Annotated in this window: 107 protein-coding genes and 2 pseudogenes (2 of these 109 only partly in view); 41 read left to right on the forward strand and 68 right to left on the reverse strand. The window is 72.3% G+C overall.

The annotated features are described in order from the left end of the window. The 17 genes from M8H82_RS11420 to M8H82_RS11500 all read right to left on the reverse strand — a co-directional run. Positions 1 to 764 carry the 5' portion of a hydroxymethylglutaryl-CoA synthase gene (locus tag M8H82_RS11420; RefSeq protein WP_250072837.1) on the reverse strand. The gene continues 412 nt to the left of window position 1, outside the view, so only the first 764 of its 1,176 coding nucleotides appear in the window; it begins with the start codon at positions 762 to 764; its stop codon lies off the left edge, out of view. 4 nt (positions 765 to 768) lie between these two features. Next, complete coding sequence (locus M8H82_RS11425; protein WP_250072838.1) at positions 769 to 1,827, reverse strand: hydroxymethylglutaryl-CoA reductase; 1,059 nt, start codon at positions 1,825 to 1,827, stop codon at positions 769 to 771. Positions 1,828 to 1,840: 13 nt separating this feature from the next. Next, positions 1,841 to 2,914, reverse strand: coding sequence for a type 2 isopentenyl-diphosphate Delta-isomerase (fni, locus tag M8H82_RS11430; protein WP_250072840.1), 1,074 nt, complete (start codon positions 2,912 to 2,914; stop codon positions 1,841 to 1,843). Beyond that, positions 2,911 to 3,984 carry a phosphomevalonate kinase gene (locus M8H82_RS11435; RefSeq protein ID WP_250072841.1) on the reverse strand — a complete coding sequence of 358 codons (1,074 nt, stop codon included), beginning with the start codon at positions 3,982 to 3,984 and terminating at the stop codon, positions 2,911 to 2,913. Before M8H82_RS11435 ends, fni begins: the two co-directional genes overlap by 4 nt. Then, the gene (mvaD, locus tag M8H82_RS11440; protein ID WP_250072842.1) at positions 3,981 to 5,036 is read right to left on the reverse strand and encodes a diphosphomevalonate decarboxylase; all 1,056 of its coding nucleotides are present in this window, start codon (positions 5,034 to 5,036) and stop codon (positions 3,981 to 3,983) included. Before mvaD ends, M8H82_RS11435 begins: the two co-directional genes overlap by 4 nt. Beyond that, positions 5,026 to 6,021 (reverse strand): mevalonate kinase, encoded by a 996-nt coding sequence (gene mvk / locus M8H82_RS11445; protein ID WP_250072843.1) that lies wholly within the window; start codon positions 6,019 to 6,021, stop codon positions 5,026 to 5,028. Before mvk ends, mvaD begins: the two co-directional genes overlap by 11 nt. A gap of 29 nt (positions 6,022 to 6,050) precedes the next feature. Next, positions 6,051 to 7,328, reverse strand: coding sequence for a cytochrome P450 (locus tag M8H82_RS11450; RefSeq protein WP_250072844.1), 1,278 nt, complete (start codon positions 7,326 to 7,328; stop codon positions 6,051 to 6,053). 5 nt (positions 7,329 to 7,333) lie between these two features. Beyond that, entirely contained in the window at positions 7,334 to 8,245 is a 912-nt protein-coding gene (locus M8H82_RS11455) for an aromatic prenyltransferase (RefSeq protein WP_250072847.1), read from the reverse strand. 44 nt (positions 8,246 to 8,289) lie between these two features. Then, complete coding sequence (locus M8H82_RS11460) at positions 8,290 to 9,891, reverse strand: class I adenylate-forming enzyme family protein (protein ID WP_250072849.1); 1,602 nt, start codon at positions 9,889 to 9,891, stop codon at positions 8,290 to 8,292. A gap of 40 nt (positions 9,892 to 9,931) precedes the next feature. Then, complete coding sequence (locus tag M8H82_RS11465) at positions 9,932 to 10,927, reverse strand: class I SAM-dependent methyltransferase (RefSeq protein WP_250072852.1); 996 nt, start codon at positions 10,925 to 10,927, stop codon at positions 9,932 to 9,934. Continuing rightward, positions 10,924 to 12,075 (reverse strand): DegT/DnrJ/EryC1/StrS aminotransferase family protein, encoded by a 1,152-nt coding sequence (locus M8H82_RS11470; RefSeq protein ID WP_250072853.1) that lies wholly within the window; start codon positions 12,073 to 12,075, stop codon positions 10,924 to 10,926. Before M8H82_RS11470 ends, M8H82_RS11465 begins: the two co-directional genes overlap by 4 nt. Positions 12,076 to 12,080: 5 nt before the next feature. Continuing rightward, the gene (locus tag M8H82_RS11475; RefSeq protein ID WP_250072854.1) at positions 12,081 to 12,632 is read right to left on the reverse strand and encodes a cupin domain-containing protein; all 552 of its coding nucleotides are present in this window, start codon (positions 12,630 to 12,632) and stop codon (positions 12,081 to 12,083) included. A gap of 27 nt (positions 12,633 to 12,659) precedes the next feature. Then, positions 12,660 to 13,730, reverse strand: a complete 1,071-nt coding sequence (locus M8H82_RS11480; protein WP_250072855.1) for a type III polyketide synthase — start codon at positions 13,728 to 13,730, stop codon at positions 12,660 to 12,662. 360 nt (positions 13,731 to 14,090) lie between these two features. Then, on the reverse strand, positions 14,091 to 14,537 hold the full coding sequence (locus M8H82_RS11485) for an Asp23/Gls24 family envelope stress response protein (RefSeq protein ID WP_250072856.1): 447 nt from the start codon (positions 14,535 to 14,537) through the stop codon (positions 14,091 to 14,093). Continuing rightward, complete coding sequence (locus M8H82_RS11490) at positions 14,534 to 14,761, reverse strand: hypothetical protein (RefSeq protein ID WP_250072859.1); 228 nt, start codon at positions 14,759 to 14,761, stop codon at positions 14,534 to 14,536. Before M8H82_RS11490 ends, M8H82_RS11485 begins: the two co-directional genes overlap by 4 nt. Positions 14,762 to 14,797: 36 nt before the next feature. Then, positions 14,798 to 15,229 (reverse strand): Asp23/Gls24 family envelope stress response protein, encoded by a 432-nt coding sequence (locus M8H82_RS11495; RefSeq protein ID WP_250072861.1) that lies wholly within the window; start codon positions 15,227 to 15,229, stop codon positions 14,798 to 14,800. Positions 15,230 to 15,610: 381 nt separating this feature from the next. Further along, a complete protein-coding gene (locus M8H82_RS11500) occupies positions 15,611 to 16,663 on the reverse strand; it encodes a PP2C family protein-serine/threonine phosphatase (RefSeq protein WP_374211653.1) in 1,053 nt (350 codons plus the stop codon). A gap of 269 nt (positions 16,664 to 16,932) precedes the next feature. On the opposite strand from M8H82_RS11500, the gene M8H82_RS11505 reads away from it, so the two are divergent. The 5 genes from M8H82_RS11505 (at position 16,933) to M8H82_RS11525 (ending at position 21,129) form a co-directional block, all read left to right on the forward strand. Continuing rightward, positions 16,933 to 17,307, forward strand: a complete 375-nt coding sequence (locus M8H82_RS11505) for a hypothetical protein (RefSeq protein WP_308293247.1) — start codon at positions 16,933 to 16,935, stop codon at positions 17,305 to 17,307. Between the two features lie 218 nt (positions 17,308 to 17,525). After that, the gene (locus tag M8H82_RS11510; protein ID WP_250072863.1) at positions 17,526 to 18,521 is read left to right on the forward strand and encodes a branched-chain amino acid ABC transporter permease; all 996 of its coding nucleotides are present in this window, start codon (positions 17,526 to 17,528) and stop codon (positions 18,519 to 18,521) included. 10 nt (positions 18,522 to 18,531) lie between these two features. Beyond that, a complete protein-coding gene (locus tag M8H82_RS11515) occupies positions 18,532 to 19,524 on the forward strand; it encodes a branched-chain amino acid ABC transporter permease (RefSeq protein WP_250072864.1) in 993 nt (330 codons plus the stop codon). Continuing rightward, on the forward strand, positions 19,514 to 20,386 hold the full coding sequence (locus M8H82_RS11520; RefSeq protein ID WP_250072865.1) for an ABC transporter ATP-binding protein: 873 nt from the start codon (positions 19,514 to 19,516) through the stop codon (positions 20,384 to 20,386). Before M8H82_RS11515 ends, M8H82_RS11520 begins: the two co-directional genes overlap by 11 nt. A 2-nt stretch (positions 20,387 to 20,388) precedes the next feature. Further along, positions 20,389 to 21,129, forward strand: coding sequence for an ABC transporter ATP-binding protein (locus M8H82_RS11525; protein WP_250072866.1), 741 nt, complete (start codon positions 20,389 to 20,391; stop codon positions 21,127 to 21,129). Positions 21,130 to 21,148: 19 nt separating this feature from the next. Here the strand turns inward: M8H82_RS11525 and M8H82_RS11530 are convergent, their stop codons facing one another. The 3 genes and pseudogenes from M8H82_RS11530 to M8H82_RS11540 form a co-directional block, all read right to left on the reverse strand. Then, positions 21,149 to 22,396 carry an ABC transporter substrate-binding protein gene (locus M8H82_RS11530; protein WP_250073075.1) on the reverse strand — a complete coding sequence of 416 codons (1,248 nt, stop codon included), beginning with the start codon at positions 22,394 to 22,396 and terminating at the stop codon, positions 21,149 to 21,151. A 135-nt stretch (positions 22,397 to 22,531) separates the two neighbouring features. Then, positions 22,532 to 23,320: pseudogene (locus tag M8H82_RS11535) on the reverse strand (ABC transporter ATP-binding protein); the annotation flags it as partial. Further along, a pseudogene (locus tag M8H82_RS11540) lies at positions 23,317 to 23,679 on the reverse strand (ABC transporter permease subunit); the annotation flags it as partial. The pseudogenes M8H82_RS11535 and M8H82_RS11540, both read right to left, overlap by 4 nt. A 454-nt stretch (positions 23,680 to 24,133) precedes the next feature. Here M8H82_RS11540 and M8H82_RS11545 point away from each other — a divergent pair. Continuing rightward, positions 24,134 to 25,531 (forward strand): MFS transporter, encoded by a 1,398-nt coding sequence (locus M8H82_RS11545; RefSeq protein ID WP_250072867.1) that lies wholly within the window; start codon positions 24,134 to 24,136, stop codon positions 25,529 to 25,531. A gap of 81 nt (positions 25,532 to 25,612) precedes the next feature. Here M8H82_RS11545 and M8H82_RS11550 read toward each other — a convergent pair whose 3' ends face one another. From M8H82_RS11550 to lnt, 4 genes are all read right to left on the reverse strand, one after another. After that, the gene (locus M8H82_RS11550) at positions 25,613 to 27,535 is read right to left on the reverse strand and encodes a GAF domain-containing protein (protein WP_250072868.1); all 1,923 of its coding nucleotides are present in this window, start codon (positions 27,533 to 27,535) and stop codon (positions 25,613 to 25,615) included. 68 nt (positions 27,536 to 27,603) lie between these two features. Continuing rightward, on the reverse strand, positions 27,604 to 28,404 hold the full coding sequence (locus M8H82_RS11555; RefSeq protein ID WP_250072880.1) for a 3-hydroxybutyrate dehydrogenase: 801 nt from the start codon (positions 28,402 to 28,404) through the stop codon (positions 27,604 to 27,606). Between the two features lie 54 nt (positions 28,405 to 28,458). After that, positions 28,459 to 28,938 (reverse strand): NUDIX domain-containing protein, encoded by a 480-nt coding sequence (locus tag M8H82_RS11560; protein ID WP_250072882.1) that lies wholly within the window; start codon positions 28,936 to 28,938, stop codon positions 28,459 to 28,461. 10 nt (positions 28,939 to 28,948) lie between these two features. Further along, positions 28,949 to 30,559 (reverse strand): apolipoprotein N-acyltransferase, encoded by a 1,611-nt coding sequence (gene lnt / locus M8H82_RS11565; protein ID WP_250072891.1) that lies wholly within the window; start codon positions 30,557 to 30,559, stop codon positions 28,949 to 28,951. Positions 30,560 to 30,780: 221 nt separating this feature from the next. On the opposite strand from lnt, the gene M8H82_RS11570 reads away from it, so the two are divergent. Beyond that, on the forward strand, positions 30,781 to 31,848 hold the full coding sequence (locus M8H82_RS11570; RefSeq protein ID WP_250072893.1) for an O-antigen ligase: 1,068 nt from the start codon (positions 30,781 to 30,783) through the stop codon (positions 31,846 to 31,848). 3 nt (positions 31,849 to 31,851) lie between these two features. Here M8H82_RS11570 and M8H82_RS11575 read toward each other — a convergent pair whose 3' ends face one another. Together M8H82_RS11575 and M8H82_RS11580 are read right to left on the reverse strand one after the other, a co-directional pair. Further along, a complete protein-coding gene (locus tag M8H82_RS11575; RefSeq protein WP_250072895.1) occupies positions 31,852 to 32,397 on the reverse strand; it encodes a hypothetical protein in 546 nt (181 codons plus the stop codon). Between the two features lie 89 nt (positions 32,398 to 32,486). Continuing rightward, positions 32,487 to 33,275 carry a glutamate racemase gene (locus M8H82_RS11580; RefSeq protein WP_250072912.1) on the reverse strand — a complete coding sequence of 263 codons (789 nt, stop codon included), beginning with the start codon at positions 33,273 to 33,275 and terminating at the stop codon, positions 32,487 to 32,489. A gap of 57 nt (positions 33,276 to 33,332) precedes the next feature. Here M8H82_RS11580 and M8H82_RS11585 point away from each other — a divergent pair, with 57 nt between their 5' ends. Then, entirely contained in the window at positions 33,333 to 34,496 is a 1,164-nt protein-coding gene (locus M8H82_RS11585; RefSeq protein WP_250072913.1) for a glycosyltransferase, read from the forward strand. Here the strand turns inward: M8H82_RS11585 and M8H82_RS11590 are convergent, their stop codons facing one another. Next, entirely contained in the window at positions 34,497 to 35,756 is a 1,260-nt protein-coding gene (locus M8H82_RS11590) for a TerD family protein (RefSeq protein ID WP_250073077.1), read from the reverse strand. It lies immediately after the preceding gene. Between the two features lie 303 nt (positions 35,757 to 36,059). On the opposite strand from M8H82_RS11590, the gene M8H82_RS11595 reads away from it, so the two are divergent. From M8H82_RS11595 to M8H82_RS11615, 5 genes are all read left to right on the forward strand, one after another. Beyond that, entirely contained in the window at positions 36,060 to 36,506 is a 447-nt protein-coding gene (locus tag M8H82_RS11595; protein ID WP_250072914.1) for a DUF6643 family protein, read from the forward strand. Positions 36,507 to 36,548: 42 nt separating this feature from the next. Further along, positions 36,549 to 37,376 carry an MOSC domain-containing protein gene (locus M8H82_RS11600; RefSeq protein WP_250072915.1) on the forward strand — a complete coding sequence of 276 codons (828 nt, stop codon included), beginning with the start codon at positions 36,549 to 36,551 and terminating at the stop codon, positions 37,374 to 37,376. Positions 37,377 to 37,534: 158 nt separating this feature from the next. After that, positions 37,535 to 38,143: a hypothetical protein gene (locus tag M8H82_RS11605; protein ID WP_250072917.1), complete on the forward strand. Its 609-nt coding sequence runs from the start codon at positions 37,535 to 37,537 to the stop codon at positions 38,141 to 38,143. A gap of 158 nt (positions 38,144 to 38,301) precedes the next feature. Beyond that, on the forward strand, positions 38,302 to 40,746 hold the full coding sequence (locus M8H82_RS11610; RefSeq protein ID WP_250072919.1) for a right-handed parallel beta-helix repeat-containing protein: 2,445 nt from the start codon (positions 38,302 to 38,304) through the stop codon (positions 40,744 to 40,746). 70 nt (positions 40,747 to 40,816) lie between these two features. After that, positions 40,817 to 41,203, forward strand: a complete 387-nt coding sequence (locus M8H82_RS11615; protein ID WP_250072921.1) for a VOC family protein — start codon at positions 40,817 to 40,819, stop codon at positions 41,201 to 41,203. A 1-nt stretch (position 41,204) separates the two neighbouring features. Here M8H82_RS11615 and M8H82_RS11620 read toward each other — a convergent pair whose 3' ends face one another. After that, positions 41,205 to 43,517 (reverse strand): hypothetical protein, encoded by a 2,313-nt coding sequence (locus M8H82_RS11620; protein WP_250072923.1) that lies wholly within the window; start codon positions 43,515 to 43,517, stop codon positions 41,205 to 41,207. 290 nt (positions 43,518 to 43,807) lie between these two features. Here M8H82_RS11620 and M8H82_RS11625 point away from each other — a divergent pair, with 290 nt between their 5' ends. Both M8H82_RS11625 and M8H82_RS11630 read left to right on the forward strand, forming a co-directional pair. Next, positions 43,808 to 44,638, forward strand: coding sequence for a DeoR/GlpR family DNA-binding transcription regulator (locus tag M8H82_RS11625; protein WP_250072925.1), 831 nt, complete (start codon positions 43,808 to 43,810; stop codon positions 44,636 to 44,638). A 52-nt stretch (positions 44,639 to 44,690) separates the two neighbouring features. Beyond that, a complete protein-coding gene (locus M8H82_RS11630) occupies positions 44,691 to 45,167 on the forward strand; it encodes an SRPBCC family protein (RefSeq protein WP_250072927.1) in 477 nt (158 codons plus the stop codon). Here the strand turns inward: M8H82_RS11630 and M8H82_RS11635 are convergent. Beyond that, the gene (locus M8H82_RS11635) at positions 45,133 to 46,293 is read right to left on the reverse strand and encodes a PLP-dependent cysteine synthase family protein (RefSeq protein ID WP_250072929.1); all 1,161 of its coding nucleotides are present in this window, start codon (positions 46,291 to 46,293) and stop codon (positions 45,133 to 45,135) included. The two genes, M8H82_RS11630 and M8H82_RS11635, sit on opposite strands and share 35 nt — an antisense overlap. Before the next feature lie 323 nt (positions 46,294 to 46,616). Between M8H82_RS11635 and M8H82_RS11640 the strand changes: the two genes are divergently transcribed. From M8H82_RS11640 to M8H82_RS11665, 6 genes are all read left to right on the forward strand, one after another. After that, positions 46,617 to 46,940 (forward strand): hypothetical protein, encoded by a 324-nt coding sequence (locus tag M8H82_RS11640; protein ID WP_250072931.1) that lies wholly within the window; start codon positions 46,617 to 46,619, stop codon positions 46,938 to 46,940. A gap of 184 nt (positions 46,941 to 47,124) precedes the next feature. After that, positions 47,125 to 47,661: an ATP-binding protein gene (locus M8H82_RS11645; RefSeq protein WP_250072933.1), complete on the forward strand. Its 537-nt coding sequence runs from the start codon at positions 47,125 to 47,127 to the stop codon at positions 47,659 to 47,661. A gap of 109 nt (positions 47,662 to 47,770) precedes the next feature. Further along, positions 47,771 to 48,346: a TetR/AcrR family transcriptional regulator gene (locus M8H82_RS11650; RefSeq protein ID WP_250072935.1), complete on the forward strand. Its 576-nt coding sequence runs from the start codon at positions 47,771 to 47,773 to the stop codon at positions 48,344 to 48,346. Between the two features lie 9 nt (positions 48,347 to 48,355). Continuing rightward, positions 48,356 to 48,922, forward strand: a complete 567-nt coding sequence (locus M8H82_RS11655; RefSeq protein WP_250072936.1) for a DUF4865 family protein — start codon at positions 48,356 to 48,358, stop codon at positions 48,920 to 48,922. After that, on the forward strand, positions 48,919 to 49,812 hold the full coding sequence (locus M8H82_RS11660; RefSeq protein WP_250072938.1) for an amidohydrolase family protein: 894 nt from the start codon (positions 48,919 to 48,921) through the stop codon (positions 49,810 to 49,812). The genes M8H82_RS11655 and M8H82_RS11660 overlap by 4 nt, the downstream gene beginning before the upstream one ends. A gap of 103 nt (positions 49,813 to 49,915) precedes the next feature. Next, positions 49,916 to 50,104 (forward strand): DUF1272 domain-containing protein, encoded by a 189-nt coding sequence (locus M8H82_RS11665; protein ID WP_250072941.1) that lies wholly within the window; start codon positions 49,916 to 49,918, stop codon positions 50,102 to 50,104. A 25-nt stretch (positions 50,105 to 50,129) separates the two neighbouring features. Here the strand turns inward: M8H82_RS11665 and M8H82_RS11670 are convergent, their stop codons facing one another. Next, positions 50,130 to 51,374 (reverse strand): ROK family protein, encoded by a 1,245-nt coding sequence (locus M8H82_RS11670; RefSeq protein WP_250072942.1) that lies wholly within the window; start codon positions 51,372 to 51,374, stop codon positions 50,130 to 50,132. Between the two features lie 235 nt (positions 51,375 to 51,609). On the opposite strand from M8H82_RS11670, the gene M8H82_RS11675 reads away from it, so the two are divergent. Further along, positions 51,610 to 52,743, forward strand: coding sequence for a methyltransferase (locus M8H82_RS11675; RefSeq protein ID WP_250073079.1), 1,134 nt, complete (start codon positions 51,610 to 51,612; stop codon positions 52,741 to 52,743). A gap of 19 nt (positions 52,744 to 52,762) precedes the next feature. Here the strand turns inward: M8H82_RS11675 and M8H82_RS11680 are convergent, their stop codons facing one another. Together M8H82_RS11680 and M8H82_RS11685 are read right to left on the reverse strand one after the other, a co-directional pair. After that, on the reverse strand, positions 52,763 to 53,632 hold the full coding sequence (locus M8H82_RS11680; RefSeq protein ID WP_250072944.1) for a class II fructose-bisphosphate aldolase: 870 nt from the start codon (positions 53,630 to 53,632) through the stop codon (positions 52,763 to 52,765). 38 nt (positions 53,633 to 53,670) lie between these two features. Continuing rightward, positions 53,671 to 54,552, reverse strand: a complete 882-nt coding sequence (locus M8H82_RS11685) for an SIS domain-containing protein (RefSeq protein WP_250072946.1) — start codon at positions 54,550 to 54,552, stop codon at positions 53,671 to 53,673. Positions 54,553 to 54,675: 123 nt separating this feature from the next. On the opposite strand from M8H82_RS11685, the gene M8H82_RS11690 reads away from it, so the two are divergent. Then, positions 54,676 to 55,455: a DeoR/GlpR family DNA-binding transcription regulator gene (locus M8H82_RS11690; protein WP_250072947.1), complete on the forward strand. Its 780-nt coding sequence runs from the start codon at positions 54,676 to 54,678 to the stop codon at positions 55,453 to 55,455. 77 nt (positions 55,456 to 55,532) lie between these two features. Continuing rightward, positions 55,533 to 57,374, forward strand: coding sequence for a glycoside hydrolase family 15 protein (locus M8H82_RS11695; RefSeq protein WP_250072949.1), 1,842 nt, complete (start codon positions 55,533 to 55,535; stop codon positions 57,372 to 57,374). A gap of 21 nt (positions 57,375 to 57,395) precedes the next feature. Here M8H82_RS11695 and M8H82_RS11700 read toward each other — a convergent pair whose 3' ends face one another. Beyond that, positions 57,396 to 58,346 (reverse strand): DUF748 domain-containing protein, encoded by a 951-nt coding sequence (locus tag M8H82_RS11700; RefSeq protein WP_250072951.1) that lies wholly within the window; start codon positions 58,344 to 58,346, stop codon positions 57,396 to 57,398. 167 nt (positions 58,347 to 58,513) lie between these two features. On the opposite strand from M8H82_RS11700, the gene M8H82_RS11705 reads away from it, so the two are divergent. Then, complete coding sequence (locus M8H82_RS11705; RefSeq protein WP_250072953.1) at positions 58,514 to 58,735, forward strand: heavy-metal-associated domain-containing protein; 222 nt, start codon at positions 58,514 to 58,516, stop codon at positions 58,733 to 58,735. Positions 58,736 to 58,765: 30 nt separating this feature from the next. After that, on the forward strand, positions 58,766 to 60,991 hold the full coding sequence (locus M8H82_RS11710; protein ID WP_250072955.1) for a cation-translocating P-type ATPase: 2,226 nt from the start codon (positions 58,766 to 58,768) through the stop codon (positions 60,989 to 60,991). A gap of 430 nt (positions 60,992 to 61,421) precedes the next feature. On the opposite strand, the gene M8H82_RS11715 is transcribed toward M8H82_RS11710, so the two are convergent. Next, positions 61,422 to 62,447, reverse strand: coding sequence for a saccharopine dehydrogenase NADP-binding domain-containing protein (locus M8H82_RS11715; protein ID WP_250072957.1), 1,026 nt, complete (start codon positions 62,445 to 62,447; stop codon positions 61,422 to 61,424). Between the two features lie 140 nt (positions 62,448 to 62,587). Here M8H82_RS11715 and M8H82_RS11720 point away from each other — a divergent pair, with 140 nt between their 5' ends. Beyond that, a complete protein-coding gene (locus tag M8H82_RS11720; RefSeq protein WP_250072958.1) occupies positions 62,588 to 63,637 on the forward strand; it encodes a glycerophosphodiester phosphodiesterase family protein in 1,050 nt (349 codons plus the stop codon). 50 nt (positions 63,638 to 63,687) lie between these two features. Here M8H82_RS11720 and M8H82_RS11725 read toward each other — a convergent pair whose 3' ends face one another. The 5 genes from M8H82_RS11725 to M8H82_RS11745 form a co-directional block, all read right to left on the reverse strand. Next, positions 63,688 to 64,428 (reverse strand): cupin, encoded by a 741-nt coding sequence (locus M8H82_RS11725; RefSeq protein WP_250072959.1) that lies wholly within the window; start codon positions 64,426 to 64,428, stop codon positions 63,688 to 63,690. Continuing rightward, positions 64,422 to 65,333, reverse strand: coding sequence for a PmoA family protein (locus M8H82_RS11730; protein WP_250072960.1), 912 nt, complete (start codon positions 65,331 to 65,333; stop codon positions 64,422 to 64,424). Before M8H82_RS11730 ends, M8H82_RS11725 begins: the two co-directional genes overlap by 7 nt. Beyond that, entirely contained in the window at positions 65,330 to 66,454 is a 1,125-nt protein-coding gene (locus M8H82_RS11735) for a Gfo/Idh/MocA family protein (protein ID WP_250072961.1), read from the reverse strand. The genes M8H82_RS11730 and M8H82_RS11735 overlap by 4 nt, the downstream gene beginning before the upstream one ends. 120 nt (positions 66,455 to 66,574) lie before the next feature. Continuing rightward, positions 66,575 to 67,786, reverse strand: a complete 1,212-nt coding sequence (locus tag M8H82_RS11740; RefSeq protein ID WP_250072962.1) for a DegT/DnrJ/EryC1/StrS family aminotransferase — start codon at positions 67,784 to 67,786, stop codon at positions 66,575 to 66,577. Positions 67,787 to 67,883: 97 nt separating this feature from the next. Further along, a complete protein-coding gene (locus M8H82_RS11745; protein ID WP_250072963.1) occupies positions 67,884 to 69,008 on the reverse strand; it encodes a GNAT family N-acetyltransferase in 1,125 nt (374 codons plus the stop codon). A gap of 232 nt (positions 69,009 to 69,240) precedes the next feature. Here M8H82_RS11745 and M8H82_RS11750 point away from each other — a divergent pair, with 232 nt between their 5' ends. Further along, positions 69,241 to 71,460 carry an exo-alpha-sialidase gene (locus M8H82_RS11750; protein ID WP_250072964.1) on the forward strand — a complete coding sequence of 740 codons (2,220 nt, stop codon included), beginning with the start codon at positions 69,241 to 69,243 and terminating at the stop codon, positions 71,458 to 71,460. A 25-nt stretch (positions 71,461 to 71,485) separates the two neighbouring features. Here M8H82_RS11750 and M8H82_RS11755 read toward each other — a convergent pair whose 3' ends face one another. The 5 genes from M8H82_RS11755 to M8H82_RS11775 form a co-directional block, all read right to left on the reverse strand. Further along, entirely contained in the window at positions 71,486 to 72,268 is a 783-nt protein-coding gene (locus M8H82_RS11755) for a cyclase family protein (protein WP_250072965.1), read from the reverse strand. 123 nt (positions 72,269 to 72,391) lie between these two features. Beyond that, entirely contained in the window at positions 72,392 to 72,988 is a 597-nt protein-coding gene (locus tag M8H82_RS11760; protein WP_250072975.1) for a TetR/AcrR family transcriptional regulator, read from the reverse strand. 29 nt (positions 72,989 to 73,017) lie between these two features. Next, positions 73,018 to 75,075 (reverse strand): discoidin domain-containing protein, encoded by a 2,058-nt coding sequence (locus M8H82_RS11765; protein WP_250072977.1) that lies wholly within the window; start codon positions 75,073 to 75,075, stop codon positions 73,018 to 73,020. A gap of 147 nt (positions 75,076 to 75,222) precedes the next feature. Then, on the reverse strand, positions 75,223 to 75,681 hold the full coding sequence (locus tag M8H82_RS11770) for a DUF6069 family protein (RefSeq protein WP_250072979.1): 459 nt from the start codon (positions 75,679 to 75,681) through the stop codon (positions 75,223 to 75,225). 146 nt (positions 75,682 to 75,827) lie between these two features. After that, complete coding sequence (locus M8H82_RS11775) at positions 75,828 to 76,268, reverse strand: helix-turn-helix domain-containing protein (RefSeq protein ID WP_250072983.1); 441 nt, start codon at positions 76,266 to 76,268, stop codon at positions 75,828 to 75,830. A 71-nt stretch (positions 76,269 to 76,339) separates the two neighbouring features. On the opposite strand from M8H82_RS11775, the gene M8H82_RS11780 reads away from it, so the two are divergent. Then, on the forward strand, positions 76,340 to 77,185 hold the full coding sequence (locus M8H82_RS11780) for a class I SAM-dependent methyltransferase (RefSeq protein ID WP_250072986.1): 846 nt from the start codon (positions 76,340 to 76,342) through the stop codon (positions 77,183 to 77,185). Between the two features lie 21 nt (positions 77,186 to 77,206). Here M8H82_RS11780 and M8H82_RS36615 read toward each other — a convergent pair whose 3' ends face one another. The 3 genes from M8H82_RS36615 to M8H82_RS11800 form a co-directional block, all read right to left on the reverse strand. Further along, positions 77,207 to 77,779 (reverse strand): expansin EXLX1 family cellulose-binding protein, encoded by a 573-nt coding sequence (locus M8H82_RS36615; protein WP_308293248.1) that lies wholly within the window; start codon positions 77,777 to 77,779, stop codon positions 77,207 to 77,209. Between the two features lie 453 nt (positions 77,780 to 78,232). Further along, entirely contained in the window at positions 78,233 to 79,279 is a 1,047-nt protein-coding gene (locus M8H82_RS11795) for a DUF5937 family protein (RefSeq protein WP_284048773.1), read from the reverse strand. A gap of 28 nt (positions 79,280 to 79,307) precedes the next feature. Continuing rightward, positions 79,308 to 80,498, reverse strand: coding sequence for a M20 family metallopeptidase (locus M8H82_RS11800; RefSeq protein ID WP_250072988.1), 1,191 nt, complete (start codon positions 80,496 to 80,498; stop codon positions 79,308 to 79,310). Positions 80,499 to 80,745: 247 nt separating this feature from the next. Between M8H82_RS11800 and M8H82_RS11805 the strand changes: the two genes are divergently transcribed. Further along, positions 80,746 to 81,906: an MFS transporter gene (locus tag M8H82_RS11805; RefSeq protein ID WP_250073081.1), complete on the forward strand. Its 1,161-nt coding sequence runs from the start codon at positions 80,746 to 80,748 to the stop codon at positions 81,904 to 81,906. Positions 81,907 to 81,991: 85 nt separating this feature from the next. Here M8H82_RS11805 and M8H82_RS11810 read toward each other — a convergent pair whose 3' ends face one another. Beyond that, positions 81,992 to 82,531: a DM13 domain-containing protein gene (locus tag M8H82_RS11810; RefSeq protein ID WP_250072990.1), complete on the reverse strand. Its 540-nt coding sequence runs from the start codon at positions 82,529 to 82,531 to the stop codon at positions 81,992 to 81,994. A gap of 136 nt (positions 82,532 to 82,667) precedes the next feature. On the opposite strand from M8H82_RS11810, the gene M8H82_RS11815 reads away from it, so the two are divergent. After that, on the forward strand, positions 82,668 to 83,402 hold the full coding sequence (locus M8H82_RS11815) for a maleylpyruvate isomerase family mycothiol-dependent enzyme (RefSeq protein ID WP_250072993.1): 735 nt from the start codon (positions 82,668 to 82,670) through the stop codon (positions 83,400 to 83,402). 12 nt (positions 83,403 to 83,414) lie between these two features. On the opposite strand, the gene M8H82_RS11820 is transcribed toward M8H82_RS11815, so the two are convergent. Further along, complete coding sequence (locus M8H82_RS11820; RefSeq protein WP_250072995.1) at positions 83,415 to 83,792, reverse strand: MarR family winged helix-turn-helix transcriptional regulator; 378 nt, start codon at positions 83,790 to 83,792, stop codon at positions 83,415 to 83,417. 85 nt (positions 83,793 to 83,877) lie between these two features. On the opposite strand from M8H82_RS11820, the gene M8H82_RS11825 reads away from it, so the two are divergent. Further along, positions 83,878 to 85,371, forward strand: coding sequence for an MFS transporter (locus M8H82_RS11825; protein WP_250072997.1), 1,494 nt, complete (start codon positions 83,878 to 83,880; stop codon positions 85,369 to 85,371). Between the two features lie 74 nt (positions 85,372 to 85,445). Next, positions 85,446 to 85,730 carry a DUF6332 family protein gene (locus tag M8H82_RS11830; RefSeq protein WP_250072999.1) on the forward strand — a complete coding sequence of 95 codons (285 nt, stop codon included), beginning with the start codon at positions 85,446 to 85,448 and terminating at the stop codon, positions 85,728 to 85,730. Here the strand turns inward: M8H82_RS11830 and M8H82_RS11835 are convergent. From M8H82_RS11835 to M8H82_RS11845, 3 genes are all read right to left on the reverse strand, one after another. After that, positions 85,691 to 86,356: a response regulator transcription factor gene (locus tag M8H82_RS11835; RefSeq protein WP_250073001.1), complete on the reverse strand. Its 666-nt coding sequence runs from the start codon at positions 86,354 to 86,356 to the stop codon at positions 85,691 to 85,693. The two genes, M8H82_RS11830 and M8H82_RS11835, sit on opposite strands and share 40 nt — an antisense overlap. Positions 86,357 to 86,424: 68 nt before the next feature. Continuing rightward, positions 86,425 to 87,627, reverse strand: coding sequence for a sensor histidine kinase (locus tag M8H82_RS11840; protein ID WP_250073006.1), 1,203 nt, complete (start codon positions 87,625 to 87,627; stop codon positions 86,425 to 86,427). A 99-nt stretch (positions 87,628 to 87,726) separates the two neighbouring features. Next, positions 87,727 to 88,461 carry a TetR/AcrR family transcriptional regulator gene (locus M8H82_RS11845; RefSeq protein WP_250073007.1) on the reverse strand — a complete coding sequence of 245 codons (735 nt, stop codon included), beginning with the start codon at positions 88,459 to 88,461 and terminating at the stop codon, positions 87,727 to 87,729. A gap of 153 nt (positions 88,462 to 88,614) precedes the next feature. Between M8H82_RS11845 and M8H82_RS11850 the strand changes: the two genes are divergently transcribed. Continuing rightward, positions 88,615 to 89,064, forward strand: coding sequence for a nitroreductase family deazaflavin-dependent oxidoreductase (locus M8H82_RS11850; protein WP_250073008.1), 450 nt, complete (start codon positions 88,615 to 88,617; stop codon positions 89,062 to 89,064). Positions 89,065 to 89,407: 343 nt separating this feature from the next. Here the strand turns inward: M8H82_RS11850 and M8H82_RS11855 are convergent, their stop codons facing one another. After that, positions 89,408 to 90,751, reverse strand: a complete 1,344-nt coding sequence (locus tag M8H82_RS11855) for a geranylgeranyl reductase family protein (protein ID WP_250073009.1) — start codon at positions 90,749 to 90,751, stop codon at positions 89,408 to 89,410. A gap of 193 nt (positions 90,752 to 90,944) precedes the next feature. On the opposite strand from M8H82_RS11855, the gene M8H82_RS11860 reads away from it, so the two are divergent. Further along, entirely contained in the window at positions 90,945 to 92,300 is a 1,356-nt protein-coding gene (locus tag M8H82_RS11860) for a dipeptidase (protein ID WP_250073010.1), read from the forward strand. Positions 92,301 to 92,310: 10 nt separating this feature from the next. Here the strand turns inward: M8H82_RS11860 and M8H82_RS11865 are convergent, their stop codons facing one another. The 3 genes from M8H82_RS11865 to M8H82_RS11875 all read right to left on the reverse strand — a co-directional run bounded on the left by M8H82_RS11865 (position 92,311) and on the right by M8H82_RS11875 (position 94,729). Next, positions 92,311 to 93,348, reverse strand: a complete 1,038-nt coding sequence (locus M8H82_RS11865; protein ID WP_250073012.1) for an NUDIX domain-containing protein — start codon at positions 93,346 to 93,348, stop codon at positions 92,311 to 92,313. 147 nt (positions 93,349 to 93,495) lie between these two features. Further along, a complete protein-coding gene (locus tag M8H82_RS11870; protein WP_250073013.1) occupies positions 93,496 to 93,687 on the reverse strand; it encodes a hypothetical protein in 192 nt (63 codons plus the stop codon). A 94-nt stretch (positions 93,688 to 93,781) separates the two neighbouring features. After that, a complete protein-coding gene (locus M8H82_RS11875; protein ID WP_250073014.1) occupies positions 93,782 to 94,729 on the reverse strand; it encodes an ROK family protein in 948 nt (315 codons plus the stop codon). A gap of 146 nt (positions 94,730 to 94,875) precedes the next feature. Between M8H82_RS11875 and M8H82_RS11880 the strand changes: the two genes are divergently transcribed. Together M8H82_RS11880 and M8H82_RS11885 are read left to right on the forward strand one after the other, a co-directional pair. Next, positions 94,876 to 95,970: a LacI family DNA-binding transcriptional regulator gene (locus tag M8H82_RS11880; RefSeq protein WP_250073015.1), complete on the forward strand. Its 1,095-nt coding sequence runs from the start codon at positions 94,876 to 94,878 to the stop codon at positions 95,968 to 95,970. 7 nt (positions 95,971 to 95,977) lie between these two features. Further along, on the forward strand, positions 95,978 to 96,769 hold the full coding sequence (locus tag M8H82_RS11885) for a hypothetical protein (protein ID WP_250073016.1): 792 nt from the start codon (positions 95,978 to 95,980) through the stop codon (positions 96,767 to 96,769). Here M8H82_RS11885 and M8H82_RS11890 read toward each other — a convergent pair. The 6 genes from M8H82_RS11890 to M8H82_RS11915 all read right to left on the reverse strand — a co-directional run bounded on the left by M8H82_RS11890 (position 96,715) and on the right by M8H82_RS11915 (position 102,829). Next, positions 96,715 to 98,247 (reverse strand): serine/threonine-protein kinase, encoded by a 1,533-nt coding sequence (locus tag M8H82_RS11890; RefSeq protein WP_250073017.1) that lies wholly within the window; start codon positions 98,245 to 98,247, stop codon positions 96,715 to 96,717. The two genes, M8H82_RS11885 and M8H82_RS11890, sit on opposite strands and share 55 nt — an antisense overlap. Before the next feature lie 62 nt (positions 98,248 to 98,309). Further along, a complete protein-coding gene (locus M8H82_RS11895; protein WP_250073018.1) occupies positions 98,310 to 99,608 on the reverse strand; it encodes an aldolase/citrate lyase family protein in 1,299 nt (432 codons plus the stop codon). A gap of 206 nt (positions 99,609 to 99,814) precedes the next feature. Continuing rightward, on the reverse strand, positions 99,815 to 100,777 hold the full coding sequence (locus M8H82_RS11900; RefSeq protein WP_250073019.1) for an electron transfer flavoprotein subunit alpha/FixB family protein: 963 nt from the start codon (positions 100,775 to 100,777) through the stop codon (positions 99,815 to 99,817). Between the two features lie 53 nt (positions 100,778 to 100,830). Then, the gene (locus tag M8H82_RS11905; protein ID WP_250073021.1) at positions 100,831 to 101,619 is read right to left on the reverse strand and encodes an electron transfer flavoprotein subunit beta/FixA family protein; all 789 of its coding nucleotides are present in this window, start codon (positions 101,617 to 101,619) and stop codon (positions 100,831 to 100,833) included. 220 nt (positions 101,620 to 101,839) lie between these two features. Continuing rightward, on the reverse strand, positions 101,840 to 102,349 hold the full coding sequence (locus M8H82_RS11910) for a flavin reductase family protein (RefSeq protein WP_250073023.1): 510 nt from the start codon (positions 102,347 to 102,349) through the stop codon (positions 101,840 to 101,842). Positions 102,350 to 102,463: 114 nt separating this feature from the next. After that, positions 102,464 to 102,829, reverse strand: coding sequence for a TlpA family protein disulfide reductase (locus M8H82_RS11915; protein WP_374211652.1), 366 nt, complete (start codon positions 102,827 to 102,829; stop codon positions 102,464 to 102,466). Positions 102,830 to 103,013: 184 nt separating this feature from the next. Here M8H82_RS11915 and M8H82_RS11920 point away from each other — a divergent pair, with 184 nt between their 5' ends. Beyond that, on the forward strand, positions 103,014 to 103,742 hold the full coding sequence (locus M8H82_RS11920; RefSeq protein ID WP_250073025.1) for a lysophospholipid acyltransferase family protein: 729 nt from the start codon (positions 103,014 to 103,016) through the stop codon (positions 103,740 to 103,742). A 47-nt stretch (positions 103,743 to 103,789) separates the two neighbouring features. Here the strand turns inward: M8H82_RS11920 and M8H82_RS11925 are convergent, their stop codons facing one another. From M8H82_RS11925 to M8H82_RS11945, 5 genes are all read right to left on the reverse strand, one after another. Further along, complete coding sequence (locus tag M8H82_RS11925) at positions 103,790 to 104,488, reverse strand: B3/4 domain-containing protein (RefSeq protein ID WP_250073026.1); 699 nt, start codon at positions 104,486 to 104,488, stop codon at positions 103,790 to 103,792. Between the two features lie 13 nt (positions 104,489 to 104,501). Next, a complete protein-coding gene (locus tag M8H82_RS11930) occupies positions 104,502 to 105,092 on the reverse strand; it encodes a transglutaminase family protein (protein WP_250073032.1) in 591 nt (196 codons plus the stop codon). Positions 105,093 to 105,181: 89 nt separating this feature from the next. Beyond that, entirely contained in the window at positions 105,182 to 106,252 is a 1,071-nt protein-coding gene (locus M8H82_RS11935; protein ID WP_250073034.1) for a low specificity L-threonine aldolase, read from the reverse strand. Further along, positions 106,249 to 106,995: an SDR family oxidoreductase gene (locus tag M8H82_RS11940; RefSeq protein WP_250073036.1), complete on the reverse strand. Its 747-nt coding sequence runs from the start codon at positions 106,993 to 106,995 to the stop codon at positions 106,249 to 106,251. The genes M8H82_RS11935 and M8H82_RS11940 overlap by 4 nt, the downstream gene beginning before the upstream one ends. Positions 106,996 to 107,033: 38 nt before the next feature. Further along, positions 107,034 to 108,431: a DUF6421 family protein gene (locus tag M8H82_RS11945; RefSeq protein WP_250073037.1), complete on the reverse strand. Its 1,398-nt coding sequence runs from the start codon at positions 108,429 to 108,431 to the stop codon at positions 107,034 to 107,036. A gap of 394 nt (positions 108,432 to 108,825) precedes the next feature. Here M8H82_RS11945 and M8H82_RS11950 point away from each other — a divergent pair, with 394 nt between their 5' ends. Further along, complete coding sequence (locus M8H82_RS11950) at positions 108,826 to 109,509, forward strand: glycerophosphodiester phosphodiesterase family protein (protein ID WP_250073038.1); 684 nt, start codon at positions 108,826 to 108,828, stop codon at positions 109,507 to 109,509. 3 nt (positions 109,510 to 109,512) lie between these two features. On the opposite strand, the gene M8H82_RS11955 is transcribed toward M8H82_RS11950, so the two are convergent. Then, positions 109,513 to 110,049 carry a GNAT family N-acetyltransferase gene (locus tag M8H82_RS11955; RefSeq protein ID WP_250073039.1) on the reverse strand — a complete coding sequence of 179 codons (537 nt, stop codon included), beginning with the start codon at positions 110,047 to 110,049 and terminating at the stop codon, positions 109,513 to 109,515. 73 nt (positions 110,050 to 110,122) lie between these two features. Between M8H82_RS11955 and M8H82_RS11960 the strand changes: the two genes are divergently transcribed. Together M8H82_RS11960 and M8H82_RS11965 are read left to right on the forward strand one after the other, a co-directional pair. After that, positions 110,123 to 110,515 (forward strand): VOC family protein, encoded by a 393-nt coding sequence (locus tag M8H82_RS11960; protein ID WP_250073040.1) that lies wholly within the window; start codon positions 110,123 to 110,125, stop codon positions 110,513 to 110,515. 125 nt (positions 110,516 to 110,640) lie between these two features. Next, positions 110,641 to 111,187 carry the 5' portion of a VOC family protein gene (locus M8H82_RS11965; protein ID WP_250073041.1) on the forward strand. The gene runs 221 nt beyond the window's last position, so 547 of the gene's 768 nt are visible here — the first part of the coding sequence; the start codon lies at positions 110,641 to 110,643; its stop codon lies off the right edge, out of view.

Genomic DNA, 111,187 nt, shown 5'->3' on the forward strand with positions numbered 1-111,187 from the left:
CAGTAGTTGAGGAGCTGGCGGTGGGCCTTGTACGCCATCTTCGTGAACGGCTGGTGGTAGCAGAACGCGGCGAACTCGTCGAGCCCGCGCCCGCCCTGCTCGGTGTAGTCCTTCCAGCTGCCCTGCACCGCCAGGAGGTAGGCGCCGATGGATTCCTGTCCGTCGACCAGGGCGGCCTCGCGGTAGTTCGGCCGCCAGAAGTCCATGACGTCGGCGGTGAACACCCCCGACGGCTCCTCGACGCGCACCAGCGCGGGGTCGGCACCGACCAGCATGGCCACGGCGGCGGCGCCCTGAGTGGCCTCACCGGGGCTGTCCAGCTCGTACTTGGAGACGTCCGTGGCGATCACCAGGACCCGCTGCGCCGGGTCGCGGCGCACCAGGCCGATGGCGAACTGGAGGGCGGCCGTCGCGGCGTAGCAGGCCTGCTTGAGTTCGACGACCCGGGTGGCCGAGGGCAGTCCGAGCAGGGTGTGGACGTAGATCCCGGCGGATTTCGCCTGGTCGATGGAGGATTCCGTGGCCAGGATGACGGTCCGGATCCCGTCGCTGCCGTGGCGTTCGACGATCGGGAGGGCGGCGGTCGCGGCCATGGTGACGATGTCCTCGTCGGCCGCGGGCACGCTCATCGACCGCTGGCCGATGCCGTGGTGGTACTTGCCGATGTCGGTGCCGTTGTGCTCGGCCAGCACGGTGTGCTCGAGGACGAACTCGGTGGTCGCGAAGGACAGATCGTGGATGCCTGTGGCGCGGTCGTCGGCCATGTCCTCAGACACCTGCTTTCGCTGTCTCGTGGGCGCGCTCCAACTGGACGTGGGCGCGCATCAGTTCGCCGGGGTTCGTCTGGGCGGCGAGCAGGGAGAGCTCACCGCAGAGCACCGTGGCCGCCGCGATCACGGCGAGGCGGCGGGCGTTCTCGCCGGGGGCGCGGTCGGCCAGGCAGCCGAGCCGGGCGAGGTTGGACTCCACGAAGTCGAGTCCCTTGCCGTTGCCGACCGAGCCCACGATCAGGTTGGGCAGGGTGCAGGCGAAGTAGAGGTCGCCGTCCCGGTCCTCGGCCATGACGACGCCCTGGGAGCCCTCGACGATGTTGGCCGCGTCCTGTCCGGTGGCCAGGTAGAAGCCGAGCAGCATGTTGGCGAAGTGGGCGTTGGCCGAGCGGATGCCGCCGGCGAGCAGGGTGCCGAGCAGGTTCTTGCGGATGTTCAGCTCGACGATCCCGGCGGCCGTGGTGCGCAGGACGCCCTCGACCACGTCGCGCGGGACGAGCAGTTCGGTGACCACGTTCTTGCCGCGGCCCAGGATGCCGTTGACCGCGGTGGCCTTCTTGTCGGTGCAGTAGTTCCCGGAGATCGATCCGTAGGCGATGCCCGGGATCGTCTTCAGCAGGTGTCCGAGCAGGGCGTCGGAGGCGAGCGTGGCCATGTTGTGGCCGGAGGCGTCGCCGGTGCTGAACTCGAACCGGATGAACAGCAGGTTGGCGTTGATCTCGTGGCGTACGCCGATCAGTTCGGCGTAGCGGCTGCCGGTGCGCACCACGTCGCGCAGTTCGTCGATGCGGGCGTCGATGGTCCGCGCGGCCGTGAGCGCCGTCTGCGCGTCCAGCGCCTCCACGAGCACCGAGCGGGTCATGCGCTCGTCGACGAGGGTGGCGACGATGCCCCGCTCGCAGAGCATGGAGACCTTCGCGCCCCGGCCCACGGAGGGCCACAGCGGTGACTCGTAGGTGGCGAGCGGGACCGGGGTCTCGGTGGTGGCCACGTTCCCCGAGATCCGCAGGGGGCCCACCCAGCGCATCGGGACCCCGGCGATCGCGTTGTCGGTCATGGTGTGTTTCCCGTCATCTGGTGGCGGACGTCAGGCTGCCGGAGCGGCGGGCGAGGGGCCGGGTGTCGATGCCCCGGTCGGCGCAGAAGTCGCGCAGCTCGCCGTGGATCAGCAGGTCGCAGTGGGTCAGGGCGGCGGGGGTGGGGGCGCCGAGCACGGTCTGGAGGGCGGCCAGGTGGTCCAGCCACGTCCGGATCCGGGCGATCAGTGCCGCCACTCCGTCGTCGAGGAGCGTGCGCAGGAAGGTGCCGGAGACGCCGACGCCGGACGCACCGAGCGCCAGCGCGCGGGCCACGTCGAGGGGGTGGCGCACCCCGCCGGAGGCGAGGACGGGGATCGGGGCGTCCTGCGCGTCCAGCAGGCAGGCGGCGGTGGACTGTCCCCAGCCGTCGAGGTAGGCGTAGTCGCCCAGTGGGCGGCGGCCGTTCTCGATGCGGGCGAAGTCGGTGCCGCCCCGGCCGCCGAGGTCGGCGATCCGGACGCCGAGGCCGTCCAGGAGGCGGACGGTCTCGCGGCTCAGCCCGAAGCCGACCTCCTTGACGATCACCGGGACGTCGACGCCGGCTGCGATCCGCTCGATCTGCGGGACCCAGGACGCGAACGAGCGGTCCCCTTCCGGCATCACGGTTTCCTGCACGGTGTTGAGGTGGATCTGCAGGGCGTCGGCCCGGAGCAGGTCGACGGCCCGGCGCGCCCGGTCGACGGAGGCCGTGGCGTTGACGTTGGCGATGACGAACCCGTCCGGGTTCTCCTCGCGCAGCACGCTGAACGTCCGCGCGCAGCCGGGGTCCTTGAAGTAGGCGCTCATGGACCCGGAGGCGATGGGCACGCCGGTCTCGCGGGCGGCGATGCCGAGGTCCCGGTTGATGGCGCCGGTCCGCTCGCTGCCGCCGGTCATGGCGTTGATGTACAGCGGCACCGGCCAGGTCAGGCCGGCGAAGGCGGTGGTGAGCGAGACGTCCGGCCGGTCGAGTCCGGCCAGGGCGTGGTGGACGAACGAGACCTCGTCGAACTGGTTGCGCCCGCTGTGCTGTTGCTGCTGCTCGACAGCGAGGCGGACATGGTCGTCCTTGCGTTCAGCGATCATGGCTGGTTTCCTTCCGCGGCGGGACGGATGGGCAGGGGCGTCACCCCGGCCGATGCCCACCGTTCACGCAGTCGGGCGATGTCCCGTGGGGCGCCGGCGTCCAGCAGCGCGATGCCGCAGTCGCCGCCGCCCGCGCCGGAGGGCTTGGCGGCGCCGCCGACGGCTTCGGCGGCTTCGCACAGCGCCGTCAGCCGGGGCGTGAAGACGCCGAGGGCGGCCTCGTCGTCCAGCAGCGCCAGCTCCCGGCGGGCCTGCCGGACACGGGCCATGAGCTCCGGTCCGTCGCCCCGCTGCAGTGCGTCGGCCGCCGCGTGCACGCAGTCGGTGGTGGCACGGACGAACCGCCGGTGGGCGGCGGTTCCGCGCCAGGGCCGCCGGTGCAGCCCGGACACCAGGGACGCCGTCGAGGCGGGGACTCCGGTCCAGCCGACCTCCAGGGACAGTCCTCGGGGCGGCGGCAGGGGCCGTACGCCGAATCCGGGCCAGGGTGCTCGCAGCGCCGCCTGGATGCCGTGGCGGCGGGCGAGATCGAGTACGGCGGCCCGGTCCGGGGCCCGGTAGGCGATCCAGCCGCCCCAGGTGCTGGCGGCGAGGTCGCCGCCGGAGCCCTTGGGGTCGAGCCGGGCGCCGGCGAGCAGGGCGAGCCGGAACCGTTCCTCGTCGGACAGGGTGAGCCGGCAGTACGCGGCGACGGCGGTGACCGTGGCCACGGTCACCGCGCCGCTGGACCCCAGGCCGTACTTGGTGCCGCGCTCGTGCAGGCCGCTGACGACGGACAGGCCGAACTCCGGCGCGCCGCGGCCGTGTTCGGCGAGCAGGCCGGCCACGGTCTCGACGGCGGAGAGCACATGGGCGAGTCCGGCGTGCGGGCCGAGCCGGCCCTCCCGCCAGCGCAGGCGCACACCGGCCGGGCCGAGGTCGGAGGTGACCTCGACGCCCGGCTCGGCCGGGTCGGTCACCGTGACGGTGACGTACCGGTCGACCGCGACGAGGATCGCGGGGTTTCCGGGCTCGACGACCGCGTACTCCCCCGCGATGAACAGCTTGCCCGGAGCGCTCCGGGCGATCACCGGCCACCCTCGCCCGACAGGCGCGCGCCGGGGCCCGGTCCGGCGATGTGCACCGAGCCGGCCGGGACGGCCGCCTGCACGGCCTCGGCGACACGGGCGGCGTCCGCACGGCGGCACAAAACCTTGACGTTGGGCCCGGCGTCCATGGTGGCGTAGGCCGGGACGCCGTCCCGGCGCAGCTCCAGGACGCTGTCGAGGACGGTCAGGGTGGCCGGCGCCAGATAGCGGACCGCCGGACGGGCCGCGAGCATGGTGGCGTGCATGCCGAGGGCGTTGCGTTCCGCGATCTGCCCGACCGCCTCGATGTCACCGGCGAGCAGTGCCGTCCGCATCTCGGCCAGGTCGGCCTTGCTGGAGGAAGCCCACGGCTCGTAGAGCGGGGAGGTGTCGACGGTGCGCCGCATGGCGGTGCGGCTGGAGACGGGCTTGGGGCCCGCGTCGACGACGGCGACCACCAGGGCCGGGTCGAGGTCTCCCGTGGGCACGGGTTCGGCGTAGGAGCCGAGGTCGGCCTCCTCCGCGGTGGCGGGTTCCGGCGGCCCGGCGTGCCACAGGGCGAAGCCCCCGAAGACCGACCGGGAGGCCGATCCGGAGCCGCGCCGGGCGAGCCGGGACAGAGCGGTGGCGTCGAGGCCGAGCCCGTACGCGGCCGCCGCGGCGACGGCGAGGGCGGCGAACCCGCTCGCGGACGAGGCGAGGCCGGCCCCGGTGGGGACGGTGTTCTCGCTGTCCACCACGGCCCGGTGCGTCGTCCCGGCCCGGGCCCGCACCAGATCCAGGAAGTCGACGACGCGGCGCAGCGCCTCGCCGTCGGCGGCCCGGCCGTCGAGGGTCACCACGTCCTGCCCGGCCTCGGGGGCGAGGCGGACGGAGGTGGTCGTGGGGAAGACGTCCAGGGTCATCGACAGGCTGTCGACGCGGGGCAGGACCAGGTGCTCGTCCCGCTTGCCCCAGTACTTGATCAGCGCGATGTTCGGGTGCGCGACGGCGGTGGCCCGTCGCGCGGTGGGCCGCTCCCGCGCGTCGAGGGGGGTGGGGAGGTCAGCGCGCATACTCGTCCGGCCCTCTCAGCGGTACGACCCAGGTCTGCACGGCACCCGCCGCGTACAGCTCCTGGATGACGTCCCCGGCCCGCTCCGCGCGCGTCAGGGCGAGGACGCAGCCGCCCAGGCCACCACCGGTGATCTTGGCTCCGAGGCCCCCCGCCGTGAGCGCGGCCTCCACCAGCGCGTCGATGCCGTTGGTGCTCAGTCCGGCCGCCCGCAGCAGGTCGTGGTAGTCCGTCAGCCGGGCGCCGAGCTCCTCCGGCCTGCCGTCCGCGAGGGCGTAGCGGGCCTCCTCGGTCAGCCGTGCGGCGCGGTCCACGAACCGCTCCTGCGCTCCGGCGTGCCGCGCGAATCCCTCCCGCAGCAGCTCGACCGCGTCCTTCGTACGGCCGACGACACCGCTGTCGGCGATGACGAGCAGGCCGTAGCAGCCGATGCTCAGTTCCTGCGCCTCGCCCTTGTGGAACAGCAGCGGTCCGGCGGCGCCCACCGTGCGTGCGTCGACGCCGCTGGAGCGGCCGTGGGCCATGTTCTCGGCCGTCTGGACGAGGTCGAACGTCTCGTTCTCCGTGACCTCGCGGTCGTAGAGGTCGGCGAGGGCGTGGACGACGGCGCGGGCGCAGGCCGCGCTGGAGCCGAGTCCGCGGCCGTGCGGGACGGCCCCGTCGACGGTCACCTCCAGATGCGGGCTGTCGTCCGCACCCGTGGTCGCCATGAACTCGGCGATCAGCCGGCGAAGCCCGTCGGAGGCCTGCGTGACCATCGGCCGGGACGGGGAGCCGGTCATCGTGAAGGACACCCCGCCCGGTCCGTCGGTCACCCGGGCGGTGGCCGTGACCGTCAGCTGCGGTACCGGAACGGCGAGCGCCGGAGCCCCGTAGACGACGGCGTGCTCCCCGATCAGAACGGCCTTGGCGTGGGCGCGGCCGGTGCCGACGGAACCGGCCCGGCGGTCGGTCGGCGCCCCCTCCGCCGACGTGGACAGAGTCACAGCACTCAACTCCCTTGTCGTTTCCGCGGTCAGCGGGGCTGGGGGACCATGAGCAGGCGGCGGGGATGGAGCGTGGTCTCCGGCGCGGTGCGGATCTGGTTGCCGGGCTCGGTGGCGAGCTTCCATTCCCGGGTCACCCCGTCGAGGATGACCTGCAGTTCCTGCCAGGCGAACATCTCCCCCACGCAACCCTTCGAGCCGATGCCGAAGGGGATGTAGGAGGCGTCGACCCTGCCGGGGTTGAGGGAGATCCAGCGGTCGGGGTCGAAGCGGTGCGGATCGGTGTAGCACTCGGGGTCCCGGTGCAGCAGGTACGAGCTGAACACGACGTTCGTGCCCGCGGGCAGCGCGTGGTCGCCGAGCGTGACGTCCGCGAGAGCCTTCCGGCAGGAGATCCACACCGGCGGATAAAGCCGCAGGATCTCCATCAGGAACCGCAGGGTGTAGCCGGGCGCGTCGTGCTCCTGGGCGGAACTGCCGCTGCGCATCAGGTCCTTGAGGAGCCGCTCCTCGGCCACGGGGTTCCTGGACAGCACGTACAGCGCCCAGGACATGACGGAAGCCGTGGTGACCGTGGCCGCGGTCATCGTCATGACCGCCTCCTCGCACACCTGCTCCGGGGTGAGGAGCGGCTTCCCCTCGTCGTCGCGGTCCGTGAGGAGGGCCGCGAGGTAACCACCGGTGCCCTCGGGCCGGTTCGGCAGGTCCGCGATGCAGGAGGCGAGCAGGTCCCGGAACTCCTTGCGCGCGTGGGACAACCGCCGGGACGCCCCCGGCCGCGCCGCCCGGGCCGCCGGCCTCCCGTACAGCGGCTTCCTGATCATTTCCCAGGCCAGGGCGGACAGCCGCTCGCTCAGCGCGGCCGTCGTCCCCGGGGCGAGTCCGGGGATGAGTGTGCTCACCGAGATCGTGCAGGTGATCCTGCACATCTCGGCCTGCACGTCCACGACTTCGCCGGAACGCCAGGCGCAGACGACGTCACGGACGATCTCGCGCATCGTGGGGACGTACTCGTCGACCTTCGCCGACCGCAGGAAGGGATGGGCCAGCCGCCGGTAGTGCCGGTGCATGGCCTCGTCCTCGGAGAGCATGCCGACCCGGCTGAGGTTCCTGGCCTTCCGGAAGAGTTCGCCCTTGCCGTAGTTCTTGCTGTCGCTCACCAATATCCTGCGGACCAGTACCGGGTCCCTGACGAATACGGCGTCGACCCCGTCGACGGTCAGGCGGCGCAGCCGGTGGCCTCTCAGGAGGCTCTCCATCCGGCTGAACCGGAATTCCGGAGCGCTCTGCTCATTCATCGCCGTCATGTCTTCTACACCTTGTCGCGCGCGGCGATGTAGGCGGCGTTGAGACGGCTGACGGGGCGCCAGCGGTAGTAGGACTGGAGCTTGTAGTACTCCTCGCCGGAGGACGTCACGGCGGCGTAGACCATCTTGGGGTCGTCGACGCCGTACGGAACGTTCTTGACGAAATGTTCGATCTTGGTGCCGAGCCGGGCGAAGTACGCCATCGGGTTGTCGGTCTTCACCCCGTAGGAGATGCGCTCGATGTCCGGGGAGTCCCAGTTGTGGGTGGTGTAGATGCCGAACGACTTCTCGCAGAAGGCGAACATCTGATCGCTCGGGCTCGGCAGGCCGAGGTCCCGGTGCATCGCGAGGACGGTGTCCTTCTCGTAGCACTCCGCGGGCGCCCGGAGGTAGGCGTTCATCGTGCGGCTGCGGTAGTCGATGCCGATGACGTCCACCTTGTCGGCCAGGCCGTAGCGGGTGAAGAAGTCGAGGTTCCCGGCCAGGCTCGGTGGCATCGACGGCAGACCGGTGAGCCGGTCCAGGGTCTCGTGCTCCCCCGCCGGGAAATACACCCAGATCTTCTTGAACCCGGTCGTGACCCCGAAGTCGATGCCGTAACTGTCGATGGGGCACAGCTGCTGGAGGTCCGGGAGCAGGCCCGCGATGGGGTGCTCCGGCTTTTCCATCAGCCCTTTTGCCAGGGCTACTTGGTATGGGTCGGTGTCCTTGGGCAGGGTGAAACGCGCGTCGAAATCTCCTTCGTGCCGTGCGTTGGTGGCCACCCGGAAAGCGATCACCGCCTGGGCGAGCTGCTCTTCGAACGCGGTCAGAATGGGCCGGACGACATCGCGTGAAGCGGTCACGTCCAGCAGGCCGGCTGACTTCTCGATGGCGGAGAGGAATCCCGCCACCGAGACATCGACTGCATCCGACATCATTGCTCCCAGGGGTTCGGTTGCGGATCCTGTGGTCCTTGCGCTCACGTGCGCCCGTCCTCGCGACCGGCCTCGCGCCGGTCCTTGAGCCGGTCCGCCAGCGCGAGGCGCTGCACCTTCAAGGTGCCGGTGCGCGGGAGTTCGGCCTCGGGGATCTGGACCGGGTCGGCCAGCTGCGGGAAGTCGGCGACGGCCGTGCGCCAGCGGGCGAGGTCGAGCGGCCGGTCGCCGTGGGTGCACAGCACCGGGACGGCCTCGGCGTCGGGGCCGTGCACCACCACCAGCTCGCTCAGTTCCGGCATCCTGTCGAGGACCAGGTCCTCCACCTCCAGGGAGCTGCGCACCCCGGGGATCATGTCGACCTCGCGGTCGAGCATGTGCAGACAGCCGAACCTGGTGAAGTAGCCGACGTCTCCGGTCGGCCACCAGTCGCCCTCGCGGTTGCTGTCGTAGCGGTCCTGCTCCCCGAAGTAGGTCTTGGCCAGACCCGGCCAGGAGACCTGGATGCGGCCGGGATTCCGCTCCGTCGGCCGGGTGCCGTCGCGGCTGACGACGCGGACCTTCGCCGAACCCAGGGGCATCTGCCAGCCGACGCAGCGGCCGTTGGCCTTGTGGGCGGAGTGCCGGAAGTAGGCGCGGCCGACGGCGGGGCCGACCTCGCTCTGCCCGTAGATCTGGAAGAACAGGGCGCCCGGCCGGTCGGACGACTTCAGCAGCCGGCTCATCGTCCGCGGGTGGATCGCGTCGAAGGTGCTGCTGAAGTACTTCACCGAGGCGAACGGCCTGCGCGGGTCCTCGGCCAGGCCCTCCCACGCCATCAGCGAGTTGGGCAGCGCCTCGATGAGCCCCGGCCGGTTCTCCAGGAGCAGTTCGGCGACCGCGTCGGGGTCCGACTCGTTCATGAGCAGCACCGGCATCTCCTTCAGGAGGGCCAGGGCCATCGCGGCGACGTTCCGGGAGTGCACGAAGGGGATGGCGATCGCCACGTTCTCCCGCTGCCGCATGAGCGAGAGCAGCCGCCACTGCGGCTTGAGCCGGATGCCCTGGGTGCGGGGCGTGTGCACGACCAGCTTGGGCACTCCGGTGGTGCCGGAGGTGTGGGTGATCACGGCGGCCTCGTCGATGGGCCGCACCACGGGCTTGACCCGCGGCGCCCCGGCGAGCGCCGACAGGGAGACGGCCCCCGTCCGCTCGCCGTGGACGACGATCACTTCCCGGGTGAGCTCGGCCAGGGGCAGCTCGGCGAGCGCGTCGAGCTTGTGCTCGTCGGTGAGCAGGTTCGGCCGGTCGACCCGCTGGAGCAGGGCACCGACCGTCAGCGCGTCCAGGCTGGGCGAGAGCAGCACGGGCACCGCGCCGATCCGGGACGCGGCACAGGCCAGCACCCACACATCGGCGTTCGCCTTCTTGTGGATCACCACGTGCGCGTCGGGCCGCACCCCGGCGGCCCACAGACGCGCCGCCAGGTCGTCGACGATGTCGGCGAGCCGAGCGGCCGTCAGGTTCCGGCCGGCCTCGGGCAGTACGTCCAGATCGTGGTCGAGCGTGAGGGGTGTCGTGCCGTTGACGGCCGCGGCCATGGCCGGCAGCAGGCCGATGTGCAGACCGCGCTTCTGGATCGATCGATAGGCCACGGAGCCCTGCATCGGGGCTGCCTCCTTCGGGGGCGTGGGTGGATGGCGTCGCTCAGCGGGCGAGGACCAAGGTGGCGGGCGGCGCCGAGTGGAAGGAGACGCTCGTGAAACCGGCCTTGGTCAGCCACTCCTGGTAGTCGCAGCGGCGCCAGGTGCTGCCCTGCTTGCTCTTGAGGAGCATTTCGGCGGCGAAGATCAGCGGGAAGGCCGGGCCGCCGCGGTCGTCGTCGACCACGTAGTCGTTGACGACGAGGGTGCCGCCGGGCCTGAGCGCCTGCCGGAGCCGGGTGAAGACCTCGACGTTGCTCTCCGGCCCCTCCTGGTGGGCGATGTGCGAGTACACCGCGACGTCGTACTGGGCGGTGCCGAAGTCGGTGCTGTGGAAGTCGCCGTCGACGGTGGTGAACCGGTCGGCCACGCCGCGCTCCGTCAGCAGCCGGCGGGCGATGGCGTTGATCGGCTCCCAGTCGAGCTGGGTGGCGCGGGCCGCGGGGTTGGCCTCCAGCCAGATGCCCGAGTAGACGCCCGAGCCGCCGCCCACGTCGAGGACGGAGATCTCACCGGCACCGGCCAAGCCGAGCAGGTCGGCCGCGAGTGTCGCGGCGGGTATCGACTGTGCGGCGATGGCCGTGACGATCCCTTCCCAGTGCGGGTTGTTGGCCACCTCCACCACCGACTTCGCCACCGGTCCCCCGACCCGGACCACCTCGGCGAGGTCGGCCAGGCTGCCCATGTGACTCAGCTTCAGCTTGGCGAAGCTGCTCAGCGAGGCGGGCTTGCCGTCGACGAGGTAGGCGGACGCCTCGGCGGTGTTGCGGTAGCGGCCGCCGGTCAGCTCGACCAGGCCCACGCTGACCAGCCCGTCGAGCAGGGTCTGCGCTCCCCGCTCGGAGATCCGGGCGCGGTCGGCGAGTTCGGCGGCGGTGTCCGCGCCGTTCTCCAGGTGGGTGAAGAGCGAGTGGGTCGCAGAGGCGGCGAGGATGCCGGTGGCCCAGTAGCCGTTGATCAGCCGCATGACGGTGTCGGGCGACGGCTGAGGGTTGGTCATGCTGCCCCTCCCAGGGTCCGGCCGGACGCCGACCGGAGCGCGCCGCGCAGCGCGCCGGCGACCCGTTCGACCTGGTCCGGGGTGAGTTCCGCGTGCATGGGGATGGCGAGGTTGCGGGCGAACAGGTCCGCCGAGACCGGGCACTTGTGATCCGAACGGAACACCGGCTGCAAGTGGGTCGCCCACGCGCCCTGCCCGCAGCCGATGCCCTGCCCGCGCAGTTCGGCGGCGACCGCCGAGCGGTCCACGCCCGCGTCCAGCGTCACGACGTACGACTGCCAGGCATGGGTGCGGTCCCCGGGCACGTGCGGCAGCGTCAGCAGCTCTTCACCGGCGAGGAGTTCGCCGTACCGGGCGGCGACGGCGTTGCGGCGGTCCAGGAGTTCGTCGACCCGGCTCAGTTGCACCTGAAGGATCGCCGCGGCGATGTCGGAGAGCTTGTAGTTGTAGCCGATCTCGGTGAACTCCGGGATGGGCAGGCCGACGACCTTGCCCAGGTCGAAGATGCTGCCGATGCCGAAGGAGGAGCGCAGCCGCGCGTCGGCCCCGATCTTCGGGTCCCGGGCGAGCAGTGCGCCGCCCTCACCGCTGGTGGCTCCCTTGCGTCCGTGGAAGGACAGACAGGCCACCTCGGCGAGCGCGCCCGCCTGGCGGCCCTGGTAGGTGGCGCCGACCGCGCAGGCGGCGTCCTCGACGACGAACAGGCCGTGGCGGTCGGCGATCGCCTGGAGTTCCGCGTAGTCGGCGGGGATGCCGAGCGTGTCGACCGCGATCACCCCGACCGTGCGGGGCGTGACGAGGTCGGCGACCGCCTGCGGGTCGACGGTGCCGGTGTCGGCGCGTACGTCGGCGAAGACCGGCACGGCGTCGACGTACCGCACCGCCTGCGCGGGCGCCGGGAAGGTGTAGTCGGCGACGATGACCTCGTCGCCCGGCTCGACGCCGAGCGCGAGGAGGGCCAGGTGGAGCGCGGCGCCGCAGTTGCTCACCGTGACGGCGTCCCCGAGGCCGTACATCTCGGCCAGCCGGGCCTCCAGCGCTTTGCCCTGCGGGCCCTGTCCGGCCGGCCAGCCGGACTCGAACACCTCGGCGACGGCGTCGAGTTCGCGCTCGCCGAGGCTGGCGTGGACGAGGGGGATCGGTTGCATCGCGGTCACCTCTCGCTCTGGCCGGGTATGCGGGCGGGCGTCGGCGGCTGGAAGCGCAGCGGGGTGATCTGGCCGACGTCGTAGCGCCGGCGCATCGCCTCCACGGCCGCGGGGTCCACAGCGGTGCCGCGCGACCAGATCTCGGCGATCTCCTCGAAGTACGCCTCGTGTTCGGGCGAGGGGTAGCTCTGGAAGAGCATCGTCACCGGCTTGTCCGTGGCGTTGCGGAACGCGTGCGGGGTGCCGGGCGGGACGAACATGCAGCTGCCCTCGGCGGCGCGGACGACCCGGTCGCCCTTGGGGGACTCCCAGTGGTGCCAGGTGTCGCCGGTGCGCTCGACCGGCTCGAAGCACAGCAGGTCGAGCTCGCCCTCGAGGACGTAGAAGAACTCCTGGGAGCGCTGGTGGACATGGGCGCCGACATCGAATCCGGGCGGCACGACCACCTCGAAGATCGATACGGAGGAGCCCATCTCCTGGGTGGCCTTGAAGGTCACCGACTGCGCCGGGGTGACCAGCTTTCGCCCGGCGCCGGCCGGGAGGATGAGGTCGGTCATGTGCTCCGCTTCCTGTGTGCGCTGCGTTCAGGCGAAGGTCTGCGGGACGCCGTCGGCCGCCCAGGTGCCCAGCGCCATCTCGGCGGTGATGCCGGGGCCGAACCCCGCGATCAGACCGGTGGCACCGGGGGCGGGGGGCTCCTCCTCGAACAGCCTTCGAGCGGCTTCGAGTACGACGGCGCTGGCGATGTTGCCGTACTCGTTGAGGGTCGACCAGCTGTGCCGGAACACCTCGCGGTCGACGTCGAGGAACTTCGCGAGGTCGTCGAGGATCCGCGGACCGCCGGCGTGAATGATGTAGAAGTCGAGCTTTCCGGCGTCCCAGCTGTGGTCCTTGGCCAGTTCGCGCAGGACCGGGGCGAGCGGCTCCATGGTGCCGGGCACCCGGCGGTCGAGCTGGAAGTGGAATCCGGTGTCCTTGACCGCGTACGAGATCCAGTCCTCGGTGTCCGGGATGAGGTAGGAGGCGTTGCGCTCCAGGTCGATGCCGACACCGCCCTCGCCCCGTACGACAGCGGCGGCGACCGCGTCGCCGAACAGGCCGTCGGAGAGCAGCGAGCCGATGTCGTCCGCGTCGGGCTGGTAGCAGAGCGAGCACAGTTCACAGGAGACGATCAGGACGTTGCTGCCGGGGTGGGCGGCGCAGAAGTCGTGGGCGCGGTTGATGGCCGCTCCGCCTGCCGCGCAGCCGAGTTGGGCGATGGGTATCTGCCGGGTGTCGGAGCGGAAGCCGAGGTTGTTGATGAGCCAGGCGGTCAGGGACGGCATCAGGAATCCGGTGCACGACACGTAGATGATCGCGTCGATGTCACGGGTCCTCAGGTCGGCGTTGGCCAGGGCCTGTTCGATGACCTGGGGGGTGCGCTTCTTGGACTCGACCTCGTAGATGCGGTTGCGCGCCTCGAAGCCCGGGTGGTGGAGCGTCTGCTCGATGGGCTGGACGAGGTGCCGCTTCTTGACCCCGGTGTTCCGGATCAGCCGCAGAGCCAGCGGGAGCTGGGGTTTGCCCGCGTGCGCTCTCGTCGCGAATTCCAGGGTCTCTTCCAGGGTGATGACGTGTTCGGGCGCGTTCATCGCCGGCTTGCATAGCCTCGGCATAGCGGGGATCCACTTCCTCTGAGTCTCGACAGCAAGGGCAGTGGAGCGGTGCGCTGATGGCGGATCAGCGAACTGAAGGAGGCCCGCCGAAGCGTCAGGCGGGCAGGAGCAACTCCCGGTCGCTGCCGGACAGCACCGGTCGCGGCCGCGATCGGCCGGGTCACGGGAGGAAGTGTTCGTGCGAAGTGCCGGTCAACTACCCGTGCAGACAGCGGAGTTGGGCTGTTTTCGGGCAGGGTGGGCGTGCGGAAATCGTGACACGGGAGGGGCGCCGACGCCAAGGCGGGTCGGGAGTGACTCAGGTCACATCGCGGCTCGGCGCCGGAATGTCACCGGTCGGCTGCCGCGACGTGTTCGCGCTCATCTCACCCTTTCCCGGTCCGTGCGCCGCGTGTGCGCCGAGTGCAGTTGCTCGACCGACACGCCGAGGTCGGACACCTCCATGCCGGCCCATGCCCTGATCCGCTCGGTGACCTCCCTGCGCACCGCGGCGCACTGCGCCCCGATGTCAGACGGGTAGCCGAGCTCGACGGTGATGTGCAGCCGTGCCTCGCCGAGCACGGCCTGCCGTCCGGCGGGCGACTCGGCGTTCCGTCCTGCACTGGTCGGTTCCGGCGCCCGCTGTACGGATGTGCTCACGTGCGGCGTCCGGCGGCGGGGTGGTACGTGGCCGGCGGACTCGGCGAACCGGCTCAGCGCCTCGCGCGCCACCTGGGCCGCGATCTTCGCGACGACCCGGTCGGTGACGGCAGTCGCCCCGCGCTCCCCGCGGGGGAAGCCCGGACGCTGATCGGCTTCCCCGCTCACCGCCGCCAGTCTTCCCGAGCCTGTCGCCGGTCGTCGCGGATCCGATCCTGCCGGTCCCGGCGGCGGACGAAGTCGCCCAGTTCGAGATCACCCTCCATGAACCGCCCGATGACAAGGCCGATGAGGCCCAGCACCAGCACCAGCAGAAGAGCCCAAAAGTCACCGAAATACGCGGCGAAACCCAGCGTCATTCCAGCCATCAAGCCCACCACGGCCCTGCTCATTTCGCGCTCCTTCACTCAAGCGGGCTGTCGGCCCGGCTACTGGATCCGCGGCCGCTCCTCCCCTTCGTCCTCCTCGTCGGGCAGCTTGACGTCGCTGACCATGATGTTGACTTCCACGACCTCCCGGCCCGCCATCCGCTCCACCGCGGAGATCACGTTCTCCCTCACGTCACCGGCCACGTCCGTGATCGAGACGCCGTAGTCGACGACGATCTCCAGGTCGATGGCCGCCTGCAGCTCTCCGACCTCGACACTGACCCCGCGCGTGACGGATTTGCCGCTGCCCGCGCCGGGCATCCGCTCCCGCACGGATCCCATCGAGCGGGCGAATCCGCTGCCCAGGGCATAGACCCCGCGTACGTCCTGTACCGCCATTCCGGCGATCTTCGCCACCACCACATCGGCGATGGTCGTCCGGCCGCGAGAGGCGGGCGCAGCGCCGAGCTTGACGCCGGTCTTCTCAGTCATCGGGATATTCCTCCCTCACGAGGCCACAGAGCACCTATTACTAGAATTGTATTCTTTTTAGTATCTTTTGCCTTTATACAGAGCGTTATTGCTGCTTCTCCGAGAGGAGCCCCGCAGCCGTGGAGAAGAAGGGCGATAGGCCGGCCAGCTCGACCTGGGCCGGCTGCTCCCGCTCGGCGGGCCCCACGACGGGGCGTGGATCACCGAGCAAGCGGCCGTCCAGGCCCCCGGGGGCGCACTGCTCTCGAGGTGCCCGGTGTCCCTCTGGAGTCCTTGCGCATCGGCTCGGCGCCACTCCAACCCCTGTCCGAGCCGGCCGTCCGTCCGCCGGCCACCAACCCCCGCCAGCCTCAAGCGCATCGTCGCCGCAAGCCCCCGTCATCAGCCTTGTACGCCGACGGCTCCCCGGTCCGGCGCGTCGGAGCGCCTCAGCGCGAGGGCAGCGATGTCGTCATCGAGCCTTCCGCCGCTGTGCCGAAGCAGATCCCGGTGCAGCTGGTCGAGCAGTCCGCGGGGCTGCTCCAGGCCCTGATCCTGCATCCAGTCCGGGAGCGGAAAGAACTGGCCGGCGTGGTCCCGGGCCTCCGACACGCCGTCCGTGTAGAGCAGCAACTGGTCACCCGGGGCGAAGCCGACGCTGTCGACCCAGTAGCGGTCACCGATAAGCGCTGCGAGGTTGAGGGGCGGGGAGGGGCTGGTGGGCTCCAGGACCCGGACCTTCCCGCAATGCGCGATCAGCGGCGGTGGATGTCCGCAGTTGAGAAGTCGCAGGCGGCCGCCGTCGGGCGGGATCTCGGCGAGGAGAGCGGTGGCAAAGTGCTCGGGCTGGTCGTGGGCGGGAAACACAGCACTGTGGCGCGTGACGGTGGTCTCCAAGCGATGGATGATGCCCTGCAGGTCGGGCTCGTCGTACGCGGCCTCCCTGAAACAACTGATCACCGCCGAGGCCACCCCCACTGCGGACAGGCCCTTGCCCCGTACATCGCCTATGAGCAGCCGGACCCCGTACGGTGTACCGATTGCTTCATAGAAGTCGCCGCCGATCCGGGCCTGCTCCTGAGCCGCCAGATACAGCGACTCGATCTCGACGTCCTCGATGCGGCGCGGCAGCGGGCGCAGCAGCACCTTCTGGGCCGCGTCGGCGACGAGCCGGACTTGGAAGAGTATTTCCTCTCGCTGAAGCCGGACATGACTCCCGTATGCAGCCGCCAAGGTGACCGCGACGATTGCGGCCGACGTGTACTGCGTCCCCAGATCGGTATAGAAGAAGCTGAGGACTGTCATGAGCAGGAGGCAGAACACCCCCAACAGGACCGTGGGCAGCACGGGCCACATCGCGGCGGCAAGGGCGGGCGCGGCGGGCAGAATGCGGCTGATGGCGATCTCCCTGGGTGTGGAGAACGCCAGGCCGGCGATGAGGACGGTCAGGACCACGGGTGACAGCCGGGCTGCTTCCCATCGGCCGCTGTAGGCGGGACGACGGCGCCTCAGCCGCGCAGGGGTGATCACAAAAGCATCATATCGACCAAAGCGGGCATCGGGCACGGAGAGAATCACGCACCGCATGCCGGCCTTCGCGGCGGACGGCCCTGTCCGGACGAGCCGACGACATGCAATGCATGCCGCCCGGACTCCCGATGTCGGCCAGGCAAGGATCAGGCAGGCCCTGGCCGCTGGGGATCACCAGTGTCAAAAGAGATCGCATGGCGAGTCGCTTCGCCCGTTTGCAGCACCTATCGGTCAAGCGTGCGATCGGCAAGAGCGCGCGGAGCGTGGCCGGGCAGGTGTTGATCTTCCAGGTGGCTCTCGTGGTGCTGCTGGTGACCTGCGGCATTTTCGCTCTCATCTGCAGTTCGAGCGGGATACCAACGCCGAGGCCAGGCGCCCGCTCCACGGCCGTGGCACAGACCTTCGCACACTCACCAGGCGTCCTGGCGGCATTGGAGACCCCGGATCCGAGCAAGATTCTCCAGCCGCTCACCGAGGCGGCGCGCCGGGCCGCCGACGTCGACTTCATCGTGGTCATGGACACCGAGGGAGACCGTCAACGGCCCGCTCGGGCAGGGCGGGCAGTGTGAAGCAGCCGATGTCGGCCAGGCCGTCCCGGCCGAGATGCCGGAGCACGCGGAAGCGCACGCGGTCGTCGCTGCAGGCACTCGTGAGGTGCTCGCTGTCACCCCATCCCGCACCTCTGCTTTCCGCGGGGCACCCACCCGTGGCCCGCTGCCCGTGTCACCGCCCCGACCTGCACCTACACTGGGCCCATAAGGGATGTTAGTGACAGACCGGAACCGCCGTGCGCTACCAGCGGATGCTCGTACCGGCCCTCGCCCTGGTCCTCGTCATGGTGCCCGCGATCTCCGCGCGGGCCCAGGGTGAGGAAGTCCCGCGCGGCCCGACGTTCGCCGCGCGCGCTCTGCAGGCGCTGATCGACGGTATCCAGTTCGGGGTGATCATCGCGATCACGTCGGTAGGGCTCTCGCTGATCTTCGGAACCATCCACCTGATCAACTTCGCGCACGGTGAGTTCGTGACGATCGGCGCCACCTTCGCGTTCTTCCTCAACGCCTCCGCCGCCGGTCCGGGCTGGCACCTGATACCCGCCGCCCTCGCCGCGGTGGTCTTCGGGGCCCTCCTGGGCGGGGCGGTCGAGCGCGGCATCTGGCGCCCGCTGCGGGCTCGGGGCACCGGGCTGATCAACATGTTCATCGTCACCATCGGGCTCTCGCTGCTGCTGCGCCACGTCGTACTCGTGCTGTACGGAACACGGCCCGCCTCCTACGCCCAGTACGACATCCAGAGCACGATCGGCATCGGACCGGCCGGCATCACCCCACGGGACCTCACCGTCACCCTGCTCGCCGTCCTGGTGCTGCTCGGCATCGCTGCGCTCCTGCAGAAGACGCGGATCGGCACGGCCGTCCGGGCCGTCTCCGCCAACCGTGACCTCGCGGAGGCGTCGGGCATCGACGTGCAGCGGGTGGTGCTGTTCGTGTGGATGCTCGGCGGTGGGCTGGCCGCGCTCGGCGGGGTCTTCTTCGGTCTGGTCGAGATCGTCACCTGGGACATGGGCTTCAAGCTCCTGCTGCTCATGTTCGCCGGTGTCATCCTGGGAGGGCTGGGCTCCGCCTACGGTGCCATGGTCGGCAGCCTCGTCATCGGCGTCGTCGCCCAGATGTCCACCCTGTGGTTCCCGGTCGACCTGCAGTACGCGTGGGCGCTGCTCGTCCTCATCGTCGTCCTCCTCGTCCGGCCACAGGGCATCCTCGGCCGGGCCGAACGCGTCGGGTGAGGGGGTGGCCATGGACTTCTCCGCCATCGTCTCCGACGCCCTGCGCTCGGGAATCGGCCCCATCGCCGCCATCTACGCGCTCGCCGCGATGGGGCTGAATCTGCACTTCGGCTACACGGGGCTCCTCAACTTCGGCCAGGTCGGATTCATGCTGGTCGGCGGCTACGGGCTCGCCATCACGGTGTCGACGTACGACGGCCCGATGTGGCTCGGCGTCCTGGGCGGAATCGCCTGCGCGATCGTGCTCGCCCTGCTCCTCGGCCTGCCCACCCTGCGGCTGCGCGCCGACTACCTCGCCATCACCACGATCGCGGCGAGCGAGGCGCTACGGCTGTTCTACCGCTCCAGCTGGGCCGAGCCGGTCACCGGCGGGGTGTTCGGGCTGCAGCGGTTCGCGAACGACTTCTACGCGCTCAGCCCCATCGAGCCCGGCACCTACGGCGTGTGGCTCGTGAAGTTCAGTTCCCGCGACCTCTGGGTGATGATCGTCGGATGGGCGCTGGTACTCGTGGTCGGAATTCTGCTCGCCCTGCTGATCCACAGCCCCTGGGGCCGTGTCATCCGGTCGATCCGTGATGACGAGGTCGCCGCGCGCAGCCTCGGCAAGAACGTCTACGCGTACAAGATGCAGAGCCTCGTGCTCGGTGGCGTCATCGGGGCGGTCGCGGGCATGATGCAGGCGATCCAGGTACAGTCCGTGAACCCGGACAACTACGATCCGGGCGTCACGTTCTTCCTGTACACGCTGCTCGTGCTCGGAGGCGCAGGGCGGATCCTCGGGCCGGTCGTCGGCTCGATCCTGTTCTGGTTCGTCCTCAGCTTCCTGGACAGCGCGCTGCGCCAGGCCATCGACGCCGAGTACCTCTCGCCGGACCTGATCAGCACCTCGGAGGTCGGCGCGGTGCGTTTCGCCCTGGTCGGGGTCGCCCTGATCCTGCTCGTCGCGTTCCGGCCGCAGGGCATCCTCGGCAGCCGGAAGGAGATGCTGCTCAGTGGCCGCTGACCGTGCCGCGTCCCACCCGGGCCGGCTCTCCGCGATCGATCCCGAGCCGGGGGTGCGCAAGCCCGATCCCCTGCTGGTCCTGGACCAGGTGACCCGCACCTTCGGCGGCCTCGTCGCCGTGCGGGTCGAGCACCTGGAGGTGCAGCGCGGGGCCATCACTGCGCTCATCGGGCCCAACGGCGCCGGCAAGACCACGTTGTTCAACGTGGTGAGCGGATTCGACCGGCCCGACGGCGGCCGGTGGTCGTTCGACGGTCAGCCGCTCACCGGCGCACCGGCGCACCGGGTGGCGCGGCGCGGAATGGTCCGAACGTTCCAGCTCTCCAGGGCACTCGCCCGGCTCACGGTGCTGGAGAACCTGCTGCTCGCCGCGCCCGGGCAACGCGGCGAGCGGGCGCTGCCCGCGCTGCTGCGACCGCTGTGGCGCGGGCAGGAGCGGGAGTTCGAGCGCCGGGCCGACGAACTGCTGGACCGGTTCCGGCTCGGGCCCCTGCGCGACGACCACGCCGGCACGCTCTCCGGCGGCCAGCGCAAACTGCTGGAACTGGCCCGCGCGCTGATGACCCGGCCGGTCATGCTCCTGCTCGACGAGCCGATGGCAGGGGTGAACCCCGCGCTGACCCAGTCACTGCTCGGACACATCACGCGGCTGCGGGACGAGGGGCTGACGGTGTGCTTCGTCGAGCACGACATGGACGTGGTGATGGGTATCAGCGACTGGGTGGCCGTCATGGCCGACGGCCGCCTGGTGGCCGAGGGCCCGCCGCACGCGATCGGCCGGAACGCCGCCGTCGTGGACGCGTACCTGGGCAAGCAGCACGACGAGCCGGAGGCGACCGGGGAGAAGGGCGAGGAGGAGTAGCGATGTCCGCTGAGGAACAGCCGCCGGTACTTGCGGCCGACGGCATCGTCGCCGGTTACATCCCCGGTGTCGATGTGCTGCGCGGATGCAGCGTCGAGGTGCGGCCGGGCGAGGTGGTCGGCGTCATCGGCCCCAACGGCGCCGGCAAGTCGACGCTGGTCAAGGCCGTCTTCGGGCTGCTGCGGGTGCGCGGCGGGACCGTGCGGCTGCGCGGCGAGGACGTGACCGGCAGGCCCGCGCACGAGCTGGTCCGGCGGGGCGTGGGCTACGTACCGCAGCTGCAGAACGTGTTCCCGACGCTGACCGTCGAGGAGAACCTGCGGATGGGGGTCTATCTGCGGCCCAAGGACCACGCGCGGCGGGTCGCGGCGGTCGAGGAGCTCTTCCCCGTACTGGCCGACCGCCGCAGGCAGAAGGCCGGCGCGATGTCCGGCGGCGAACGCCAGATGCTCGCGATGGCCCGCGCGCTGATGATGGAGCCGCAGCTGCTGCTGCTCGACGAGCCGTCGGCCGGCCTGTCACCGATCCATCAGGACCACGTCTTCGACCGGTGCAGAATGATCAACAGCGCGGGCATCGCCGTGCTCATGGTCGAACAGAACGCCCGCAGGTGCCTTCAGCTCTGCGACCGCGGCTACGTCCTCGACCAGGGCCGCAACGCGTACACCGGTACGGGTACGGCCCTGCTGCACGACGAGAAGGTGATCGAGCTCTACCTCGGCAGGCTCGCCCGCGTCCGTTGACTCCCGCCGGTCCTCCCTGTCACTCCTCGGCCTTGCTGGTCTCGGTACGCAGGGTCTGCAACTTTCCTTCGTCGTTGTAGCCGTACACCTCGATCATCGCCTGGCCGGGTTCGCCACTGTCGATGAAGTCAAGCGGCCCGCTCACACCGTCGTAGTCGATGTCCCTGCCGTCGGCGAGCAGCTCCTTGCAGGCGGCGAACGAGTTGCACTTCTCGCCGTCCTTGGTGATCCCGTTCATCTCCTTCACGTACTCGCCCGGGTCGTCGGACTCCGCCTTCTCGGCGGCGAGTGCGATCGTCGTCGCGCAGTCGAACACCTGCGGTGCGAACTGCAGCTCCTTCAGATCCGGCGCGAATTCCTTGAGCTCCTTCACGTACTGCTCGTTCGAAGCCGATGCCGGGGCGGTCCCCTTCATCCCGGAGAGCTTCTCGGGCTGGCCCGGGGCGACCAGCGAGGGCAGCTCCTCACTGCGCAGTCCGTCGGCGCCGTAGACGCCGATCCGGTCGGGCCCGAGTCCGGACTCGATCATGCCCTGCAGGATCTGGGTGCCCTCCTCGAAGGCGATCACCACGGCGGCGTCCGGCCTGGAGTCCTCCACCTGCTGGACGACCTGGTCGAAGTTGGTCGCCTTCGGGTCGTAGGTCTCGGCGAGCGTCACCGTCGCGCCACGCTCCTCCAGCGTCTTGCGGGTGGCCTCCATCAGGCCACGCCCGTAGTCGTCCGCCCGTGCGACAAGGGCCACCCGGTCGTGGCCGTCGTCGCGGACGACATCCGCCAGAATGGGACCCTGCAACGCGTCGCTCGGGACGGTACGGAAGTAGAAGCCGTCATCCTCGTAGTCGGTAAAAGTGGGAGCGGTGTTCGACCCCGAACACTGCACGACGCCCGCTCCGGTCACTCGGTCGATGAACGCCAGCGACATGCCGGAAGCCGCGGCGCCGACTATCGCGTCCACGCCTGCCGCGAGGACCCGGTCCGCCGACTGCACGGCAACGGCCTCTTGGCCCGCCTCGTCACTGGAGACCACAGTCGGCACGGACTTGCCCAGGACCCCGCCGGCGTCATTGATCTTCTGTATCGCGAACTTCAACGACTCGATCTGGGGTGGGCCGAGGTAGGCCAGCTGGCCAGTCTCCGGCAGGACGTAGCCGAACTGGAGCTCACCGTCGCCCGGCTCGGCCTGGGCGGTGCCCGTCGTACCGCAGACGGCTATCACCAGAGCAGCCGCGCTCGCGAAGATCGCGGACCGCCGTATCGACGCTTTCATCTCCGCCTCCGCTCGTGACAGCGGCGGTGGTCGACTGGCCGGCCATCCGCCCGCCATCTGTAAACATGAGCGTAGAACGCCTTCAGAGCCCGGAAAAGAACAAAACATACATATTTGCGATTGGCTGCGCTCCTCGCCCCGTCCGGTCAGCGCCGGCGCCGCACCCAGGGCGATCAGGGCCGTGCTGCCGTCGAAAGTGCCGGGGAGCAGGACGGCGGCGCCCACGAAGCGAGCGGTCCAGGGATCGGCGAGAGGTCCTGCGGGGTGGCGCGCCGGGCGACCCGGCCGTCCCGTACGACGGCCACGAGGTCGGCGGTGGACAGTGCCTCCTGCTGGTCGTGGGTGACGAGCACGGCCGTGGCGCCGGTCGCCCGCAGCGCGGACCGTACGTCCGCCCGCACCCCTGCCCGCAGTGTGCTGTCGAGGGCGTTGTACGGCTCGTCGAGCAGTACGAGTCGGGGTCGCGGGGCGAGCGCTCGGGCCAGGGCGACGCGCTGTTGCTGACCGCCGGACAGCTCGTGCGGCATGCGGTCGCCGTAGCCGGCGAGGCCGACCAGATCGAGCATCTGGTCCGTGGTGTGCCGCCTCTCGGAACGGTCGACGCCGGTCAGGCCGAAGGCGATGTTGCGGGCGACGCTCAGGTGCGGGAGGAGGGCGCCTTCCTGCGGCACGATGTCGATGCGGCGCCGCTCCGGCGGGAGGAGGGCGCCGGGCCCGCTCAGCAGTCGGTCGCCGAGCCTGACGGTGCCCGCGTCGGCGGGCAGGAACCCGGCGACGACCCGCAGCATGGTGGTCTTGCCGGAGCCGGAGGGGCCGAGGGCCGCCGCCGACTTGCTTGCGGGGACTGTGAGTTCGAGGCCGCGCAGAATCGGCTCCCCCGGATCCGTAGGACTTGGTGAGCCCTTCGACGTGTAGTTCGTTCATGTCCGGTGCCTGCCCAGGAGGTACGAGGGGACGGCGGCCAGCAGGATCAGCGCGGCGGCGTACGGGGCGGCTGCCGCGAAGGAACCGGCGCCGTTCTCGGTCCACAGCCGGGTGGCCAGGGTGTCCATGCCGGTGGGGCGCAGCAGGAGCGTGGCGGGCAGTTCCTTCATGCGGACCACGAAGGTGAGCACGGCCCTTGCGGCCACGCCGGGGTGGCCAACGGCACGGTGACGTCACGCAGCACCTGCCACGGCCGTCGCCCGAGTGACCGGGCCACGTCCTCCAGGACACGGCGGCGCGTGCAGCACGGCCGCGCGGGTGGCGGCCACCGCGACCGGCAGGAACAGCACGGCACAGGCGGGCCGTGACCGCAGCCTTTCGCGAAGCCGCACGCCGACCACGGCCGGCCCGACGGCCAGAGCGGACGGGACGTTCCCGCGGGAAGACGTTGGTGCCGCTCGCGGGCTCAGTGGAGTGCGGATCGCGCGCCAGAACATCGAGTCCGGCGAACGGTTGGGCCGCCCGCGGGTGGGTGCCGGCAAGAGGTCCTCCACAAGGGGGATGACATGGGACTTCAACTCGGCACGGGAGCGAGCACGCCACCGTCAGATCACCCCTGACTTCGCGTCCTGGGATAGCCGTCATCTCGACACTCTTCAAGCCAGTGTGCCGCCGCTCCGCCATCGGACATGGCGGCCCGACGCATAGCTACGGCCTGAACTATGGTGTCCCACCACATGTGCGCCTGACCTGCACGTTTCTACGGTGTGCGAAAACATGCCCGTCCCCACCGCACACGAGGAAGTGGCGCACATGGCCTCCGCAGCAACCGCTCCACCAACCCCCGCCAGCCTCAAGCGCATTGTCGCCGCAAGCCTCATCGGCACCACCATCGAGTGGTACGACTTCTTCCTGTACGGTGCCGCCGCCGCCCTGGTCTTCAACACCCTCTTCTTCCCCGACTCGGACCCCCTGGTCGGCACCCTGCTCTCCTTCCTCACCTACGCCGTGGGCTTCGCCGCCCGCCCCATCGGCGCCCTCGTCTTCGGGCACTACGGCGACCGGCTGGGCCGCAAGAAACTGCTGGTCCTCAGCCTGATGCTGATGGGCGGCGCCACCTTCGCGATCGGGCTGCTGCCCACGCACGACACCATCGGCACCGCCGCTCCGGTGCTGCTGACCGTGCTGCGACTCGTCCAGGGCTTCGCGCTCGGCGGTGAGTGGGGCGGCGCCGTGCTGCTGGTCTCCGAGCACGGGGACGCGCGGCGGCGCGGGTTCTGGGCCTCCTGGCCGCAGACCGGGGCGCCCGCCGGTCAGCTTCTCGCCACCGGCGTGCTGGCCGCGCTGACCGCACTGCAGAGCGACGCCACCTTCGAGTCCTGGGGCTGGCGCGTGCCGTTCCTGCTCTCCGGCGTCCTGGTGATCGTCGGCATGTGGATCCGGCTGTCGGTCGACGAGTCGCCGGTGTTCAAGGCGGCGCTGGCACAGGCCGAGGCACGCAAGGCCGAGCAGGTCGTCGAGAAGGCGCCGCTGGTCGCCGTGTTGCGGCACCACTGGAAGGACGTGCTCATCGCGATGGGCGCGCGCATGGCCGAGAACATCTCCTACTACGTGATCACCGCCTTCATCCTGGTGTACGCCGTGGAGCACACCGGGCTGGAGAAGCAGACCGCCCTGAACGCCGTCCTGATCGCCTCCGCCGTTCACTTCGCGGTGATCCCGGGCTGGGGCGCGCTGTCCGACCTGTGGGGCCGGCGTCCGGTCTACCTGCTCGGCGCGCTCGGGATGGGCGCATGGGCGTTCCCGTTCTTCGCCCTCGTCGACACCGAGAGCTTCGGCCTGCTGATCCTCGCGGTGACGGTGGGCCTGGTCTTCCACGGGGCGATGTACGCACCCCAGGCCGCGTTCTTCTCGGAGATGTTCGCGACGCGGATGCGCTACTCGGGTGCGTCGATCGGCGCGCAGTTCGCCTCCGTCGCGGCCGGCGCTCCGGCGCCGCTCATCGCGACGGCGCTGCTGGTGAAGTCCGACGGCTCGACCCTGATCTCGCTGTACCTGCTGGCCGCGGTGGCCATCACCCTCGTCGCCCTCCTGGCGGCCCGCGAGACCCGCCACCGCGACCTCGCCCAGATCGGCGCCACCTCCTCCGAGCAGGACGACGCCCCGGACACCGCCTCGGACACCGCCCCCGGCACCGCCTCGGTCCGCTGAGGGGCCCGGCCCCCGAGCACTCCGCCCCCGGCCGGCATCCCGGTCGGGGGCGGAGCCATGTCCTCGGCGTCCTCGGGCCGTCTACCGCGTCAGCCAGTGCAGCCGCAGCGCCATCTGGATCTCCAGCGCGCGGGCGGGGGTCTGCCAGTCGTCGCCGAGGAGGCGGCCGATGCGTTCCAGGCGCTGGGCGACGGTGTTCACATGGACGTGCAGGTCGTCCTTGGTGCGCGCGGGGCTCATCCCGCTGGCGAAGTAAGCGTCGAGGGTGCGGACCAGGTCGGTGCCGCGCCGTTCGTCGTAGGCCACGACCTGGCCGATGGTGCGGTCGACGAAGCCGGTGATGTCCCGGTCGCCGGAGAGCAGCAGTCCGACGAAGCCGAAGTCCTCGGCGGCGGCGCCGTCGCCGCGCCGGCCGAGCAGCCGCAGGGCGTCGAGGCAGCGACGGCCCTCCTCGTAGGCGGCGGCCACGGCGTCGGGGTAGGTGGCGAGGTCCTCCAGCGGAGCGGAGGCGCCGACGGTGACCGGCTCGTGGACGGCGGTGCCCAGATGGTGGGCGGTGCGGCGGGCCAAGGCGGTGGCGGTGTCGCCGGCGTCCAGGGGCAGCAGCAGGACGGTGCCGCCGTCCCGGGCCGCGGCGAGGCCGTGCCGGGTCGCGGCGAGGTGCGAGGCGGCGGACCACAGGCGCCGACGGGCGGCGGCCTCGTGGTCGGCGTCGGCGGCGGGGCCGTCGAGACGGGCGGCGAGCACCACATGGGTGGCGTCCAGGTCGGCGTCGAGCCGGGTGGCGCGCTCGCGCAGCAGGCGCGGGTCGCGGTCGCGGCCGTCCAGCAGGTCGTCCAAAAGCTCGCCGCGGACCCGCTGTTCGGCCTCGGCGGCCGAGCGCCGGGCGAGCAGCAGCAGCGAGGTGACCATGGCGGCGCGCTCCAGGGTGCGCTGGTCGACGGGGTCGAGCCCGGGATGGCCGCGGAGCACGAGCGCACCCAGCAGTTCACCGCCCGCGGACACGGCGGCGATCCAGTCCTCCTGGTGCCGTACGGCGTGGCCCTCCGCGCGGGAGGACTCCAGCGCGCGGGCGGGGGCGTTCTCGGTGAACTCCACCGTTCCGTCGAGGACTTCGGAGACCGCCGCGGCCACGTCGTGCACCCCGCCGCCGCGCAGGACGAGTTCGGCGAGCCGGTCGTGCACGTCGGAGGCGCGCTCGATGACGGCGCTGCGGTCCCGGATGATCTCGTTGGCCCGTTCCAGATCGGCGAGGGCCGAACGGGTCTCGGTGAGCAGGTTGGCGGTGTCAATGGCGGCCGCGGCCAGGGCGGCGAAGGAGCCCAGAAGCGCGATCTGCTCCCGCTCGAAGACCCGGGCCCGCCGGTCCGCCGCGAACAGTACGCCGATGACGTGGTGCCCCAGCATCAGCGGCACCCCGCAGATCGCCACCAGTCCCTCGTCACGGACCCCTGAGTCGATGCTGAGGGTGTGCCGGAACCGGTCGTCCTGGAGGTAGTCGTCGGTGACGTAGGGCCGTGCCGTCTGGGCGACGAGGCCGCCGAGCCCCTCCCCCATGCCGAGGCGCAGCTGCTGGAAGCGGGCGGCGACCGAGCCCTCGGTGACCCGCATGTAGGTGTCGCCTCGCTTGGGGTCGTTCAGGCTGAGGTAGGCGACATCGGTGCCGAGCAGCGACCGGGCGCGCTGCACGATCGCCTGCAGCACGGCGTCCAGGTCCCGCAGCCCCGCGAGGTCATGGGCGGTCTCGAACAGCGCGGACAGCTCGGCCTCGCGGCGGCGCCGGCCCTCCAGCTCCGAGCGGACGCGCAGCGCGCGCAGCTTGGCCGCCTCCAGTGCGGCGATCCGCTCGGCGGGCTGTCCCTCGGCGCGGGCGAGCAGCACCGGCTGCTCGTAGGCGTCGGCCGAGGCGCCCCGGGCCAGCAGTTCGAGGAACGGCGCCTCCGCACCGCCGTCGGGCAGGGGGCCGGCCGGGCGCTCGTCGGACTGCACGTGATCGCGGGACATGCTCACAGGATTCCTCATCACACCACCACCGGGTCAGCCCCTGTGGACAACCCGCGTCCCGCGACCGCTCAGTGCGCGGTCCAGCCGCCGTCGAGGACGAGCGACGTACCGGTCACGAAGGATGCCTGGGGACTGCACAGATATGCCACCGCCTCGGCGACCTCGTCCGGTTCGATGAGCCGCTTGAGCGCGCTGTCCTGGAGCATGACGTCGGTCAGGACGCGTTCCTCGGGGATCCCGTGCGCCCGGGCCTGGTCGGCGACCTGCTTCTCGACCAGGGGGGTGCGCACATAGGAGGGGCACACGCAGTTCGAGGTGACGCCGTGGGAGGCGCCTTCCAGGGCGGCGGTCTTGGACAGGCCCTCCAGACCGTGCTTGGCGGACACGTAGGCCGCCTTGTAGGCGGAGGCGCGCAGCCCGTGCACGGAGGAGATGTTGACGATACGGCCCCACCCCTGGCCGTACATATGGGGCAGGGCGCCGCGGATGAGCCGGAAGGGCGCCTCCAGCATCACGGTGAGCACCGTGTGGAAGACGTCGGGCGGGAACTCCTCCAGGGGCCGCACCAGTTGCAGTCCCGCGTTGTTGACGAGGACGTCCGTGCCGGCGGCGACGAGTTCGGCGGCGTCCAGGTCGGTCAGGTCGAGGGGGTGCGCTTCCACGGCGCCCGCGAGGCCCCGGCACTGCTCGGCGAGCGTCTCCAGGCCGGCGGCGTCCCGGTCGACCGCTCTGACCTTGGCCCCGGCGGCGGCGAGCCGCAGTGCGCAGGCGCGGCCGATGCCTCCGGCGGCGCCGGTGACAAGGGCGGTGCGGCCGCCGAGGTCGAGGAGGGGGGCGGGGGGTGCCGGGCGGGCGTTGGACGCGGTCATGCCCCGACCCTAGGCACCGCTTTCGCCCCGCCCCATGTGGTCAGAACCCATACTTCATTCGAACGTCGTGGGTTCGAACCATGTGGGTTCGTCGGACAGGGCCTGTTTGATGCGGAACAGCTGGCGCTCCCCCATCGGGGGCAGCGCATCCACGGCGTACCAGCCGACGTCCAGGGATTCGTCGTCGTTCACGCGCGCCTCGCCGCCGACCGCCCGGCAGCGGAAGGTGATGTCCATGAACTGGCACCGGTCGCCGTTGGGGTAGGCGACTTCCTTCCCGGAGCGGATGAGCACCACCCGCTCCACGACGCAGCGCACTCCCGTCTCCTCGTACACCTCGCGCACAGCGGCGGTCGCGGGCTGCTCACCGGGGTCCGGGATGCCCGAGATCACCGTCCACTTGCGGTTGTCCGCGCGCTGCCCCAGCAGGACCCGCCCGTCGTCGTCGAAGACCACGGCGCTGACGCCGGGCAGCCACAGGAGCTGGTTGCCCGCGGAGGCCCGGATCGTGCGGATGAAGTCAGGTGTCGGCATGCCCTCGACCCTAACGGGCCGGTGCGGTCCGCCTCTTGCGCACTCCGGCGCCGGCCGCCCAGCCGAGTCCGCCCGCGGCGACCAGCACCAGGGCGATCTCCGGCAGGATGCCGAGCCGCGTGGCAGGCGTCCGGGAGGAGCGCAGCGGCACCTCCTGCACCAGGGAGTCGGCCACGAACATGCCGGTCCGCTGGGTGATCGTGCCGTCCGGCATGATGATCGCGCTGACGCCGCTGGTCACCGGGACGGTGACGGTCCGGCTGTGCTCGACGGCCCGCACGCGGGACATGGCGAGCTGCTGGTAGGTCATCTCGCTGCGGTCGAAGGTGGCGTTGTTGCTCGGCACGGAGATCAGCTGCGCGCCGTCGGTGACGGTGTCGCGCACCGCCCAGTCGAACGCCGCCTCGTAGCAGGTGGCCAGGCCCACCTTCGTGCCGTCGATGCTGAACACACCCGGTTCGCTGCCCCGGCTGAAGTCCTGGCGGACCATGGACGTCCAGTCGGAGTTGATCGCCCCGATCAGCGACCGCAGCGGCAGGTACTCGCCGAACGGCTGGATCTGCCGCTTGTCGTAGGTCTGGAGCGGGCCCTGGGCCGGGTCCCACAGGATCTGCTCGTTGAGCAGCCGGCCGTCCCGCTTCACCACTCCGCCGACCGAGATCGGCACCCCGACGGCCTTGGCAGCCGCGTCGATGACCGCGCGCGCGTCGGCGTTGGCGAAGGGGTCGATGTCGGAGGAGTTCTCCGGCCACAGCACGAAGTCGGGCCGGGCGACCTTGCCCGCCTCGACCTCGGCGGCCAGCCGCTCGGTCTCCCGCGCGTGGTAGTCGAGCACGGCCCGGCGCTGGGAGTTGAAGTCGAGGCCCGCGCGGGGGACGTTGCCCTGCACGACCGCCACGGTCACCGTGCCGTTCTCGGCCTTGTCGCTGACCAGGGGCCGGGCGGCCAGCGCTCCGGCGACGGGGACCGCGACGCTCAGCAGGGCCACGGCGGCGGCCGACCGCTGGACGGCCCCGGTGCGCTGCCGCCGTACGACGAGCCGGACCGCTTCGTACAGGCCGAAGCCGCACAGGACGACCGCGAAGCCGAGCACCGGGGTGCCGCCCACGGCGGCGAGCGGCAGGAAGACACCGTCGGCCTGGCCGAAGGCGATCTTGCCCCAGGGGAATCCGCTGAACGGCGCACGCGCGCGTGCCGCCTCACCCGCGACCCATAGGGCCGCGGCCCAGACGGGCCCGCCGGGCAGCCGGGAGACCGCGGCGACACCCACGCCGACGAGCGCGACGAACACCGCCTCGATGACGACCAGCGCGAGCCACGGGCCGGGGCCCACCTCCACGCCCGTCCACACCAGCAGCGGGAGCAGGAAGCCGAGACCGAAGAGGTAACCGAGACCGAACGCCGCCTTCCGGCCCCGGCCGCGCAGCACCCAGGCGAAGCCCGCGAAGGCCGGCAGGGCCAGCCACCACAGGGTGCGCGGCGGGAAGCTGACGTAGAGCAGCACTCCGGAGAGCGCCGCGGTGAGAGGCGGGAGCAGGCGGGCGAGCCACACCCGGCGCGAGGCGGGCGCGAGCGGCTTCACCTGGTCCGACTCGTCCACGGGAGTTGCGGTGACGGTCACTGTGGGAGTGTACGGCGGCCTGCCCGGGCGCCGACAGCGCGGCCCCGAGGGCGCCGGCCCGGTGTGCCGCAACGTTCCTGCCCAAGACGTCCACAAATCGTCCATCAGCCGTTACGGTGTGCCGGAGCAGGTGTCGTTCGAGCCGGTCAGCGCCATGTCGGAACGTTTCGTCATGGTTCGGGGGCGTCCGGGTAGCGGGGGTCGGGGTGGGTGCCACGGGGATGACGTCTACGGCCGGTGCCGACGGCGCCAGTGACATCGGAGAGAGACGAAACGTTTCTGACGCGGCTGGTGTCGTCGTGCTCGGCGCCTGCGCCGCCTGGTCCCTGGTCACGGCGACCGTGCAGGACGGCCGGCCCGAAGGTGTGCTGCTCGCGATCCTGGCGGTGGCCGCGGGGTACGCGGCCGGGCGGATCGGCGGAGCGCTGCTGCCCGTCGCCGCACCCGGCGCCGCCGCGCTGGCCGGACTCGCCCTGACGGTCACCCTCCCGCAGATCGGTCCGGATCCCGAGATCGTGCCCCCACTCGGCCAGGCCGGTGCCACGGCCGCCCTGCTCACCCTGTCCGCGGGCGCCGCCTGCTGCGCGGCCTGGGCCACCACCGCGCCGGCCCTGCGGCTCGCCCTGCGGCTGCTGGCTGCGGGCATCGCGGTGACCGCGGCCGCCCTCGGCTCCACCACCGGCTTCGTCGTCTGCTCCGCGGTGCTGCTGGGCTCCCTCGCCGCCGGCCGGATGCACCACCGCGGTGTCGGGGTCGCGGGACTGGCCGTGGCCACGGCCGTGGTGACCGGCCTGACCTGGGCGGTCGCCGGACGGGCGGTGCCGGACGGGTTCGCCGCTTCGGTGGAGGGCCAGCTGACCGGACACCGCCTTGAGCTGTGGCACGACGCCTTGGACCTGGCCCGGCAGGACGCCGCCCTGGGCGTGGGGCCCGGCCGGTTCGGCGAGCTGAGCACGACGGCCACCAGCACGATCCTGTCCGACGGCAAACCGCACTCGGCGCCCTTGCAGCAGGCGGCCGAGCAGGGCGTCGTCGGGGTGGCGCTGCTGGCGGCGGCCTTCTGCTGGGTGCTGTTCGCGCTCTGGCGCGCTCCGCGCCCGACGCCGGTCGTGCTCACCGCGGGTGCGGCGCTGACGGGCCTCGCGGCGATCGCCGCGGTGGGCAACGCGCTCAGCTTCACCACGGTGTCCGTGGGCGCGGGGCTGCTGGCCGGGGTGGCCACGGCCCGCCCGCTGCCCGAAGCGCCGGCCGAGGCTCTGCCGGATGCGCGCCCGCGCCGCTCGGCGTGAGATTCAGTGCGCGGTGCCGGGCGTACCCGCGCGCAGCCGGTCCCGGATGACCCGCACGGCGGCCTCGGCGTCGTCCACGGTGATCGTGAACGTATGCCCGTCCCACAACCGCAGAACGATGCCCTCACCACGCCGTACGACGACCGCGGTGCCCTTCTCCGGCCGCCAGCGGTAGCCCCAGCCGCCCCAGTGGCGCGGGGTGACCAGCGGGGCGAAGTCGGCGCCCGCGACATGCGACAGCGGGATGCGGCGGCGCGGCACCCCCATGTGGCCGCAGCGCACCTCCAGGCACTCCATGTCGACCTTCAGGGCGACATGCACGAACGCCAGGGTGCCGAAGAGCACCAGCAGGCCCGCCGCGATGCAGCCGACGACGGCCATCGCGAGCGGCGCGACGCCGGAGGTCCAGGCCGAGTCGACGGCCAGCTCGACACCGAGCGCCATGCAGGCGGCGCCGATCAGCGCCAGCAGCCACTGGATGCGGTTGGTGGCGCGTCCGGTCCAGACATCGGGGTGCGGCGCGTGCTCCGCCCGGGGGTGCTCCCTCATGGCAATGAGGTTACTCAGGTTTCGCTGCGCTGCTACCTCGTAGCGCAGGGTGACTGGCCCGGGTGGGCGTCCTTCGGACGGGCCGCCGGTCAGCGGGTGGGGGTGACCGCCGGCAGCAGCAGCTGCCCCTCCGCGTAGGCCAGGGCGGGCTCGGGCAGGGCGCCCTCGCGTCCGCTCAGCAGCACCGTGAGGGTGCCGCTGGCGTCGGCCTCGGGAGCGGGCTGCGCGCCGATCCGGCGCAGCGCCTGGGCGGCGACGGCCTCGGCGGAGCCGCGCAGGACCAGCGGCGGGCGGCCGGGCTGCTGCACGGCGGCGCGGATGCGCTCGGCGACCAGTTCGTAGTGGGTGCAGCCGAGGACGACGGTCGTCACGTCGTCGGGGGTCAGGGCGGCGGCCGCGGCGACGGCGGCGGTGATCGCGTCCTCGTCCGCGTGCTCCACGGCCTCGGCGAGCCCGAAGCAGGGCACCTCGGTGACCGCCACCCCGTCGGCGAAGTTCTCGATGAGATTGCGCTGATAGGGGCTGCCGGTGGTGGCGGGCGTCGCCCAGATCGCGAAGGGGCCGCCGCCGGCCGCGGCGGGCTTGATCGCGGGGACCGTGCCGATCACCGGGACGGCCGGTTCCAGCCGGGCGCGCAGGGCGGTCAGGGCGTGCACGCTCGCGGTGTTGCAGCCGACGATCAGCGCCTCGGGCCGGTGCGCGGCGGCGGCCTCGGCGACGGCGACGGCGCGCCGGGTGAGGTCCTCGGGGGTCCTCGGTCCCCAGGGCATGCCGTCCGGGTCGAGGGAGAGGACGAGATCTGCGTCGGGCCGCAGCCGTCGTACCGCGGCGGTGGCCGCGAGCAAGCCGATTCCGGAGTCCATCAGCGCGATCTTCACCCGGCCACGATAGTCGATGGGCCCTTGCTGGCCGGTGGCGTGGGGCAGACTGCGCGGGTGAGCGCCTTCGTGTGGACCGCCGTCGCATCACTCGCCGCCTGGCTGTGGCTGCTGCTGTGTCAGGGCTTCTTCTGGCGCACCGATGTACGGCTGCCGGACCGGCGGGAACCGCGCGCGTGGCCGTCCGTGGGTGTCGTCGTACCGGCACGCGACGAGGCGGCGGTCCTGCCCGACAGCCTCCCTTCACTGCTGGCCCAGGACTATCCCGGGCGGGCCGAGGTCTTCCTCGTCGACGACGGCAGCTCCGACGGCACCGGGCTCCTGGCGCGCGAGCTCGCCGACCGGCACGGGGGGCTGCCGCTGACCGTGGACTCCCCCGGTGAACCGCCCGCCGCCTGGACCGGCAAGCTGTGGGCGGTGCGCCACGGGATCGGCCTGGCACGCGCGCGTGAGCCCCGCTATCTGCTGCTGACGGACGCCGACATCGCCCACGCGCCCGACAGCCTGCGGCAGCTCGTCGCCGCCGCGGAGACCGGCGGCTTCGACGCGGTCTCGCAGATGGCCCGGCTGCGGGTGCGGAGCCCCTGGGAGCGGATGATCGTGCCGGCCTTCGTCTACTTCTTCGCGCAGCTGTACCCCTTCCGCCGCATCGCCGCGCCGGGGACCCGCACGGCGGCCGCGGCGGGCGGCTGTGTGCTGCTGCGCACGGACGCGGCCGAACGGGCCCGGATCCCGGACGCCATCCGGCACGCCGTGATCGACGACGTGGCGCTGGCGCGGGCGGTGAAGGGGAGCGGCGGGCGCATCTGGCTCGGCCTCGCCGACGGGGTGGACAGCGTGCGGCCGTACCCCCGGCTGCACGACCTGTGGCGGATGGTCTCCCGCAGCGCGTACGCGCAACTGCGCCACAACCCGCTGCTGCTCGTCGGTACCGTCGCCGGGCTCGCACTCGTCTACCTGGTCCCCCCGGTGGCCCTCGTGGCGGGGGACCCGGCGACGGCGACGGCCGGCGGGCTCGCCTGGCTGGTGATGACCGGGACGTACGTCCCGATGCTCCGCTACTACCGGCAGCCGCTCTGGCTCGCTCCCCTGCTGCCGGTCACCGCGCTGCTCTACCTGCTGATGACGGTCGACTCCGCGGTCCAGCACTACCGCGGGCGCGGCGCGGCCTGGAAGGGCCGCACCTACGCCCGGCCGGACGCGGTGCCCGAGGAGGGCTGACTACTTGCGGCCGGGCGTCCAGTTCATGCCCCAGCCGTACGCGTAGTCCACGGTCCGCTGCGGGCTCACCCCGCGCTCGGGCACCAGATAGCGGGCCTCGCGCTGGACGACGAGGTCGCTGCCGGTGTTGGTGATCAACGCCAGCGCGCACACCGTGGAGGGCACCGTGCACTCGTCGAGCGAGAAGTCGACCGGGGCGCCGAACTGGGGCGTGAGGGTGACCGTGGCGTTCAGGTCGGCGAAGGAGCGCGCCCCCTCGTAGATGGTCACGAAGACCAGGATGCGCCGGAAGGCCCGCTGCTGGTCCAGGTTGACGGTGAGGTTCTCCCCCGTGGCGACGGCTCCGGTGCGGTCGTCGCCGTCCAGGTGGATGTACGGCGGCTGGTGGAGCGAGCCGTAGGCGTTGCCGAGGGCCTGGACGACGCCCTTGCTGCCGTCGGTGAGCTCGTACAGGGCGCACAGGTCGAGGTCGAGGTCGCTGTGCATGGCGATCGGCCGGCCCAGCTTGCTCGCCCAGCCCGAGAACTGCTTGCGCACCTGCCAGTTGAGGTTCACCCGCAGCGCGCCGGAGGTGCCTCCCTGCTTGGTCAGCGAGACCGAGGGGGCCGCCTTGGTGAGCGTCACCTTGCTGAGGCTGACCGGGGGTGCCTGGGGCGGGGGCGGGGCGGCCGGCGGCGTCGCGGGCGCGGAAGGCATCGTCGCCGCGGGGGCTGCGGGCGGCGCCGCGGGTGCCGCCTGCTGCGGCTCGTCCACGGTGATGCCGTAGTCGACGGCCAGGCCCTCCAGGCCGCTGCTGTAGCCCTGGCCGACGGCCCGGAACTTCCACGCGCCCTGTCTGCGGTAGAACTCGCCCAGCACGAAGGCCGTTTCGACGGTGGCTCCGGTGCTGTCGAACCGGGCCACCGAGGCCCCCTGGGCGGCGTCCTTGACCTCGATGGCGAGATCGGGGACCCGCCCGAAGGAGCCGCCGTCGGAGGAGGCGGCGAGGATGACGGTCTCGATCTCGGGCTCCACGCGTGCGAGGTCGACGAGGAGGGTGTCGGTCACCCGGCCGCCGGCGTCCCGCTTGCCCTCGTGCCGGACCGCGCCCGAAGCGTGCGCCGGCTGGTTGTAGAAGACGAAGTCCGCGTCCGAGCGGACCTTTCCGCCGACCAGCAGCAGCGCCGAGGCATCGGCGTCGGGCACCCCGGGGCCCGACCGCCAGCCCAGTTCGACGCGCAGCGCCGTCGTCGGCACCGGAACGTTCGATCCCTTCGGCATTGACATGTCCGCCCCCATCACGTGTCAGCGCGCCAGGTCGTGTCCCGGCCGGTTTCCTTCGGTTCCGTACAGGGTCAACCTATTCCCCGCACGCGGGGAAGCGGCACCGGAAGGGGGCGGGAAGATCGTCGGCCAACCGGCGGTAACCCCCTCGGAACTTGGCCTTTACCGGATCGGAGTCCGCAATGTCGTCCCTTTTTGCCAAGTTCGCTCGCATTGGGGATCCCGCGTCACCGCCAACACGGAAAACAACCCTCTTATCGGTCTCCCCAACCAGCACATCGTGGGCTTAACTTATGTGCCATGACCTCCCCCCGCTCCACTTATGGTGGCGGCTACTACTCCGCCTCCTTCCCGGACACCCCGATCTACGACTCGCTCGTGGCCGAGCGGGGCACCCCGCAGATCGCCCCGATCCGGGTCCCCGCCGCGTACGACACGAGCAGCAGCCATCTGCCCGCGCTCCCCTCGGCCCTGCCCGCCCTGCCGGCGGCACCCTCCCAGCCGTCCTACGGCAACGGCTACGGCTACGGCTACCCGCAGGCCCAGCAGCCCGCGCCGCTCCAGCAGGCCCCCGCCGCGTACATCCCGCAGCAGGCGGCCGCACCCCGCGGTTACCCCGGTCCGCAGCCCCAGCAGCCGCGCCCGGCGGCCCCCATGGGATACGAGGCGATGCGTCCCGCGGCGCCCCGGCCCGCGGCCCCGGTCTACCAGGACCCGTACAACAACCAGCAGTACCGCGGCTACTGAGCCGTTCCCCGGCCGGTCCGTGCCACCTGGCACGATGACTCCATGGGGAATGCGCGACTTGAGTCGATACACGTTCATCCGGTCAAGGCGTTCCGGGGCACCGCGCCCGCGGAGGCCGTGGTGGAGCCCTGGGGGCTGGCCGGTGACCGTCGCTGGATGCTGATCGACGACGGGGGAAAGGTCGTCACACAACGCCAGCAAGCGCGTCTCGCGTTGGCCGCCGCCGAGCTGCTGCCCGGCGGCGGCCTTCGGCTGTCCGCGCCCGGTATGCAGCCGCTGGACGTCCGGGTGCCGGAGCCCGCCGAGACCGTCCCGGTGGAGATCTTCCGCGACAAGGTCCAGGCGGTGCCCGCCGAGGACGACGCCGCGCATGCCTGGTGCAGCGCCTATCTCGGCAGCCCCGTACGCCTGGTGCACCTGGACGACCCGGCGACGCGCAGGCCCGTCGACCCGGAGTACGCGCTGCCCGGTGAGACCGTCAGCTTCGCCGACGGCTACCCGCTGCTGCTCACCTCGACCGCCTCCCTCGACGCCCTCAACGCCTTGATCGCCGCGGGCGATCACGCCGGCGAGGGGCCGCTGCCCATGAACCGGTTCCGGCCGAACATCGTGGTGTCCGGCACCGCCGCCTGGGCCGAGGACCACTGGTCCCGCCTCGCCGTCGGCGACGTCACCTTCCGGGTGGCCAAGAGGTGCGGGCGGTGCGTCGTCACCACCACCGACCAGGACACCGCGGGACGCGGCAAGGAGCCCCTGTCCACCCTCGGACGCCACCGCCGCATCGGCGGCAAGCTCGTCTTCGGGCAGAACCTGGTGCCGCTGACCGGCGGCACGATCCGGGTCGGGGACCGGGTGGAGATCCTCGCCTGACCCGCGGTGGCGGGAACCACTCGCGGCGGCCTGCGCGTTGAGTCTTTCGCGAGCAGTTCATGAGAGGTTCGGGCGCGGGTGGTGTGCTCTCCCTTCGGCCGGGATCGCGCGTGAGCGGCTCCGCGGGGGTGTCACGGAGCGGGAAGGGGGGCGGGACGGTGCGAGCCATCAGTGGGCTCTGGCGCTGGCGGCACAACCCGCTGCGCCGGGCGACCGACCTGGCCGAGGCCTGGGTCGCGCTGTGCGCCCTGCTGCTCCTGCTCGCCCTGGCCCCCGTGGCCGGCGCCCTGGTCGGCGCCGCCGCCCAGGAGGCGCTGCAGGAGTCGGTACGAGAACAGCGGGCCTCCCGGCACCAGGTGACGGCCACCGTCACCGGCACCCTGGGCGACTCCCCGCCGGACGCCGACCCGGAGACCGCCGCCACCGGCCGGGAGGTGCGCACCCGCGTGCTGGCCGACTGGACCGCGCCGGACGGCACCGAGCGGCACGGCGCGGTCACGACGCGGATCGACGACCCGCAGCCGGGTGACCGCTTCCCGCTGTGGACGGACCGTCAGGGCCGTATTGCCGCCCGCCCGCTGGACTCCGCGACGGCGACCACGCATGCCGTGCTGGCCGGGTTCGGCGCGGCTCTGCTGGTCACAGGTCTCGTGGAGAGTGCCCGGCGGCTGATCGTCTGGCGCATGGTCCGCCGCCGGTACGCCCGTTGGGACCGGGCCTGGGAGCGGGCGGGACCGGACTGGGGGCGGACCGGCGCCGGCAGCTGACCGCCTTCCGCCTCTGGTCAACCCCAGGACTGCGCGCACGCTACGGTGGACCGGCCGAGTCTTCGGCGAAGACCCAGGCGAGCCGGTCACAGGCGTGGCCGACGCGTCCCGAAGGCGACGAGCCGTCAGTACGACCGAGGTGGGGGCACAACAACACCATGGCACAGGGCACGGTCCAGGTGACGCACACCGGCACGTCGCGGTGGCGACGCCGCACGGGTGAGTACGCATCGCTCGCCGCAGCGCTCCAGGCCGCGGCCGACGGTGACGTCCTCACCATCGCGCCCGGTACCTACCGGGAGAACCTCGTCGTCCAGCGCCCGGTGACCCTGCGCGGCCCCGAGGGCTCCCCCGGCTCGGTGCGGATCGCCCCGCCGGACGGTGTGCCGCTGACCGTGCGGGCCTCGGCGGTGATCCAGGACCTGCATGTCGAGGGCCAGGACGCGGCGGCGCCCGCCCTGCTGATCGAGGAGGGCGCGCCGGAGCTGGCCGACATCCGGATCGTCACCCGTTCCGCCGCCGGCATCGAGGTGCGCGGCGGTGCCCGGCCGACCGTGCGGCGCTGCACCGTCGACAACCCCGCGGGCATCGGGATCGCCGTACTCGACGGCGGGGGCGGGGTGTTCGAGGAGTGCGAGGTCGTCGCGGCCGGCCAGTCCGGTGTCGCCGTACGCGGCGGGGGCCACCCCCGTCTGGAGCGCTGCCGGGTGCACCACGCCGGCGCGGGCCTGACGGCGACCGGTGAGAACTCCGCGCTGGAGGCGGTCGGTTGCGAGGTCTACGAGGTGCGGGGCAGCGGTGTCCAGATCACCGGCCGGGCCACCGCGCACCTCACCGACTGCGATGTGCACCGCACCGCCGCCGACGGGGTCACGCTCGACACCGACGCGGTGCTGACCCTCGCCGACTGCCGGATCCACGACATCCCGGAGAACGCGGTCGATCTGCGCTCCCGTTCCGTGCTCACCCTGACCCGTACGACGGTGCGGAAGTTCGGGCGAAACGGCCTGTCGGTGTGGGACCCGGGCACCCGCGTGGACGCCAACCAGTGCGAGATCTTCGACAGCACCGGCGACTACCCGGCCGTCTGGGTCAGCGACGGCGCCACCGCCGTCCTGGACTCCTGCCGCGTGCACGACGTGCCGGACGCCCTGTTCGTCCTCGACCGCGGCTCCCGCGCGGATGTCGTCGACAGCGACCTGTCCCAGGTGCGCAACACCGCCGTGTCGGTGAGCGACGGCGCCACCGCCCAGCTCGACGACTGCCGCATCCGGGACGCGGCGACGGGCGCCTGGTTCCGCGACCACGGCAGCGGCGGCACCCTCGCCAACTGCACGCTGGACGGCGTGCAGACCGGCGTCATCGTCACCAAGGGCGCCGACCCCACCATCGAGCGGTGCACGGTCGACTCCCCCGCCGAAGCCGGGTTCTATGTGTCGGCGGGCGGCCGGGGCAGCTTCCTGAACTGCCGCGTCACCGGCAGCGCGGGGTACGGCTTCCATGTCATCGACGGCTGCCGTACGACGCTCAGGAAGTGTCGCACGGAGCGCTGCGCCCGCGGCGGGTACGAGTTCGCGGACGCCGGCCCGGACACGGGCTCCGGGACCGGGCCCGTGGTGGAGGACTGCACGAGCGACGAGAGCGCGGGACTGCGCCCGCCGGCCGCGCCCCGGGAGCCGGTGGTGCAGACCGCGAGCCAGTCACCGGGCCTGCTCGGCGCCATCCCCGGCCAGCGCGCCGTCGACCAGGAGCCGTCCGCCCCGGCCGCCCCGGCCGCGCCGGAGCGGCCCGCGCGGACCTCCCAGGACGTCCTCGGTGAACTGGACGCGCTGGTGGGCCTGGACAGCGTCAAGCGCGAGGTGCGGGCGCTCACCGACATGATCGAGGTGGGCCGGCGCCGCCGGGAGGCGGGCCTGAAGGCCGCCTCCGTCAAGCGGCACCTGGTCTTCACGGGATCCCCCGGCACCGGCAAGACGACGGTCGCCCGGCTCTACGGCGAGATCCTGGCCTCCCTCGGCGTCCTGGAGAAGGGTCATCTCGTCGAGGTGTCCCGGGTCGACCTGGTCGGCGAGCACATCGGTTCCACGGCGATCCGCACCCAGGGGGCCTTCGACAAGGCGCGCGGGGGTGTGCTGTTCGTCGACGAGGCCTACGCGCTGTCGCCGGAGGACTCCGGCCGGGACTTCGGCAAGGAGGCCATCGACACGCTGGTGAAGCTGATGGAGGACCACCGGGACGCGGTGGTGGTGATCGTCGCGGGCTATACGGCGGAGATGGAACGGTTCCTTTCGGTCAACCCGGGAGTGGCCTCCCGCTTCTCGCGGACCATCACCTTCTGCGACTACAGCCCCGAGGAACTGCTGCGGATCGTGGAACAGCAGGCCGAGGAGCACGAGTACCGGCTGGCGCCGGGCGCCGCGGAGGCGCTGCTGACGTACTTCTCGGCGCTGCCCAAGGGGCCCGCGTTCGGCAACGGCCGTACCGCGCGGCAGACCTTCGAGGCGATGGTGGAGCGGCACGCGGGCCGGGTCGCCCAGGTGGCGGAGCCCAGCACGGAGGATCTGACACTGCTCTACCCGGAGGACCTGCCCGAGTCGCCGTGATCCCGGCCTCCTGGAACCATGGCCGCCGTGACGACGTGATCACGCGGAGCGCGCACGGAAAGGCACGGCCATGCTGGGACAGAGCAAGGCGTTCAGCGGTTTCTCCACGGACGACATCGGCAGGGCGAAGGAGTTCTACGGCACCACGCTCGGTATCCGGGTCTCCGAGGACATGGGGAACCTGCTGCTGCACCTCGGCGGGGACACCACCGTGTTCGTGTACCCGAAGGACAACCACACGCCGGCCTCGTTCACGGTCCTCAACTTTCCCGTGGAGGACATCGACCGGACCGTCACCGAGCTGGGCGCGCGGGGCGTGACGTTCGAGCGGTACGAGGGGTTCGGGCAGGACGACCAGGGCATCGCCCGCGGCGTCGAGCAAGGACAGGGGCCGGACATCGCCTGGTTCAAGGACCCGGCCGGGAACATCCTGTCCGTTCTGTCGGGAGACATGTAGGTCACGGCTCGGGGCGCGGGCCGGGCAGGTCCGGGCGCAGCCGGGCCAGCAGCCGTTCGCGTTCCTCGGCGAAGGCCGGGTCCGCCTGGTAGTCGGAGTGGCCGAGGACCGGCGCGGGCAGGGGGTGCTGTTCGGTGCGGCCGTAGGCGAGGGGGTCCCTGAGGGCGTCGCGGTCGACCTCGGGGCCGCAGTCGCCGGACAGCAGGACGGGGCCGCCGATGGGGTCGGTGGGCCGGTGCAGGTTGCGCCAGCAGTCGACGTCGTGGTGCAGGGCGCTGAGCGCGGCCGGGCCGAAGTGGGCGGGGAACCAGCGGCCGTAGAGGCGCTCCAGGGGGGAGCCGTAGGTCAGCAGGGCGACGCGCTTGCGGACGGACGGGTGCAGCTGCCAGGCGGCAGCCGCGGCCAGGACGCTGCCCTGGGAGTGGCCGGACAGCACCAGCCGTCCGCCCGTGGTCCGGGTCCAGGTGGCCATCCGCCAGGTCAGGTCGGGCACCGCCCGCTCGGCGTAGCAGGGCGGGGCGAAGGGGTGGGCGGCGCGCGGCCAGAAGGTGCCCACGTCCCAGAGGATGCCGATGCTGCGGCGGGCGGAGGCGTCCTTGTAGGCCCGCCGGCCCCAGGTGACGAACAGTATGAAGCCGAGGCCGATCAGCCAGGAGCCGAGGGCCTGGGCGGTCTCGGCGGCGCCCTGCACGAAGGCGTGCGCGGGTTCGGTGGCCTCGGCCGGGGTCTTGTCGGTGGTGAGGGCGCCCACGAGCGCCCCCGCGCCGAGCAGCAGGGTCGCGCCGGCGACGACGGCGACCAGAAGCGGGCCCCGGTCGGTGAGGGAGGCCATGGCGCGGGTGCGGGCGATACGGCGGCTGCGGGTGCTGTCCTGGGGCTCGCTGCCGTAGTCGCGCTTGACGGCGGCGAGTTCGGCGCGCGCGAGCCGCACGGTGTGCCGGCCGAGCCAGCCGCACAGCAGGAGCACCAGGAGCAGCAGCGGCGGGATGACGGACGCCTGCCAGGTCAGCAGGACCGGCGGGCCGGGGATCGAGGCGCGGGTGCCGTCCAGCCAGTCGGCCACGCGCTGGGCGACGCCGCCCGACATCACCCCGCCGAGGGCGCAGGCCAGCATGGTGACGGCCGGGCCGCCGAGACCCCGCATCGCGGCCCGCGGGTCGGGATGGGTGCGGTGCAGGACGGAGGCGATGACGGCGAGGGCGATGACGAGCAGTCCCTGGACGAAGGCGAGGGCGCCGAAGGTGGCGTCGCCGGGGAGCCGGCCGCTGGACGTCCACCCCGGGCGCTGCCAGGCGGCGTAGACCAGGGTGAGGGCCAGCAGGGCGAGGGAGACGAGCGGCAGGCGCCGGACGAGGGCGTTGTCGCGCCGATGGTCGAGGCGGTGCTCGCTGCGGCCGCGGCGGCACACCACCCAGACCACGACGACCGCCGCGCTCAGCAGGGACGCCTCCATGAGGCGGCCCAGGGCGTCCAGGGCGGCGGGGCCGCCGGGCCGGTGGTCGAAGCGGGCCGCCGGAAGACCGGCCGCGGCGGCGACCGTGAGCAGGCCCGCCGCGGTGTGCGCGGCGCGCAGCCGGGCGACCAGGCGGCGGCCGTACCAGAAGCCGGGGCGGCCCAGCGCGGTGCGGTCGGTGTCCTCGTCGGGCTCGCTCGCGCGGGTCAGCGGCTCCTGGGACTCGTACGCGCTCCAGGTGCGGTGGGAGAGGTACCAGAGCAGGCCGGTGAGGGCGAGCGGCACCAGGGCGGCGAGGGCGAGGCGGCGGCCGGGCAGGCTCCACCAGCCGGCGTCCGCGGCTCGCGGCGACAGGAAGTCCAGCCAGGAGTGCCGCTGCGCGCACGCGGGGGTGCCCGCGCACTGCCAGGCGGTGAGGTCCAGGGCCACCTCGCAGGCCGCCGCGACGAGCAGCACCGTCAGGGACAGCGCGGCGAGGCGGACGAGCAGGCCGTAGAGGCGGACCGTGCGCAGCCGGCCGCGGGCGCTGGGGCGCATCCAGTGGGCGAGGTTGACCACCATGAAGGGCAGCAGCAACAGCCACAGGGCGCGGGCGCCGTGGCCGGAGGTGAGGTTGCACCAGACGTAGGCCTCGGGGACCGGCCGGTCGCGGTAGTCGTCGGGGCGGGACTCGGCGTCGACGTCGTCGGCGCGCCGGAAGACGGCCGCGGTGTCGTCGCCGGTGATCCGCTCCGTACGGGGATCGCCGAGCATGTCCGCGGGCGTGGTGCCGCCCACGCCGTGGACCAGGAGTTCCAGGGCGATGCCGGCTTGCCCGGGCCGCGCCGCGGCGGCCGGGGCCTGGTCTGGCGCACGTTCCACTGTTCGCACTTCCCCCGTGACGAGCCGTCGGCTTGTGTCCGTGCGGGCACCAGGATCTCCGCTCGGCGGCCGGCTCACACCCCTCCTCACGGAATCTCCCCGATCCGGGTGACGGACGGGGAACGGATGAGGCGTGCGTGACATGTGCGCGTCGGGCAGCCGGTGGCGCGTGCCGTGCCGCGGCGTGCAAGGATGGGACGTCCGCGGCCCCGAAACGGTGAGAATGTGCTCGTCGGAGCGGGTGTGCAAGGCGGGTGGGACGGTTTGAGGCGAAAGGAACCGGAGCGTACGTGAGTGAGAATCAGAACCTCCTCGCGGAGCAGCGGCGCGCCCTGATCCTGGACGAGGTCCGGCGCCGCGGCGGGGTCCGGGTCAATGAGCTCACCCGGAAGCTCGGCGTGTCGGACATGACCGTGCGCCGTGATCTCGACGCGCTGGCCCGGCAGGGCGTGCTGGAGAAGGTGCACGGCGGCGCGGTGCCGGTGGTCGAGGCGAGCACCCATGAGCCGGGCTTCGAGGCCAAGTCGGGTCTGGAGCTGACGGCCAAGGAGGACATCGCGCGGGCCGCGGCCGAGCTGGTGGCCCCGGGTGCGGCGATCGCGCTGTCCGGGGGGACGACGACGTACGCGCTGGCCCATCAGCTGGTGGACGTGCCCGACCTCACCGTCGTCACCAACTCGGTGCGGGTGGCCGACGTCTTCCATGTCGCGCAGCGCACCTCGGGCCCCCGGCAGGGCGCGGCCACGGTGGTGCTGACCGGCGGGGTGCGCACCCCGTCCGACTCGCTGGTGGGACCGGTGGCCGACCAGGCCATCGCGGCGCTCCACTTCGATGTGCTGTTCCTCGGCGTGCACGGCATATCGGTGGAGGCCGGCCTGTCGACGCCGAACCTCGCCGAGGCCGAGACCAACCGTCGTCTGGTGCAGTCGGCGCGCCGGGTCGTGGTGGTCGCCGACCACACCAAGTGGGGTGTGGTGGGGCTGAGTTCGTTCGCCGCGCTGCACCAGGTGGACACGCTGGTGACTGACCGGGGCCTGGCCGTCGAGGCGCGCGCCGAGGTCTCCGAGCAGCTGCGGCGGCTGGTCGTCGCCGGTGAGCCGGAAGGCGCCGCAGACAGCTGACGTCCCCTCAACTAGGGTGGCGTTTCCGGCCATCGCCAAGGGGGTTGCGTTCATGCTGCGCCAACTGCGGCCCGAGGGGCTCGACTTCGTCGAGACGGCTCCGGTACGGCTCGTCTTCAGCCGCGAGATCTCCGCGCCGCCCGAGGTGGTGTTCAGCGCCCTGGCGGACGATGTGCCCGGCTGGGCGCAGTGGTTCTCGGCGGTGAGCCGGGCCCGCCCCGTCGAGGGCACCGGAGCCGGACGCGACATCACCCTGCGCGGCGGCATCCGCTTCGTGGAGCATGTCCTGGCGGCGCAGAACCCCGAGGTGTACGCCTACGCCGTCGCCTCGACCAACGCACCCGGCCTGCGCGCCCTGGTCGAGGAGTGGCGGCTGGCCCCGGTCGGCACGGGCACGCGCGTGCGGTGGACGTTCGCGGCGGACGGCCCGGCACCGGTGCAGATGCTGCTCCGGGCCGCGCGGCCCGGACTCGGCAAAGCGTTCCGGGACGCCGTCACCGCGCTGGACCGGCGGCTGGCGGACCGCTGAGTCGGTCCGGCCAGAGGCCCGTCTCCAGCAGCGACTCGATCGCCTCGCTGTACGGCTGGATGTCCAGGCCCTGCCCGGCTAGCCAGGCGTCCGAGTAGTACTTGTCGAGGTAGCGATCGCCCGGGTCGCACAGCAGCGTCACCACGCTGCCCTGCCGGCCCTCGGCCACCATCTCGGCGACGATCTTCAGCGCGCTCCACAGCCCGGTGCCGGTCGAGCCGCCCGCCTTGCGGCCGATGGCCTTCTCCAGCGCCCGGACGGCGGCCACGCTCGCCGCGTCCGGGACCTTCATCATGCGGTCGATGGCGCCGGGCACGAAGCTCGGTTCCATCCGCGGTCTGCCGATGCCCTCGATGCGCGAGCCGCAGTCGCAGGTGACGTCCGGATCGCCGGTGGTCCAGCCCTCGAAGAAGCAGGAGTTCTCCGGATCGGCGACACAGATGCGGGTGTCGTGCTGCATGTAGTGGACGTACCGGGCGATGGTCGCCGACGTGCCGCCGGTGCCGGCCGTCGCCACGATCCACGCGGGTTCCGGATACCGCTCCAACTCCAGCTGGCGGAAGATGGATTCGGCGATGTTGTTGTTGCCGCGCCAGTCCGTGGCCCGTTCCGCGTAGGTGAACTGGTCCATGTAGTGGCCGCCGGTCTCCACCGCGAGACGGGCGGACTCCTCGTACATGGTGCGCGGGTCGTCCACGAAGTGGCACTGCCCGCCGTGGAACTCGATGAGGCGAATCTTCTCCGCACTGGTCGTGCGCGGCATGACCGCGATGAACGGCACCCCGATCAGCTTCGCGAAGTACGCCTCGGACAGGGCCGTCGAGCCACTGGACGCCTCGATCACCGGGCACCCCGGCCTGATCCAGCCATTGCACAGCCCGTACAGGAAGAGCGAGCGGGCCAGACGGTGCTTGAGACTGCCCGTCGGGTGGGTCGACTCGTCCTTCAGATACAGGTCGATGCCCCACGCCTCCGGCAGCGGGAAGCGGAGCAGATGCGTATCGGCCGAACGGTTGGCATCGGCCTGGACCTTACGGACGGCCTCTTTCAGCCAGCGCCGATACCCGACATCAGTGTGATCGACATCGAGGGTCGCGCCGGTCCGGGTCTGCTGAGGGGTGCTCACGACGGGCTCCTTACGCTTCGCGCCGACGGCGGCTCGCGCGGCCGACGCCCCGATCATAGACACCTTCAGCACCCTTCTCACCTGCATAAACACTCCTTTGGGCAGCTCAAAGGCCACCCTGGGGGCAGCGCCGCGCGACCCATGGGGGCGCATTCGGGCGAGTGCTCCGGCCCCGCCCGGGCGACCCGCCGTACGTACTGGTGCTCGACGCCGGACGGGGGCAGACTGCACCGAGGGCACACTGGATCACGAACACGAGCCGGACCTCGCCCGCCCAGGCCCTTCGGTCCGGCCGACCGACACCCACAAGGGGGCGGGACGGCATGGCGGAGCCGGAGTTCACGGCGACGGGCGTGCGGATCGGGAAGCGGCTGCGCTCGCTCACCCGGGCCGGACAGGTCCGGATCAGCGGCGGTCGGCTCGAACTGCTCACCAGCTACGGCAGCGAGATCGACAGCGCGCCGGTGCAGGCGGTGCGGGCGTCCAAGCCCTGGTTCGCACCGGACGACCGGGCGCTCGCCGACCTCAACGGCAACCGGTATCTGCTGACCCTGGGCGACCACGACCCGGCACCCGGGGAGGCGGGGCCGCCCGCGGCGCGCCGGTTCATCGAGGCGGTACGGAAGGCTGCGGGACGTAACCGCTGACGTACGGCGAGTTGCGGTACCGCACCCCCTGCGTCACGCTGGTCCCACGTCACTATGGGTTTACCGGCGATAACGCTGCGAACCAGCCGCCGGCCACGCCAGCAGGCGGCCGTTGCATCAGGCACTCTGCTGCATCGATCCGAATCCCGTGTTCTTCCGGACCTCAAGTCGGGGAGTCGCAGCCGTGATCAGTCACCCAAGCAGGCACTGCACGGTGGAGCTCCAAGCCCTGCCGTCGCGGATCGGCCAGGTCCGCAGAATCGTATCGGCGCAGTTGCGCTACTGGCATCTGGATCCCTTGATAGACCGGGCGGCGCTCGGTGTGACGGAGCTGTTGACCAACGTCCACCAGCACGCGCAGCCCGACAAGATGTGCACCGTGGAGATCGAGCTGCTGCTCGACCGGCTCATGGTCTCCGTGCACGACCACGACCCGCGTCTGCCGGTCGTGGAGGACATCGACGAGGTCGCGACCCTCGCCACCTGCGGACGGGGCCTCGCGATGGTGGCCGCCGTCAGCGAGAGCTGGGGGGTGCGGCCGGACGGCGAGTCGGGCAAGGTCGTGTGGTTCACGCTGCCGACCCCGGCGTCGGCCAGGGCGGCGGCGGCGCGTCCGCCACGGCGGACGGTGCTGGACACGCACCGGTACACGGACGTCGGACCGCGTGTCGACCTGCGCAGGCCCGAGCATGCTCCCGCCCGGTCGGCCGCTGTCGGCTGACCGGGCGGTGAGAGTTCTGCGGTGATGCCGATCGCGCGCAGCCCATCGGGCTGCGGGCGATCGGCATCTTGCCGCGGTCCCGCGGTCACTGGTTTCTGTAACTACTAGTATGTACAGTGGCGGCATGAGCACCCCCGAGCGGCTGATCGAGTCCACCCGCGAACTGCTGTGGGAGCGCGGGTACGTCGGCACGAGCCCCAAGGCGATCCTGGAGCGGTCCGGCGCCGGGCAGGGCAGCATGTACCACCACTTCAAGGGCAAGCCCGATCTCGCCCTGGCCGCGATCCGGCGGACCGCCGAGGAGCTGCAGGCCGCCGCGGAGGCGGTCCTGGGTGCGCCGGGGACGCCGTACGAGCGCATCGAGGGCTATCTGCGGCGGGAGCGCGAGGTGCTGCGGGGCTGTCCGGTCGGGCGACTGACCATGGACCCGGAGATCGTCGCGAGCGAGGAACTGCGCGCGCCCGTCGACGAGACCCTGGACTGGCTGCGCGAACGGCTTGCCGGGATCGTCGAGGAGGGCAAGGAACAGGGGCAGTTCGCGCCCGCTCTCGACGGCGAGGAGATCGCGGCGACGATCGTCGCGACCGTCCAGGGCGGCTATGTGCTGGCCCGCGCGTCGGGTTCCCCGGCCGCGTTCGACACCGGGGTCCGGGGGCTGCTCGCCCTGCTCCGTCCGACCGTCTAGGGGGTTTCCGTGCACGCCATGCAGTACGAGATCAGCCTGCCCGCCGACTACGACATGGGCATCATCCGGCGGCGGGTCGCCGAGCGGGGGCATCTGCTCGACCGCTGGGAGGGGCTGGGCCTGAAGGCCTATCTGATGCGGGAGCGCGGGGTGCACGGCTCGCCGGTCAGCCAGTACGCGCCGTTCTACCTCTGGAACACCGCGGCGGGCATGAACGCCTTCCTGTGGGGCGCCGGCTTCCAGGGGATCTGCGACGACTTCGGGCGGCCCCCGGTGCGGGGGTGGACCGGGCTGGCGTATGCCGAAGGGAGCGGTGCGCGGGCGCGGACGGCGGTACGGCGGCGGCGACCGGTGCCGGAGGGTGTGCGGCCGGCCGACGTCGCCGAGGACGCGCTGAGCGAGGTGCGGCGGCTCGCGGCGCGGGAGGGCGCGGTGCTGGCGGCGGCCGGAGTGGACGCCGGGGCCTGGGAGTCCGTGCAGTTCTCGCTGTGGGAGCAGGACGAGCCCGAGGCCGAGGGCGAGGTGTTCCAGGTGCTGCATCTGTCGGCACCCGAGCGGGACCGGCTGACGCCGTGAGCCTGGTACGGACCGTGCTCGGGGATGTGGCGCCGGAGCGGCTCGGCGTGTGCGACGCGCACGACCATCTGTTCCTGAGCACGCCCCGGCTGCCCGGGGAGGAGCTGACCGGCATCGCCGCCGCCCGTGACGAGCTCGTCGCCTTTCGCGCGCACGGCGGCGGCAGCGTGGTGCAGTGGACGCCGTACGGGCTCGGGCGTCGGGCGGCCGATCTGCCGGCGCTGTCGCGGGAGACGGGAGTGCAGGTGGTGGCCGCGACCGGGCTGCACCAGGCCGTGCACTACGGCGAGGAGTTCCTTGCCGGGCTGCGGGGCGGGCTCGCCGAGCTCTTCGTCACCGAACTCACCAGGGGCATCGGCCCGTCGGGGGTGCGCGCGGGGCTGGTGAAGGTGGCCGGCGGGTTCCACGTCCTGGACGCGCACGCCCGGTGGACGATGACCGCGGCGGCCGAGGCGCATCACGCCACCGGCGCCCCCGTCGCCGTACACCTCGAACTCGGTACCGGCGCACTCGACGTACTGGAGCTGCTGTGCGGGGAGTTGGGGGTGCCGCCGCAGCGGGTGATCCTCGGGCATCTCAACCGCTCCCCCGATCTCGTGGAGCAGCGGCGGGTGGCCCGGGCCGGCTGCTATCTCGCCTTTGACGGTCCGTCACGCGCCCATCACTCCACCGACTGGCGGATGCCGGACGCGGTGCGGGCGCTCGCCGAGGCCGGTTTCGCCGACCGGCTTCTGCTGGGCGGTGACAGAACGACGGCCTCGGCCGGCCCGGGGCCCGCGTATCTGCTGCGCCGGGTGCGGGAGCGGCTGGAGAGCGCGGTGGGTGAGGAGGTGGTGCGGTCGATGCTGATCGACAATGCGGCGCGCGCCTTCGCCGTCGACTGGCGCTGAGCGTGGCCCGATCCTGTTGATCATTGTCCCGGCAGGCCGTTTCGGCCACGCCCGGCGCGCTGAGGATGGAAGCCGACGGACGATGCCGAGGAAAGGTGCGGGGATGGCGCTGGAGATGCGTGACCGCTGCGAGCGCTGTGCGACGGCGGCCCTGGCGGCCGACGGGCCCGCGCTCATCTGCTCGTACGAGTGCAGTTTCTGCGTGCCGTGCGGCGAGGCCCTGCGGAACGTGTGCCCCAACTGCGGCGGCGAACTGGTCCCGAGGCCCCGCCGGGTGGCGTCCGCGAGCTAGCGGGGTTCGTGGCCCCGGTGCGCGGTCACGGTTGGGTCAGCGCGCCCAGGGGATCGTCCAGCACCGGCTGCCAGGCCAGCTCGGCCGCGCCCACCAGGCTGTTGTGGTCGAGCGTGCACGCCAGGATCGGCACGCCGCCGCTCTGCCCCCACAGGCTGCGGTCGGCGACCACCGCGCGCAGCCGGTCCGGATCGGCGGCCAGGAGGGTGCGGTGCAGGCCGCCGAGGATGATGCGGTCCGGGTTGAGGATGTTCACCAGGCCCGCGAGGCCGAGGCCGAGCCGGTCGATCAGCGCCTCGGTGGCCGTGCGGACGGACGGGTCGTCGTAGTGGTGCCGGATCAGGTCGTTGGCCTGCTGCAGCAGCGACACCTCCGGGCCTGTCTCGCGGCCCGCGGCGGTGAGCAGGGCCAGCGGGTCCGCCTCGACGTCCAGGCAGCCGCGGCTGCCGCAGTGACAGGGCCGGCCCTCGGGGTTCACGGTGAGGTGGCCGACCTCCAGGGCGAGCCCCGAACTTCCGGTGTGCAGCCGCCCGTCGAGCACCAGCGCGCCGCCCACGCCCCGGTGCCCGGTGGCCACGCACAGCAGGTCCCGGGCACCGCGCCCGGCGCCGTGCCGGTGCTCGGCGAGCGCGGCGAGGTTGACGTCGTTGCCCGCGAACGCCGGTCCGCCGATCCCGGCCGCCCGCACGCACTCGGCGAAGATCCGGCGCACCGGGGCACCCACGGCCCACGCCAGGTGCAGCGGGTTCAGGGCCAGGCCGTCGGGTTCGGCGACGGCGGACGGCACGGCGAGACCCGCGCCCACGCAGCGCCGCCCGGTCGTGCGCAGCAGGTCCGCGCCCGCTTCGACGACCGACCCGAGGACCTTCGCCGGGTCGGCGTCGACGGTCTCGCAGCCCGGCGCGGTGGCGACGATCCGTCCGCCCAGGCCCACCAGCGCGGCCCGGAAGCCGTCGGCGTGCACCTGGGCGGCGAGCACGACGGGGCCGTCCTCGGCGAGTGCGAGCCGGTGCGAGGGGCGGCCCTGGGAGCCGGCCGCGGCGCCGGGCCGGGCGTCGACCCGGATCAGGCCGAGCGCCTCCAGTTCGGCGGCGACCGCGCCGGCCGTGGCCCGGGTCACCCCGAGTTCGGCGGTGAGCACGGCACGGGTGGGGGCGCGTCCGGTGTGCACGAGCTCCAGCGCGGGCCCGAGCGCACCGCGTCCCCGGTCCAACCGCGTCCTCGAGGTGGTCCCTTCCCCCGCCGGCCGGGGGTCAGCCTTGCCGCTCATGAGGGCGAGTCTCCCATGATCCGCAGGTGCGCCGGTCTACCGGCCACCGACTCCGGGCGTGACGTCCGGCCGCCCGGCCGGCCCCAACTCGGGCGGCGCGCTGCCCGGGTACGCCCCGGGCCCCCGTGACCGGCGGCGCGTCCGCTCGCTCATCGCCGGGCGCAGCTAGGCGTCCATCCCTCCACCCGGTCCTGAGCTGGGGTTCCGATAGCCTGGACGGACGATGGACGACCGTATGAAGACCCCGTGGGGCGAGACCCCCCTGTCCCGCTTCCCGGAGGACCCACGCGACCGGCTGCGAGCCTGGGACGCCTCCGACGAGTACCTCCTGCGGCATCTCGCGGACCAGGAGATCGCCCTGTCCGGAACGGTCGTGGTGCTCGGTGACCGCTGGGGCGCGCTGGTCACGGCGCTGGCCCCGCACCGGCCGACGCAGATCACCGACTCCCATCTCACCCAGGAGGCGACCCGGGCGAACCTGGCGCGGGCCGGGGTCGAGCCCGGCGCCGTGCGGCTGCTCACCACGCAGGACCCGCCGCCCGAGCGGATCGACGTCCTGCTGGTGCGGGTCCCGAAGAGCCTGGCGCTGCTGGAGGACCAGCTGCTCAGGCTGGCGCCCGCCGTGCACGCGGACACGGTCGTGGTCGGCACCGGCATGGTGAAGGAGATCCACACCTCGACGCTGAAGCTGTTCGAGCGGATCCTCGGCCCGACCCGGACCTCCCTCGCCGAGAAGAAGGCGCGGCTGATCTTCTGCACGCCGGATCCGGCGCTGAAGCGCGGCGGCACCCCGTGGCCGTACAGCTACGAGCTGCCCGACGGCGTCGGCGCGGTCTCCGGTCGTACGGTCGTCAATCACGCGGGTGTCTTCTGCGCGGACCGGCTCGACATCGGCACCCGGTTCTTCCTGGCGCATCTGCCGGACAGCCGGGGCAGTCTGCGGGTGGTGGACCTGGGCTGCGGCAACGGCGTGGTCGGTACGGCGGTGGCGCTGGGCAACCCCGAGGCCGAGGTGCTGTTCGTGGACGAGTCCTTCCAGGCGGTGGCCTCCGCGGAGGCGACGTACCGGGCGAACGGCGTGCCGGGGGACGCCGAGTTCCGGGTGGGCGACGGTCTGGCCGGGGTGCCGGCGGGGAGTGTCGACCTGGTGCTGAACAACCCGCCGTTCCATTCCCACCAGACGACCACGGACGCGACGGCGTGGCGGATGTTCACCGGGGCTCATCGCGCGCTGCGGCCGGGCGGTGAGCTCTGGGTCGTCGGCAACCGCCATCTGGGCTACCACGCCAAGCTGCGCCGTCTGTTCGGGAACTGTGAACTGGTCTCGGGCGACCCGAAGTTCGTGGTGCTGAAGGCGGTCAAGCGCTAGCCGGAGTGCGCGACGGCGGTCAAGCACTGGCCGGCGTGCCGCTGGTGAGGGTGCGGATGATCCCGGCCACGGCCCGCACCATCGCCTCCCGTCCGGCGCTCAGGTAGGTGCGCGAGTCGACCGCCTCGGGATGTGCCGCGAGGTGGGTGCGGATGGCGCCGGTCATCGCGATGTTGAGGGCGGTGCCGATGTTGACCTTGGTGATGCCTCCCGCCACCGCCCGGGTGAGTTCGGCGTCCGGCACGCCGGAGGAGCCGTGCAGGACGAGGGGGACGTCGAGGGCGGCGGCCAGCCGTTCGAGGCGGTCGTGGTCGAGGGCGGCCGTACGGGTCGTCATGGCGTGCGTGCTGCCGATGGCGACGGCGAGCGCGTCCACCCCGGATGCGGCGACGAAGGCGCGGGCCTGGGCGGGGTCGGTACGGGCGCCGGGGGCGTGGGCGTCGAGGGCGGGCCGGCCCTCCTTGCCGCCGATCTGACCCAACTCGGCCTCGATCCAGAGCCCTTGGGCGTGCGCCCAGTCGGCGGCGGCCCGTGTCGCGGCGAGGTTCTGGCTGTAGGGCAGACGTGCCGCGTCGTACATCACCGAGCTGAATCCGGCGCCGGGCGCCTGGCGCAGCAGGTCGTCGCTCTGGACGTGGTCGAGGTGGAGCGCGACGGGGACGTCGGCGCGTTCGGCGGCGGCGACGGCGGCCCGGGCGAGCGGGAGCAGTCGGCCGTAGCGGAACTTGACGGCGTTCTCGCTGACTTGGAGGACGACGGGGGTCTGCGCGGACTCGGCTCCGGCGATGACGGCCTCGATGTGTTCGAGGGTGATGATGTTGAAGGCGGCGACGGCGGAGCGTCGTTGCGCGGCCCGGGTGACGAGCTCGCCGGTGGTGACGAGGGGCACGGGGGGTCCTTCCGTGGACGTCGGGGGTTGCGGCGGCGTCAGGGGGCGAGGATCACCGAGCGGGTGAGGTGGCGCGGGCGGTCGGGGTCGAGGCCGTGGGAGCGGGCGACGGCGACCGCGAGGCGCTGGGCGCGGATCAGGTCGGCGAGCGGGTCGAGGGTGCCGGACACCCAGGTGGCGCCGGTGGCGCGGACCTGCGCTTCGAGGCCCTCGGGCGGCTCGCCGAGCATCCAGGTCGCGGTGCCGTCCGCGGAGATGCTGATGGGGCCGTGCCGGTACTCCATCGCCGGGTAGGACTCGGTCCACGCCTGCGCCGCCTCGCGCATCTTCAGCGCGGCCTCGTGGGCGAGCCCGACGGTCCAGCCGCGGCCGAGGAAGGTGAACTGCGCGCTGTCGATTAGCCCTTGGGGCAGTTCCGCGGTCAGGGCCGCGCGGGCGTCGGCGACGACCGAGTCGGTGTGCAGGCCCAGGTGGGCGCGGAGCAGGGTGAGCGCGGTGGTCGCGAAGCGGGTCTGCACGACGGAGCGTTCGTCGGCGTAGTCGAGGACGACGACGTCGTCGGCGGCGGCCATGACGGGGGTGTCCGGGTCGGCGGTGACGGCGGTGGTGCGGGTGCTGCCCCGCAGGTGTCCGAGCAGGTCGAGCACTTCGGTGGTGGTGCCGGACCGGGTGAGGGCGACGATCCGGTCGTAGGCGCGTCCGCGCGGGAACTCCGAGGCGGCGAAGGCGTCCGTCTCGCCCTGGCCCGCGCCCTCGCGCAGGGCGGCGGCCGACTGCGCCATGAAGTACGAGGTGCCGCAGCCGACGATCGCGACCCGCTCCCCCGGCACCGGCAGCGCCCCGCCGTCCGCGGCCGCCTGGGTCGCGGCCCGGGCCCAGCACTCGGGCTGGCCGGCCAGCTCCTCCTCGACGTGGGTCATGCCCACCCCTCCCCTACGGTGATTTTTCCTGCAAGATATAGCGACCTTTCGAGCAGAATCAAGCATTCCGGGGAAGTGGGGGTGCGCTAGGGTCGCCGGGGAGATCGAGGAACGGAGGTGCGGATGTCGCGCGATGCCCGCTGGAAGTCCCTGCTGGACCTGCTCGTCGAGCGGGGCCGTCTCGACGTCGAGGAGGCCGCCGCCGAACTGGCGGTCTCGGCCGCCACGATCCGCCGCGACTTCGACCAGCTGGCCGAGCAGCAGATGCTGGTGCGCACGCGGGGCGGCGCCGTCGTCCACGGGGTCTCCTACGAGCTGCCCCTGCGCTACAAGACCGCCCGGCACGCCTCGGAGAAGGAGCGGATCGCCAAGGCGGTGGCCGCGCTGGTCGCCCCCGGTGAGGCGGTGGGACTGACCGGCGGCACGACGACGACCGAGGTGGCCCGCGCGCTGGCCGTGCGCGGCGACCTGGCCACCGGCTCCCCCGCGCTGACCGTCGTCACCAATGCCCTGAACATCGCCAACGAGCTTGCCGTACGCCCCCAGTTCAAGATCGTCGTGACCGGCGGGGTGGCACGTCCGCAGTCGTACGAACTCATCGGGCCGCTCGCGGACGGGGTGCTCGGGCAGATCACCCTCGATGTGGCGGTGCTCGGTGTGGTCGCCTTCGACGTGGCGCACGGGGCGGCGGCCAACGACGAGGCGGAGGCCGCGATCAACCGGCTGCTGTGCGAGCGCGCGGGACGGGTGGTCGTGGCCGCCGACTCCAGCAAGCTGGGCCGCCGCGCGTTCGCCCGGATCTGCGCGGCCGAGGCGGTGGACACGCTGGTCACCGACACGGCTGCCGGCGCCGACACGGTCCGGCGGTTCACGGAGGCCGGTGTCGAGGTCGTCACGGTCTGATGGCGTTACGCGCCCACGGGGTACCCCTTTCCGCCTAGGCTGGTGGCGTGGCGGTGTCGGGGGCCAGGGAGGCTGCGATGAGCGGAACAGCACCGAGCGACCAGGACGACGCCCCCGGGGCTTCGCGCTATCTGCCGATCGCCGAGCACGGCCTGATCGGCGACCTGCGCAGCGTGGCCCTGGTGGGGACGGACGGCACGATCGACTGGTACTGCTGCCCGGCGTTCGACGCGCCGAGCGTTTTCGCCGCCATCCTCGACGCCGAGCGTGGTGGGTCCTTCGAGCTGGCGGCGTCCGTACCGGCGCAGACCAAGCAGTTCTACTTCCCGGACACCAACGTCCTGATCACGCGCTTCTTCACCGAGGACGGCGTCGGCGAGGTGCAGGACTTCATGCCCGTCGACGGCGACACGGTGGAGACCGAGCGGCACCGGCTGATCCGGCGTGTGCTGTGCGTGCGCGGCTCCATCCCGTTCCGCACCCGGGTCGCTCCCCGCTTCGACTACGGCACCCAGCCGCACACCGTCCGGATGGACGGCGACGTGGCGGTCTTCGAGTCCCCCAAGCTGTCGCTCGGGCTGACCGCGACGGTGCCGCTGGAGCCCGACGGCCTCGATGTGCGGGCCGACTTCAAGCTCGCCGAGGGCGAGGTGGCGGTGTTCGCGCTCGACCAGGTCGGCGGCGAGGTGACGCCGCGCAGGTGCGCCATGACCGAGGCGGAGGAGCAGTTCAGCACCACGGTGGCGTACTGGCGGCACTGGCTGTCCGCGTCCAAGTACCGGGGCCGCTGGCGGGAGATGGTGCACCGCTCGGCGCTCACCCTCAAGCTGCTCACCTACGCACCCACCGGAGCGATCGTCGCCGCGCCGACGACCAGCCTGCCCGAGCAGATCGGCGGCGAACGCAACTGGGACTACCGCTACGTGTGGGTGCGCGACGCCGCCTTCTGCGTGTACGCGCTGCTGCGCCTCGGCTTCACCGGTGAGGCCGAGGCGTTCATGAACTTCGTGACCCGGCACGTGAGTCCGGGCGACGGCAAGCCCTCCGGCCCGTTGCAGATCATGTACGGCATCGACGGCCGCACCGATCTCACCGAGCGGGAGCTCGACCATCTGGAGGGCCACCGCGGGTCCGCGCCGGTCCGCATCGGCAACGCCGCCGCCGAGCAGCTCCAACTCGACATCTACGGCGCCCTGATCGACTCGATCTACCTCTACGACAAATGGGCCAAGCCGATCTCCAGCGACCAGTGGGACGACGTATGCGCGCTGGTGGACTGGGTGTGCGAGCACTGGGACCAGCCGGACGAGGGCATCTGGGAGACCCGGGGCGGGCGCAAGAATTTCCTGTACTCGCGGCTGATGTGCTGGGTGGCGATCGAGCGGGCGATCCGCATGGCCAACCGGCGCGGTCTGCCCGCCGACATCGTCCACTGGCGCAACTGCCGGGACACCATCTACCGGCGCATCATGAGCAAGGGCTGGTCGGAGACGCGCCAGGCCTTCGTCCAGCACGAGGACGACGACGTGCTGGACGCGGCCGTCCTGATGATGCCGCTGACGAAGTTCATCGCGCCGACCGACCCGAAGTGGCTGTCCACCCTGGACGCCCTGACCCAGGACCTGGTCTCCGACTCCCTGGTCTACCGCTACGACCCCGTGGCCAGCCCCGACGGACTGCGCGGCGACGAGGGCACGTTCTCGATCTGCTCGTTCTGGTACGTCGAGGCCATGGTGCACGCCGGCCGCGTCGACGAGGCCCGCCTGGCGTTCGAGAAGATGCTCACCTACGCCAACCATCTGGGCCTGTACGCCGAGGAGATCAGCCACACCGGGGAGCAACAGGGCAACTTCCCGCAGGCGTTCACCCACCTGGCGCTGATCAGCGCGGCCTTCAACCTCGACCGGGCGCTCGGCTGAGGTCAGTGGCCGTGGCTGAGGTCAGTGGCCGTGGCCGGGGGCGGCCTCCTCGTGCGAGGCGGTCTCCTCCGGTGACGGCGCCGTCCCGGTGCGGACGGTGAACGCGGCGGTGCGGACCTTCCCGTCGTGCTTGAAGTCGACGAACAGCCGGTAGGTGCCGCTGCTCGGCGCGGTCGCGCTGAAGGAGATGCCGGGGCCGGGCCTGGTCTTCCCGTCGCCGGGCTCGCCGTTCGGGTGGACGTGCAGGTAGGCGAGGTCGCCGGAGCGCAGGGCGACCAGGTGGCCGTAGGCGCCGAGGTAGGGCTGGAGGTCCCTGACGGGCTTGCCGTCGCGGGACACGTTCAGCTTCAGCTCGCTCGCCGCGCCGGGGCGCAGGGCGCCGTCCAGGCGGACCTGATAGCCGTCGACCTCGGCCGTGGCCTTCGGGGCCGGGAGGTCCTGGGGCTCGTACGGGCCGGAGGCGGCGAGGTCGGCGCCGAGGGTCAGGTTCGCGGCACCCTTCTTCGCCGGGGTGAAGTCGGCGAAGACGCGGTAGCCGCCTGCGCGGGGCAGGTCGACGGGGATGCTCCAGGTGCCGTCGGCGACACGGGCCGGGTGCAGATGGCGGTAGGTGACGAGGTCGCGCGAGGCCACGATGAGGTGGAGTTCCTTGTCGTGCTCGCGCTGGTAGGCGGTCACCGCGCGGCCCCTGTCGTCCCGGATGACGAATCGCAGGTCGGTGCGGGCGCGGGCGGCGAGGGACGGGGTCTGCAGGTCGAGGGTGTAGCCGCCCTCGGAGATCTGGAGCCCGCCGGCCGCCGCCTGGTGCCCGCCGCCCTTCTCCGGGCTCGGTGAGGCCTCGCTGTGGCTCTCGTGCCGCGCGGGGGCGGGGTCCTCACCGACCGGTCCGACGCCCTTGCCCACGCCGTAGGCGGTGCCGAAGGTGGCGGCCAGGCCGGCGGCGAAGGCGGTGATCTTCAGTCCGGCGTTCATGACGATCTCCTCGGTCTCACGATCCTTATGCCGCCAACCATACCCCTGGGGGGTATCAAGTCAACCCCGGATCACACTTGCTTTCGATACCCCCCATGGGTATACATGGAATCACCGGCCGGGATACCCCCACCGGGTATACGGACACTCTATCCAGGAGGCATCTCATGCCCACGCAGACGATCACCACGTACGCCGTCGCCGGGATGTCCTGCGGCCACTGCAAGGCCACGCTCACCAAGGTCATCGGCGAGCTGGACGGTGTGACCGGGGTGGAGGTCGACCTCGACCGGGGACAGGTCACCGTCAGCAGCAGCGCCGAACCGGACGACGCGCTGATCGCCGAGGTCGTCGACGAGGCCGGCTACGAGTTCACCGGCCGCGCCTGACCCCCCGCACGCCCACACGAGGAGCAGAGAATGACCACCACCAGCGACACGGAACTCACCATCGGCGGCATGACCTGCGCCTCGTGTGCGGCGCGCATCGAGAAGAAGCTGAACCGCATGGACGGCGTCACCGCCACCGTCAACTACGCCACCGAGAAGGCGAAGGTCAGCTACGGCAGCGACGTCTCCGTCGACGACCTGATCGCCACCGTCGAGGCGACCGGGTACACCGCCCAACTGCCCGCGCCCGAGCCCGAGAAGGCGCCCGAGAGGGACGGACTCCGGCCGCTGCGGGAACGACTCGTCACCGCCGTCGTCCTCGCGGTCCCGGTCGTCGCGATGGCCATGGTCCCGGCCCTGCAGTTCGAGTACTGGCAGTGGCTGTCGCTCACCCTCGCGGCGCCCGTCGTGACCTACGCCGCCTGGCCGTTCCACAAGGCCGCGTTCACCAACGCGCGGCACGGCGCGGCCACCATGGACACGCTGATCTCGGTCGGCACCTCGGCCGCGTTCCTGTGGTCACTGTGGGCGCTGTTCCTCGGCACGGCCGGCGAGCCGGGGATGACGCACCCCTTCGAACTGACCATCTCCCGCAGCGACGGCTCCGCGAACATCTACCTGGAGGCGGCCGCCGGGGTCACCGCGTTCATCCTGGCCGGGCGGTACTTCGAGGCCCGCTCCAAGCGCAAGGCGGGCGCGGCGCTGAAGGCGCTGCTGGAACTGGGCGCCAAGGACGTCACCGTGCTGCGTGACGGACGTGAACAGAGCATCGCCATCAGTGAGTTGAAGGTCGGCGACCGGTTCGTCGTGCGGCCGGGCGAGAAGATCGCAACCGACGGCGTGGTCACCGAGGGCTCGTCCGCCGTCGACGCCTCGATGCTCACCGGGGAGTCGGTGCCGGTCGAGGTCGGCGTGGGCGACGCGGTCACCGGCGCCACGATCAACGCGGGCGGACGCCTGGTCGTCGAGGCCACGCGGGTCGGCGCCGACACCCAGCTGGCGCGGATGGCCCGGCTGGTGGAGGACGCGCAGAACGGCAAGGCCGCGGCGCAGCGGCTCGCCGACCGGATCTCCGCCGTCTTCGTGCCGGTCGTGATCGCTCTCGCGCTGGGCACCCTGGGGTTCTGGCTCGGCAGCGGCGCCGGTGTGGCCGCCGCCTTCACCGCGGCCGTCGCCGTGCTGATCATCGCCTGCCCCTGCGCCCTCGGCCTCGCCACGCCCACCGCGCTGATGGTCGGCACCGGGCGGGGTGCCCAGCTCGGCATCCTCATCAAGGGCCCGGAGGTGCTGGAGTCCACCCGCAAGGTCGACACCGTCGTCCTCGACAAGACCGGCACCGTCACCACCGGCCGGATGACGCTGCTCGCGGTGCACACGGCCGACGGCGACGACGAGGCCGAAGTCCTGCGGCTGGCAGGCGCGTTGGAGCACTCCTCCGAGCACCCGATCGCCCGGGCCGTCGCGGACGGCGCGCTGGAGAAGCTGGGTGCGCTGCCCGTGCCGGAGGACTTCGCGAACGTACCCGGGCTCGGTGTGCAGGGCATCGTCGACGGCCACGCGGTCCTGGTGGGCCGGGAGCGGCTCCTCGCGGAGTGGGCCATGGAGCTGCCGGTGGAGCTGGCGCGGGCCAAGTCCGAGGCCGAGGCGGGCGGTCGTACCGCCATCGCCGTGGCCTGGGACGGCCGGGCGCGGGCGGTGCTGGAGGTCGCCGACGCCGTGAAGGAGACCAGCGCGGAGGCGATCGGCAGGCTGCGGGCGCTCGGTCTGACGCCGATGCTGCTCACCGGGGACAACCGGGCCGTGGCCGAGTCCGTGGCGCGGCAGGTGGGGATCGCGCCGGAGCATGTCATCGCCGAGGTGCTGCCGCAGGACAAGGTCGATGTCGTCAAGCGGCTGCAGGGCGAGGGGCGTTCGGTGGCGATGGTCGGCGATGGCGTCAACGACGCGGCCGCGCTGGCCCAGGCCGACCTCGGCCTCGCGATGGGCACGGGGACGGACGCGGCGATCGAGGCCGGTGACCTGACCCTGGTCCGCGGGGACCTGCGGGCCGCGGCGGACGCCATCCGGCTGGCCCGCCGGACCCTGGGCACCATCCGGTCCAACCTGTTCTGGGCCTTCGCCTACAACGTGGCCGCGCTGCCGCTCGCCGCGGCCGGACTGCTCTACCCGATGCTCGCCGGAGCGGCCATGGCCTTCTCCTCGGTCTTCGTGGTCGGCAACTCGCTGCGGCTGCGCTCCTTCCGAGCCACGGGCTGATCCGGGGGCGGTGCCCGGGGCTCGGTCCTTCCGGACCGCGGGCCGGCCCGGCGGGGGCAGTGGCCGGGGGTGGTGCCCGGGGGCGTACCTGGGGGTAGTGCCCGGCGGCGGACCCGGGGGTAGTGCCCGGGGGTGGTGCCCGGCGGCGGACCCGGGGGTGGTGCCCGGGGGTGGTGCCCGGCGGCGGACCCGGGGGTGGTGCCCGGGGGTGGTGCCCGGCGGCGTACCCGGGGGTGGTGCCCGGCCGCTTCACTCAGTGGCCGGGCACCTGTCCGTGCCAGAGGGGGTCTCCCACCCCTCCCAGCCGCTCGGCAAGACCGGCCGGGCAGGCGCTCCGGCCCCGTGCTGCCCCGGCCAGCCATTCGGCCGGACCGGCCCGGCCGGCACTCACGCGATGCACCGGACCGCCCGCCCGATCATCCGGTCCTGCTCACACCCGGACCCGTCGCAGCGTCACCACCCCGTCCCCGGCCAGCCGCTCGGGGAGGTCGGTCAGGGTGGGGAGTTGCTCGATGTGCCGTACGCCCGCGGGCAGTTGCCCGGTCAGCACCTCGCGGGTCACCTCGGCGGCGACCAGGCCCGTCACCCGGCTCTGCTCGCGCCCGGTGAGGGCGAACGCGGCATGCCGGTCGCCCCGGTGGGCGTCCGCACGCAGCGCGAACGCGTCCCCGCCGAGGTGTACGCGGCCGAAGGTGCCGGTCAGCGCGCGCCGCACCGGTGCCCGCTCCTCGCCCCGCAGCACTCCCGTCCGCCGCAGCGCGAAGAGCGCGGCGGTCAGCGCGCGGGAGTCCAGGCACAGCCGCGTCGTCGCCTCCGGCACGCCGAGCGTGCGGCGCAGCGTGTACTGGTCCGAGAAGGGGAACGGATACGCGGTGTGCGTGCCGTGGCCCGGCAGGAAGACCTTCCGGGGCCCGGCCGTCACCGGCTCGGCCAGCCCGTCGACGGTCCAGCGCACCGCGTCGGTGCCATGGCGCTCGCCGGAGCCCAGCAGCACCGTCAGATCGAGCCGCTCCGCGCCGCCGACCGCCCGGTGGGCGCGGTGGGCGAGCAGGTTGGTCAGACCGGGAGCCACCCCGACGCTCAGCACGGCCGTGGCCCCGGACGCGGCGGCCAGGGCGTCCGAGTCGGCGACGGCGTCGAGCAGGTGCCGGGAGGCGCCCACGTCGACCAGATGGATGCCCCGGTCCAGGCAGACCCGGGCGAGCGAGGCGTCCTCGGGTTCGACGCAGAGCACCACCGCCCGTACGTCACCGAGTTTGTCCAGCGCCCGCCGGAACCCCGTCAGGTCACCGACGTCCACCGCCACCCCGCCCAGCCGGCGTGCCCGGACCTCGTCCCGCCCGGCCGGCACCACCCGCCCGGGAAACCACTCCGCCAGCCGGGAGGCGACCGCGGCGCCGACGGCGCCGTAGCCTCCGATGACGAGAACCCGCCCCTGCGTATCTCCCGTAGTCATGGGCCTCAACGTAAGGCACCCTGGGTGCGCCGTGAGGCGTTCGCTCAGCGTTCACGGCTCCCTCACTCCGGGGCAGTCGCGCGCCTCCGCCCCCGGAATAGCGTCTCCTGGTCGCCCGAACCCACATGATCGAGGTTGCTATGTCCGCACGACATGTCCTCGCCGGCCTGGCGCTGGTGCCGGTGTTCACCGTCCCGGCGGCGGCGCACGAGCCCGGCGACCGGCACCGGCCGTCCTTCGACCTCCAGGCCCACCGCGGCGGACTCGGCATGACCACCGAGTCGTCGCTGGAGGGCTTCGCCAAGGCCTTGCGGCTGGGCGTGTCCACGCTGGAGCTGGACACCCAGGTCACCAAGGACGAGAAGGTCGTCGTCACCCACGACCGCCAGGTCAGCGCCACCAAGTGCCGGGACACCGCGCCCCTGGTGCCGGGCGACCCGATGTACCCGTATGTCGGCAAGTACATCAAGGATCTGACCCTCGCTCAGATCCGGACGATGAACTGCGGCTACCAGCAGCTGCCCGGCCACCCCGAGCAGGAGCGGATCGACGGCCTGCGGATGATCGAGCTGAAGGACGTCCTGAACCTGGTCAAGCGCTACAAGGCCCGGCAGGTCACCCTCAACGTCGAGACGAAGGTCGAGGCGGGCGCCCCCGAACAGACCGCGCCCCGCGAGCTGTTCGTGCGCCGGGTCTACGAGGAGATCCGCCGCTCCGGCATCGAGCGGCAGGTCACCGTCCAGTCCTTCGACTGGGGCGCGCTCAAGGCGATGCACAAGCTGGCGCCCAAGTGGCCGCTGGTGGCGCTCACCAACCACGACTTCCTCCAGGTCGGCAAGGACGGCGCCTCCCCGTGGCTCGGCGGGATCGACACCGACGACTACGACGGCGACTTCGTGAAGGCCGCCGACACCCTCCCCGGTGTCACCACCCTCTCCCCCAACTACGGCTTCCCGCAGAGCGGCAAGGTCGGCGACCCCGGCTTCCGCTTCTACGCCGACGCGGCGATGGTCGAGGCGGCGCACGACCGGGGCCTGAAGGTCGTCCCGTGGACCTGCGACGACCCGGCCACCGTGGAGGCGCTGATGGACGCCGGGGTCGACGGCATCATCACCAACTACCCCGACCGAGTGCGGGAGATCATGGAGGAGCGCGGCATGCGCCTGCCGAGGGCGTACCAGCCCCGCTGACGCCGGAAGGGCGGCGGGGGCAGGTCCGTTCGCCCCCGCCCGCGGTGCCCTTACGGGAGCGTCGCCCCCGGCAGCTCGTACTCGTCCCGCCTCCCGCACATACCGAACCCGCCGAGCCGGGTCGGCGAGGCCCGGTGCGCCGTCGCCTCGTTCAGGTAGGACGGCTCCCCCGCGGCCAGGGCGTCGAGCTGGGCGCCGGTGCGTTCCGCCGCGGCGAGTGCCCCCGCCTGCCACAGCTCGCGCCAGGCCGGCACCTTGTCGCGCACCAGCCGGGCGGCGGCGCGCTGGAACTCCAGATACGGGCCGTCGTCGCCCGCGGCAAGGGCCTCGCGCAAGGCGAGGTAGCCCTCGACGGCGAGGTCCCTGCGGCGCCGGGCGGCCTCGGCCGTGCCGACTCCCGTACCGGGTGGGAGCGTTGCCGCCGCCGCGTACCGCTCGGGGTCGGCGAGCACCTCGGGCGGGAAGGTGAACACCGCGTCCCCGGCCTCGGGCAGCCCGCTGTTCTGCATCAGCACGGTGACCCGCAGTTCCCCGCCCTGCACCGTGCGGTGCACGGTGCCCGGCGTGAACCAGGCGACCGAGCCGGGCTCCAGCGGGATGTCCCGGCAGCCGTCCGGGCTCAGGGTCTGCACGGCACCCCGGCCGCCGGTGACGACGTACGCCTCGGTGCACACCAGGTGCAGATGGGGGCTGCCGCCGCACACCCCGTCCGCCGCCTCCCAGTCGTAGGCGGTGAGGTGGGACAGGCCGATAGCGCCGGGCAGCGGACGCGGCAGTGCGGGCTTCACCACGGCAGGCCCGCCAGGTGCGCGGCCACGCGCTCGGCGTCCCAGGCGCCGTCGGCGATCACCACCCGGTAGCGGTAGGCGAAGGACTCGCCCGGCGGCAGGGCGAACTCCTCGAAGAACGCCCAGGAGAACGCGACCGTGGGGATGGGCTCGGAGCGCACGAACCAGTGGGACTCGTGGATGGCGTCGAGGTTCTCCGGGGCGTGCGCGAAGACGATCGTGGAGTGCGCGTCGACGTCGTCGTGCTCGGTGGTGAAGGCCAGCCACGGGCCCTGGGAGCCCATCGGCTTCCCGGCGCCGGCGCCGGGGGCGAAGACGGTGCCGCCGGTGAAGTCGCGCGGGCCGCGCCACTGGAGTCCGGTGTAGCCCGCCATCTCGCGTCCGGCGGTGGTCGGCGACCCGAAGCGCAGAGGGGCGTCCCGGATGTTGGTGAGGCGGATCGACCAGTCCAGGGCCCAGGCCCCGGCCTCTTGGTCGACGGAATGGACGGTGAGGCCGCGGGACTCGCGCGCCCACTCCTCGCCGCCGTTCTCCACCCAGGTCAGCTCCTCGGTGAAGGCGAGCCGGTCGTCGGTGACCGCGAACCCGGGGAAGCCGTCGTGGCGCATCGAGCCGACCCGCTCGGGCAGGCGCAGATATCCCTCGCCGTGGACATAGCTGTTGCCGCCCCAGAAGTTCTGCCCGGACAGATGGCTCGCGGTCATCTGCAGGCCCTTGTGCCAGCGGTGGTCGCTGGGCCGGTATCCGGTGACCGTACGGCCGGACAGCGTGCGCAGCGGGTGGGCGTAGGGCTTGCGGGACTCGAAGGCGTCGGGGTCGGGGCGGTAGACGTAGCGGAGGATCTCCGTGCCGTTCGCCGCCGCGACCGCGATGTGCTCGCCGTGCGTGTGGCTGACCCGGATGCTCATGCGCGCTCCTCGGGGGCCCAGTCGGGGTGGTTGCCGTGCATCGCCGCGTAGAAGGGATCACCCGGCGCGATCTCGCCGGAGCGGACCGGCAGGCCGGTGAACGCCGACTTGTACAGCGCGGCGGCGAATTCGAGTGTGGCCCGCGCCTCGGGACCGCTGCCCGGGGGCCGTACGCCCGCGTCGTACGCGTCGAGGAGGCCGCCGAGCTGGGCCGTGTGGGAGCTGGGGACGTCGGTGGCGGGGGCGCGCCAGGCGTCGGCGCGGCCGGCGGGGACATGCGGGGCCGGGGTGTAGACCCAGTCCTCGTTGCGGTGCCCGTACAGGTGGGTGAGCTCGACGGTGGCGTCCGCGCAGTCGACGCGGATGCGGCTCACCTCGTGCGGGGAGAGCACGCTGTTGACGACGGTGGCGAGGGCGCCGTTGGCGAAGCGGACCAGCGCGGTGGAGACGTCCTCGCTCTCGGTGTCGTGGGCCAGCCGTGCCGCCATCGCGCGGATCTCGTCCCACTCACCGAGCAGATGCAGCAGCAGGTCGTACTGGTGGATGCCGTGGCCCATGGTCGGCCCACCGCCTTCACTGACCCAACGGCCGCGCCAGGGCACCGCGTAGTACTGCGCGTCCCGGTGCCAGGTGGTCTGGCAGTGCGCGACCAGCGGGGCGCCCAGCTCGCCCCCGGCGATCAGCTCGCGGGCGTGCGCGGCCCCGGATCCGTAGCGGTGCTGGAAGATCACGGACGCGTACGCGCCGGACGCCTCCTCGGCCGCCGCGATCTCGTCGTACTCGGCGAGGGACAGCGTGAGCGGCTTCTCGCACAGCACCCAGGCGCCGGACTTGAGCGCGGCCACCGTCTGCTCGCGGTGCAGGGAGGGCGGGGTGCCGATGAGCACCAGGTCGGGTCGTTCGGCGTCCAGCATCGCGTCGACCGACGGGTATCCGGCGACCGCGCCGCCCGCGAGCTCCCGGAAGGCGGCGAGTCTGCCCGGGTCCACGTCGACGGCGGCGACCAGTTCCGTCCGGTCGGCGTGGGCGGTGAGGGCGGCCAGATGACTGCCGCTGACGATGGCACCGGTGCCGACGACGGCGACACGGCGGCGGACGGGGTTACCGGACGACACGGACATGCGGCGCTCCTCGAACGGCCGACGGACTGCCTGCAGAAAGCGCTTGCTCCCCGGGCAGACCCTAGGCGCCGAGACGTCACCGAACAACCCCTCCACGGACACTGCCGGGGGGGGCTCTTCTCAGGTCACAGCGGCCGTCGGCGCCTCCCGGACGGGTGGCCGCGCCGTCGCCACCCGCTCCCGGGTGAGGGCGCCGGTCATCCGGCGGGCCGTCAGCGGATCGGCGGGCAGGACGTGGGAGGCGAACCAGCGGGCCGCGGACGGGTCGGGGGACGGTTCGACGAACTCCGCGCCCGCGTAGTCGTCGAGTGGTGGGTCGTAGACGTAACCGCAGACCATGCCGTGGTCCACCAGGCGCTCCAGGAGGGCGTCGCGGCCCTGGACCAGGAGCGGGACGCGGAACAGCGGGAGGGGGCCGTCGGGGACCGCCCGCTCGCGCAGGGCGGGGGACGCCCAGGCGGTGCCCGCCAGCAGCGCGACGCCGGCCCGGCGCCGGGTGAGGTCGTCGTCCAGGTGGGCCATGCGCAGGGCGAGCTGTCCGCGCACCAGGGTGCCGTGGCGGACCCGGAAGGCGTGCAGGTCGACGCGGACCCAGGGTTCGTAGGCGGTCAGGCTGGGTGCGGAGAGCGCCGAGGCGGTCAGGCGCGGGGCGTGCAGGGCCATGCGGAACGCGTCGCGCTCCAGCAGCCCGAGCCGCTGCATCGTGCGCCAGACGGGGCGCACCAGGTGCAGGGTGCGGACGGACGAGCGGGCCAGGGGGCGCAGGGTCACCGTCAGGTCCTCGCGCAGTCGGCGCGGGGTGAGCAGGTCGTCGCGCAGCAGTTCCAGCTCGCGCCGGGTGCGCGCGTCCTCGACGGCGAGGAACCCTCCGGCCGTCGCGGCCACGTGCTTGGAGAGGCTGAAGGCGGCCGCGGTCCCGAAGGTGCCGACCGGCCGGCCGTCCACATGGGTGCCGATGGCGTGGGCCGCGTCCTCGATCAGCGGGATGCCCAGCTGATCGCAGCGGCGGCGCAGTTGCACCACCCGGTCGGGGATGCCGTAGAGGTTGGTGGTCAGGACGGCGTCGATGCCGCGCCAGGTGGCCTCCGGTACGGCGGCCGGGTCGATGTTGCCGTCCCACACGGAGACGGGGGCCTGCACCGGGCGGCAGCCCGCTGCGAGGACCACGAAGAGGATCACGTCGTCGTTCACCGGCGACATCAGCACCCGGGCGCCGGGCCGGCACCAGCGCCGCAGCGCCAGATAGAGGGCCAGCCGCGCCGAGGGGGTGTAGACGCATGCGCGGCCCAGCCGCCGCGTCATCGTCGCGGCGAGCCGCGATCCGTACGGCATCGTCACTTCTTCCGTCGAAGGGAGGGACGGGGGCGGCGCACATCCGCGCGCGCCGGTCGGGGCCGTGAGCCCGGCGGGCCGTCGTGCAGGGGCCGGTTCAGGGCGTGCGCGGGGCCGTGCGGCGGGAGGACCGCAGCGCGCCGACCGTCTTCAGCAGCCGGTCGGCGGGCTCTCGCAGGCCGGGGTGGGCGAGGACGGTGTTGCGCAGTCCGCGCACGGGCCTGCGCCACATCCGGTGCGCCGCCGCCACGGGATGCGGCCGGGTCGCGAAGCCCTCGCCCACCCGCAGCTCGCGCGTCTTGAGCCAGTCCTTGTACTCCTTGTCGCCCCGCCCGAGGTCGATCAGCCGCACCCCGTGCCGGGCCGCCGCCTCCGCGGTGCGCAGATGCATCATCAGCCCCGGCGAGTAGTAGTGGAGCTCGGGGTCGTAGGCGGTGAACCAGGCCGCGAGCACGGTCCGCGACCTGGGCCCGAAGTGCGCGGCGACGGGACGCTCACCGGCGTAGAGGACGGAGAGCACGCCGGCGCAGTGCTCCTCGCGCAGCCGGAACAGATGGTCCACGAGATCGACGATCCAGGGCCGGGCGAACCGGTCCATGCGCCCCGTCCTGCGGTACTGGGCGGACTTCCACTCCATGAGGCGGCGCAGCACCTGCGGGTCCCGCTCGTCGAAGACGAACCGCACCTCGCCGAGGTCGCGCCCGAGCCGGCGTTCCTTCTTCAGCGTCGTCTTTGCCTGGCCCGGGTAGGTGGCCCGCAGCCACTGCGCGTAGTCCCCGTCGCCCGGCTCCAGGTCGATCACCGGCGAGGCGAACATGCCGGTGACGTACCGGCCGAACGGCTTCTGCTCCTCGACGAGATGGTCGAACTCGAAGCTGGCGAGCCCGCAGCCGCGCAGCAGTTCCTCGGTGTCCCAGACGATCCCGGGCCGGTGCACGAGGGCTTGCCGGTCGGACAGGCCGAGTCCGATCGCCTTTCCGACGCCCAGGAAATTGCGTTCGTACGGCAGGAAGCCGACGGGCTCGCCGTGTTCGTGCAGGACGCCGATCTCGACCCCGCCCCGGTGGGCGCCGACCCCGAGGGCGAACTCCGGGGACAGGAACGGGTTGGCGTACTCGGGCGACTCGTCCATCGCCCGGTGCCAGGCGGCGCGCAGCGGCTCGCTCAGCTCGCGCGGTCCGTGGACGGTGATCTCCGTATCGGTGCTGCTCATGGATCGCATGGGCGACCGCTCCCCCCAGTTCCCCCGGTGCCGCGCGGTACGCGCCGTCCGGGATCAAACGTGGCGAAACCGCACCGACCCTGTCAAGGGTGGCGGTCGCAAAGGAACGGCATGTTTCGGATGGCTCGCGACCTCCTGCCCCACGACTGGCCGAACGGCACCCTTCTGCTCAACTCGCCGCTCCCGTACCGTCGTTGTCGCTTGTCGCGGCCATGACTACAAAGGGGTTCTCATGGGCAGAGGTCTGCTGTCGCTGATGCTGGCCGCGGTAACCGGGGCCGCCCTGCTCGGGGCGCCGGCGTCCGCGGCGCCACCACCGCCGCCGACCGATGTGTACCGGCCGGTCCGGGGCCCTGCGGCACCCGCGGAGTACCGCTATCTGCAGAAGACCCTGCCCGGGCAGCCGATCCCCCGCCACGCCCATGACCTCGCCGCGGCCCAGGCCCGTCAACTGCCCGTGGTGGGCGGGCGCTGGAAGAGCGTGGGGCCGACCGACATCGGCGGCCGGATCGTCTCCCTCGCCCTCGACCCCCGGCGCGCCGACACCCTGTACGCGGCGGCCGCGAGCGGCGGCCTGTGGCGCAGCACCGACGCCGGGCAGACCTTCCACTCGGTGTGGCCGGACAGCTGGACCCAGGCCATGGGCGCGGTGACGACCGCCCCCGACGGCACCCTCTACGTGGGCACCGGCGAGCCCAACCCCGGTGGCGGCAGCATCACCTACGAGGGGACCGGGCTGTACCGCAGCAAGGACGGCGGCCGCAGCTGGCAGTCGCTCGGCCTGCGCGACTCCGGCGCGATCAGCGCCATCACCGTCGACCCGGCCGACCCGCGCCGCATCTACGTCGCCGCGGCGGGCTCGCTCTACAACGGCGGCGGCGACCGGGGCGTCTACCGCACCGAGGACGGGGGCGCGACCTGGCAGCGGATCCTCGCGGGCGCGAACGAGTTCACCGGCGCCACCGAGATCGTCAAGGACGGCAACCGCCTCTACGCCGTCCTGTGGGACCACCGCCGCCGCCCCGACCTGCGGACCTACGGCGGTGTCGGCTCAGGCGTCTTCCGCAGTGACGACGACGGCGCGACCTGGCGGCGGCTCGGCGGCGGACTGCCCGCCGCGGGACCGGACGTGGGACGCATCGGCCTCGCCGTGGCCGGGGACCGCCTCTACGCGATCGTCAACAAGGCGAGCGGCCCCTTCGAGGGCTTCTACGCCTCCTCCGACGGCGGCGACAGCTGGAACCGCGCACCGGACAACACCGATCTGGCCAACTCCCAGTCCAGCTTCGGCTGGTGGTTCGGCAAGGTGTGGATCGACCCCCGGAACACCGAGCACGTCCATGTGGCGGGGGTCGCCCTGCTCACCACGAAGGACGGCGGCGCCACCTGGACCGCGGACGGCACCAGCATCCATGTCGACCACCACGCCATGGTGTGGGACCCGCGCCGGCCGGGCCGCGTCTACCTCGGCAACGACGGCGGCGTCTACCGCTCGGACTCCGACGGCGACGGCGGCTGGGTCAAGGCCCGGCACGAGCCGTACACCCAGCTCTACAGCGCCGCGATCAGCCCGCAGGACGTCACCCGGATCTCCGGCGGCTCCCAGGACAACGGCTCCCTGCGCTCGTGGGGCGGGGACGGCTTCAACGAGTACCTCGGCGGCGACGGCGAGGAGAACCTGATCGACCCGACCGACGTGAACACGGTGTACGCCTGCTACCAGTACGGCAACTGCTTCCGCTCCACCGACGGCGGCGACACCCTCACGTACTTCTCCGACGGCACGACGTTCAAGCGCCGCAACTGGTTCACCCCGGTCGTCCTCGACCCGCGCAATCCGAAGATCCTCTACTACGGCGCCGAGGTGCTCAACCGCTCCACGGACGGCGGCGTGACCTGGCAGCCCATCAGCCCGGATCTGACCGGCGGACCGGGCGCGGACCCGATCTACACCAACTTCGGGACCATCACGTCGATCGCGCCCGCCTCCGACGGCCGCACGGTGTACGTCGGCACGGACGACGGCCGGGTGTGGGTCACCAAGGACCTCGGGGCGACCTGGACCAAGCTCGCGGAGGGCCGGCCCTGGGTGACCCGGGTGGTCGTCGATCCGCGCGACCCCGACCGGGTGTGGACGACCCACTCCGGCTACCGCTCCGGCTCACCGCTCCCCCACGTCCACGCCAGCACCGACGGCGGGGCGACCTGGCGGAACCTGTCCGGCAACCTCCCCGCGGCCCCCGTCAACGACCTCGTCGTCGCCAAGGGGGGCGCCCTGTACATCGGCACCGACCAGGGCGTGTTCGCGAGCTTCAAGGGCGGCGGGCACTGGATGCGGCTGGGACGCGGCATGCCCGCCGTGCCGGTGGACGACATCGAGTACGACCCGGGGCACCGGCGGCTGGTGGCGGCGACCTTCGGGCGGGGCTTCTACGAGCTGAAGGTGAACTGAACCGGCAGGGCGTACGGCCTTTCCATCAGTGCTCCACCAGGGCCAGCACCCGGGCGGGAGAGCCGGAACCGGTGACGATGGGCAGCGGTCCGGCGATCAGGACGCAGCCCGTCGGCGGCAGCAGCGCCAGGTTCTGCAACTGGGTCAGGCCGTACTTGTCGTTGCCCATGAGGTAGGAGTGGCAGGGAAAGGCCGGTTCGAGGGCGTGTGCGCGTCCGGCGTCCGTGCCGACCGTCTCCACGCCCAGTCCGATCACCGGCGACTCCTCGGCGACCCAGCGTGCGCACTCCGGCGACAGGCCCGGTGTGTGCGGGCCGTTGTCGTCGGCGTTCAGGAACTCCTCCTGCGACTGCGCACGGGCGTCCCAGCCGGTGCGCAACAGCAGCCAGCCGCCGTCGGGCAGGGGGCCGTGCTCCGCCTCCCACGCCTTCACATGGTCCACGTCCAGGAGGAAGTCCGGATCGCGCTCCGCCTCCGCGGTGAAGTCCAGCACCGCGGCGGGCGCGACCAGCCGGCCCGCCGGTACGGATGCCACGTCGGCGAGATGCTTGCCTGTCACCCAGTGGTTGGGGGCGTCGAAGTGGGTTCCGGTGTGTTCGCCGGTACGGAAGTTGTTCCAGTACCAGGCCGGTCCGCGGCCGTCGTACCGGCTGATCTCCTGCAGCTCGAAGGCCGCCGTCTGCCCGAACTCGGACGGCAGCTGGATCAGCGGGGTCGCCGCCGACAGCGGCGCGGTGAGGTCGACGACGTCGATCGCGCCCTCCCGCAGGGCGGACACCAGCGAGGCGAGGACGGACGGTTCGCGCATGGGGGCCTCCGGACGGTAGGCGGACTTCCCAGCATGGATCGTTCCCGGGTCGTGCACCATGCGGCGGAAACGATCGGCCGGAAGGGACCGGTCAACCGGGGCCGTTCGGGCGTCACCGGCCGGTCATGACCCGTCCACGAGTCCGGCGATGTGCGCGGTGACCGTGTCCAGGACGCCGACCCAGGATTCCTCGTCGCCCAGCACGAGGTAGTTGAGGGTCAGTCCGTCCGTCATCGCGGCCAGATAGCGGGCCAGCACCGGAACGGGCACCCGCAGCCGGAGGTCCATGGTCCGGCTCAGCTGCTCGATGAGGTCGGCGTAGGTGTCGCGGTACAGCTCGTGCTGGCGCCGGGCCAGATGCTCGAACCCCGGGCGGCGCAGGGCGTACTGGGTGAGTTCGTAGGTGAGCATGTGCTCGTCGGGGTGGGTGCGGACGTGGTCCCAGTACGCCTGGAGTGCGGCCCGGACGGTCTCCTGGAGGGTGGACCTGGGGACCAGGGCCTGCCGCACCAGCGTCACGTAGTGGTCGGTGATGGTCGTGATGACGGACTCCACCAGGGCCTGCTTGGAGTCGAAGCAGTAGTGGAAGACGCTGAGGGACACGCCTGCCTCGGCGGCGATGGACCGGGTCGTCGTCCGTGCGACGCCGTCCCGGGCCATCGCCCTGATCGCCGCTTCCGTCAGCTGCAGGCGCCGTTCCGCGGACGGCATGCGTGCCATGTGCGTGTCCCTCGTGCTCGTACCGGCGCTCAGTCGCTGTGGACGCTCACCTCGTGCAGTGAGTACCCCCATTGCGTGCCGCGTTCCAGACCGAGGACGCGTACGTAGCGGGCGGGGGTGCCGGTGAACCGGGCGGTGTCCAGGCCGCCGTCGCCGGCGGTGGTGGACCAGGCGGTCCGCCAGCTCTGCCCGTCGGTGGAGAGGTCGACCCGGTACGACTTGCCGTAGGCGCGCTCCCAGTCGAGGGTGACCCGGCCGACGCGGTGGGTGGCGCCCAGGTCGATCCGCAGCCACTGGTCGTCGCTCCAGTCGCTGGCCCAGCGGGTGCCCCGGTCCCCGTCGGCGGCCCGGCCGGGCGCATAGCTGGTGAACAGGTTCCACTCCGCCGAACTGGCCGCCGCGGGAGCGTGGTCGGCGAGGTTCACCGCGGAGCGGTGGCTCTCGGATGCGCCCCAGGTGTCGAGGTAGGACTCGGCGCCCCGGAAGAGGTCGTCCACCACCTCCTGGCCGCCGACCCTGCGGATGTCCTCGATCCAGTCGGGGACGAGGCCGTAGTGGGCGGCGCCGTCGGTGTTCAGGTCCCAGGTGCGCTGTCCGGTGGTCTGCCTGTCGATCACGGAGCCGCCGTCGACGCTCGTGAAGGGGTACGCGACCTTGTTCGGGGCGTCCGCTCCGCGCGGTGCCGGCCAGCCGCCGACGCCGTTCATGTCGGTGCCGTAGGCGTAGCCCACGCCGTACTTGTCGCGCAGTGCCTCGGTGCGCTCCGCCTCGGCGATGAAGCCCTCGGAGCCGTGCATGTACTGGCCGATGAAGCCGCCGAGGCCGTAGACCCGCTCGGTCCAGTCCATGTCCATCCAGCTGTGCGAGGAGAGCACGCCGGGGTAGGACTCGGCCTCGAAGATGTCGAGCACCCGGCCGGTGGCCTTGACGCTCATGTGGTCGATCTCCAGCATCATGCCGCGGTTCATCATGCCCCGCACCGCGTACTCACCGAGGTCGCTGAGCCCGCGCACGTTGCACTGCGCGCCGCTGGCGTACGAGGGCACGTCGACGCCCGCCGGGAGCTTCGCCTCGGCCTCGGCGGCCGTGGCGTTGCCGATGGGGTTGTCGCGCTGGGGGCCGGTGCACTGCTCGGTCTTCCAGAAGGTGCCGGTCGACAGGAACTGGCCGACGTTGATGGCGGTGCCGAGCGTGCCGGAGTCGAAGCGGACGCCGCACAGCGCGTTGTCGAACTTGTGGCACAGGAACATGCTGCGCACGCCCAGGTCGTACAGCTCGTCCAGGCCCTTGTCGATGTCGGCCCTGCTGCACTGCGGGATGTCCAGGATCTGCTTGCAGCCGAAGGGCTCGGAGGTCTCGACGCCGAGGACGACCGCCAGCTTGCCCTGCTCGATGACCTGGCGGGCCTGGGCGCTGTCGGTGACGATCCGGAACCAGCCCTTGCCGGTGCCGCCGTACATCTTGTCGATGTAGGCCTGGAGGTCGTAACTCAGCTTCGCCTGAAGGCGGATCGACGTCATCTCGTCGCAGGAGCGGTCCTTGAAGAAGTAGACCGAGCAGATCACGCCGTTGGTGACGAGGTCGTTGACGAGGACCCGCTGGCCGCCGCGCCAGGCACGCTCCACCCAGGCGTAGTAGTTCTGCTGGTGGGTGAGCGAGTCATGGGCGGGCCAGTCCTTGAAGGTGGGCCAGCCGACCGGGTCGTGCCTGCCGTCGCCGCCGTTGGTGATGAAGTCGAAGACGGCGAGGGAGCCGTCTGGGTAGTGCTCGGGGCAGTCTTTGAGGGCGTCGGCGATCCCGGCCTCGGAGAAGGTCTTGCCGCAGATGAGCCGGCCGCCGAACGCCTCGTTGGAGAAGAGGTGGTTGTGCACGTCGGCGAAGCCGCGCACCTCGCCCTGCGCGTTGGTGCCGGTGAACGGCTCGCCGGTGACGTTGATCTGAGAGTCCGGCGTCGGCCGCGCCGTCGGCTGCCACCAGTCGGTCCCGGCCGCCGAGCTCGGCGCGGGGCCGAGCAGCAGGGCCAGGACCAGCAGGAGCAGCGACGCGACCGTGACGTCCTTGCGTCGGCGGTACGGGAGTCGAGCCATGGACCCACCCTCCTGGAACGGCATGACGACATTGTCATGACCAGTCCAATACGTGGGTCGAGGATGACGACTGGGTCACTTCGAGTCAAGGGTCCGGGACAACTGACCTGATGGCGCGTCACGGAGGGCAGCTCCGGGCCGTACGGCTCACCGCTGCTGCTGGGAGAGCCGGCGCGCCAGCAGGGGGATGATCACTGCCGCGGCGACCAGATGGGACACGGCCAGCACGATCTGCGTGGAGGTGGCCGTGTGCGGGGCGACGGCCGGGCCGACCAGCGACAGCGCGGTGAGCGCGACGGTGGTGACCGTGAAGACGCGGGCGGGCCGCCGGGCGAAGCGGGCGAGCATGACGGCGAGGACGATGCCGGCGACCGACCAGAACAGCACGCCGCCCGCGAAGCCGCCCACCGGGATCTCCGCCGCCTTCTCGGCTCCCGGACTGGCCGCGTCCATCGGGACCCCGGCCGCCCGCGCGCCGAGCGCGAAGGCTTCGGTCACGACGGCGCCGGCGACGGTGGCCACGATGCCGACGAGCCATACGGGGCGCTGGGCGAGGGAGGAGTCGAGGGTGCTCCGGGTCCGGGTCTGGGGCGTGGTCACGCTCATGGCACGGTCTCCTGTTCGGGGTTCGGGCTCGGGATGCCTTTCATGGGGTTAGACCGTGCCGGGGCCCGGAACTGAGCGGTGTCCGGGGAAAGTTCGGGTCGCGAATTCAATCCCCCCGCGCTTCCGCCGCGACCTGCCTGCCTTCCTCACCGACGCGCACGAGCGACGCGGCGCGCCGCGGCAGACGGCAGCGGTCCACCGGTTCCGGCCGCCCGCAGGAGGCGGCGGAAGGTGGGGCACTGCAGATGGCTGGGTGCGGGACAGGCCGCGGCGTGCCGGAGGGAGTCGCGCAGGACGCCGAGTTCGCGAATCCTCGCCTCCAGTTCGTCCGCCTTCGCCGCGAGCAGCCGCCGGTCGATGTCCGGCGTCCCGTCGGGGGCGAACATCCGGGCGATCTCGTCGAGGGAGAACCCGGCGGTGCGGCCCAGCACGATCAGCGCCAGGCGCTCCAGCACGCCGGGGTCGTACTGGCGGCGCAGGCCCCGCCTGCCGGTGGAGGCGATCAGCCCCTTCTCCTCGTAGTACCGCAGGGTCGAGGCGGGCAGTCCGGCGCGGCGCGCCACCTCGGCGATGTCCAGATCCGTCATCCTCTTGACCTCAAGTCGGCTTGAAGTAGCAAGCTGTCATCTCCGCCCGGTGACGGCAAGCAGGGGAGACGATGAGGAACGTGACACACAGCACCGATGACGACCAGGCAGCCCGTTGGAACCGAGCGGGCCATGTCTGGGTCGAGGAACAGGCGTTGCTGGACGAGATGCTCCGGCCCCTGCAGGAGGTCCTCGTGGAGGCGGTGCCCGCCGGGCACGCCGGCCGGGTCCTCGATGTCGGCTGCGGCACCGGCAGTACGACGGTGGCGGTGGCCCGGCGCCTGGGCCCGGCGGGCAGCTGCGTCGGCATCGACATCTCGGAACCGATGGTCACCGCAGCACAGGAACGTGCCGCGAGGGAGGGCGCCCCGGCGTCGTTCATCCTGGCCGACGCGCAGGAGTACGCCTTCGTACCCGCGGCCTTCGACACCGTCGTCTCGCGCTTCGGCGTGATGTTCTTCAACGACTCGGTCCGCGCCTTCGCCAATCTCCGGCGCGCGGCCGAGGACGGCGCCGCACTGCGGTTCGTCGCCTGGCGCGGCGCCGAGGACAACCCGTTCATGACGACGGCCGAACGGGCCGCCGCACCCGTGCTCCCCGACCTCCCCGCCCGCCGCCCGGACGGGCCGGGACAGTTCGCCTTCGCGGACCCGGACAAGGTCCGGCACCTGCTCAGCGCAAGCGGGTGGGCCGAGATCGACATCCGGCCGGTCGACGTCACCTGCGTCCTGCCCACCGCGGACCTGGTGCGCTACTTCACCCGGCTCGGCCCGCTCGGCCTGATCCTGCCCGACGTGGACGAGCCGACCCGGACCCGGCTCGTCGAGACGGTCCGTCCCGCCTTCGACAGGTATGTGCAGGGCGAGGAGGTCCGCTTCACCGCCGCTTGTTGGTCGGTCGGCGCTCGGGCGGCATAGGCGCGGCCGTGCGCGGCGTCCTCAGTGCCGGGCGAACTGCACCCGGGTCGGCTGCACGGCGTCCGGCCGGATCCCGATTCCCTGGATGGTGAGCCGTTCCCCGTGGATGTCGGTCACCCGGATGGCGCCGCCGCACCCGCCCCCGTCCTCGGCGAGGAAGTAGTTGTACTCGGCGCGCGGCAGCGGACGCCATCCGCTGCCGGTGCCGACTTCCAGCCGGGCCACCGGATTGCGGTGGCCGATCACCTGGATGCCGCACCAGTGACGGCTGGACCCGGTCTTGTACCGGACGGCCAGCGCGCCGGCGTCGCTGGGGCTCGCCAGCTCCCACGTGATGGGGATCTGTCCGGCGGAGGGCGTGGCGAGTGCGGCGAAGGCCTCGGCGCTGAGGTCGAGGTGGCCGGGTGCGCACTCCGGGCATTCGTTGGTGACGCGCACCGTGACGGACCGCCCGTCGGCGGCGCGGACCGTCACGTACGCCCCGCACGCCTTGGCGGTCTCGTAGTCGGTGTGGTTCATCGCCGCCGTCATGACGTCGTCGCTCGCGTCGTACATGCAGGCGCCCGTACCGTCGGAGTCGTAGAAGGTGGCCATTCCCCGATAGCTGACGCCGGGCCGGATGCGCCCGGCCAAAGCGGCGCTGGAGGAGGGCACTTGAGAGGTGCGGCCGGCCGACGGTTTCGGCGGGGCGGAGGTCGCGGAGGCGGAGGGCTTGCGGGAGGCGGACGGCTTGGCCGAGGAGTCGGTCGTACGGGGTGCGGGGGCCCGTGTGGTGGCCGGGGCGTTCGCCGGTGAACTGGTGACGGCGGGGCCGCGGCGGGGCGTTCGGCCTCGGCCTTGCCGTCGGAGAGCAGCACCACGGTCAGGGACGCCACGATGAGCGCCGTGGCCGCCGCGATCCACAGCAACCGGTTGCGCACCGGGCCTCCTTGACGGCCGACGTCCATGGCCTCGAGTGACAGGAGCAGCGATCGTGCCAGACCCGGAAGGACGCCGACAAGGCCCGTCTCGCGGGGCGGGCGCCGTGCCGGGGCAGCCGTCGCTCCTTCAGTACTGGAGGGCGGTCACCACGTCCCGGCCGATGCGTTCCACCGCGGCGGTGTCCAGGCCGTAGTGGACGTACCGGCCGTTTCGCTCCATGCGGACGAGGCCGAGGTCGCGCAGGGCGCGCAGGTGGCGGGAGACCTGGGGGCGGGTCATCGCGAGCCGGTCGGCGAGGTCGGCCGTGGTCATGGCCTGGCGGGCGATGAGGCGGCACAGGCGGACGCGGCGCGGATCGGTGAGCGCCAGCATGCGGCTGCGGGCGAGGGTGACGCCTATCTGCGGGGCGTCGACCGGGAAGTGGACGACCGGCGGCAGCCCCGGTTCGTCCTTCACCAGCAGGTGCGGGGCGCCGTAACGGGTGGGGATGAGCAGGACCGGTGTGCGGACCGGGTTGATCACCGCGTGGTGCACCTTGTCGAAGACGACCCGCGCGGGTCCGGCCGGGCGTGCGCTGGAGGGGCTGAGCGAGAGCAGGGCGGCCTCCGCTCCCTCGTCCGCGAGCCGCTGCCGGACCAGGTGCGCGGCCCGGGCGAGCGCGGGCTCGGTCGCCGTCCACAGGTCGGTGAAGTAGACGCGGCGGCACAGGGCGAGGAAGGCGAGGATGTCGCCGCGCAGCCGCTCCGGGTCGCGCAGCAGGTCCTCGGCGAGGGCCGGGTGCGGTGCGGGCAGACCGGAGGCCGCCCGGCGCAGCGCACCGGCCTGTGCCGGATCGTGCAGCAGCCGGGCGAAGTCGAAGCCCCGGTAACCGCTGACGCAGGTCTGGGCGGTGAGTTCGGCGAACCGGTCCGTCGGCAGGGTCGCGAGCGGCGCGGCCAGCCCCGGGTAGAACCCGCGCCAGCGCAGCGCCGTCCACAGCGGGGCGAAGCGGCGCAAGCCGGCCCGGAAGGCGGGAGGCGCGGCGCGGGTGATCCCCTCGGCCCAGGGTGCGTGTTCGGCGTGGTGGGCGTGCTCGGTCAGGACGTGCAGGCTGGCGGCGAGTTCCGCGAGCGGGGACACGGCGACGGTGAAGCGGCCGGGGCCGGCCCCTTCCAGGACGATCACGACCGGCATGGCGGGAAGTGTAGGCGGGGGGTACGGCTCACGTCAGGGCCCCGGCGAACTCCGCCCGTGCCGCCGCCAACAGGGCGCTGTCGAGCAGGAGTTCGGTGACCACGCGGGCCAGTCCGATCGCCGCGAGCTCGGTGCGGTCGTGGGCGAGCAGGCTCGCCGCCGCCACCCGCATCGCCTCCGAGTGCGCGGGCGTACCCGGGTCGGCGATCTGGATGTACGGGTGGATGACCGGCAGGAGGTGGGAGAGGTTGCCGATGTCGGAGGAGCCGGCCGGGGTGTCGGCGGCGCCGGGTCCGATGTCCAGGCCCAGTTCGCGCACCGCCCACCCGAACCGCTCGGCGAGCACCGCGCTGTCGCGGCGCTCCGCGTACAGCGGCCCGGTCTCGGACACCGCCCCGGTCGTCCCGGTGGCGAGCGCCGCGCCCTCCGCGGCGGCGCGGACCCGCTCGACCAGCGCTTCGGTGGCCGCGGTCGTGCGGTCCCTGACGTACAACTCGACGGCGGCGTGGGCCGGTACGACGTTCGGGGCCTGTCCGCCGTCCGTGACGACGCCGTGCAGCCGCGCGGTGGGCCGGACGAACTGCCGCAGGGAATCGACGGCGTTGAGGAAGAGCTGCGCGGCGGCCAGCGCGCTGCGCCCCTCCCAGGGCGACCTGGCGGCGTGGGCGCTGACGCCGGTGAAGTCGATCCGCAGATGCGCGGCGGCCAGCGCGTGCTGAGTCGTCACGGACCGGTCGGCAGGGTGGAACATCAGCGCCGCGTCCACCCCCTCGAACACCCCGGCCTCGGCAAGCCGTACCTTCCCGGCGCCGCCCATCTCCTCACCGGGGGTGCCGATGACGGCGACGGTTCCTGGGTGCGCGGGCAGGGCCCGTACGGCGGCCACGGCAGCGGCCACGGCACCGGCCGCGATGAGGTTGTGCCCACAGCCGTGTCCGACACCGGGCAGGGCGTCGTACTCGGCGAGCACGGCGACGCGGGGCCCCGGCCGTCCGCTCCCGTGCACCGCGACGAACGCGGTGTCCAGGCCTCCCGCACCGGCGGTCACCGTGAACCCGGCCTCCGAGAGCCAGCGCGTCAGCACCTGGCGGGCATGGAACTCGGCGAACTTCAGCTCGGGCCGGGCATGGATGGCCCGACTCACGGCCTCCATCCGGGGCCGCAGAACGGCGAGTTCGGCGGCGAGGGCGGTCAGCGGGGGTGGCTGGATGGCGGGCATGGGGGCCTCCGTCGTACGCGGTGAGGGGCGGCGGGGTGAACCGCCGTTTCGTAGGCAGCGTGCGCCCAAGTCCCCGTCACCGGGCCGGGATTACCGCGGCTCAGGTAACCCGGGGCGGGCGACGGGGCTCTGCGATCCGTGGACGACGGCTCGATCACCTCCTCCCCGGCGCGGCCTTGCCCTCTCCCCGTCTCCTCCCTACCCTGACTTTGTGCCGCAAATAAACAAACCCCGTTCGCACAACGTCGTGCCGGGAACCTCCACCGACCTCACCCGCCTCCGCATCGCCCTCACCGTCTTCTTCGCCATGGACGGCTTCGTCTTCGCCGGCTGGGTGGTGCGCATCCCCGCGATCAAGGAGCAGGTGAACGCCTCGGCCGGAAGCCTGGGGCTCGCCCTCCTCGGCGTGTCCGCGGGCGCCGTGATCACCATGACGCTCACCGGACGCCTCTGCCGCCGCTACGGCACCCACCCGGTCACCGTCGTCTGCGCCGTCCTGCTCTCCCTCAGCGTCGCCCTGCCGCCGCTGACCCACTCCGTCCCCGCCCTCACCGGCGTGCTGCTGCTGTTCGGCGCCGCGTACGGCGGGATCAACGTCGCCTTCAACAGCGCCGCCGTCGACCTCGTCACCGCGCTCCAGCGGCCGATCATGCCCAGCTTCCACGCGGCCTTCAGCTTGGGCGGGATGGTCGGCGCGGGCCTCGGCGGGCTGGTCGCCGGCAGCCTCTCCCCCACGCGGCACCTGTTCGGCCTGACCCTCGTCGGACTCGCGGTGACCTTCTTCGCCGGACGCGTCCTCCTGCGGATCGAACCGCCGCGGGCGGCGCACCCACAGGAGGCGAAGCCTGCGCGCCTGGACCGGCGCACCCGCGGGCTCGTCGCCGTCTTCGGACTGATCGCGCTGTGCACGGCGTACGGCGAGGGCGCCATGGCCGACTGGGGCGCGCTCCACCTCGAGCAGGACCTGGGCGCCTCACCGGGGCTCGCGGCGGCGGGGTACTCCTGTTTCGCGCTCGCCATGACGCTCGGGCGGCTGACGGGGTCGGCGCTGCTCCAGCGGCTCGGCCGCACCCGCACCGTCGTCGCCGGTGGCGCCACCGCGGCCGTGGGCATGCTCCTCGGCTCGCTCTCCCCCTCGGTGTGGGCCACGCTCATCGGGTTCTCGATCACCGGGCTCGGGCTCGCCAACCTCTTCCCGGTCGCCATCGAGCGTGCCGGTGCGCTCGCCGGGCCGACCGGTGTCGCGACCGCCTCCACACTGGGCTACGGCGGCATGCTCCTCGGGCCGCCCGCGATCGGCTTCATGGCCGAGTGGTTCTCCCTGCCCACGGCCCTGACCAGCGTCGCGGCCCTCGCCGCCGTCGCCGCGGCCATCGGCTTCGCGACCCGGCGCGCGGCCACCGGCTGACCACGGCACGCGCCCGGCCCAGACCGCGCAGGCAAGGGGCCGCCCGGCGCACGGCCCGCCCCCCGTCATACGGCCCACGCCTCCCTCAGGCGCGAGCGAGTTCCGCCGCGCCGAAGGAGACGTCGAACCGGTCGCACCAGATGCTGACGCTGCTGTACTGCGTCAGCTCGACGTCGGCCGGTACGGCGTAGTTCTGGCTGCCCTTGTTGCCCTTGAGCTTGCCGAGGCTGACGTACCGCCCGTCGTCGAAGACGCGCCAGCCTGCGGTGCCCTCCTTCACGGGCGCGTCGGTCAGCCAGACGCGCAGGTCGGGGCCGTTGCTGGTGTCGAGGTTCTCCAGCCGGACGACATGGGATCCGTCGGTCAGCCGTACCAGCCGCACGCTGCCGGAGGTGTCGTGCTCGTGACTGATCAGCTCGCCCGTGGCGAGGGTCTTCGGCGCCGGCGGCGCGGCGGTCTCCCCGGCGGTGGGCGGCGCGGACGTCCCCACCGCGACCGGCAGGGCCTCGTCCACCGTCTCGTCCTGCCACAGCTTCCACGGCTGGAACCAGTACAGCCCGAATCCCGCCCCCGCGACGGCCACCACCAGCACCCCGACGATCAGCGACTTCCGTACGCGCTTCATGCTTCCCCCGATTCGTGGCGGTTCCTGTCCGCTCCCATTCCAACGGATCATCGAGGCCCACGGCATCCCTGAACGGATGACGAATTCCTTACGGCCGCCGCCCCTTGGACCGCACTCCATCAGGCAGACTCGCCGCATGCAGACTGCTGAGTTCATACGCGTCCTGGACCGGGAGGGCCACCTGCTGGCCGAGGCGGCCGAGCGCACCGGGACGGACGCCAAGGTGCCGACCTGCCCGGAGTGGCAGGTGCGCGACCTGCTGCGGCACACGGGGATGGTGCACCGCTGGGCGGCGGCCTTCGTCGCCGAGGGCCACACGGACTTCCAGCCGCCCGTGGACGCGCCCGGCCTGGACGGCGCCGAGCTCACCACCTGGTTCCGCGAGGGACATCGTCATCTCGTCGACACCCTGGACGGCGCCCAAGTGGACGTGCAGTGCTGGCACTTCCTGCCCGCGCCGTCACCGCTCGCCTTCTGGGCCCGCCGCCAGGCGCACGAGACGACGATCCACCGCCTCGACGCGGAGGCGGCGCGCGGCGGTACGCCGGCCGAGATCGACCCCGCCTTCGCGGCCGACGGCATCGACGAACTCCTCCTCGGCTTCCACGCCCGCGCCAAGAGCCGGGTGCGCAGCGCCGAGCCGCGTGTCCTGCGGGTGCGGGCGACCGACGCGGACGACGCGGTGTGGACCGTACGCCTGTCCCAGGAGCCGCCCGCGGCGGTGCGCGGCGAGACCGGGGAGGCCGACTGCGAACTGGCCGGGTCCGTCGCGCAGTTGTACCCGGCGCTGTGGAACCGGTTGCCCTTCCCGGCCGTACGCGGCGACGCCTCGGTGGCCGCGCTGTGGCGGGAGACGTCCGGCGTCGTCTGAAGCCGGACCAGCTCAGCCCGACAGCATTCTGGTCAGCACCGCGCGCTGCACCGGCAGCACGTCTCCGTGCAGCGCGCGCCCCTTCGCCGTGAGCCCGACCTTCACCCCGCGCCGGTCCTCGGGGCACATGTGACGATCGACGAGACCGTCCTTCTCCAGCCGTGCGATCAGCCGCGACAATGCGCTCTGACTCAAGTGCACGTGCTCGGCGATCTCCTGTACGCGCTGCGCGCACTCTCCGCCCGCCAGCACGTCCAGCACCTCGAAGTCACTGCCGCACAAACCGTGTTGCTGCAGCGCCCGGTCGAGTTCGCACTGGGTGCGGGCATGCAGCGTGAGGATGTCCCGCCACTGGTCCACGAGCGCCTGCTCGGCCTTCTTAGCCGCCATGGGCGCACCGTAGCAGAGGCCCGAGATCATTGCAGCGGAATTAAATGTATTTGCATTCAATGCATGCGCATGTAGTCTCTCCCGCATGACCTCTCCGCTCACCACCCCTACGTCCGACGGACGTTGGACCCCCCGGCTGTGGGGCACGCTCCTGGTGCTCTGCGCCGCAATGTTCCTGGACGCCCTGGACGTCTCGATGGTCGGCGTCGCCCTGCCGTCCATCGGCGCCGACCTGGGTCTGTCGACCTCGACGCTGCAATGGATCGTCAGCGGCTACATCCTCGGCTACGGCGGACTGCTGCTCCTCGGCGGACGCGCCGCCGACCTGCTGGGCCGGCGCCAGGTCTTCCTGGTGGCCCTCGGCGTCTTCGCGGTCGCCTCCCTGCTCGGCGGGCTCGTCGACTCCGGTCCGCTGCTCATCGCCAGCCGCTTCATCAAGGGCCTGAGCGCGGCCTTCACGGCACCGGCCGGCCTGTCGATCATCACCACGACCTTCCCCGAGGGCCCGCTGCGCAACAAGGCCCTGGCCATCTACACCACCTGCGCGGCCACCGGCTTCTCCATGGGCCTGGTCCTGTCCGGGCTGCTCACCGAGGCCAGCTGGCGGCTCACCATGCTGCTGCCCGCGCCGATCGCCCTGATCGCCCTGGTGGCGGGCCTGAAGCTGCTGCCGCGCAGCGCCCGCGAGAAGAACCACAACGGCTACGACATCCCCGGCGCCGTCCTCGGCACCGCCTCGATGCTGCTGCTGGTGTTCACCGTCGTCCAGGCCCCGGAAGCCGGCTGGGCCTCCGCCCGGACGCTGCTGTCCTTCCTCGCCGTCGCCGCCCTGCTGACCGCGTTCGTGCTGGTCGAGCGGCGCTCGCCCGGACCGCTGGTCCGGCTCGGCGTACTGCGCTCGGGCAACCAGATCCGCGCCCAGCTCGGCGCCCTCGCCTTCTTCGGCTCGTACGTCGGCTTCCAGTTCCTCACCACGCTCTACATGCAGTCGCTGCTCGGCTGGTCCGCGCTGCACACGGCGCTCGCCTTCCTGCCCGCGGGCGCGCTGGTGGCGCTCTCCTCCACGAAGGTCGGCTCGATCGTCGACCGGTTCGGCACCCAGCGCCTGATCGCGGTGGGCTTCGGGTTCATGGTCGTCGGCTACGCGCTGTTCCTCCAGATCGACCTCGACCCCGTGTACGCGGCGACCATCCTGCCGTCGATGCTGCTGATCGGCGCGGCCTGCGCGCTGGTCTTCCCCTCGCTCAACATCCAGGCCACGAACGGCGTCGACGACCACGAGCAGGGCATGGTCTCCGGGCTGCTGAACACCTCGGTGCAGGTGGGCGGCGCCATCTTCCTCGCCGTGGTGACCGCGGTGGTGACCGCCGGGGCACCCGAGCAGGCCACTCCGCAGGCGGTCCTCGACAGCTACCGACCCGGCTTCGTGGTGGTGGCCTGCGTCGCCGTCGCGGGCCTGCTGATCACACTCCCCGGACTGCGCGGGACACGCAGGGCCCAGCGGCCCCAGCCGTCCGTCGTGGTCGCCAAGTCCACTGTGCAGGAGGCGGAGCAGGACCGGGTTCCGGTCCGCGACTAGGGGGACCGCCTCCCTACCGTGTGCCCGGCCGGGATCGCTTGCCCGGCCGGGCACACGCCTGCTTGACTCCGTGCATGAGTGTTCACGGGGGCCGGCGCACCAAGGCGGAGCAGGACGCGTTCGTCGTCGAAGTGGGGTACGCGCTGTTCAGCGCGCTGTTCGCGGCGGGGGTGGTCTTCGGGGCCGTCGCCGGTCCGGCGCTGCTGTTCGACGTGCCGTGGGCGATGGAGTCACTGCTGTGGCAGGGCGGCAAGTGGCTGGCCGTGGCGGTGTTCGCCGTCCGCGTGATCAGTGTGCTGGTGCGCTACCGGCGGGGGACTCAGCCGAGCCAGCCCGGCCGCACCAACCCCGACTCGTAAGCCAGGACGACCAGTTGCGCCCGGTCCCGGGCGCCCAGCTTCACCATGGTGCGGCTGACGTGGGTCTTGGCGGTGAGCGGGCTGACCACGAGACGGCGGGCGATCTCCTCGTTCGACAGGCCCATCCCGACCAGGGCCATCACCTCCCGCTCCCGCTCGGTGAGCGCGGCGAGGGCGTCGGCCGCGGCGGGCTCCTTGGAACGGGCGGCGAACTCGGCGATCAGGCGACGGGTCACCCCGGGCGACAGCAGTGCGTCCCCGCCGACCACCGCCCGCACGGCGCGCAGGAGTTCGTCCGGCTCGGTGTCCTTGACCAGGAACCCCGAGGCCCCGGAGCGGATGGCCTCGAAGACGTACTCGTCGAGCTCGAAGGTGGTCAGCATGACCACCTTCACGTCCTTGTGCCGGTCGTCCCCGGTGATCCGCCGGGTCGCGGCCAGCCCGTCCAGCACCGGCATCCGGATGTCCATCAGTACGACATCGGGGGCGAGTTCACCCACCGCGCGCACCGCCGCCTCGCCGTCCGCTGACTCACCGGCCACCTCGATGTCGGGCTGCGCGTCGAGCAGCGCCCGGAAACCGGCCCGCACGAGTGACTGATCGTCGGCGAGCAGTACACGGATCACCGGTCGTTCTCCTTCGAGGGCGGGGGCGGAGGCGGGGGCGGTACGCGGGGCACCGGTCCGTACGCGGGTCACCGGGCGTTGCCCTTCGGGGTGCCGGGCAGTACGGCGAGCACCCGGAAGCCGCCGGCGGTGCGCGGGCCCGCCTCGATCGTGCCACCCAGCGCGGCGGCCCGCTCCCGCATACCGGCCAGACCGTTGCCGCTGCCACCCGCGTCGGCGCCGGTCGCGGGGCCGTCGTCGTCCACGCGGATCCGGAGCGTGCCGCCGCCGTGATCGAGGTGCACGCGCGCGTGCCGCGATCCCGAGTGCCGTACGACATTGGTGAGGGCCTCCTGGACGATCCGGAAGGCGGCGAGGTCGGTGCCGGGCGCCAGCGGGGGCGCGGCGCCGTGCACCTCGACGGTCAGGCCGGCGCCGGCCGCCTGGTCCACGAGCTCGGGGAGCCGGTCGAGTCCGGGCGCAGGTGCGCGCGGCGCGGCGCCCGGCGCGCGCAGCGTGTCGAGCACCTGACGCACCTCGCCGAGCGCCTCCTTGCTCTGGGCCTTGATGGTGGTGAGCGCCGTCCGGGCCTGCTCGGGATCGGAGTCGAGGAGCGCGAGACCGACGCCCGCCTGCACGTTGATGACGGAGATGCTGTGCGCCAGGACGTCATGCAGCTCCTGGGCGATCCGCAACCGTTCCTCGTCGGCCCGCCGCCGCGCCGCCTGCGCCTGCTCGGCCCGCTCCCGGGCCCACTGCTCCCGCCGGGTCCGCACCAGTTCCGCCAGCGCCGCGACGGCCACGACCCAGGCGGCGACCACACCCTCCTGCCCCCAGGGGGCGGCGGAGTCACCGGCCGGCGGGAGCCACTGGTAGAGCCAGTGGACGACCATCACATGCCCCGCCCACAAGGTGCCCATCGCCGCCCATGCGGCCCACCGGTGCCCGGCGACGACGGCGCCGAAGCAGCCGATCGCCACGGTGAGGAAGACGGGCCCGTACGGATAGCCGGCACCGAGATAGACCAGGGCGGCAGCGGCCGTACCGAAGGCGACGGCGACCGGGTGACGATGCCGCCACAGCAGCACAAGGCCGGCCAGGAGCAGCAGCACCCGGGCGAGGACATCGAGGTCGGCGCGCTCGCCCGCCTGCTCCTCGGCGGCGAAATGCGACCCGACGAACACGAAGGCGGTCACCAGCACGGTGGACCGCCAGGGCCACCGCTCCCGCTCCTCGTGCCGCCACCACGACGGACCGCTCCGCCACCAGTGCGGCACACGCTGCTCGTCCATGCCCGCCACGCTAGACGCCGTCACCGCCGGGCCGCGTCAGCCGAGTGAGGTGATCACACGTACTCCCCGCGAAGTACGTCAGCCGAGGCAGGCCGCCGGTCATCCCCCGGCCGCGGCCGGTCCGGTCTGCGGATACACCAGCCCCACCCCGTGGGCCAGCCGGCACACCGCGTGCCGGAAGAACCGCTCTCGGTCCTCGACCACCCGCTGGAACTGGCCGAACACCTCGAAGCCGACCAGACCGTAGAGCTGCGCCCAGGCCGCGACGAACGCCGCCACCGTCTCCGGGGGGAGGTCGGGCGCGAAGTCGGCGGCCATGCGCTCGGCCTCGGGGCGAAGCTCGGCGGGCAGGGACGGCTTGGCGAGGCCGAGACCTCGGTGGGCGTCGCGGAGGATGCCGAAGAAGACCTCGCCGACCCGGGCCGCGGCCGGAATCGTGGTCTCGGGGGCGCTGTAGCCGGGCACCGGTGATCCGTGGATCAGCGCGTACTCGTGCGGATGCTCCAGCGCCCACCCCCGCAGTGCCTCGCACACCGCGACCCAGCGGTGCCCGGGACCGGCGTCGGCGAAGGTGTCGCGCGCGGCCTCGGCACTCTCGCCGAGGGAGTTGTAGGCGTCGATGATCAGCGCGGTCAGCAGGTCGTCGCGGCTCGGGAAGTAGCGGTAGAGCGCGGAGGAGACCATGCCGAGTTCGCGGGCCACGGCGCGCAGCGAGAGCTTGGCGGCGCCTTCGGCGGCGAGCTGTCTGCGCGCCTGGTCCTTGATGGCCGCGGTGACCTCGATCCGGGCCCGGGCCCGGGCTCCCTGGGGGGCGCTGCCGTGTGCGGTGCTCATGCCCGGCAGTCTCCCACGAGAAGCGAGAGCAGTGCACACAAAGGAGAGCGGTGAACCGAAAAGAGAGCACCGCTCTTGCTTTGGAGCGCCGATCTCGGACACACTGTGGAAGCGGCAAGCGAGAGCACCGCTCACCAAACTCAGGGGGTCCGCATGTCCACGCACGTCAAGAAGCCCGGCTGGTTCACGGTCAACGTCCTCAATCGCACCGTCGCCTGGCTGACCCGCCGTGGCCTGAGTGTGTGGGGCTCCCGCGTCCTCGCCGTCCGCGGCCGCAAGAGCGGGCAGTGGCGGACCACCCCCGTGAACCTGCTGACCATCGACGGCCGGCACTACCTCGTCGCCCCGCGCGGCCACGTCCAGTGGACGCACAACATGCGTGCGGCCGGCGGCGGGGAGTTGCGTCTCGGCAAGCAGGCGGACGTGTTCACCGCGACCGAGGTCTCCGACGACGACAAGGCGCCGGTGCTGCGCGCCTACCTCAAGCGCTGGAAGGCCGAGGTCGGTGTCTTCTTCAACGGAGTCGGCCCGGACTCCCCCGACTCCGACCTGCGCCGCATCGCCCCGGACCACCCGGTGTTCGAGCTCTCGCTCAAGAGCTAGCGAGCGCGGCGTTCCGCGGGCCTCGTTGTCGGATCTTCCGGACGTCGAGGCCCCCGGCCCGTGCGCGGGCGACGAGACGGCAAAGGGCGTCGACCAGCCCTCGCCCGGCCGACCAGGAAGCGCGGCACCACACCGCCGAGCCGCCCCGGGGGGCAGAGCTCAGCCCTGAGCCCGACCCTGACCCTCAACCCGGCGCCCAGCGCCCGATGCCCGACCGTGGGCCCGCGGCCGACTCGGCCTGCACCCCAGCCCCAACCCCTACCCGCGGCCCGGCGCCCGGCGCCCGACCCATGGCCCCTCAGGCCGGCTCGCCCCCACGGCCCGCCCCCGGTCCGCCCGACCGCTACCCCTCGCCCCGGCCGCCCCCGGACTCCGCGTCCGCTTCCCGCCGCTCCGCTCCCGCATCCCGGCGTTCCGCTGCCGCCCCCGCCTCCGCCTCCCGGCGTTCCGCCTCCGCCTCCCGGCGTTCCGCCTCCGCCTGCCGTCGGTCCAGCGCGTTCAGACCGCGCTGGGCCATCGGGTGGCTGCGGACCAGCTCGCCGAGGGACGACGAGCCGCGGGTGATGTCCGTGAACGCCCGCCAGGCGGGCCGGAAGCCGGTCAGCGCGGCGTGGAAGATCCCGGGGCGCTTCTCGAACAGCGCCAGCATCCGCTTGCCGACGCTCATCTCGACGCCGAGCCCGGCCTTGACCGCGAACGCGTAGTTCAGGGCCTGGCGCCGGGCGTCCACCGCGTCGTTCGCCTCGGCGATCCGGACCGCCCACTCCCCCGCGAGCCGCCCGGAGCGCAGCGCGAAGGAGATGCCCTCTCGGGTCCACGGCTCCAGCAGCCCCGCCGCGTCGCCGCACACCAGGACCCGCCCGCGCGACAGCGGCGAGTCGTCGGCCCGGCAGCGCGTCAGATGGCCGGAGGAGATGGCGGGTTCGAACCCGGCGAGTCCGAGCCGCCCGATGAACTCCTCCAGATACCGCTTGGTGGCCGCGCCCTCGCCGCGCGCCGAGATCACCCCGACCGTCAGGGTGTCGCCCTTGGGGAAGACCCAGCCGTAACTGCCGGGAATGGGCCCCCAGTCGATGAGCACCCGCCCCTGCCAGTCCTCGGCGACCGTCTCCGGCACCGGGATCTCCGCCTCCAGGCCGAGATCCACCTGGTCGAGCTTCACCCCGACATGCGCTCCTATCCGGCTCGCGCTGCCGTCCGCGCCGACCACCGCCCGCGCCAGCACCGTCTCGCCGCCCTGGAGGACGACGGCGACCGTGCGCCGGTCCGGCACCGCAGAGCCGTGCTGCTCGACCCGCTGCACGGTGACGCCCGTGCGCAGCTCGGCGCCCGCCTTCTGCGCGTGCTCCACCAGCTGCTGGTCGAACTCGGGCCGGTTGATCAGCCCGAACAGCATCTTCCGGGAGCGCCGGGTACGGGTGAAGCGGCCGTTGTTCGAGAACGTCACGGCGTACACCCGGTCCCTGAACGGCAGGTCGAAGCCGGGCGGCAGGGAGTCGCGCGAGGGGCCGATGATGCCGCCGCCGCAGGTCTTGTAGCGCGGCAACTCGGCTTTCTCCAGCAACAGCACGCGCCGCCCCGCGACCGCCGCCGCGTACGCGGCCGAGGCCCCCGCGGGGCCCGCGCCGACCACGACGACGTCCCACACCTGCCGCACGTCGTCCGCCGAAGAGTTCTCGCTGCTCACGATGGTCTACTGCTCCCGATCAAGCCGCCCGCTGCTGCTGTCCCCCGCATCCTACGGCGGCGGTCGCCGCAGGCCCCTGTGGGAGGATCGGCGGCGTAGGTGACCACCGCACCCGGCGGGGCCTACGCTCGCCCGATCAGCCGTACGCAAAAGTACGCAGCCGTACAACGTCGCACCTACAAGGAGCGTGCCCATGTCGTCGAATCCGGTCGCCGAGACCGTCGCCTCGCTGATGCCGAGGGCGAAGCAGGAGCTCACCGAACTGGTGGCGTTCAAATCGGTGGCGGACTTCGGCCAGTTCCCCCGCAGCGAGAGCGAGGGCGCCGCGCGCTGGGTCGCGGACGCGCTGCGCGCCGAGGGCTTCGAGGACGTGGCCCTGCTGGACACCCCCGACGGCACGCAGTCGGTGTACGGCTACCTGCCCGGCCCGGCGGGCGCGAAGACGGTCCTGCTCTACGCCCACTACGACGTGCAGCCGCCGCTGGACGAAACCGCCTGGCTGACCCCGCCGTTCGAGCTGACCGAGCGGGACGGGCGCTGGTACGGACGCGGCGCCGCCGACTGCAAGGGCGGCCTGATCATGCACCTGCTCGCGCTGCGCGCGCTCAAGGCCAACGGCGGGGTCCCGGTCAACGTCAAGGTGATCGCCGAGGGGTCCGAGGAGATGGGCACCGGCGGCCTCGAGCAGTACGCCGAGGCGCATCCCGAGCTGCTCGCGGCCGACACGATCGTCGTCGGCGACGCGGGCAACTTCCGGGTCGGGCTGCCGACGGTCACCACGACGCTGCGCGGGATGACCATGCTCCGGGTGCAGATCGACACGCTGGTCGGCAACCTCCACTCGGGCCAGTTCGGCGGTGCCGCACCGGACGCGCTGGGCGCCCTGATCCGCGTACTGGACTCGCTGCGCGCCGAGGACGGCTCGACGACGGTCGACGGGCTGACGTCGGATGCCGTGTGGGACGGACTGCAGTACGACGAGGAGCAGTTCCGCGCGGACGCCAAGGTGCTGGACGGGGTGGAGCTGATCGGTTCCGGCACGGTCGCGGACCGCATCTGGGCGCGTCCGGCCGTCACGGTCCTCGGCATCGACTGCCCGCCCGTGGTCGGCGCGACCCCGTCCGTGCAGTCGAGCGCCCGTGCGCTGATCAGCCTGCGGGTGCCGCCGGGCGTCGACGCGGCGGAGGCCACCAAGCTGCTCCAGGCCCATCTGGAGGCGCACACGCCGTGGGGCGCGCGACTGCACAGCGAGCAGGTCGGACAGGGCCAGGCGTTCAGCGCGGACACCACGAGCCCCGCGTACGAGGCCATGGCCCGGGCGATGACCGAGGCCTACCCGGGCCAGGAGATGCAGTACGCCGGTCAGGGCGGCTCCATCCCGCTGTGCAACACCCTCGCCGCCCTCTACCCGGACGCCGAGATCCTGCTCATCGGTCTGAGCGAGCCGGAGGCCCAGATCCACGCCGTGAACGAGAGCGTCTCGCCCGAGGAGCTGGAGCGGCTGTCCGTGGCGGAGGCGCTGTTCCTGCGCAACTACGCGGCGGGCTGAGCGGGCCCGGTCAGGGGGCGGGGATTCCCGCCTCCAGGTAGAGCGCGGCCCCGCGTTCCCGTGCGCGCAGGGCCCAGCGCAGCCGCTCGTAGCGGACGGGCGGCAGCAGCTCGGCGGCCTCCTCCTCGGTCACGAAGCGCCAGCCGCGCAGTTCGGGTCCGGGCAGCAGCAGCCGGCCGGCCCGCGCGGAGTCGAGCCGCCCGCCGTCGAAGAGCAGGCGCAGTCCGCCGTAGCCGGGCGGTGCGGGCGGTTCCCAGTCGACGACGAGGAGGCGGGGTACGTCCTCGAGGCGGATCCCCGTCTCCTCGGCGACCTCGCGCATGCCCGCACGCGCGGGCGCCTCGCCCGGCTCGACGACTCCGCCGGGGAACTCCCACCCGGCCTTGTAGGTGGGGTCGACGAGCAGGACCCGGTCCTGTTCGTCGAAGAGCAGCACTCCGGCGGCCAGTGTCTCGGCGGTCGGCTCGGGCGTCTGCACGATGTCGCTCACCGGCGCCTGGCCGGAGGCGACGGCCTCGGCGATCCGGGCGGCCGTCCGGTGCGGGGTGAGCCGGCCGTTGTCCACGAGGTGGGCGTCGGCGGTGAGCCAGGAGGCGAGGGCGGAGCGGTAGGGCTCGATGTGGTCGTACGCCCATTGCCGGGTCCGGAGTTCGCCGTCGGGGCCCTCGGGGACCTCCCGGTGCGCTATTCGCTCGCGCAGGATCGTTTCCGCCGGGGCCAGCAGGATGTGCCGTACCGCGATCCGGCGCGCGGCCAGCCCGCCGAAGATCTCGTCGCGGTACTCCTGGCGCAGCAGGGTCATGGGGACCACGAGGGTCCCGCCGAGCTCGGCGAGCAGCGCGGCCGCCGTGTCGATCACGAGTCGTCGCCAGATCGGCAGGTCCTGGAAGTCGCCGACCTCGGCGAGGTGTTTGGGCGGGAGCAGGTGCGGCAGTGCTCCGCCGATGACCTCGGGGTCGAAGAGCGTGCTGTTCGGGATCAGTTCGATTAGTTCCCGTGCGGTGGTGGTCTTCCCCGCACCGAAAGGCCCGTTGATCCAGACGATCACAGACTCTCCCCCTCTTCTGTTGGCCCCCTGGGGCTTGCCCGCTCCACCCTGCCACGGAAACCACTTCCAGTTGAGGGCGCAAACGCGGCGGCGCCGGTGCCCGCGAGTGCGGGAACACCGGCGCCGTACTGCGTGCCGTCGGCCTCGTCAGTCCTTCTGGCCGAGCGGGCCGTCCTCGATGGCCAGGCTGTCGGTGGCCACCGTGTCCTCGACGGCGCTGACGGTCTCCCCCACGTCGAGGTCGGTCAGGTCGCTCCCGAGGGAGTGGGAGGGCGTGACCGCCGCGACGACGAATCCGGTGGCCAGGGAGGCGATGGCGAGCATGCTGCGCTTCTTCATGACCGTTTCAACTGCGCGGTCCGCGCGGGGGTCACGGCATGCGTCGCGGAAAGCGACGGCGCATCCCCCGCCGGAACGTTCCTGCCGAGGATGGTCAGACCCCGGCCGCGTCCTTCCGCGAGGTGAGGGCCGCCGCCGCGGCGCCCACCAGACCCGCGTCCGTCCCCATCTGTGCCGACGTCACCGTCAGGCGCTGGACGAAGGAGAGCGTGGCGTAGTCGCCGAGCGCCTTGCGCAGGGGGGCGAGCAGCACCTCGCCCGCCTTGCCGACGCCGCCGCCGATGACGGCGATGTCGATCTCGACCAGGGTCGCGGTGGCGGCGATCCCGGCGGCCAGCGCCTGCGCCGCCCGTTCGAAGGAGGCCACGGCCACCGGGTCGCCCCGGCGGGCGGCGGCGGCCACCGCGGCGGCGGAGGTGTCGCCGTCGGGGCCGGGCTCCCAGCCGTTCTCCAGGGCGCGCCGGGCGATGTTGGGGCCGCTCGCGAGGCGCTCCACGCAGCCGCGCGCGCCGCACGGGCAGGGGTCGCCGTCGAGATCGACGCTGATGTGACCGATGTGGCCCGCATTGCCCGTGGGCCCGGGGTGCAGCCGTCCGCCCAGGACCAGACCGCCGCCGACGCCCGTGGACACCACCATGCACAGGGCGTTGTCGTGGCCGCGGGCGGCGCCCTGCCAGTGCTCGGCCGCGGTGATGGCCACGCCGTCGCCGATGAGCTCGACCGGCAGTCCGCCCGCCGCCTCCCGGACCCGCCGGACCAGCGGATAGTCGCGCCAGCCGGGAACGTTCACCGGGCTCACCGTCCCGGCGGAGGCGTCCACCGGGCCCGCGCTGCCGATCCCGAGGGCCGTCGCCCGCGCCCACAGCGGGTTCGCCGTCAGTTCGCCGAGCACCGCCTGGACGGCACCCATCACGGTGTCGCCGTCCTCCCGCGCCGGGGTCGGGCGCTGGGCTCGCGCCAGGATCCGGCCGTGGCCGTCCACAAGACCTCCGGCGATCTTCGTTCCGCCGATGTCGAGTGCGGCCACGAGGTCGGTGCGCATCAGAGTCAGATCTCCCGGTCAACCAGCGGAAAAGGGCAGGCCGGCCCAGCGGTGGGGCGCCGGCCGGGGAAAGCGGTGGACAGTGTCCCCTGGATCTGACAACGTTGTCCAGGCTCTATGCTCGACGCCACATCCTCATACAAACCATGGATCGCCGCATCCCCGTGGACAAACAGGACAGGACCCGCATCGTGCCCGAGACCATCCGCCGCGCCGACCGCACCCCCGGAAACCGTTACGGCAATCGGCCGACGATGAAGGACGTGGCCGCTCGTGCGGGAGTCGGGCTCAAGACGGTCTCGCGGGTCGTCAACGGCGAGCCGGGCGTCACGCCGGAGACGGAGCGCCGCGTCCAGGAGGCCATCGACGCCCTGGGCTTCCGCCGCAACGACAGCGCCCGGGTGCTGCGCAAGGGCCGTACCGCCAGCATCGGCCTCGTCCTGGAGGACCTCGCGGACCCCTTCTACGGCCCCCTCAGCCGCGCGGTCGAGGAGGTGGCCCGGGCCCACGGCGCGCTGCTGATCAACGGCTCCAGCGCCGAGGACCCGGAGCGTGAGCAGGAGCTGGCGCTGGCGCTGTGCGCGCGGCGCGTGGACGGTCTGGTGGTGATCCCGGCCGGGGACGACCACCGCTATCTGGAGCCCGAGATCCGGGCGGGCGTCGCCACGGTGTTCGTGGACCGGCCGGCCGGGCAGATCGACGCCGATGTCGTGCTGTCGGACAACTACGGCGGCGCCCGGGACGGAGTCGCCCATCTGATCGGCCACGGACACCGCCGGATCGGCTTCATCGGCGACATGCCCCGCATCCACACCGCCGCCGAGCGGCTGCGCGGCTACCGGGCGGCCATGGAGGACGCGGGGATACCGGTGGAGGACGCCTGGATGTCGCTGGGCGTCACCGGCCCCGAGCGGGTGCGCAGGGCCGCCGAGGACATGCTCTCCGGCCCCCGGCCGGTCACCGCGATCTTCGCGGGCAACAACCGGGTGACGGTCACCGTGATCCGGGTGCTGGCCGAGCAGTCCCGCCGGGTGGCGCTCGTCGGCTTCGACGACCTGGAGCTCGCCGATCTGCTCCAGCCGGGCGTCACCGTCGTCGCGCAGAACGCCGCCGCCCTCGGCCGGACCGCCGCCGAGCGCCTGTTCCGGCAGCTGGACGGTACGCTCGTGACACCCGAGCGGATCGAGCTGCCGACCCGGCTGATCACCCGCGGCTCGGGAGAGCTGCCCCCGGCGGACTGAGCGAGTCATGGACGCGTGCACCCTTCAGGCACTGGGCCTCGCGATGGCGCCCCGCGAGCACCCGCTGCTCTATCCCGGCACCTGGCCCGCGGACTCCGGCCTGCTCGACGGCGAGCGGTTCCTGCCCCTGGACCGGCTGACCCACCCCGGCCGCACCCCCGTCCTCGCGATCGGCTCCAACGCCTGCCCCGGCCAACTGCGGCACAAGATGGCCGAGTTCGGCATCCGCTCCCCGATCCCCATGGTCAAGGTCCGCGTCACGGGCCTCGAGCTCGGTGTGTCGGCGCATGTGAGCCGGCTGGGCTACGTGTCGGCGTCCCCCTTCCACGCGCCGGGCCGCGTACGGGAGTTGTTCGTCCTGTGGCTCGACGCCGACCAGCTCACGGTGATCGACGCCAGCGAGGGCGTGCCGCTGCCGTACGGCAACTACCGGCGCGTGTGGCTGTCCTCGGCCGAGGTACAAGTCGACCTGGCGGACGGCACGACGCTGCCGGGCGTCTTCTCGTACGTCAATCGCCGCGGCGTGCTGCACAACGGCTCCGGAGCGCCGCGCACCCATCCCGGGCAGCGGGCGCTGATCGGCGAACTGCTTCTGAAGTCGGCGCGGTTGCGGGAGCTGTTCGGCGTGACGCCGGAGGAGTTCTGCGCGCGGGCGCGCGCGGACCGGCGGCTGTGCGAGCGGGGCACGCGGCTGTTCCGGCGGGAGAAGCTGGTGACCGTGCACGGTCTGGAGCGGTACATCGGTCAGCAGACGGGCAGTCCGGGCACCGGCCCGTCGTTGTCACCGCCCTCGACGTAGACGTCGCTGACCCAGACGTCCGCGTTGCCGCTGTCGTCGTCGGTCTTCGCCCACCAGACGTTGGTCCACCGGCCACTGGTCTCGCGGCGGCCCAGGTTCTGCTGGCAGTAGAAGTAGTTGGTGCCCGCGCCCAGGATGCCGACCTCGGTGCCGTCGGCCGTGTAGGACTTCGCGGTGCGCCAGACCTCGCAGTTGTACTTGCCGCCGCCGATGGGACGGCAGGCGGTGGCGGTGGCGCCGCCGTCTCCGCCGGGGGTCTTGCTCGGGGTGGGGGCCGGGCGGGTGCTCGGCTCGGTGCTCGGCTCCTTCTCGGTGCCGCGGCTGGGGGCCGGGCTCTTCTCGTCGCCCTTGCCGGTGGGTTCGGCGCCGTCCGAACTGACGGTCGGGGCGGGTTGTCCGGCCGCCGCGGGGTCGTCGCTGTCGCTCAGCAGGGCGACGGTGGTGCCGGTCGAGGCGAGGACCAGGAGGACTGCGGCCGCGGCGAGCAGGACGCGGCGTCTGGGGCGGGAGGGTCGGGCGGCGGTCGTGGTCTGCGGTTCGGCCGGTCCGTGCGGGGCGGGGAGCCCTTGGGCCTGCGTCAGGGTGCGCGCCGGTCCGCGCAGGGTCGTGGTCGGGGTGTCGCCGGAGTCGGCCACCGCCTGGAGGAGGGCGCGGGCCTCCTCGGCCTCGGGGCGGCTCTCGGGGCGCTTGTCCAGCAGCCGCTGCAGGACCGGGGCGAGTGGTCCGGAGCGGTGCGGCCCGGGAAGGGGCTCCGTGACGATCGCGGTGAGCGTCGAGAAGGTCGAGGTCCGGCGGAAGGGCGAGGAGCCCTCGACGGCGGCGTACAGGGTGGCGCCGAGTGCCCAGATGTCGGAGGCCGGGCCCGGCCGGGCGCCCTGGGCGCGCTCGGGCGCCAGGTAGTCCAGGGAGCCGACCAGTTCGCCGCTGCGGGTGAGACGGGTGGCGGAGCCGTCGCCCGGGTCCTCCATGGTGGCTATGCCGAAGTCGGTCAGCAGGACCCGGCCCGAGCGGTCGAGGAGGATGTTGCCCGGCTTGACGTCGCGGTGCAGGACGCCGGCGCGGTGGGCGGCGGCCAGCGCGTCCATGACCTTGGCGCCGATCCCGGCGGCCTCGCGCGCGTCGAGGGTGCCGCGCTCGCGCAGGACGTCGTCCAGGGAGGGGCCGTCGACCAGCTCCATGACGATCAGCGGACGTCCGTCGACCTCGGTGACGTCGTGCACGGCCACGACCCCGGGATGGCGCACCCGGGCCGCTGCGCGTGCCTCGCGCTGCATGCGCAGCCGCAGGCCCTCCAGTTCGGGGTCGTCGCTGTCGATGTAGGTGCGCAGTTCCTTGACGGCGACCTCGCGCCCGAGGACCTCGTCGCGGGCCCGCCAGACGACCCCCATGCCGCCCCGGCCGAGCTGGGCCAGGACGCGATAGCGCCCGGCCAGCAGCCGTCCGGCCCCGTCCGTCTGTCCGTACTCCCCCGAAGACACCGCCGCCCCGTTCGTGTGGTCTTCCCTTGTGGCGTACAGCCTAGGGGGCGGCGGTGACGGTTCTACTGCGCCCCGGAGACGGTCAGGTCGCCGCGCCGGGGTGCGGCGAAGCCCTCCAGGTCGGCGCGGGTCAGGCCGGTGAGCCGGGCGACCTCGCCGGTGTCCAGGGCGCCGCAGTCCAGGCCGCGCAGCAGATAGCCGCTGAGGGCCTTGGCGGTGGCGGGCTCGTCCATGACGTCGCCGCCGGTCCGGTTGGCGTAGCGGGTGAGCCGGGCGGCTGCCTGGGCGAAGCCCTCGCGGTAGAAGGCGAAGACGGCCGCGTACCGGGTGGGGATGTGCCCGGGGTGCATGTCCCAGCCCTGGTAGTAGGCGCGGGCCAGGGCGCGGCGGGTGAGGCCGTAGTGCAGCCGCCAGGCGTCGTGGACGTTCTCGGTCGTACCGACCGGCAGGACGTTGGTGGAGCCGTCGGAGACGCGGACGCCGGTGCCGGCCGCGGCGACCTGCATGACCGCCTTGGCGTGGTCGGCGGCGGGGTGGTCGCTGGCCTGGTAGGCGGCGGAGACGCCGAGGCAGGCGCTGTAGTCGAAGGTGCCGTAGTGCAGGCCGGTGGCGCGGCCCTCGGCGGCCCGGATCATGCGGGCGACGGCGGCGGTGCCGTCGCCGGCGAGGATGGACTGGCTGGTCTCGATCTGGATCTCGAAGCCGAGCCGCCCGGGCTCCAGGCCGTGCGCCTTCTCGAAGGACTCCAGGAGGCGGACCATGGCGGTGACCTGCTCGGGGTAGGTGACCTTGGGCAGGGTCAGCACCAGCCCGTCGGGCAGGCCGCCCGCCTCCATCAGGCCGGTGAGGAAGATGTCGAGGGTGCGGATGCCGCGGTCGCGGACGGCGGCTTCCATGCACTTCATGCGGATGCCCATGTAGGGGGCGGCGGTGCCGTCGCGGTAGGCCTCGGCGATCAGACGGGCGGCGCGGGCCGCGTCCTGGTCCTCGTCCCCGCCCTGGTAGCCGTCCTCGAAGTCGACGCGCAGGTCTTCGACGGGCTCGCGCATCAGCTTGGCCCGCACGCGCGTGTGGACGGGTTCGGCGAGCTCGTCGGCGAGACCGAGGACGGCCGCGAAGGAGGCGGCGTCGGGGGCGTGCTCGTCGAGGGCGGCGAGGGCCCGGTCGCCCCAGGTGCGGATGGTGTCGGCGGTGAAGACGTCACCGGGTACGTAGACGGTGTGGACGGGCTGGCGGGTGCCGGGGTCTCCGGGGTAGTGGCGCTCCAGCTCGGCGTCGACCGGGGCGAGGGAGGCGCTGATCTCCTCGCTGACGGCGCCCGCGAGGCTCGTCGCCACCTTCTCCTGCTGGCCCTGACCCATTCCCACACCCTCCAGTTTTCCGCTGTACGGAATCAACAATCCGTAGAACGAAGTTATCCGGGCACCGTCCGGATGGTCAACACCGTGTCCACGCCCCTCTCCAGTACAGCACCGGCCCGCCCCTCCACCGCGGCGGAGGACCGCCCACGCAGCGAGGCCCCGCGACCGTCGGCACGGTCGCGGGGCCTCGTTGAGCCTGCGGAGGATCAGCCCTTGCGGGTCTTGACCTCTTCGGTGAGCTGCGGGACGACGTCGAAGAGGTCGCCGACCACGCCGTAGTCGACGAGGTCGAAGATCGGGGCCTCGGCGTCCTTGTTGATCGCCACGATCGTCTTCGAGGTCTGCATGCCGGCGCGGTGCTGGATCGCACCGGAAATGCCGGAGGCGATGTACAGCTGCGGCGAGACCGACTTGCCGGTCTGGCCGACCTGGTTGGTGTGCGGGTACCAGCCGGCGTCGACGGCGGCGCGCGAGGCACCGACGGCCGCGCCGAGCGAGTCGGCGAGCGCCTCGATGATCGCGAAGTTCTCCGCGCCGTTCACACCACGGCCGCCGGAGACCACGATCGCGGCCTCGGTCAGCTCGGGGCGGCCGGTCGACTCACGCGGGGTGCGCCCGGTGACCTTGGTGCCGGTGGCCTGCTCGGAGAAGGTCACGGAGAGGGCCTCGACCGCACCGGCGGCCGGGGCGGCCTCCACGGCGGCCGAGTTCGGCTTGACCGTGATGACCGGGGTGCCCTTGGCGACCCGGGACTTGGTGGTGAAGGCGGCGGCGAACACCGACTGGGTGGCCACCGGGCCCTGGTCGCCGGCCTCGATGTCGATGGCGTCGGTGATGATGCCGGAGCCGATGCGCAGCGCCAGACGGGCGGCGATCTCCTTGCCCTCGGCGGAGGAGGGGACCAGCACGGCGGCCGGGGAGACGGCCTCGTAGGCGGCCTGGAGGGCGTCGACCTTCGGCACGACCAGGTAGTCGGCGTACTCGGAGGCGTCGTGCGTGAGGACCTTCACCGCGCCGTGCTCGGCGAGGGCGGCGGCGGTGTCGGCGGCGCCGTTGCCCAGGGCGACGGCGACCGGCTCGCCGATGCGGCGGGCCAGCGTCAGCAGTTCCAGGGTGGGCTTGCGGACGGCGCCGTCCACGTGGTCGACGTAGACGAGAACTTCAGCCATGGGATTGCTCTCCTGCGGAATGCGAAGGCTTAAGGGGCGGTAAGGGGTGGGGCCTAGATGAACTTCTGGCCCGCGAGGAACTCAGCGAGCTGCTTGCCGCCCTCGCCCTCGTCCTTGACGATCGTGCCGGCGGTGCGGGCCGGACGCTCGGCCGCGGAGTCGACCGCGGTCCAGGCGTTCTCCAGACCGACCTCGTCGGCGTCGATCTCCAGGTCGTCCAGCTCCCAGGACTCCACCGGCTTCTTCTTGGCCGCCATGATGCCCTTGAAGGACGGGTAACGCGCCTCGCCCGACTGGTCGGTGACCGACACGACGGCCGGCAGGGAGGCCTCGAGCTGCTCGGAGGCGGCGTCGCCGTCGCGGCGGCCCTTGACCGTGCCGTCCTCGACGGAGACCTCGGAGAGCAGGGTGACCTGCGGGACACCGAGACGCTCGGCGAGCAGCGCCGGGACGACACCCATGGTGCCGTCGGTGGAGGCCATACCGGAGATGACCAGGTCGTAGCCGGCCTTCTCGATCGCCTTGGCCAGCACCAGGGAGGTGCCGATGGCGTCGGTGCCGTGCAGGTCGTCGTCCTCGACGTGGATCGCCTTGTCGGCGCCCATCGACAGCGCCTTGCGCAGCGCGTCCTTGGCGTCCTCGGGACCCACGGTCAGGACGGTGATCTCGACGTCGTCGTCCGAGTTCTCGGAGATCTGCAGCGCCTGCTCGACGGCGTACTCGTCGAGCTCGGAGAGCAGACCGTCCACGTCGTCCCGGTCGACGGTCAGGTCATCGGCGAAGTGCCGGTCGCCAGTGGCGTCGGGCACGTACTTCACAGTGACAACGATCCTCAAGCTCACGCCGGCTCTCCTACTGCGTCGACATTTCTCTGCTGCCTACTTGCAGGCAGCATAGGCGCCTGAAGCGGCCGTTCCCGATCGGGGCGACCTGCGCTCCGACCAAAATATTACTCGTCAGTACACCCAGTTCGTTCCCGCTAAGCAAGCGCTTTGAACTGTGACCTTCGCAACGCAGCGTAATCGGAACTGGACGGTTTCGCAGAACCCGTCCGATACCCGGTCAGTCGCGCAGGCCGGTGAAGCCGCCCTGGTGGTAGAGCAACGGCCGCCCGGGGCCGGTGTGGTCGCCGGCCAGGACGTGCGCGAGCACGATCCGGTGGTCCTCCGCGGGCACGCGCGCGTGGACGCGGCAGACCAGCCAGGCGCGGACGCCGTCGAGGACGGGAACACCTTCGGGACCCTCGCGCCAGGCGGTGGGCGGCGCGAAGCGGTCGGCGCCGCTGCGGGCGAAGGTGGCGGCCAGCTCCCGCTGGTGCTCCCCGAGCAGGTGCACGCCCACGTGCTCGGCCCGCGACAGCGCGGGCCAGCAGGAGGATCCGGTGCCGATGCCGAAGGAGAGCATCGGGGGCTCGGCCGATACGGAGGCCAGGGAGGTGGCGGTGAAGCCGACGGGACCGTGCTCGCCGCGGGCGGTGATCACCGCGACTCCCGCCGCGTGCCGCCGGAAGACGGAGCGCAGCAGGTCGGGTGAGGCGAGCCGGGTGGCGTCGACGTCGGGTGTGGCGGTCATGAACACCTGAGGGGAGGGGGCGCCGGGGACATCCCGTCAGACTGACGATAGGTGGCCCGTACAGTCAAGTGCGGGCGGGCAGGTGGGAGATGACTCACTGTCGTGTCCGTCCTCTCATACGGCCTCGCCGAGGGCCGCGATCACGTCCGCCTTGCGGGGCTGTCCGACGGCGCGCCGCACCACCCGCCCGTCGGCGTCGAGGACCAGCACCGTGGGGGTCTTGAGGATCTCCAGCCGTCGTACGAGCTCCAGCCGGTCCTCGGCGTCGATCTCGACATGCGCGACTCCCGGAACCATGGCGGCCACCTCGCCGAGGATCCTTCGCGTCGCCCGGCAGGGAGCGCAGAAGGCGCTGGAGAACTGCACCAGGGTGGCCCGCTCACCGAGCCGGCCGCCCACGTCCTGCGGCCCCAGCCGACCGCCTTCGCCCTGCCCGCGCACGTGCGTCCTCCTTCGGTCCTCGTCCGCTCCAGCGTGCACCGGCCCGCGAAGATTCCCGGCCGCGTCCGCATCGACGTGACGAGAATCTCGCCGTTCCCCGGCACGAAGGCTGGCTACCGGTGCGTTCTTGGGGCACGATCTGCGAGATGCCGTAAACCTACGGCTGCGTAAGTTTCCCGCCGGGAGCCTTTTCCAGGCAGAGAAGGAAGGGTCCACCCCGTCCATGGCAGAGCTTGTCTACCGTCCCGTCGTCGGTCTCGCCCTCACGTTGTTCAAGGCGTGGGACCTCAAGATCGACTGCAAGGGTTCGGAGAACATCCCGCGCTCGGGCGGCGCCGTGCTGGTGAGCAATCACATCAGCTACCTGGACTTCATCTTCAGCGGCCTGGCCGCCCTGCCCCAGAAGCGCCTGGTGCGCTTCATGGCGAAGGAAGCGGTCTTCCGGCACAAGATCTCCGGTCCGCTGATGCGCGGCATGAAGCACATCCCGGTGGACCGCAAGCAGGGCGAGGCCGCCTACCAGCACGCGCTGGAGTCGCTGCGCTCCGGTGAGATCGTGGGCGTCTTCCCGGAGGCGACGATCTCCCAGTCGTTCACGCTGAAGAGCTTCAAGTCGGGCGCCGCCCGGCTCGCCCAGGAGGCCGGCGTCCCGCTGATCCCGATGGCCGTGTGGGGTACCCAGCGGCTGTGGACCAAGGGGCACCCGCGCAACTTCCGGCGCAGCCACACCCCGGTCACGATCCGGGTCGGCGAGGCCATCGAGGCCTCCCAGGACAAGTACGCGGGCGCGATCACCCGCCAGCTGCGCGAGCGCGTCCAGGAACTGCTGGAGGCCGCCCAGCGGGCGTACCCGGTACGTCCCAAGGACGCGGCCGACACCTGGTGGATGCCGGCGCACCTCGGGGGCACCGCGCCCACCTTGGAGCAGATCCGCGAGGCGGAGTCCCGCTAAGCCCCGTCGGCTCTCGCAGCCGGGCCGATCCGAACGACAGCGCCCGGCTAGCCCCCGCTTGCGGGGTGCACCTCGATGCGGGCTCCCGGGCTGCACTTCTCCAGCAGCTCGGCGAGTTCGGCGGCCGCCCGCTCGACGTCGGCCACCGGCATGGGCGCCATGCTCTCCAGCAGGAAGAGCGCCGAGACCGTCTCCTCGGTGAGGCGGGTGCGGGGCCCCTGGCGCCAGTTCCAACGGCGGCAGGTCACTCCGGCGTCGTCGCACCACACCACCTCGCCGGCGTCGGGATGCTCGACGGTCTCGGCGCCGTCGGCGACGGTCACGAAGGGCTCGTCGCCGGTGGCCCGGATCAGCCGCATCCCGCCCTGGATGCGGTCGAGGTCCTCGCCGCCGACAGGGATCAGATGCGCCACGCTGATCGCGTTGTACAGATCGACGAGCAGGTTGATCCGGGGCAGGCCGGCCCCCGACAGGGCCCTCTTGGCCAGCGCCTCCGCCGAGTTGCGGGTGCGCGACGGCTTGGCCCCGAACGCCGTGTACACCTCCCGCCAGGCCGCCATGTGCGGGTCCTCGTGCGGGGCCCGGCCGTCCAGGCGTACGGCGAGACGGCGGGCCGCGTCGTCGAGGAGGGCCGAACCGGCGTCGCTGCTCGGCCCGTTGACGAGTCCATGGGCCGTGACGGCGATGTGCGTGAACCCGGGCGCGAGGGCGCGCACCTCGTCGGACACGGTCAGGGTGAGGGTCATGGTCGGTCTGGCCTCAGAGTTCGGTCGGGAGCGTCTGCCACAGGTGCGGCCGGTCGGCCGCACCGCGGAGCGCACCGAGAACAGCCGGGTGCGGTTTAGCGTACAGGACCGGATAGTCCAACTCATTGGACTTCGGGTCGACCGGAAAGGCCAGCCGCTCGCCGTTCAGGGAGAACTGGGCGTCCACCCCCGGCTTGTTGCCGCGGGGATCCTGGCGGTGCCAGGCCCCGTTGAACCGGACGGCCACCAGGCCGTGCACGACGGTCCTGCCACCGCCGTCGCCCAGCCGCTGGTAGCACAGTGCCGTCGGGATGTCCTCGGCCCGCAACAGGGCCGCCAGCGCATGGGACTTGGCGTAGCAGATGCCGGTGCCCTGCTCCAGCACGTCGGAGGCGCGCCAGGTCACGCGCGGGTCGCCGGAGTCCTGGGAGTGCGGGACGGTGTCGCGCACGAACTCGAAGGCCAGTCGCGCATAGGCATACGAGTCCTCCGCCTGACCGGCGAGCCGCGCCGCCGTCTGCCGGACCAGTGGATGGTCGTGGTCGATGACCTCGTCAGCGGCCAAGTAGGCGGAGAGGTCGGGGTTTTCCTGGATGAGCTCCATGGCCGCAGAGCATAGGAATGCGATCACCCGAGAGTCAATGCTTTTTCGGGTGACCGCATATCTATGCACAGTCGGGGCCGTGGTGTCGGCTAGCGCGCCATCTCTTCCTTGAGCGCCGCCAGGAAGGCGTCCACGTCCTCCTCGGAGGTGTCGAACGCGCACATCCAGCGCACGACGCCCGCGGCCTCGTCCCAGAAGTAGAACCGGAACCGCTGCTGAAGACGCTCGCTCACGTCGTGCGGCAGCTTCGCGAAGACGCCGTTGGCCTGCACCGGGTAGAGGATCTCCACGCCGTGCACCGCGCGGACGCCCTCGGCGAGCCGCTGCGCCATCTCGTTGGCGTGGCGGGCGTTGCGCAGCCACAGGTCCTTGGCGAGCAGCGCCTCCAGCTGCACCGACACGAAGCGCATCTTGGAGGCGAGCTGCATGGACAGCTTGCGCAGATGCTTCATGTGGCGCACGGCGTCCTGGTTGATCACCACGACCGCCTCGCCGAACAGGGCGCCGTTCTTGGTGCCGCCCAGGGAGAGGATGTCGACGCCGACGGCGTTGGTGAAGGTCCGCATGGGGACGTTCAGCGAGGCCGCCGCATTGGCTATCCGGGAGCCGTCGAGGTGCACCTTCATGCCGCGGGCGTGGGCGTGCTCGCAGATGGCGCGGATCTCGTCGGGCGTGTACAGCGTGCCCAGCTCCGTGCTCTGGGTGATCGAGACGACCTGCGGCATCGCCCGGTGCTCGTCCTCCCAGCCCCAGGCCTGCCGGTCGATCAGCTCGGGGGTGAGCTTGCCGTCCGGCGTGGGCACGGTGAGCAGCTTCAGGCCGCCCATCCGCTCGGGGGCGCCGCCCTCGTCGACGTTGATGTGCGCGCTCTCGGCGCAGATCACCGCGCCCCAGCGGTCGGTGACCGCCTGGAGCGCGACGATGTTGGCGCCGGTGCCGTTGAAGACCGGGAACGCCTCGGCCGTGGGACCGAAGTGGCTCCGGATGATCCCCTGGAGGTTCTCCGTGTACGCGTCCTCGCCGTAGGCCACCTGGTGGCCGCCGTTGGCCACGGCCAGGGCGGCGAGCACCTCCGGGTGGGTGCCTGCGTAGTTGTCGCTGGCGAAACCGCGGATCTCCGGGTCGTGGTGCCGACGCGCATCGGTCTTCGGGGGGTTCACGGCTTCTCGGTGAGCCACAGACGCTGTCCGTTCACTTCCGCGGCGGGCTTCTCCCAGACACCGGCGATGGCCTCGGCGAGGTCCGTGACGTCGGTGAAGCCCGCGAACTTCGCGTTGGGCCGCTCGGCGCGCATCGCCTCGTGCACCAACGCCTTCACCACCAGGATCGCAGCCGCCGATGTCGGCCCCTGCTCGCCCCCGGCCTTCCTGAAGTAGTCGGCCATGGCCAGCGTCCACGCCTCGGCCGCCGCCTTGCCCGCGGCGTACGCGGCGTTGCCCGCGGTCGGCTTGGTGGCGCCGGCCGCGCTGATCAGGACGTACCGTCCCCGGTCGCTGCGCTGGATCGCCTCGTGGAAGGCGAGGGAGGTGTGCTGCACGGTGCGGATGAGCAGCAGCTCCAGGAAGTCCCAGTCGTCCAGGCTGGTCTTGGTGAAGGTCTCGCTGCCGCGCCAGCCGCCGACGAGGTGGACCAGGCCGTCGACCCGGCCGAACTCCTTCTCGGTGCGGGCCGCCCAGTCCCGGGTGGAGTGCAGGTCGAGCAGGTCGACGGTCTCGCCGGTCACGGTCGCGCCGCCGGAGGCGTAGCGGGCGGCGTCGACGGCTTCGGCGAGCCGCTCCGGGTCGTTGTCGGCGCCGATGACCGTGGCACCGGCCTCGGCGAGCCGGAGCAGTGCCGCGCGTCCGGCGGGTCCGCCCGCGCCGGCCACCGCGATCACCGCGCCGCTGAGAGCCCCGTTGCCCATGATGTTCCCCTTCACCGCAGTGTTCCGGAGGCCGTCGCTCACGCGGCGACCCGCTCGGCGCTGTCCGCCGTGATGCCCTTGGCCGAGGCGATCACGTTCTTGAGCTTCTTGGCCAGGGCCTCATAGAACATGCTCAGCGGAAACTCGTCCGGAAGCACGTCATCGACGAGCTTGCGCGGCGGCTGGGTCAGGTCCAGGGCGTCCGGTCCCTTGGCCCACTTGGAGCCGGGGTGCGGCGCGAGGTAGGTGGAGACCAGCTCGTACCCGGCGAACCAGTGGACGAGCTTGGGGCGGTCGATGCCGTCGCGGTACAGCTTCTCGATGTCGGCGCACAGCTGGTTGGTGACCTGCGGGGCGCGCTGCCAGTCGATGAACAGCTTGTTGTCCGTCCAGCGCACGACGTCGTGCTTGTGCAGGTAGGCGAAGAGCAGCTGGCCGCCGAGGCCGTCGTAGTTGCGGACCCGGTCGCCGGTGACGGGGAAGCGGAACATGCGGTCGAAGAGGACCGCGTACTGCACGTCCCGGGCCTGCGGAACGCCCTCGGCCTCCAGCTTCACGGCCTCCTTGAAGGCGGTGAGGTCACAGCGCAGCTCCTCCAGGCCGTACATCCAGAACGGCTGGCGCTGCTTGATCATGAAGGGGTCGAACGGCAGGTCGCCGTGGCTGTGGGTGCGGTCGTGGACCATGTCCCACAGCACGAAGGCCTCCTCGCAGCGCTTCTGGTCGTGGACCATGGCGGCGATGTCCTCGGGCAGCTCCAGGCCCAGGATGTCGACGGAGGCCTCGGTGACCCGGCGGAAGCGGGCGGCCTCGCGGTCGCAGAAGATGCCGCCCCAGGTGAAACGTTCCGGCGCCTCGCGCACGGCGATCGTCTCGGGGAAGAGCACGGCGGAGTTGGTGTCGTAACCGGCCGTGAAGTCCTCGAACTTGATGCCACAGAACAGCGGGTTGTCGTAGCGGGTGCGCTCCAGTTCGGCCAGCCAGTCGGGCCAGACCATGCGCAGCACGACCGCTTCGAGATTGCGGTCGGGGTTGCCGTTCTGCGTGTACATCGGGAAGACCACCAGGTGCTGCAGGCCGTCCGCACGGTTCGCAGCGGGCTGGAAGGCCAGCAGCGAGTCCAGGAAGTCCGGCACCTCGAAGCCGCCCTCGGCCCAGCGGCGCAGGTCCTGCACCAGGGCGCGGTGGTAGTCGGCATCGTGCGGGAGCAGCGGCGACAGCTCCTCGACGGCCGTCACGATCCGGGCCACGGCGGCCCCCGCGTCGGCGGCGGCCGGGGCGCCCTCGGCCGTGAGGTCGATCGACCCGTCCTTGGACTGCCATGGCCGGATCTGCTCCACCGCATCCTTGAGCACGGGCCATGCCGGGTGCTCCACCACCCTGGCCGCAGGAGCGATCCGCTCCCCCATACCCGACTGCACAAGAATTTCCGTCATGTCCCATCCTCCACGGGAGAACCTCGCGTATGGACACCGTATGCGTACGAGGTTCCTTCCAGCAAGAGGGGTCTCGGGAAATTGTCCTGCGCTACCCCCATGGTCACCGAACTTTTTCCTGCGGGACGGAGTGCAGGCGCTCTGCCGGGGTAGGCGTGATCGTCCGGCCGGTCAATGCCCGCGCAACTCGCCCACGGCCGGGTGACCGACGGCGCGGCGGCGGCCACGACCGGCGGCCGGGTACTGGCCGGATCCCTCCGTCCACCCGGCTGATCCCGGCTGTCCGCACGGGTTTCATCCGCGGTCCCGGCGGTTAGGCTGCGGCTCTGCCGCGCGAACGCGCCGTTCCGGTCGCGCGCGTGCCGAGCCGCCGTCGACGGAAGCGAGTCGAACCTTGAACTTCCTTACCATCGGTCACCGCGGAGTGATGGGTGTCGAACCCGAGAACACCCTCCGTTCCTTCGTCGCCGCCCAGCAGGCCGGCCTCGACGTCATCGAACTCGATCTGCATCTGAGCAAGGACGGTCACCTCGTCGTGATGCACGACACCGAGGTGGACCGCACGACCGACGGCAGCGGCCCGATCGCCGAGAAAACCCTCGCGGAGCTGCGCGCCCTGGACGCGGGCCTGGGTGAGCGGGTGCCGGTCCTGGAGGAGGTGCTGGACGCCGTGGCGGCGCCGCTCCAGGCCGAGATCAAGGACGTGGCCGCCGCGCGGGCGCTCGCCGAGGTGATGCTGCGGCGGGACCTGGTCGCGCGGGTGGAGGTGTCCTCGTTCCATGACGAGGCGGTTGCCGAGATCGCCCGGCTGGTGCCGGGGGTCCGCACGGCGCTGATCGGCAGCCGGTACGGCACCGACATCGTGGAGCGGGCCGTCGCGGTGGGCGCAAAAACGGTCTGCCTGAACATCCGCCGGCTCACGCTGGAGGTGGTGGAGGCGGCCCGCGAGGCCGATCTGCGGATCATCGGCTGGGTGGTGAACACCCAGGACCATCTGCGGCTGGTGCGTGCCCTGGGGCTGGACGGCGCGACGACCGACCACCCGGAGATCAAGCGCACGGGACGCTTCACCGCCTGAGGCTCAGCCGAGCTCCTTGGTCAGCAGCTCGAACCGGAGGTCGTCGCGCTGCGGGATGCCGAACCGCTCGTCGCCGTACGGGAAGGGGGTCATCCGTCCCGTACGGCGGTAGCCGCGGCGCTCGTACCAGGCGATGAGGTCCTCGCGCACGGAGATCACCGTCATGTGCATCTCGGTGACACCCCAGCTCTCGCGGGCCGCGCGCTCGGCCTGAGCGATGACGGCCTTGCCCAGGCCGGCACCCTGGAGCGCGGGGCTGACCGCGAACATCCCGAAGTAGGCGTGGCTGCCGCGGTGCTCGAGCTGGCAGCAGGCCACGATCCGGCCGTCCCGCTCGACCGTCAGCAGGCGGCTGTCGGGGTCCTTGACGACGTCCAGCACGCCCTGCGGATCGGTGCGCTGCCCCTGGAGGATGTCCGCCTCGGTGGTCCAGCCGGCCCGGCTGGCGTCGCCCCGGTAGGCCGACTCGATCAGCGCGACCAGCTCGTCGACATCGGCGTCGGTGGCGTCGCGGAAGGTCAGTCCGGCAGTGGTCTCCATGGGGCGCGTCTCCAGTTCTCGGCACGGCGCGGGCAGGGACGAGAGTAACGCGCGGCCACTACGCTCCGGGATCATGGTGCATGTACTCAGCAGCAGGATCCTGCTCCACCCCGTCGACCCCGACCGCTCCCGGGCCTTCTACGGCGAACAGCTGGGCCTCGCCATCCAGCGCGAGTTCGGCACGGGCCCCGAACGCGGCACCGTCTACTTCCTCGGCGGCGGCTTCCTGGAGGTCTCCGGCCGCGCCGACGCCCCGCCCTCCCCCGCCCTCCAGCTCTGGCTCCAGGTCGAGAACGCCGAGGCCGCGCACGAGGAGCTGCGGGGCAAGGGCGTGGAGATCCTGCGGCCGCCGGTGCGGGAGCCGTGGGGACTGATCGAGATGTGGATCGCCGACCCGGACGGCACGCGGATCGCCCTGGTGGAGACCCCCGAGGACCATCCGCTGCGGTCCCGGCCGGGGATCTAGGCCCGGCCGCCGGACGCCTCCCGACGCCGGGATGAGCCAGGGCCCGGCCCCCGCCGCCTCCGATGGCCCGGGTCCGGTGCGGGGCTTAGCGTGCTGGAGGGGGCCGCCCTCGTGGAAGGAACGCCATGAAGCTCGACAGGCCGGTGACCGGCGGGCCCTGCTGGACCGAGCTGGGCACCAGCGATCTCGACGCCGCCAAGCGGTTCTACACCCGGCTCTTCGGCTGGCGCCCCGAGACGGACCCGCGCCAGGACGCGGGCGGCTACACCGTGGCCCACCTCGGGGACCACGCGGTCGCCGCGCTGAGCCCGCTGTACCAGGAGTCCCAGCCCGTCGCCTGGAACGTGTCCTTCCTGGTGACCGACGTGGACGCCGCCGCGGCGCGGGCGGAGGCGGCCGGCGCCGCGGTACTGGTCGGCCCCATGGACGTCTTCGACGTGGGCCGGTTCGCGGTGGTCCTCGACCCGGCCGGGGCCGCCTTCCAGATGTGGCAGCCCCGCTCCTTCCCGGGTGCGGGCCTGTTCAACGCGCCCGGCTCCCTGGGCTGGGTGGAGCTGATGACCCGGGCCCCGGAGCGCGCCGTGGACTTCTACACGACGCTGTTCGGCTGGAGCGTCAACGCCTCCGGGCCCTACACCCAGTGGGGCATCGAGGGCGCCGACTTCGGCGGCA

The organism is Streptomyces sp. YS415, assembly GCF_023544665.1.
Lineage (GTDB): Bacteria > Actinomycetota > Actinomycetes > Streptomycetales > Streptomycetaceae > Streptomyces.

Bases quoted from the DNA above. Each gene is read 5' to 3' on its own strand.
- M8H82_RS11760 (WP_250072975.1), bottom strand. From the start codon at position 72,988: ATGGCACGCATGCCGTCCGCGGAACGGCGCCTGCAGCTGACGGAAGCG.
- M8H82_RS11815 (WP_250072993.1), top strand. From the start codon at position 82,668: ATGCAGACTGCTGAGTTCATACGCGTCCTGGACCGGGAGGGCCACCTG.
- M8H82_RS11755 (WP_250072965.1), bottom strand. From the start codon at position 72,268: ATGCGCGAACCGTCCGTCCTCGCCTCGCTGGTGTCCGCCCTGCGGGAG.
- M8H82_RS11530 (WP_250073075.1), bottom strand. From the start codon at position 22,396: ATGAAAGCGTCGATACGGCGGTCCGCGATCTTCGCGAGCGCGGCTGCT.
- M8H82_RS11885 (WP_250073016.1), top strand. From the start codon at position 95,978: ATGGACGCGTGCACCCTTCAGGCACTGGGCCTCGCGATGGCGCCCCGC.
- M8H82_RS11770 (WP_250072979.1), bottom strand. From the start codon at position 75,681: ATGAGCGTGACCACGCCCCAGACCCGGACCCGGAGCACCCTCGACTCC.
- M8H82_RS11455 (WP_250072847.1), bottom strand. From the start codon at position 8,245: ATGTCGGATGCAGTCGATGTCTCGGTGGCGGGATTCCTCTCCGCCATC.
- M8H82_RS11685 (WP_250072946.1), bottom strand. From the start codon at position 54,552: ATGACCCACGTCGAGGAGGAGCTGGCCGGCCAGCCCGAGTGCTGGGCC.
- M8H82_RS11575 (WP_250072895.1), bottom strand. From the start codon at position 32,397: ATGAGGGAGCACCCCCGGGCGGAGCACGCGCCGCACCCCGATGTCTGG.
- M8H82_RS11615 (WP_250072921.1), top strand. From the start codon at position 40,817: ATGCTGGGACAGAGCAAGGCGTTCAGCGGTTTCTCCACGGACGACATC.
- M8H82_RS11910 (WP_250073023.1), bottom strand. From the start codon at position 102,349: ATGACCGCCACACCCGACGTCGACGCCACCCGGCTCGCCTCACCCGAC.
- M8H82_RS11810 (WP_250072990.1), bottom strand. From the start codon at position 82,531: ATGAAGCGCGTACGGAAGTCGCTGATCGTCGGGGTGCTGGTGGTGGCC.
- M8H82_RS11550 (WP_250072868.1), bottom strand. From the start codon at position 27,535: ATGTCCCGCGATCACGTGCAGTCCGACGAGCGCCCGGCCGGCCCCCTG.
- M8H82_RS11850 (WP_250073008.1), top strand. From the start codon at position 88,615: ATGTCCACGCACGTCAAGAAGCCCGGCTGGTTCACGGTCAACGTCCTC.
- M8H82_RS11960 (WP_250073040.1), top strand. From the start codon at position 110,123: ATGGTGCATGTACTCAGCAGCAGGATCCTGCTCCACCCCGTCGACCCC.
- M8H82_RS11720 (WP_250072958.1), top strand. From the start codon at position 62,588: ATGTCCGCACGACATGTCCTCGCCGGCCTGGCGCTGGTGCCGGTGTTC.
- M8H82_RS11710 (WP_250072955.1), top strand. From the start codon at position 58,766: ATGACCACCACCAGCGACACGGAACTCACCATCGGCGGCATGACCTGC.
- M8H82_RS11555 (WP_250072880.1), bottom strand. From the start codon at position 28,404: ATGACCGCGTCCAACGCCCGCCCGGCACCCCCCGCCCCCCTCCTCGAC.
- M8H82_RS11955 (WP_250073039.1), bottom strand. From the start codon at position 110,049: ATGGAGACCACTGCCGGACTGACCTTCCGCGACGCCACCGACGCCGAT.
- M8H82_RS11840 (WP_250073006.1), bottom strand. From the start codon at position 87,627: ATGGACGAGCAGCGTGTGCCGCACTGGTGGCGGAGCGGTCCGTCGTGG.
- M8H82_RS11505 (WP_308293247.1), top strand. From the start codon at position 16,933: ATGGCGAGTCGCTTCGCCCGTTTGCAGCACCTATCGGTCAAGCGTGCG.
- M8H82_RS11600 (WP_250072915.1), top strand. From the start codon at position 36,549: ATGGGGAATGCGCGACTTGAGTCGATACACGTTCATCCGGTCAAGGCG.
- M8H82_RS11800 (WP_250072988.1), bottom strand. From the start codon at position 80,498: ATGCCCGCCATCCAGCCACCCCCGCTGACCGCCCTCGCCGCCGAACTC.
- M8H82_RS11795 (WP_284048773.1), bottom strand. From the start codon at position 79,279: ATGCCGGTCGTGATCGTCCTGGAAGGGGCCGGCCCCGGCCGCTTCACC.
- M8H82_RS11745 (WP_250072963.1), bottom strand. From the start codon at position 69,008: ATGCGATCCATGAGCAGCACCGATACGGAGATCACCGTCCACGGACCG.
- M8H82_RS11495 (WP_250072861.1), bottom strand. From the start codon at position 15,229: ATGACTGAGAAGACCGGCGTCAAGCTCGGCGCTGCGCCCGCCTCTCGC.
- M8H82_RS36615 (WP_308293248.1), bottom strand. From the start codon at position 77,779: ATGGCCACCTTCTACGACTCCGACGGTACGGGCGCCTGCATGTACGAC.
- M8H82_RS11560 (WP_250072882.1), bottom strand. From the start codon at position 28,938: ATGCCGACACCTGACTTCATCCGCACGATCCGGGCCTCCGCGGGCAAC.
- M8H82_RS11545 (WP_250072867.1), top strand. From the start codon at position 24,134: ATGGCCTCCGCAGCAACCGCTCCACCAACCCCCGCCAGCCTCAAGCGC.
- M8H82_RS11920 (WP_250073025.1), top strand. From the start codon at position 103,014: ATGGCAGAGCTTGTCTACCGTCCCGTCGTCGGTCTCGCCCTCACGTTG.
- M8H82_RS11670 (WP_250072942.1), bottom strand. From the start codon at position 51,374: ATGAGCGGCAAGGCTGACCCCCGGCCGGCGGGGGAAGGGACCACCTCG.
- M8H82_RS11610 (WP_250072919.1), top strand. From the start codon at position 38,302: ATGGCACAGGGCACGGTCCAGGTGACGCACACCGGCACGTCGCGGTGG.
- M8H82_RS11875 (WP_250073014.1), bottom strand. From the start codon at position 94,729: ATGCGCACCGACCTCGTGGCCGCACTCGACATCGGCGGAACGAAGATC.
- M8H82_RS11870 (WP_250073013.1), bottom strand. From the start codon at position 93,687: ATGAAGAAGCGCAGCATGCTCGCCATCGCCTCCCTGGCCACCGGATTC.
- M8H82_RS11705 (WP_250072953.1), top strand. From the start codon at position 58,514: ATGCCCACGCAGACGATCACCACGTACGCCGTCGCCGGGATGTCCTGC.
- M8H82_RS11700 (WP_250072951.1), bottom strand. From the start codon at position 58,346: ATGAACGCCGGACTGAAGATCACCGCCTTCGCCGCCGGCCTGGCCGCC.
- M8H82_RS11895 (WP_250073018.1), bottom strand. From the start codon at position 99,608: ATGGGTCAGGGCCAGCAGGAGAAGGTGGCGACGAGCCTCGCGGGCGCC.
- M8H82_RS11470 (WP_250072853.1), bottom strand. From the start codon at position 12,075: ATGCAACCGATCCCCCTCGTCCACGCCAGCCTCGGCGAGCGCGAACTC.
- M8H82_RS11825 (WP_250072997.1), top strand. From the start codon at position 83,878: ATGACCTCTCCGCTCACCACCCCTACGTCCGACGGACGTTGGACCCCC.
- M8H82_RS11465 (WP_250072852.1), bottom strand. From the start codon at position 10,927: ATGACCAACCCTCAGCCGTCGCCCGACACCGTCATGCGGCTGATCAAC.
- M8H82_RS11740 (WP_250072962.1), bottom strand. From the start codon at position 67,786: ATGCCGTACGGATCGCGGCTCGCCGCGACGATGACGCGGCGGCTGGGC.
- M8H82_RS11675 (WP_250073079.1), top strand. From the start codon at position 51,610: ATGAAGACCCCGTGGGGCGAGACCCCCCTGTCCCGCTTCCCGGAGGAC.
- M8H82_RS11695 (WP_250072949.1), top strand. From the start codon at position 55,533: ATGAGCGGAACAGCACCGAGCGACCAGGACGACGCCCCCGGGGCTTCG.
- M8H82_RS11650 (WP_250072935.1), top strand. From the start codon at position 47,771: ATGTACAGTGGCGGCATGAGCACCCCCGAGCGGCTGATCGAGTCCACC.
- M8H82_RS11945 (WP_250073037.1), bottom strand. From the start codon at position 108,431: ATGACGGAAATTCTTGTGCAGTCGGGTATGGGGGAGCGGATCGCTCCT.
- M8H82_RS11690 (WP_250072947.1), top strand. From the start codon at position 54,676: ATGTCGCGCGATGCCCGCTGGAAGTCCCTGCTGGACCTGCTCGTCGAG.
- M8H82_RS11630 (WP_250072927.1), top strand. From the start codon at position 44,691: ATGCTGCGCCAACTGCGGCCCGAGGGGCTCGACTTCGTCGAGACGGCT.
- M8H82_RS11595 (WP_250072914.1), top strand. From the start codon at position 36,060: ATGACCTCCCCCCGCTCCACTTATGGTGGCGGCTACTACTCCGCCTCC.
- M8H82_RS11480 (WP_250072855.1), bottom strand. From the start codon at position 13,730: ATGCCGAGGCTATGCAAGCCGGCGATGAACGCGCCCGAACACGTCATC.
- M8H82_RS11730 (WP_250072960.1), bottom strand. From the start codon at position 65,333: ATGAGCATCCGGGTCAGCCACACGCACGGCGAGCACATCGCGGTCGCG.
- M8H82_RS11780 (WP_250072986.1), top strand. From the start codon at position 76,340: ATGAGGAACGTGACACACAGCACCGATGACGACCAGGCAGCCCGTTGG.
- M8H82_RS11475 (WP_250072854.1), bottom strand. From the start codon at position 12,632: ATGACCGACCTCATCCTCCCGGCCGGCGCCGGGCGAAAGCTGGTCACC.
- M8H82_RS11765 (WP_250072977.1), bottom strand. From the start codon at position 75,075: ATGGCTCGACTCCCGTACCGCCGACGCAAGGACGTCACGGTCGCGTCG.
- M8H82_RS11820 (WP_250072995.1), bottom strand. From the start codon at position 83,792: ATGGCGGCTAAGAAGGCCGAGCAGGCGCTCGTGGACCAGTGGCGGGAC.
- M8H82_RS11750 (WP_250072964.1), top strand. From the start codon at position 69,241: ATGGGCAGAGGTCTGCTGTCGCTGATGCTGGCCGCGGTAACCGGGGCC.
- M8H82_RS11460 (WP_250072849.1), bottom strand. From the start codon at position 9,891: ATGCAGGGCTCCGTGGCCTATCGATCGATCCAGAAGCGCGGTCTGCAC.
- M8H82_RS11490 (WP_250072859.1), bottom strand. From the start codon at position 14,761: ATGAGCAGGGCCGTGGTGGGCTTGATGGCTGGAATGACGCTGGGTTTC.
- M8H82_RS11570 (WP_250072893.1), top strand. From the start codon at position 30,781: ATGACGTCTACGGCCGGTGCCGACGGCGCCAGTGACATCGGAGAGAGA.
- M8H82_RS11425 (WP_250072838.1), bottom strand. From the start codon at position 1,827: ATGACCGACAACGCGATCGCCGGGGTCCCGATGCGCTGGGTGGGCCCC.
- M8H82_RS11900 (WP_250073019.1), bottom strand. From the start codon at position 100,777: ATGGCTGAAGTTCTCGTCTACGTCGACCACGTGGACGGCGCCGTCCGC.
- M8H82_RS11735 (WP_250072961.1), bottom strand. From the start codon at position 66,454: ATGTCCGTGTCGTCCGGTAACCCCGTCCGCCGCCGTGTCGCCGTCGTC.
- M8H82_RS11845 (WP_250073007.1), bottom strand. From the start codon at position 88,461: ATGAGCACCGCACACGGCAGCGCCCCCCAGGGAGCCCGGGCCCGGGCC.
- M8H82_RS11715 (WP_250072957.1), bottom strand. From the start codon at position 62,447: ATGACTACGGGAGATACGCAGGGGCGGGTTCTCGTCATCGGAGGCTAC.
- M8H82_RS11830 (WP_250072999.1), top strand. From the start codon at position 85,446: ATGAGTGTTCACGGGGGCCGGCGCACCAAGGCGGAGCAGGACGCGTTC.
- M8H82_RS11930 (WP_250073032.1), bottom strand. From the start codon at position 105,092: ATGGAGCTCATCCAGGAAAACCCCGACCTCTCCGCCTACTTGGCCGCT.
- M8H82_RS11925 (WP_250073026.1), bottom strand. From the start codon at position 104,488: ATGACCCTCACCCTGACCGTGTCCGACGAGGTGCGCGCCCTCGCGCCC.
- mvaD (WP_250072842.1), bottom strand. From the start codon at position 5,036: ATGCGCGCTGACCTCCCCACCCCCCTCGACGCGCGGGAGCGGCCCACC.
- M8H82_RS11450 (WP_250072844.1), bottom strand. From the start codon at position 7,328: ATGACGGCGATGAATGAGCAGAGCGCTCCGGAATTCCGGTTCAGCCGG.
- M8H82_RS11880 (WP_250073015.1), top strand. From the start codon at position 94,876: ATGGATCGCCGCATCCCCGTGGACAAACAGGACAGGACCCGCATCGTG.
- M8H82_RS11775 (WP_250072983.1), bottom strand. From the start codon at position 76,268: ATGACGGATCTGGACATCGCCGAGGTGGCGCGCCGCGCCGGACTGCCC.
- M8H82_RS11525 (WP_250072866.1), top strand. From the start codon at position 20,389: ATGTCCGCTGAGGAACAGCCGCCGGTACTTGCGGCCGACGGCATCGTC.
- M8H82_RS11940 (WP_250073036.1), bottom strand. From the start codon at position 106,995: ATGGGCAACGGGGCTCTCAGCGGCGCGGTGATCGCGGTGGCCGGCGCG.
- M8H82_RS11515 (WP_250072864.1), top strand. From the start codon at position 18,532: ATGGACTTCTCCGCCATCGTCTCCGACGCCCTGCGCTCGGGAATCGGC.
- M8H82_RS11860 (WP_250073010.1), top strand. From the start codon at position 90,945: ATGTCGTCGAATCCGGTCGCCGAGACCGTCGCCTCGCTGATGCCGAGG.
- M8H82_RS11590 (WP_250073077.1), bottom strand. From the start codon at position 35,756: ATGCCGAAGGGATCGAACGTTCCGGTGCCGACGACGGCGCTGCGCGTC.
- fni (WP_250072840.1), bottom strand. From the start codon at position 2,914: ATGATCGCTGAACGCAAGGACGACCATGTCCGCCTCGCTGTCGAGCAG.
- M8H82_RS11640 (WP_250072931.1), top strand. From the start codon at position 46,617: ATGGCGGAGCCGGAGTTCACGGCGACGGGCGTGCGGATCGGGAAGCGG.
- M8H82_RS11665 (WP_250072941.1), top strand. From the start codon at position 49,916: ATGGCGCTGGAGATGCGTGACCGCTGCGAGCGCTGTGCGACGGCGGCC.